This window comes from Blautia sp. AF32-4BH, assembly GCF_003460565.1.
GTDB lineage: Bacteria > Bacillota > Clostridia > Lachnospirales > Lachnospiraceae > Fusicatenibacter > Fusicatenibacter saccharivorans.
This window is the reverse complement of sequence record NZ_QTVL01000005.1, coordinates 57,672-173,014: the sequence shown is the minus strand read 5'-3', so window position 1 is coordinate 173,014 and position 115,343 is coordinate 57,672. Positions and strand designations below refer to the sequence as shown.

The following is a 115,343-nucleotide window of genomic DNA, read 5'->3' as shown; positions in this document are numbered from 1 at the left end:
TCACCGAAATCGCCGGTGTTGCACAGATCAAAGACACCAAGAAGAAACGCGAAATCGTTGTTACCAATCCGGAAGACGGCGTATCCAAGACATACCTGATCCCTTACGGATCCCGTATTAAGATCGCAGACGGAACAGTTCTGGAAGCCGGAGACGAGCTGACCGAGGGTTCTGTCAACCCGCATGATATCCTGAAGATCAAAGGTGTACGTGCCGTTCAGGATTACATGATCCGCGAGGTACAGCGAGTTTACCGTCTGCAGGGTGTAGAAATCAACGATAAGCATATCGAGGTTATCGTTCGCCAGATGCTGAAGAAGATCCGCATCGAGGAAAACGGAGATACCGAATTCCTTCCGGGCGACATGGTAGACTTCCTGGATTACGACGAGACCAACAAAGCTCTGATCGCAGAAGGCAAAGAGCCGGCAGAAGGAAAACAGGTACTGCTTGGTATCACCAAAGCATCCCTGGCATCCGATTCCTTCCTGTCCGCAGCATCCTTCCAGGAGACCACCAAGGTTCTGACCGACGCTGCTATCAAGGGTAAGGTTGACCATCTGGTGGGCTTAAAAGAGAACGTTATCATCGGTAAACCGATCCCGGCCGGTACCGGTATGAAGTGTTACAGCAACATTCATCTGAATACCGACAGCATGATCGAGGAAGAAGAGGACGAGGATCTGATTCTGACCGAAGATCTTGAGGACGATGCTCCGGCAGCAGAAGCTCCGGTTGAAGAACCGTCAGCTGAAGAGGAAGAGCCGATGCTTGACTTCGACTTTGAGGAAATGATTCCGTCAAAGGATGATACCGAGGAGTAAACCCTTTCAGGTTAAAAAATAAATATGTCATTTGTGGAAAGCAGAGAATTTCCGGTTCGCCGGGGTCTCTGCTTTCCTTGTATTTTCGGGAGCATTTTGTTACAATGGAGACAGAAAAGAGGGAAGCCTATGTGGATAAAAAAATTACCTGGCATCGTGGCAAATGCGGCGGTACTGATTCTGAATGTGTTTGCGATTCTGATGATCGTGGGGCTGTTTCTTCATCAGGGAACGACGGGGGAGCGTGTGAAAGAGACGATTACGCGTTTTTCCACGACGTCGCAGGAGTATTATGCGGAAGGCGAGGCATACAGCCAGACGAGTGACCGGGTGCATACGTATTCGGTGGAAGAAACAAGGTAATTATTCAGAGCCCCATCTCGATTCCGCTTACGCTGCATCTCGATGTGGCTTGTCGCCATATGAAATTCCAGAAAAAACTGCTCATTCATGCAAGCATGATTCGCAATTTTTTCTTCCATTTCGCATGGCTCTGAATAATTACCAAATAAAGAGGAAAAGATGAGGAAAACTATGCTCCAAGAGTGGAAAAGAAAAGGAAAAAAATTCCGCCATGTGGAAAAAGATGGAGAAGAGACGACGGAGCTTTCTGTGAAAATACGGGCGGCAAAATTTCGTGATCTGCCGATGAGTCTGCGGATTCTGATCGTGAATCTCAGTCTGTTTCTGATTCTGTGCGCCGTATTTTTTATGGCAGGCGCGTATCTGTATGCGCCGCAGGCGGCAGGACGGAATTACGTGGAAGCATGCCTGGCAGGAGACTGGAACAGTGCATACGATGTATGCCAGTTCCCGGACAGCACGTTTCTGTCGCGGAAGAACTACGTCAATGCAATGACCTGGAAAGCAAAACAGGACGGCACTGACGGGCAGGGAACACCGGAGATCAAGAGCTTTTTCATGCGCAGAAAACAGAATCTTGAGACCGGGGAAAACAGGATTTATACTGTGCGGTACACGTTAAAAGGCATGAGCGACTCGCAGGAAGAAACATTGGAGATCGCCGCCGGGGATACCGTAAAATGGAACTTCAAAGAGTGGTACGTTGTGCCGAAAGACAGCTGCGTGACGGATGTCGAAATCACCGTCCCGGCGGATGCCTCGTTCTATCTGGACGGCGTGCAGGTCGGGAAAAAGTATTTAAAAGAGACGGCAGATAACGTCAGCATCTACAAAATCCCGTATCTCTTCCTCGGCGGCCACACCATTGAACTGACCGAAAAACAGAAAGACCCATACCGCGAGATCGTCCTCGTGCAGGACAACAGCAGCATGGAATTCCTGCCGGATTTAAAACTCAACGATTCCACCGGCAAAACCATCGCCGACCGCGCAGAAGAGTCCCTGGACAAGGTATTCACAGCCGCAGCCGCCGGAAAATCCTTCAGCACCATCAAAAATGAATTTTCCGCCGACACCGCCGTACAGAAAACCGCCAAAGAACAGTACCAGCAGCTCTGCGATGCCTACCTGAACAGCGACACCAACACCGGAATCACCAGCATCACCGTGAGCAGCGTCTCCACAACCGTAACCAACGAATCCAACCAGATGAAGATCGAAACCAACGTGACCGCTGCGATCGAGCGACGAACCCGTTTCCTCCATTTCTTCCGCAAAACCAAAATAGAGACCGTCACCTGGAAACTCGAGTCCGTTGTGACGCTGGAAAACGAAAAATGGGTGATGGGCAGCGATTTCCTGACTAAAATAGGACATGAGGCATAAGGTGTTTGCTTCTGTTGTTCTGGCAACGTTAAAATTTTGCAGTTACTCTTAAGCAGAGAGGATAATCAGGCTGGACAGGTGGAAGACCTGTGATTTGGTGGCAAAGCACCAGAAAGAAACCAGGTTTTTTAAAAGAGAGTGACAAAGAGTGATTTTGTATCCGCTTTTACCATGGGTGCAGAGTCACTCTTTTTTTGTGACAAGATGTTAAGAAACGATAAACATTAATTTACCAGAAGTGGAAAAATGTAAGAATTTGTGCCTTGCATCTTAGGTCAGATCACGTTATGATAGTAAGTAGAAAAATGTCGAAAAACGTTTGTGTTACGATGGAAGAAAGTTCCGCAAAGGGGCGGGACGATGGAGTATAAACAGATCATATGGATAGAAAATCATTAAAACAGAGAAGAAAGCAGATGCGCCGCAGACAGATGATGCAGAAGGTATCACGGATTTCCCTGGGTGTGGTGGTCGGCCTTCTTTTTCTTGCGCTTATCTGGAAATTTGCGGGAGCGCAGCTTGCGAAAAAAGGAATTGTACTGAGTAATGACACAGCCGCAAAGACGGTGAGCGAGACGGCGCCGGAGGCGGAGGACGGATCGGGAAATGCGGGAATTAAGAAGCTTGCGGAGACCACGCCGCCGAATGAGACGCCGGGATGGCAGTACAGCTCGTCGGGCTGGTGGTACGCAACGGATGCCACAACGTACTACGTCAACGGCTGGGCAGATATCGACGGAAACCAGTACCATTTTGATTCCAATGGTTACATGGCGACCGGCTGGAAAGCGATCGGCGGAAAAGGCTGTTACTTTGATGACCAGGGTGTTTACCAGCCAGACCGCAACGGCTCGATGATGGTAGCCCTGACCTTTGATGACGGCCCAGGCGTCTATACCAGCACGCTTCTCGATACGCTGGAGCAGTACGGGGCACAGGCGACGTTCTTTATGCTCGGCAGCAATGTGGAAAAATACGGTGCAGATGTGATCCCGCGCATGGCGGCGATCGGCTGTGAGCTTGGAAACCACTCCTATGCGCATCCGAATATGAAAGAACTGAGCACCGACGACGGCCTTGCCCAGTTCCAGATGACGGATGATCTGATCGCCCAGTACAACAACGGACAGGGTGCAACTGTCATCCGTTTCCCGTATGGAAACAGCACCGATGAACTGCTCGCATCTATCGGCCGCCCGAGCATCATGTGGGATGTCGATACCCTGGACTGGCAGACAAAAAATGTACAGGCAAACATCAGCGCCGTTCTCGACAGTGTAAGCCCGGGAGACATTATCCTGATGCATGATATCCACGAGACGACCGTAGAATCGTGTGCAACGATCGTGCCGGAGCTGATCAACCGCGGGTATGAGCTTGTCACGATTCATACTCTTGCAGCGGCAAACGGCGTGGATCTTGCAGCGGGAGAGACGTATTACGGCTTCCATGGCGGAACGACAAACGAATAGAAAACAGAATAGAAAAACGACAAAGAACCGCCGGTTTACTCTCAAATCAAGAGTGAACCGGCGGTTCTTATGTCATTTTATGAAAATTTATTTCATTGCCGCTCTCTTACGAAGTCTGGAATCCAGCTCTTTCTTACGGATACGTAAGGAAACCGGAGTAACCTCAAGAAGCTCGTCCTTGTCGATGAAGTCCAGAGCCTGCTCCAGAGAAAGGATTCTCGGCGGAGTCAGACGCAGTGCCTCGTCGGAGGAGGACGTACGGGTGTTGGTCAGGTGCTTCGTTTTGCAGACGTTCAGCTCGATATCCTCGGCCTTACCGTTCTGTCCGATGACCATACCGGCGTAAACCTTCTCGCCAGGTCCGATGAACAGAGTACCGCGCTCCTGTGCGGAGTACAGACCGTAGGTAACGGACTCGCCTGCCTCGAAAGCGATCAGGGAACCCTGTTTGCGGTATTCAATGTCGCCCTTGTACGGTGCGTAATCTTCAAACTCGGTGTTCAGGATACCAGTTCCTTTGGTGGAGGTCATGAAGATTCCACGGAAACCAATCAGGCCTCGTGCCGGGATTTCGAACTCCAGACGGGTGGAACCATCGCTTGCGCGGCTCATGCCGTGAAGCTCGCCTTTACGCTCGCTGAGGAGCTGGATGACGGTACCGGAGAACTCGTCCGGAACGTCAACGTAAGCGATTTCCATTGGCTCTAATTTGCGTCCGCGCTCGTCCTCTTTGTAGATAACTTCTGCCTTACTTACTGCAAACTCATATCCCTCACGGCGCATATTTTCGATCAGGACGGACAGATGCAGCTCACCACGGCCGGAAACCTTGAAGCAGTCTGCGGAATCCGTCTCCTCGACACGCAGGGAAACGTCGGTGTTCAGCTCACGCATCAGACGGTCGCGCAGGTGGCGGGAGGTAACGTATTTACCTTCTTTACCTGCCAGCGGGCTGTCGTTTACGATGAAGTTCATGGAAATGGTCGGCTCGGAGATTTTCTGGAACGGGATGGAAACCGGGTTGTCCAGATCGCCGCAGAGAGTATCTCCGATGTGGATATCCGGGATACCGGAAACAGCAACGATAGAACCGATGCCTGCCTCAGTAACCTCTACTTTTTTCAGTCCGTCAAATTCATACAGTTTGCTGACCTTTACTTTTTTCTTCTTGGTCAGATCGTGGTGGTTGACCAGCATAACGTCCTGGTTCACGCGGATCGTTCCGTTTTCAACTTTGCCGACACCGATACGTCCAACGTATTCGTTGTAGTCGATGGTACTGATCAGAAGCTGTGTGCCAGCTTCCGGATCGCCGGTCGGAGCCGGGATGTATTTCAGGATGGTCTCGAACAGAGGAGTCATATCCTTCGGGGTATCGTTCAGATCGAGTACTGCATGACCCATCTTTGCGGATGCGTACAGAAACGGACAGTCAAGCTGTTCGTCAGATGCATCGAGGTCCATCAGAAGCTCGAGCACTTCGTCGATAACTTCATCCGGGCGTGCTTCCGGGCGGTCGATCTTGTTGATGCAGACGATAACGGACAGATCCAGCTCGAGTGCTTTTTTCAGCACGAATTTGGTCTGCGGCATAGCGCCCTCGAATGCGTCTACAACCAGAATAACGCCGTCTACCATTTTCAGAACTCGCTCAACCTCGCCGCCGAAGTCCGCATGGCCTGGGGTGTCGATGATGTTGATTTTCGTTCCTTTGTAGTAAACTGCTGTATTTTTGGAAAGAATGGTGATTCCACGCTCACGCTCGATATCGTTCGAGTCCATGACACGTTCCTGAACCTCCTGATTGGCACGGAAAACGCCGCTCTGTTTCAGAAGCTCGTCTACCAGTGTAGTTTTACCATGATCGACATGGGCGATGATGGCAACGTTTCTTACATCTTCTCTCGTTGTTTTCATTTCTTCATTCCTCTTCCTATGGGTTGACCCTGCCGGGTTCAATTTTTCAAAATTTCAAGCCGGCCGGGAATGTTTATCACAGCACAAAGGCAGGTGCCTTGCCGTTTTGTCTCTGCTGGATGCCTGCCTATCTGAACTATTATAGCACAGAACAGAGAAAAAAAACAGGGAAGATGTGACATTTTTTGTATTGCAATGGTAGAAAATACGAAGCATGTGGTGCGGTTTTTACAGAAACATATACAAAAAATTGGGCAGAATGCTGATTTGAATAGAAATAAAAAAATCTGGAAAAAAGTGGTTCTGAAAAAGAAATGTGGTTCATACATTAGGATTATAGATCAGCAAAGTACCGATCAGAAATCAATATTCAGAAAGAAAAGACAAAGGAAGGGGATTTTCATTATGGCAGACAAGATGATTGAAAACAATCAGGTGGTTATCATGGGAGAGATTGTCTCCCCGTTTACATTCAGCCATCAGGTATTCGGAGAGGGCTTTTACCTCGTCGATGTGATGGTCAAGCGGTTGAGTGAATCGCAGGACATCATTCCGGTGATGGTCTCCGAGCGGCTGGTGGACGTATCACAGGATTACCAGGGTGAGTGGATCTGCATCAGCGGTCAGTTCCGGTCCTACAACCGCCACGAGGAGAAGAAGAACCGTCTGGTACTCTCCGTATTTGCGCGGGAATTAAGCTTCGTGGAGGAAGAGGACGATTCCGTCAAATCCAACCAGATTTACCTCGATGGATACATATGTAAACCGCCGGTCTACCGGAAAACACCTCTGGGAAGAGAGATCGCCGACCTTCTGATCGCGGTCAACCGTCCGTATGGAAAATCAGATTATATCCCGTGCATCTGCTGGGGACGGAATGCGCGGTATGCCTCTGCGTTTGCCGTGGGCGGCCACGTTCTCATCTGGGGACGGATCCAGAGCCGGGAATATATGAAGCGGCTGAGCGAGACGGAAATGGAAAAGCGGACCGCATATGAGGTTTCGGTGAGCAAGCTGGAATATAGTGAGAGTTAAAGCGCGATCCGCTGTTGACAAGAAAATTTAATGATGCTATAGTAAAAGCAGAACTGAAGTGGATAGAGGTCGCATTACTTCAAGAGTACCTTTTCGGATGCCTCAGCAGCAAAAGAAGAAGAGGAAAAGGGAAGAATGCCGAAGGACATCCGGCGCTGAACCGGTATGCTCCTGGGCGCAGGTTGAAAAAATCTGCGACTGTCATCGAGAGATGGAGAGCTATCTGATCATAGATACTGCGTATGTGTGAATTTGGAGGCGATCTTATCTGGGATGAGGCGCCTCTTTTTTTAACGGAAAGTGAAATTTTCCGTGGGAGATAAGCTCCGGCGACTGATTTCTTATGGTTTTATCTGACACAACATACAGGAGGAAAAGAGAATGTCTATTTTTAAAGGTGCAGCTGTTGCAATTATCACACCGATGACCGAAACACAGGAAGTGAATTACGAAAAACTCGGAGAACTGATTGAGGAGCAGATCGCCGGCGGAACCGACGCCATCGTTATCTGCGGAACCACCGGTGAGGCTTCGACCCTGTCCCATGAGGAGCATCTGGATGCCATCAAATATACCGTGGAAAAAGTAAATCACAGAATCCCGGTAATTGCAGGAACCGGCTCCAACAGCACGGAGACAGCAATTTATCTGTCTCAGGAAGCAGAAAAATACGGCGTGGACGGACTTCTTCTCGTTTCTCCGTATTACAATAAAGCAACACAGAAGGGCCTGATTGCACACTTTACCGCAATCGCAGACAGCGTCAAAGTGCCGGTCATCCTTTACAACATTCAGGGCAGAACCGGCGTAAACATTGCACCGGAAACGATCGTCTATCTGTTCAACAACGTTGAGAATATCGTTGCAGTCAAAGAGGCTTCCGGAAACATTTCCCAGGTCGCAAAAATTATGCAGCTGACCGATGGAAAGATCGATCTGTACTCCGGAAACGACGATCAGGTTGTGCCGATCCTTTCCCTTGGCGGAAGCGGTGTAATCTCCGTTCTTTCCAACGTAGCACCGCGTGAGACCCACGACATGGTACAGAAATTCCTCGACGGCGATGTGGCCGGATCCAGAGAAATCCAGCTGAGAGCACTGCCGCTCATCGATGCGCTGTTCTGCGAAGTAAACCCGATTCCGGTAAAAGCAGCGCTGAACCTGATGGGCAAAGAAGTTGGACCGCTTCGTCTGCCGCTGACCGAGATGGAGCCGCAGAACCAGGAGCGCCTGGCAAAGGCTATGAAAGATTTTGGAATCAAACTGGCTTAAGTTAAGAATACACGAAGTAAAGAAGGAAAAAGACAATGGTTAAAATTATTATGCATGGCTGCAACGGCCATATGGGACAGGTCATCACCGGCCTGGTAAAAGAAGATGCAAATGCAGAAATCATAGCCGGAATCGATATGAACGACAACGGCCAGAACGATTATCCGGTATTCAAAAGCCTGGCAGAATGCGATGTTCCGGCAGACGTAGTCGTTGACTTTTCTTCCTACAAGGCAGCCGACGCACTGCTCGATGCCTGCAAGGAGAAAAAACTTCCACTCGTCCTCTGCACCACAGGCCTCACCGAGGATCAGCTCAAAAAAGTGCAGGAGACCAGCAAAGAAATCCCGGTTCTCCGCTCTGCAAATATGTCCCTTGGTGTGAATACGCTGATGAAACTGGTACAGGCAGCTGCAAAAGTGCTTGCCGAAGCAGGCTTTGATATGGAAATCGTGGAGAAACACCACAAACTGAAATGCGATGCCCCGAGCGGAACGGCCATCGCCCTGGCTGACAGCCTGAATGAGGCAATGGACAACCAGTACCACTATGTTTATGACAGAAGCCAGCGCCACGAGCAGCGTGATCCGAAGGAAATCGGAATCTCTGCCGTACGCGGCGGCACGATCGTCGGAGATCACGATGTCATCTTCGCAGGACCGGACGAGGTTGTTATCCTTTCCCACAGGGCATATTCCAAAGGAGTTTTCGGAAAAGGAGCTGTAGAGGCTGCAAAATTCCTGGCTGGAAAACCGGCTGGCATGTATGACATGCAGGATGTCATTGCTGCGAAATAAGGCAGAAACAGGGAAAAAGTGAATAGAAACCAGAAAGTGCGCAACGAAAATGCGAAACGTTGCGCACTTTTTCTTTTCTTACAACGGGATTTTCGGAATTGAGGAAGTTATTTTGCAGAATATTTGGCAGAATACACAAGAAAAAATACGGAATATCAAAAGAGAACGTGAAAATCGCAAACGGTAATGGAAAAATCAATGCGCAACAAGGTAAAACGCTAAAGTTGCGCATTTTGCACAAAAAATAGTAAAACAGTATATTTCGACAAGAAATATCTTATAAAAACTGCGAATTGTAAACAATATGCCGAAATGATATGATAATGGCACAAAGAAAAATAAAGAGTTGAGCAACAAAAAAGTTGCGCAAACAAGAAAGGGAATGAGAAGATGAAAAAGAATGGTTGGAAAGGGTTTTGCAAAAAGCTCTACAAGTACCGGGTATTTCTTCTGATGCTTGCACCGGCAGTAATTTATACCCTGATTTTTTCCTACTACCCGATGACAGGAATTGTAATGGCATTCAAAAAATACTCCTACGCAGGAGGTATCTGGGGAAGCCCGTGGAACGGATTTGATAACTTCAAGTTCTTCTTTAAATCAGGACAGGCCGGACTCGTTACCAGAAATACCGTGCTGTATAATCTGGCATTTATTGCGATCAACACGACGATGCAGATTGCCGTTGCCGTGCTTCTGACCGAGATCCGCAACAAACATTACCGTAAGATCACACAGTCGCTGATGTTTCTGCCGTATTTCATTTCCTGGGTTATCGTAGGAGTTATGGCATTCAATATTTTCAGTTCCGACTACGGTTTTCTAAACCGACTGATTGAAACCTTCGGTGGAACACCAATCAAGTTTTACACGACACCAAAGGCATGGCCGTTTATCCTTGTCTTCTTTAATGTATGGAAGGGAATCGGATACGGTTCTGTTATGTACCTGGCAGCGATTATGGGAATTGACACTTCGATTTATGAAGCAGCCCGCATCGACGGAGCAAACGTGTTCCAGCGAATTTTCAAAGTAACAATCCCGATGATCATGCCGACCACAATCATCCTGCTTCTGCTATCCGTCGGAGGCATCTTCAAAGGAAACTTTGATATGTTCTACAACCTGGTTGGAAGTAACGGTCTTCTGTACAACTACACCGATGTAATTGATACCCTGACGTTCCGTGCCTTAATCAGCAGCAACGACTTCGGAATGTCCGCAGCTGTTGGTCTGTATCAGTCGGTACTGTGCTTTATCACTGTCGTAATCGTAAACAAACTGGTTGGTCTTTATGATAAAGACTACACCTTATTCTAGGAGGGATGAAAAGTGGGATCTTCCAGTCATACAAGTAAAATCAAAAGAGGAAAAGATGCGGTTGCACTTGATATCATCGCGTACGGATTCTGCGGAATCATCGCGCTGGTCTGCCTCGTTCCTTTCATCATGATCGTATCCGGCTCGTTTTCTTCGGAATCGGCCATTATCCAGAACGGTTTCAGCCTTCTGCCGCAGGATTTCAGCCTGGAGGCATACAAAACCGTATTTAAAGATCCTATGGTTGTCTTCCGCGCATACGGCACGACCATCGGTCTGACCATCGTCGGAACGGTACTTGGTCTGCTGCTGCAGACTATGACAGCTTATGTACTGTCACGCAAGGAGTTTGAGTGGAGAAATCAGTTTTCGTTTTTCTTCTACTTTACCACTTTGTTTTCCGGCGGTCTTGTTCCGTACTACGTACTGATGACACAGACCCTGAATCTGCGGGACAGCTACCTTGCACTGCTCCTTCCGCTGCTGTTCAGCGTATACAACCTTCTGATCATGAAGAGTTACATCGTGGGACTTCCGGATTCTCTGATTGAAGCGGCCAAGATTGATGGCTGCGGCGAGTTCCGTATTCTGTTCCGGATTGTAATGCCGCTGATCAAACCGGCACTTGCTACCGTGGGCCTCTTCATTGCACTGGCTTATTGGAATGACTGGTACAATGCGATGCTGTATATCAAAGACACGAACAAGTATCCGCTGCAGTATTTCCTGTATCAGCAGGTTAATGATATTGAGGCATATAAAAAGCTTCTTGCAAACAACGCCGCAGGCTCTGCCGTCAGCGCAATCTCATTGCCGACCCAGTCCCTGAAAATGGCACTTACCATTGTAGTAACCGGCCCGATCGTTCTGGCATATCCGCTGGTACAGAAATACTTTGTACAGGGTATCACAATCGGAGCAGTCAAAGGCTGATACAAATCATGTTAATTTAACTGAATCAAGTAAGTCCCCTGTTTCCATTGCGAAAAGCAATAAGCAGGCGGGTGGGGACTTGCTTGTATCAGGAGGAGTGCAAGCTCCTTCTGATAAACTGCGGAGCAGTTATTCGGTTATGAGCAAGTAGCAAAGCGGATTGCGAATATCCGCTTGAATTACACATTATATTTATGAAGGAGGTTCTTTATGAAAAAGAGCACAAAAAAACTGGTATCTGTATTACTTGCATCCGCAATGGCAGCCGGCATGCTGGCAGGATGCGGTTCCGGCAACGGAAAGGGAAGCACGGGCGACAGCAAAAGCAGCTCCGCAGCTTCCGGCACATCGGGAGACAACCTGAGTGCAGACACTTCGGAGCATGTCGATCTGACGATGTATCTGATCGGCGACCGTACCCCGGATTTTGATGAGGTTTACGCCAAAATCAATGAGATTCTGGAAGAGAAGCTGAACTGCTCTCTGAACGTAGAATTCCTTTCCTGGGGCGAGCATGACACGAAATATTCCCTGCTGTTCTCCTCACAGGAAGATTTTGACCTGATCTTTACCGCATCGAGCTGGTGCCATTACGAGCAGACCGTTTCCCTCGGCGGATTTGCACCGCTTTCTGAGGACTTTATCAAAACGTATGCACCGGATATCTGGGAGGTTGTTCCGGAAATGGCATGGGAGCAGGCAAAGATTGACGGACAAATCTACATGGTTCCGAGCTATGCCAACGAGTTTGGTCAGGAAGTTCTGGCAGTGCGCGGTGACCTGATGGAAAAATACGGTATGGATGATATTACATCCTGGGATGACCTGATGAAGTTCTACAAAGCATGTGCAGCAGACGGTATCTATGCAAGTCAGGGCGGACCGTGGTATCCATTCTTCCAGTCCCAGGGCTATTCCACAACGGGCGGAGCACCGAAGGGCGGCGAGCTGATTCTGTATCATACCCAGGATCCGAAAGATCTTGAATTCCAGTACATCGGTGAATGGGATGCGTTCCGTGAGTACTGCCAGGAGATGAAAGACCTGGTAGACGCCGGAGCATGGTCCAGCGACGTATTAAACAGCAGCGATGAGAGACAGACCGGACTTCTGACCGGAAGAACAGCAAGCATGAGCTGGAATCTCGGAACCTGTCTTACCTACGGAAAACAGGCAAATGAGGAACATCCGGATTGGAATGTAACGATGGTAGACCCGAACAAAAACCTGTCGAAAAAAGTAAACTCTTACATCAACAACGGTGTTGCCATCAACGCAAACAGTAAAAACAAAGAGAGAGCCATGATGGTATTAAATGAATTCTACACCAACCCGGATGTTTACGATCTGGCTATGCTCGGTATCGAAGGAAAGCACTGGGAAGCAGTCGGTGATGATCAGTACAAAGTTATTGATGAGAGCGGCTATGGTGTAGCAAGTAACTGCAACTGGGGATGGAACAACTGCACCATCCAGAGAGAGGAATATCTTGAGAACAGAACGGCTCTGGACGACAAGTATGAAAGCATCAAAGATGCCTTCAACAACAACATCAAAGAAGATCATGTTTACGACGGATTTAACTTTGATTCCAGCAATGTAAGTACACAGTTTGCAGCAGTAGAGGCAGCCATCGACAATTATTATAACCCGCTGATCAACGGTCTCGTTGACGATGTGGACGCTTCCATCGATGCCATGAACGCAGCTATGGACAGCGCCGGAATCCAGGATATTCTGGATGAGATGAACCGTCAGGCAGCAGAGTATGTAGCGGAGAAAGAAGAAAAATAAAACAGTAAAATAAAACAGGGAATGGACGCGCTGGTCTGCCAGAAGCTCCGGCGCGGCCGTTCCTTCTTTTAGAGATCAAGTGATGGTTCAAAAAGCTTTGAGGGATGACTTGATTTCTAACAGCATTCGTATTAAATATAAAAATATAGGAATTTTTCAAATTTAACAGAAAGTGACAGGGTATTTTTATGACACTGGAGGAAATTGCAAAAGAGATAGGGGTATCAAAAAGTACCGTTTCCCGTGCACTGTCCGGTAAGGGCAGAATCGGAGAGAAGACCAGAAACCGGATTCTCGAGGTGGCAAAACGGGGAGAAGAGCGGGAGGAGATGGCGCGGACCCGAACGGTGACGCACAACATCGGCGTGGTACTGCCTTCAGACGTTTATTATGGAAGCGGTGTTTATTTCCAGAACTGTCTGCTCGGCGTCTGCGAATCGGCATCGATGCTCGGGTACAATGTGCTGATTACGACGAGCAACGCGCATGATATTTCAGAGCTGCAGTCGCTGGTGGAGTCGAACCGGGTGGATGGTATGCTCCTGACACGTGCGCTTGAGGATGACCGTGCGCTGCAGTATTTAAGTCAGGCAAATTTCCCGACAGCACTGACGGGAACATGCCGGTATGACAACATTATCCAGGTGGATACCGACAATGAGGGTGCGGCAGAGAAAATGACAACGCTGCTGATCGGAAAGGGATTCCGCAGATTTGCGTTTCTTGTCAAGGATATGAGCTATAACGTAGACCGCAAGCGTCACGAAGGTTTCTGCCGGGCGCTGATTAAAAATGGAATTTCCGAGAAGGATCAGCTTTTCTACAATGGTTCGATCCGTATGGAGTTTCTGGATGCGATCATTGAAAATATTATATCCAAAAAAGTGGAATGCATCATCTGTGGCGACGACGAGATTTGTACGATGGTGATGTCCCGGCTCCAGGCGGAAGGCTATCGAATTCCCAAGGACGTCGCGATTGCTTCGCTCTACAACAGCACCAATCTGGACTGCTATTCCCCTGCAGTTACAGCAGTCAGTGTGGCAGCATCCCAGATGGGAGGCACAGCCGTGCGTCAGCTGATCCAGCGGCTCCGAGGGGAAAATTATGAGAAGAAGACGATGCTGGATTACGACATTTTATTCCGAAAATCGACAAACTAACGTAGCAGGGAGGACAGAACAATGGAATTTCAGAAGGGAATGGATCTATCTTTTATACCGGAGCTGGAAGATGCCGGAGTACAGGTGAAGGACTTTGACGGAACTGTTATGGATCCGCTGGATCTCGTTCAGAAATACGGGGTAAATTCCGTACGGCTCCGTATTTGGAATGCGCCGGAGCATGTCAGGGAGTCCGGCGGATACTGCAGCTATGCGCATACACTGGCGATGGCAAAACGGATCCGGGCACATGGCATGAGCTTTATGCTGGATTTCCATTATTCTGATTTCTGGGCGGATCCCGGTCAGCAGAGAAAGCCGAAAGATTGGGAAAACTTAAGCTTTAAAGAATTAAAAGAGGCTGTTTTTTCTTATACAAGAGATACGCTGACGGCATTAAAAGAGGAGGACGTTCTGCCGGATATTGTTCAGATCGGAAATGAGATCCGAAGCGGCCTTCTGTTTCCGGACGGAGAGCTGCCGGATTATACAAAAATGGTACAGCTTGTAAATGCCGGAATCCGCGGTGCGCGGGCTGCAGCCGGAAAAGATGAGATGCAGGTTATGATCCATCTCGACCAGGGCGGACGGTATTTCTATCTGAAAGAGTGGTTTGACTGTTCCTTTGAGGCAGGACTCGAGGATTTTGACCTGATCGGACTTTCCTATTATCCATTCTGGCACGGCACTTTCACGGATCTGAAAGAGACAATGACGAAGCTGATCCAGGATTACAAAAAGCCGATTATGGTCGTTGAGACGGCGCATGCATGGAGAAAGAGTGCGCATGGGTTTATCGATGAACAGCAGGAAAAAATCGCAGGATTTCCGGCGACGCCTGCCGGACAGAAGCAGGTGCTGGATCTGGTTGCCAATATCGTTGCTTCGCTGCCGGATGAAATGGGGCAGGGTATCTATTACTGGGAACCGATCTGTGTTCCGAAAGACGGTGAGGGCGGCTGGTCGGAAAATATGGGTCTGCTGGAGGAGAAGGGAACCATCATGGAGGGCATTCGTTCTTTCCTGTTTACACGGAATGATGCCTGTCCGGAAAAACCGGCCAAGATTTACGAGCCGGAGCCAATGACCGTAGTAAAAGACGAAGCATGCGGTCTGCCGGAGATGCTCCCGGTTTTGCTGTATGACGGAATGGTGGAGCAGCGGCGGGTAAACTGGAACGAAGTGCCGGACACACGCGTGACAGGCGAATATGATGTGACAGGAAATGTGGAAGGTGTTCCGTTTGCTGCACATGCGAAGATCTGCGTGGTGGAAGAGCTGCCGGAGGCGGAGAATCTGTTGCTCGATGTCGGCTGGGAAGACGGCCTGGCGCGCTGGAACGTAGAAAAATCCGAGGATGCCGTTGCAGTACAGCTGTTTCCGGAGTTTGTCGATCCGTTCCCAGCTCCGCCGGTGAATGCGGTACGCGTAGAAGCACCGAAAAACTTTACGTTTTCGATCTGCCAGACGGTAAAGGTACAGGAGGCAGGAACGTATACATTATCTGTTGCCTTTCAGGGAACCGATACAACAAATGTGGATGTGCGGCTGTTCCTCAATACGGAAGAGGGAAAAGAAGAGACTGTGATTCATCCGACAGAACATGCATGGACCGGCTACAAAGTGACATGCGAAATCAGAAAACCGCAGGAAGTCACTGCCGGAATCCGAATTTCATCGCCGCCGATGTACGGCATGATGCGGAATTTCTGTCTGCAGACAGTAAAAAGAGAGGGACAATAAGACGATGAGAGCAGAGTACAGCTATTGCAGGGATTATCTGATTAAAAATGGAAAACCGTGGTTTCCGGTGATGGGCGAAATGCATTACAGTCGGTACCGCAAAGAGTGGTGGGAGGAATCACTGCGCAAAATAAAGGCGGGCGGAGTTTCTGTCGTCTCGGCCTATGTGATCTGGATTCACCACGAGGAAGAGGAAAATGTGTTTGATTTTGAAGGATGCCGGGATATCGGAACGTTTGTAAGACTGTGCCGGAAAGTCGGACTGTCGGTATTCTTGCGTATCGGACCGTTTGTGCACGGGGAAGTGCGGAACGGCGGATTCCCGGACTGGATCATCGAGAGAGAGAAAGAGGGCATGGCGATCCGCTGTAACAACGAGGAATATCTTGGCTATGTCAGACGGTTCTGGAAAAAGGTTTATGCGCAGGTCGATGGATGCATGGAAAAGGACGGCGGTCCGGTGATCGGTATTCAGATCGAGAATGAGTACGGCCACGTCGGCGGTCTGCAGGGACCGGAGGGCGAGGCGCATATCCGCACATTGACAGCAATGGCAAAGGAAATTGGCTTTGATGTGCCGCTGTACACGGCGACCGGTTGGGGCGGAGCCTGCATCGGCGATCTGCTTCCGGTCATGGGCGGCTACTGTGAAGCACCATGGGATCAGAGAACGTGCGAGATTGAGCCGAACGCAAACTTTGTGTTCAGCCACACAAGGAACGATGCACTGATTGCGTGTGATCATCATGTGGAAAATGCAAACAGTTACAACGAGGAGGATTTTCCGTTTTTGACGGCAGAACTTGGAGGCGGGCTTCAGGTTACCATGCACAGAAGACCGGTGGCGAAGGGATGCGATGTCGGAGCGATGTCTACCGTAAAAATGGGAAGTGGAGCAGGGCTGCTCGGCTACTATATGTACCACGGCGGCAGCAATCCGAAGGGAAAACTGTCCACCCTGCAGGAGAGCCGCGCGACAGGATATCTGAACGACCTGCCGGAGATCAATTACGATTTCAACGCGCCGATCCGGCAGTACGGAACAATCTCGGACAGCTATCGGGAGATCAAGCTGCTGGCGCTGTTTTTGAATGATTTTGGCGAGGATATGGCCTCACTTCGGTCTGAAATTCCAACGATAAGGATTCTGCCGGGAGATATGCACACGGTTCGGACAGCGTGCCGTCACGATGCGGACCATGGATACGTCTTTTTTAACAATTACCAGAGAAGATGGAAGATGGATGATCATCCACAGGTGAAACTGGAGGGACTCCTGGATGGAAAAGCGAGCGTGGGATTTCCGGCATTTGACCTGAAAGAGGGAATGTATGGATTTTTTCCGTACAATATGAAACTAAACGATGCGGTTCTTCACACGGCACTTGCCACACCGCTCTGCGTTTTACATACGAAAAAGGGAGATGCGTTCGTATTTTACGGTGATCTCGACCCGCAGATTCAGTGGGAGGGCGATGCGCGCGCAGAACTCTGCCTGATTTCCCGGCAGGAGGCGCTGAATGCATGGAAGGTGCATCTGGATCAGGATTATCTCGTTCTTTCCGAAAATTATGTCTGGGAAGAAAACGGTGAGCTTGTTGTGACAGGCAGTGGAAAAACCATGATCGCTGTGTATCCGGCAGTGGAAAAAGGCATTGTGGATTTCAAAGAGTGTGGAAAAAGAGGAAACTTTACGCTGTATGAGCGTATTTACAAAGCACAGGAGCCGGAGGCAGAGCTTGTCTGCAAAGAGCAGGATAAAGAGAAAGCAGTATACGAACTGAAGCTTGCTTATCCGGGCGAAAAAAATTATCACGATGCGTTTGCTTTTCTGACCTGGTACGGAAACCGTATGGAAGTGTTTGATGGGGAAGAGAAAATCAACGATTATTTCTATACCGGTCAGGAGGCCCTGTTAAGCCTTGGCTATTTTGAGTTTCCGGAGAAACTGAAACTCGTTGTCTATCCTCTGCATCCGGGTGATCCGATTTTTCTGGAAAAGCAGCCGGATGCAGCGGATGGATGTGCCTGCAAAATTGAGAAGCTGCACGTAGAGACGATATTTCGATGAACAGAGAAAGGAAAACGAACATGAACCAGAGTGGATTTATCTATGGAGGGGATTATAACCCGGAGCAGTGGCTTGCGATGCCGGAAATTCTGGAGCAGGATATCGAATATATGAAGGAGGCGCATATCAACGAGGTGACGCTTGGTGTCTTTTCCTGGTCTGTGCTCGAGCCGGAGGAGGGTGTATACCACCTGGAATGGCTGGAAAAGATCATGGATCAGCTGTATAAGAATGAGATTTCAGTAATTCTCTCGACACCGTCTGCAGCACGCCCGAAGTGGCTTGCAGACAAATACCCGGAGGTACTGCGCGTAAACGCGGACCGCACGAAAAATCTGTTCGGCGGACGCCATAATCACTGTTATACTTCGCCGGTTTACCGGGAAAAGGTGGGGAAAATTGATCGCCTGCTGAGCGAGAAGTTTGGAAAGCACCCGGCGGTAAAAATGTGGCACATTTCGAATGAACTGAGTGGAGAATGCCATTGCCCGCTCTGCCAGAAGGCATTTCAGGGGTGGCTGAAGAAAAAATATGAGACGATTGATGCATTGAATATGTCGTGGAATACAACGTTCTGGAGCCATTCGTATCAGAATTTTGAGCAGATTGAGAGTCCGTCCCCAAAGGGTGAGATGGGGCTTCACGGACTGAATCTTGACTGGAAACGGTTTGTGACAGATCAGACAGCAGACTTTGTTGCCTGGGAAAAAGCAGCGATCCGCGCGGGCGGTTCCGAACTTCCGGTGACAATCAACATGATGTATGATTTCCAGGGACTGAATTATCATAAGTTCAAGGATCTGATTGATGTGGTGTCATGGGATAATTATCCGACCTGGCACAAGGAAGCAGAAGAGGTGACTGCGCTTGATGCGGCACTGCAGCACGATTTTATGCGGAGTTTGATGAAAAAACCGTTCCTTCTGATGGAGTCCTGCCCGACAAGCACGAACTGGCAGAGTGTCAGCAAGCTGAAACGGCCTGGGCTTTTAAAGGCGGCATCGCTGCAGGCAGTGGCGCATGGTTCCGACAGTGTCCAGTATTTCCAGATCCGCCAGAGCCGCGGTGCGAGCGAGAAGTTCCACGGGGCGGTCATTGACCACTACGGCGGAAAGGATACGCGCGTGTTCCGTGAGGTGACAGAGACGGGCGAGGCGCTTTTGGATCTGGCGCAGATTGCGGGAAGCACGACGAAGGCACAGGCTGCAATTTTGCATGACTGCGAAAGCCGCTGGGCCATGGAGGATGCGCAGGGACCACGGAATATGGGACTGCATTACATGAATACCGTGAAGAAAGTATATGGCGGTCTTCGGAAACTGGGTGTGAATGTGGATTTCCTTGATATGGAGGAGAGTCTTTCCGGCTACCGGATTGTCTTTGCACCGATGCTGTATCTGTTTCGGGCCGGAATTGAGGAAAAAATCCGGAATTTCGTGGCAGACGGCGGCACCTTTGTGATGACATACTGGTCGGGAGTTGTGGATGAAAACGACCTCTGTTTCCTCGGCGGAACCCCGCACGGACTGATGGATGTATTCGGCCTGCGGAGCACCGAGCTGGACGCATTGTATGATCAGGATGTGAATGCGGGTGTGGGAGAAGGAAAGACATATGAAATCCGAAATTTCTGCGACCTGGTAAAAACGAACGGTGCCGAAACGCTGCTGGCATACCGTGACGATTTCTATGCGGGATATCCGGCACTGACGAAAAATGTATTTGGAGAGGGCGAGGCGTATTATGTCTGCGCAGATTTTGAACAGGCATTTTACGATGACTTCTGCCGGAAATTGGCAGAAGAAAAAGGCCTGGAACGCGCGGCAGCCGAAATCCCGGAAGGGCTCGATGTTGCAACAAGGGAGGATGAGAAATACAAGTATCTGTTTGTACAGAACTACGGAGCTGAACCGGCTGCATTTCCGATGGATACGGAAACATACCAGCCGATGACGGGAGAGTATGATGGAGTGGTCAGAAGATTTGAGACGGTTGTGTTTCGAAAAGAAAAATAGAAGTTAGGGAATAGAAACAGACGGCAGGCTGTGTGTGAGTACACAGCCTGCCGTCTTTTGAATGGACGGTTATTTCAGTTCCTGTTCCGCCTTTTTCCAGACCTCTTCGTCCAGATCGGTCAGTGCCAGTGCATCGGCGAGTTCACGCACTCGTTTTACGGTGAGATAAAAATAATTCACGCCGCAGGTCAATGTCCGTTTTAAGGAACGGGCAAGGACACTGCCATGCGTTTCCAGCCCGGCGCGGTCGAATTCGGCGAGGTAGCCTTCGAGATCGTAGGGAATCTGAAAACATTCGATCTGCCATGTGCTGTTTTCCAGCGTCAGAATCGCGAAATGGGCATGGCCGCCGACTCCATCAAGCGCAAGCCCAAGGGAACCGGGATTCAGGTATGTTTTTCCGGCATATTCTCTTTGCTCCTGCTTGTGGCTGTGCCCGCCGAGCAGGATTGCGGCATCGAGATTTTCCAGATGGGACAGCAAAAGCTCCGGATGCAGACCGGAATTCCCACGGAGTTCTCCGGGCGCGCCGTGACAGAGACGAAGTGCCGGGAAGAGAGATTCGCGGCAGGTATCCGGTATGATTTCTTCCTGCGGAACAAAAACAGGAATCAGCCGGCCTGACTCATGCATTTTTCCGATCAGAACTCCGTCTGTCGGCAGCTGTTCGAAAAATTCCAGATCCTGTCCGGTAAGATTCCGAAACGTATAATCCAAAAGTCCGCTTGTCGAGGAACCTGCCTTCCAGTTCTGCGGATGCCGGAGATTTTCCAGCAGATATTCTTCCCTGTTTCCCCGCACCAGATAGCAGGGAAACTCCTCCTGCATTTCGCGAAGCACTCTCATCATCCGTTGCGGAAAAGGCCCGTCTGTTACAAAATCTCCCAGCCCGATGATACCGTCGATCTCCTGACTGCGAAGAAATGCCAGCACCTTTGCGAGCGCATAATAATTCCCGTGAAGATCACTGATTACTGCTAATTTCATGTGTCGTCCTTTCTGTGATATTGAGTCAAAAGGTGTTTTGTCCCAACATCTCTCTATATCAAAATTATAAAATGCGAGATACTGTTTCGATTTTATCAGATGGAGAGAAAGAACGCAATTTAAAAACCTGCTGACAGAAAAAGCATGTTATGATAAGATCAAAGGCAGAGAGTTTCGAATATCTTTACTGTCGGAGGGAATGTATGATTAATCGGGAAGACATGCTGGAGCTGACGAGGAGGATGACGCCGGCGCGGACTTCGTTTGTGCGGATGGCGGGTTGCTATACGGATTCGGATGGGGAGTATGACGGCAGTTTCAACATTCATTTTCTGAAACTGTCCGGTTCGGAAAAGGCCAGGAATCTGGCGATTGCCAAGAAAATTCCGTTTGCGGAATCGAATGAGAAGCTGCGGGAATACCGTTTTCCGGAAACATCCCAGGGGCCGGGCAGTATCTGGCAGATGCTGATGGCGCTGCGGGAATGCGGACTGAAGAACGATGCGCTGTTGGAAACGTTCTATGATATCCTGATCGAAGGATTGCAGATTCACGGGGCTTATGCCATTTACATGTTTTATGACCGGTATGATATTCCTGCAAAGGCTTCCGATAAAGAGCGCCTGGGGGAATCCGAGGAGATGTTCCCCTATCTGATCTGCGCTGTCTGCCCGTTGGTTGGAGAATACGAGCCGGGAAATCCTATCTGTGGATTTCTGTTCCCTGCTTTTGTGGACCGGAGCGGAGATCTGGAACGGGTTGATATTTATACAGAGCGTGCAGCGTGGGGCGATCAGATGGCCAGCATTCTTGGCGCGAAGGGCAGAAAATTCAGATGCGGTCTGTAAAAGAAAAAATCAAAAGTGACGGATCAAACCAGGTGCTGATGTGCCTGGCAGTAAAAAAACTTCCCGGCGAACCTGCATATATCGTTCGCCAAGGGAAGTTTTTTAGATACGGGAGCAGCAGAAGTGCATATTTACTGTGCCATCCCCGCTCCATTCTGTGTAGTTGCTCCGTTTTCCTGCGGATTCTGCGTCTCATTGTCGCCGCCGCTTACCACATCGTCCACCGCGCGGCCGACATCCTCAACGCCCTCACCGACACCACGGGTCACATCTTCAGCTGCGTCGCCGACATCATCCCCAAGGGTATTTCCATCCCCGGTATTTGTACCGTTCGTACCGTTGGCATTCCCATCGGTGCCCTCCGTCACATCATTTACATTGTCGTTTGACGGCATCTCTGTCGTATTGACATCGTTTCTGTTATCCGTCTGTCCCATGTCGCTCTCCGTGTTGGTATTGCCATTTCCAGTGTCATTCGTGGTGTTGTTTCCACAGGCCGTCATCCCGGCCAGTAATACCGCCAATGCCAGCGTCATACACACTCTTCTGATTTTTCTCATCTTCAAAATCTCCTTTCCCTAACAGTGTCTGGACAGTTGCTAGTATTTGAAAAATGCCGGAAAATATACGGAAAAAAGAGGCTTTTGGAAATCTTGACAAAGGAAGAAAAAAACACTAAAACAAAAAGTACGAAAACGGACTAAAAACGAAAACAGGATATATCGAAATGGAAGTCAATCCGGCAAACCGGCGGGAAAAAATCATCAGTCTGACTGAAACGGGAAAACAGTATGCGAGAGAGCTGGTTCTTCCGCTGTTTCAGTCCGAGGAGGAAGCTGCGGCGCAGTTTACGGAGCAGGAGATGAAAGAAGTAATCCGGATGCAGGAAAAATTTGCCGATGCACTGGCAAAGAGTATGGAGGAAAAGGTATCCATAGTTCACAATCTGTCCGCTTCGTGATATGATAACAGCAGAATTCGAAAAGGAGAGAAAGAGAATGAAAGAAGAACTGAAGAAATCCCTTCGCACCTACGGCGCCCTGCTGCTGCTCGGTGTGACCGGCGTTCCGCTCGGTGCGGCAGTCGGTCTGATTGAGGCGCTGTTCTGCCGTCTGCTTTTGAAAGTCACGGCTGTTCGCGTGGCACATCTTTTCTGGTGTCTGCCGTTTCTCGCTATGGCAGGTCTTGTGATCGTGGCAGTCAATCAGAAATTCGGTGGCAGGGGAAAAGGAGGCATGAGTCTGATTTTTGATGTAGCGTATGAGGAGGAGACAGAGCTTCCGCTTCGCATGATTCCGCTGGCAATGCTCTCAACGGCGTTGACGCATCTGTTCGGTGGAAGTGCCGGCAGGGAGGGCGTTGCCGTTCAGATCGGTGCTGTGTTTTCCTATTTTGCCGGCAAAAAATTACCGTTTAAAAACGCGCCCGGTATCTTTCTGGTAACCGGTATGGCCGCCGGCTTTGCGGGCATGTTCGGAACGCCGATTGCAGCTGTGATCTTTGCGGTAGAGGTGCTCGCTGCGGGTGAAATGCGGTACGAGGCACTGCTTCCGGCGTTTACTGCATCTTTTTCTGCGAGCACTGTAGCTTCCCTGCTTGGAATCCGCAAAGAAAATCTGGCTGTCCACATCAGCGAAAGCCTGACACCGTTCCTGCTGGTGCGTCTGATTACACTTGGTATTATTTTTGGAATCACAGGCGGCCTCTTCGCCTGGTGCTTAAAGCACACGAAAAAATATCTCGGCGAAAAAATCAAAAATCCGCTGGTGCGTGTTTTCTCCATCGGTGTTATCCTTAGCATTCTGTTCCTGCTTCTGTACCGCGGACGGTATTGCGGCTTTGGAACGAATCTGGTGGAAGCGGTATTTCATGGGGAAAAGGTATATGCATATGACTGGGCGCTGAAATTTATCCTGACAATTCTGACGCTGTCCGCCGGGTTTCAGGGCGGCGAGGTAACACCGCTGTTTACCATCGGAGCAACCCTGGGAGCAGTCCTTGGCAATCTGTTCGGTATTCCGGTGGAGCTTTCCGCGGCGCTTGGCTATGCGGCGGTTTTTGGCGGCGGAACCAACACCTTACTGGCGGCTATTTTCATTGGCGGCGAGATTTTTGGCTACGATTATCTGCCATATTTCTTTATTGTCTGCACCGCGGCCTACGTATTCAACCGCAACAGCTCGATCTATTCCCGCCAGAAACTGACGAAATACAGCTGCTGATAACAGAAACGTCACAAAGTTATCACACACCGTTACGTGTTACAGTTCACTGGTGCCCAGCGAACTGTAACATTCGCAACCCTCATTTAAAGTTTTGCTTCGCAAAAGGAGGGTTGCTCACACCTGAAACATGTTCTTACGCAGCGAAACAGCAAGTGTTTCACTGCTGGGTGAACAGTAACGGTTACGTTACGATACGGGTTGACGCGTTTCCGGGAATGAGGTTATACTAGAGGTATCATATACGAAAAAGGAGTAACGAATTATGAAAGGTATCGTACTTGCCGGAGGTTCCGGCACACGTCTTTATCCGTTAACTATGGTAACATCGAAACAGCTTCTCCCGATCTATGACAAGCCGATGATCTATTATCCGCTGTCTGTTCTTATGAATGCAGGCATCCGCGACATCCTGATCATCTCCACCCCGCAGGACACCCCGCGTTTCGAGGCACTGCTCGGTGACGGCCATCAGTTCGGTGTACAGCTTTCCTACAAGGTACAGCCAAGCCCGGACGGACTGGCACAGGCCTTCATCATCGGCGAGGAGTTCATCGGGGATGATTCCGTTGCCATGGTGCTCGGCGACAACATCTTCTTCGGACACGGTCTGAACAAACGCCTGAAAGCAGCAGTAGAAAACGCTGAGACCGGAAAAGGCGCAACCGTATTCGGCTATTATGTAGATGATCCGGAGCGTTTCGGGATCGTAGAATTTGACTCCGAGGGAAAAGCCATCTCCATCGAAGAGAAACCGGAGAAACCGAAATCAAACTATTGTGTTACAGGTCTGTACTTCTATGACAACAAAGTCGTAGAGTATGCAAAGAACCTGAAACCGTCACCGCGCGGAGAACTTGAGATCACCGACCTGAACCGGATCTATCTGGAAGACGGCAGCCTGAACGTTGAGCTTCTCGGACAGGGCTTCACCTGGCTGGATACCGGTACACATGAGAGTCTGGTAGAGGCAACCAACTTCGTAAAAACCATCGAGACCCATCAGCACCGCAAGATTGCGTGCCTCGAGGAGATCGGTTACCTGAACGGCTGGATCGGCAAAGACCAGCTTCTGACCGACATCGAGCCGCTGAAGAAAAACCAGTACGGCCAGTACCTGATGGACGTGATGAACGGAAAATATATCGACAAATAAAAGCGAACAGCGTTGAAGAAAACTGCCCCGGAAGAAAAATCCGGGGCAGTTTTTGAAAAAAAGTGCTTGACCATGACATAACGTCATCCTTTATACTCATGGTACAAACAGAAAATCAGACTGAAAAACAAGAGACAGACAAAACATAACGATAACAAAATCAGAAAAAAGGAGAACCATTATGAGAGTATTTGTAACAGGTGTAAAAGGCCAGCTCGGCCATGACGTCATGAATGAACTTGCAAAACGCGGTCATGAAGGAATCGGCGTTGATATTGAAGAAATGGATATCACCGATGCAGAAAGCGTAAGAAAAGTCATTACCGAAGCAAACCCGGATGTCGTAATCCACTGTGCAGCATGGACCGCTGTAGACCTTGCTGAGGATGATGACAAAAAAGAAAAAGTACATCAGGTCAATGCAGTCGGAACCGAGAACATCGCAAAAGTCTGCCATGACCTTGACTGCAAAATGATCTACATCTCCACCGACTACGTATTCGACGGCCAGGGTACCCGCCCGTGGGAGCCGGATGATGAGCGTCATCCGCTGAACGTATACGGCCAGACGAAATACGAGGGAGAGCTCGCGGTAGAGAAATGGGTGAAAAAATTCTACATCGTCCGCATCGCATGGGTATTCGGCGTGAACGGAAAGAACTTCATCAAGACCATGCTGAACCTTGGAAAGACACACGATCATCTGACTGTTGTAGATGATCAGGTAGGAAGCCCGACCTACACCTACGACCTGTCCCGCCTGCTTGTTGACATGGCAGAGAAAGAGAACTACGGCCGCTACCATGCAACAAACGAGGGACTCTGCTCCTGGTATGAGTTCGCCTGCGAGATTTTCAAACAGGCCGCTGAGATCGATCCGGCTTACGGAAAAGTAAGTGTATCACCGGTAAGCTCTGACCAGTACCCGGCAAAAGCAAAACGTCCGTCCAACAGCCGCATGAGCAAAGAGAAACTGACCGAGAACGGATTCGAAAAACTGCCGACCTGGCAGGATGCGCTGCACAGATATCTGCGCGAGATCGAATTCTGATAGCAAACCCCGAAAATAACGCAAGTTTCTGAGATTGCTATAAACATTTCCAATAGGCGGAGCCCCAGGTAAAACGGGGGCTCCTTTTTCTTATGCCAAACCCATGCATTCAACAGGAAGAATGCCCTTTTTTCTTTTGTGAATATTGACAGAAAATGCCGTTAAAATTCTCACATCGGATCCGGGTATTTCTGTTGACATTTGAACATGCAATTGCCATTATGAAAGCAGAATCTTTACGTATCCGGCAGGGGGCAGGAACGTGAAGATGACAAAAGAAGGCATGGGGGATGAAGCAATGAAAAAGAGTCTGTTTTACCGGGCAAAAAAGATGCCGCCATCTGCGCAGATCATGCTGCTGTTTGCCGTCGAGGGTGTATTTCTGCAATATATCACATCGATTAACGGTTTCGGTCTGAATCTGTATGCGACAAACATGGGTGCAACCGACAGTCAGATCGGCATTATCCAGATGGTGCCGAACATTGTAGCGTGTGCAGCATTGCTGCCGCTTGGAATTCTGGCGGATCGTCTGAAGTCGACAAAGACGATACCGATGCTTACGCTTCTTGTGATGTGTGCCGGCTATGCATTTCTTGGAAGTGTACCGGCACTCGGCGAGAGACGTATGGAGCTGTTTTTTGTATCACTGGCATTTACTGCGGGGGCACTTGCTATTTACAATGCGCAGTGGCAGGCAATGTTCGGTGCTGCGGTTTCACTGCGGCAGCGAAACGATGTCTATGCCTTTCGGAATCAGTTCATGTTTGTGATTGGCATTCTTGCACCGGTGATCTGCGGGATTCTGATGGGAAGATGCCACACGGCCGATGGAAAACTTCTGGTACTCCGAAGCTTCTTTTATCTGTGTGCTGTCTGCGTTTTGTTGCAGGCCGCTGCAATCAAAAAAATTCCGGTGAAACAGCAGGAGGAGGGCAAAGCTCCGGCAGAAGCGGGAAATGCATCCTCACGTTTTTCTGTTTCTGACCTGCTGGAGGCGATCACAAGTGTGGGAAAAATAAAGCATTGCGCTGGTTCTTCGTGCCGGTGGTCTTTTTCTATATCACCTGGCAGCTTGACTGGAGCATGTGGTATTTAGGACAGGTCAAATACTGCAAAATGTCGGAGATGACACTTTCCATCTGCAACGGTGTTTTCAATATCGGTCAGCTTGCGGCAGTTGGAATGATCGCGAAGGTTGTCCGGAAAAAATCGCCGGATTTTGCACTGATTTTCGCCGGGATCGGTCTTTGCTTCTGCCCGGTTATTATGATTTTGGTTCCACATTTACCGTTGGCGTACCGCGGGGTTACTTTTATTGTTCTGATGACGGTTCTGAACGCTCCACAGTGTGCCGTTGCACTCTGCACGGTACAGATTCTTTTAAATGCCGCACCGGAAAAGAACCGTTCGCTTTTGATCAGCCTCTTTACGATGATGACGACGCTGACCAACAGTGTTCTGCCGTTGCTTGGTGTCCGTCTGTATACGGCACTTGGGGCAGATCTTACGGCACTGTACCGGTTCAACCTGATAGATCTTGGGGTTCGCATTTTATCCACACTCGGGCTGATATGGCGTTATCAGAAGGCGAAAAAAGATGGCTTTCTGACAAAGATTTCGGATTGAGACGGGCCGTAAAAGCCGAAAATAACATTTACAACAGGAACGATATCGTGTATGATAAATGTGGTTTTCTTTGCACGTATGGAAAAGAGAAGCGCAAAAAGGAGTTTAAACAATGAAATGGAATAAATTTACATTAAAAACAAGATCGGAAGTGGAAGACATTGTGATCTCCACTCTGGCCGATGTGGGAATCGAAGGCGTGGAAATTCAGGACAAACAGCCTTTGACCGAGAGCGACAAACAGCAGATGTTCGTGGATATCATGCCGGATATTCCGGATGACGACGGCATTGCCTACCTGAATTTTTACCTCGATGTGGATGAGGACAAGGAGAAGGTTCTTGCAGATGTCCGCGCGGCACTTGCAGAAATGCAGGAGTTCCTGGACCTTGGAGAGTGCACCATCACAGAGTCTGAGACAGAGGACAAGGACTGGATCAACAACTGGAAACAGTATTTCAAACAGTTCTATGTGGACGACATTCTGATCATCCCGTCCTGGGAGGAAGTAAAGCCGGAAGACCGGGATAAAATGATCATCCATATCGATCCGGGCACAGCCTTTGGAACGGGTATGCATGAGACAACACAGCTTTGCATCCGTCAGTTAAAGAAATATGTGACAAAGGATACCGAGCTGCTTGATGTCGGAACCGGAAGCGGTATTCTTTCGATTATTGCACTGAAGCTTGGTGCGCGTCATGCGGTCGGAACAGACCTCGATCCGTGTGCGGTTCCTGCGGTTGAGGAAAACAAAGAAGTCAATGGAATTCCGGTAGAAGCTTTTGATATGATGATCGGAAATATCATTGATGACAAAGAAGTACAGGACAGAGTCGGATACGAGAAATACGATATCGTTACCGCCAATATTCTTGCAGATGTTCTCGTTCCGCTGACGCCGGTAATCGTACACCAGATGAAGCCGGGCGCTGTTTATATCACATCCGGCATTCTCGATGTGAAAGAGGAAGTTGTCAAAGAGGCAGTCGTTGCAGCGGGACTTGAAGTGGTTGAAGTTACACATCAGGGCGAATGGGTTTCCGTTACAGCAAGAAAACCGATGTAAATTAAGAAAAGCGAAACACCAGAAGAGAAAGAGAACAGATTCATGTACCGTTTTTTTGTAGAAGAAAGTCAGATTTATGACGGCACTGTCCACATCACGGGCAGTGACGTTAATCACATCAAAAATGTGCTCCGCATGCGGCCGGGCGAAAAAATACTGGTCAGTACCGGAGGCGAAAAGGAATATCATTGTGCCGTTTCGGATTTTCCGGAAGGGGAGGTTCTTGCCGCAGTAGAAGAAGTCACAGCAGCAGACAGAGAACTCCCGTCCGGAATTGTACTGTTTCAGGGTCTGCCAAAAGGTGACAAAATGGAATTGATCATCCAAAAAGCAGTGGAACTTGGTGCGACGGAAATTGTTCCGGTGGAGATGAAACGCTGCGTTGTGAAGCTGGACCGGAAAAAGGCGGAAAAGAAAGCAGAGCGTTGGCAGACGATCGCGCTTGGTGCGGCAAAGCAGTCCAAACGGATGCAGATTCCGACGGTACACATGCCTGTTACATTTCAGCAGGCGCTTGCAATGATAGCAGAATCAGACGTTCGCCTGATGCCGTATGAGAACGCAGAGGGGATGGAAGGAACGAGAAGAATTCTGGAATCCATTGAACCGGGTGAATCTATTGCGATCCTGATCGGACCGGAGGGCGGTATCGACGAAGCGGAAGTGGAAATGGCCATGAAGGAAAAGGTAGAGCCGATTACGCTCGGAAAGCGCATTCTGCGCACGGAAACGGCCGGAATGACCGTGCTTTCCATTCTGGTGTATCTTTTAGAAGGAAGGGAACGAACAAGATAATGGAAGCATATCTGGACAATTCCGCAACCACCTGTGTTTATCAGGAAACCGCAGATCTCGTCTGTGATCTGATGGTAAATCATTATGGAAATCCGTCTGCGATGCATCAAAAAGGGGTAGAAGCAGAACAATATATCAGAACCGCCCAGGAAACGCTGGCAAAGATTCTGAAAGTCAAAGAAAAAGAAATTTTCTTTACCTCCGGTGGCACAGAGTCCGACAACTGGGCGCTCGTCGGAACAGCAATGGCAAATAAGAGAACGGGAAACCACATTATCACAAGCGCGATCGAGCACCCGGCCGTGTCGGCACCGCTGGCATTTCTGGAGGAGCAGGGGTTCCGTATTACGCGCCTGCCGGTAAATAAAGAAGGCCTTGTGGATGTGAACGAACTCGAAGAAGCGATCACGCCGGAGACGATTCTCGTTTCGATTATGTATGTCAACAATGAGATCGGTTCTGTTGAGCCAATCGGGGAGATCGGACGCAGAATCAAGGCGAAAAATCCGAAAACGTATTTTCATGTCGATGCGATCCAGGCGTTCGGCAAATACCGGATTTATCCGAAACGGATGGGCATCGACATGCTCTCCGTGAGCGGCCACAAGATCCACGGACCGAAGGGAAGCGGCTTTTTATATATTGATGAGAAAGTAAAAATCCGTCCGCTGATCTTAGGCGGCGGCCAGCAGAACGGCATGCGTTCCGGAACCGACAATGTGCCGGGCATCGCAGGCCTTGCGAAATCCGCTGAGATCGTTTACAAGCATTTTGACGAGCAGACCGCGCAGATGCGTGCCTGCAAACACCGTCTGATCGAAGGCTTACGGGAGCTGGACGATGTGGTCATCCATGGCATGCCGGAAGAAGAGGGTGCGCCGCAGATTGTCAATGCATCATTCTTAAATGTGCGCAGTGAAGTGCTGCTGCACACGCTGGAGGACCGCCAGATCTACGTTTCCGCCGGAAGCGCCTGCTCATCACACAAGAGAGCCGGAAGCCCGACGCTGACTGCCATCGGCGCATCGAAAGCCGAGATGGAGTCTGCCGTGCGGTTCAGCTTCAGCGAATTTACGACACTGGAACAGATTGATTATACCCTGGATACGCTGCGCGAGGTACTGCCGATGCTGCGCAGATTTACCAGGAAATAATAGAAAGAGGAAAATTATGATTACAATACAGCCGGAAATTGAAATCCTGAGCACCGAATCCTACGAGGATATGCTGCGCCGGATCGAGAAAATCGGAAGAGTCTGCTACAAGAGCGAGGAGCGCATTGGAGAAGGCACTGCAGAGAAATTCATCGCAGGCATCATCAAACGCGGCCATGAATCCGTCATTGAGCACGGCTCCATCACCGTAAAAGTAACGTGCGACCGCGGCGTGACCCATGAGATCGTCCGCCACCGTATCGCAAGCTACAGCCAGGAGAGCACCCGCTACTGCAACTATTCGAAAGATAAATTTGGAAACCAGATCACCTGTATCGACCTGGCAACCGGATTTTCCTATGATCTGGACGACGAGAACGACCGTAAAAAATACGAGGTATGGCAGAAAGCAATGGAAGCTGCAGAGCAGTATTACTTCCAGATGCTCGAACTCGGAGCAAAGCCGGAGGAGGCAAGAAGCATTCTTCCGAACTCCCTGAAAACCGAGATCGTCATGACCATGAACTTAAGAGAGTGGCGCCACTTTATCCGGCTTCGAAGCGCCAACGCCGCACATCCGCAGATGCGTCAGGTATCTGAACTGATCCTGAAGAAATTTTCTGAGGAATATCCTCTGTTCTTCCGCGATCTGGCTGAGAAAAAAGGAGAATAAAAAACGATGATGTACAAAGCATTTCTGGTAAAATATGCCGAGATCGGCATTAAAGGAAAGAACCGTCATCTGTTCGAAAAAGCACTCTGCTTACAGATGGAGCACGCGCTTGCCCCGGTAGACGGAATTTTCCAGGTCACCCGTGAGATGGGACGAATCTATGTCAACACCGAAGGAGACTTTGATTACGAGGGCGCTGTCGATGCGCTGACAAGAGTTTTCGGTATCGCCGAGATCTGCCCGGTTGTCATTTTAGAGGACACCGGCTTTGAAGATCTGGCAGAGGCAGTGGTTTCCTACGTGAAAGAGCTGTACCCGACCGAGGAGAAAACCTTTAAGGTATGCGCACGCCGTGCGAACAAAAACTATCCGATGCACACAATGGAAGTCAACTGCGAGCTGGGCGGCCGCATCCTCGATGTCTGCCCGAACCTCAAAGTAGACGTTCACGAGCCGGATATCTATCTGAACGTCGAGCTGCGTCAGAAGATTTATCTGTACTGCGAGAGCATCGCAGGCCCTGGCGGTATGCCGGTCGGCACAAACGGACAGGCCATGCTGCTGCTTTCCGGCGGTATCGACAGCCCGGTTGCCGGATACATGATCGCAAAACGCGGTGTTAAGATTGATGCCGTTTACTTCCACGCTCCGCCGTACACCAGCGAGAGAGCCAAACAGAAGGTTGTGGATCTTGCAAAACTCGTTGCACGCTACAGCGGCCCGATCCGTCTGCATGTGGTCAACTTCACCGAGATCCAGCTTGCAATCTACGAAAAATGCCCGCACGACGAGCTGACCATCATCATGCGCCGTTATATGATGAAGATCGCAGAAGCGTTTGCACGTCAGGACAAATGCCTTGGCCTGATCACCGGAGAGAGTATCGGACAGGTGGCAAGCCAGACGATGCATTCCCTCGCCGTTACCAACGAAGTCTGCACCATGCCGGTCTTCCGTCCGCTGATCGGTTTCGACAAACAGGAGATCGTCGATATTTCCGAAAAAATCGGTACGTACGAGACATCCGTTCTGCCGTATGAGGACTGCTGCACGATCTTCGTTGCAAAGCATCCGGTGACAAAACCGAACCTGAATGTCATCAAATGCTCCGAGCGCCATCTGGACGACGTGATCGATGAGATGATGGAACGCGCAGTTTCTACCGCAGAGACGATCGAGGTCTGCTAAGGAAAACTTGCTTTAAAGAACAAAAAGGCCGGATCTTGTTTTGGGGGTTCTGAAAAACAAGATCCGGTCCTGATGATAAACAAAGACAAAAAAAGAGCCGCGGCGAGTGCGCGGCCCTTATGTTCTATCGTAATTATACAATGTACGGAGCAAGAACATCAAGTACGGTCTGAAGAGCATCTCCATCAGCATGGACGTTCAGGTCGATCGGTTTGGAAAGGTCGAGGCTGAAGATTCCCATGATGGATTTTGCGTCGATTACGTATCTTCCGGATACCAGATCGAAATCAAAATCGAATTTGGAAATGTCGTTGACGAAAGATTTTACTTTGTCGATAGAATTAAGAGAAATCTGTACTGTTTTCATGTTTGTAATCCTCCCTGTTATTTGGTTAACATTATTTATTACCCTCATTTAACAGCTTTATCTTACCGTCTGGAGGGGAAAAAGTCAATGCGAAAACATACAAAGATAAAGTGGAATCTTCGTGATTTTTAATAATAAAGATGAAGAAGAAAGGAGTATGGCATGAAAAAAACGGTAGCTTTGCATAATCTTGGGTGTAAAGTGAACGCATATGAGCTGGAAGCCATCCAGCAGCTCCTCGAAGACAGAGGGTACGAGATCGTGCCTTTTGCACCGGGAGCGGATGTTTACATTATTAATACGTGTACCGTGACGAACATTGCGGACCGGAAATCGCGGCAGATGCTGCACAAAGCGAAAAAGATGAATCCCGATGCGGTTGTTGTGGCCTGCGGCTGTTATGTGCAGGCGGCTGGGGAAAAACTCGAAGAGGATACGGCGATTGATCTGATCATCGGAAATAATAAGAAGAAAGATCTTGTGGATATTCTGGAAAACTTTCTGGCAGAACGTGAGGATGGTGGAAAACCATCCGACGCGGAGTGTAAGAGCTTCCTCGTGGATATGACACACAACCGTGAGTACGAGACACTCTCGATCAGCAAAACGGCGGAGCACACCCGCGCATTCCTGAAAGTACAGGATGGATGCAATCAGTTCTGTACTTATTGTATTATCCCGTACGCGCGCGGCAGAGTCAGAAGCCGCCGCCAGAGTGATGTGGTAGAAGAAGTAAAACGTCTGGTGGAGGCCGGATACCAGGAAGTCGTGCTGACCGGTATCCACCTTTCCTCCTACGGACTCGATTTCCCGGAGGGCGAAAAAGAGACGCTGCTCGACCTGATCCGCGCTGTTGATGCAGTGGACGGCATCAGAAGAATCCGTCTCGGATCCCTGGAGCCGGGCATCATCACCGAAGAGTTTGCAGAGGCGATCGCCGCAATGCCGAAGGTGTGCCCGCATTTCCATCTTTCACTGCAGAGCGGAAGCAATGGAACACTGAAGCGGATGAACCGGAAATATACCGCAGAAGAATACAAACACAAATGCGATCTGCTGCGTAAGGTATATGGAAATCCGGCGCTGACGACCGATGTGATTGTCGGTTTCCCGCAGGAGAGTGAGGAGGAGTTTGAAGAGTCGCGCGCCTTTGTCGAGGACATTCATTTCTTCGAGACTCACATCTTCAAGTATTCGAGAAGAGAAGGCACCCGCGCCGCAGCGATGGCAGGCCAGATTCCGGAGCAGGAGAAGACGAAGCGCAGCCATGTTCTGCTGGAACTGGACGAGAGACGGAGACAGGAATATATGGAAGGCTTCTTCGGAAAAGAGCTGGAAGTGCTCATGGAAGAAGAAGTCGAGATCGACGGCGTCCGTTACTGGACGGGACATACGAGAGAATATCTGCGCGTTGCCGTTCTTTCGGAAGAAAATCTCATGAATCAGATGGTGCTTGTCACCCCGTCGAGAATCCATGGAAAAGACTGTCTGATGTAGGAAATGATACTGATCCGGAAGATCTGATAGAAAAAAGAGCCGGAACGAAAAAGTTCGTTGCACTTTTTGAGGGTTCGTGGTAGAATAGCCCGTGAGCCTGCAAAAAAGGCGGGCAGACGAAGAAGAAAAACAGCGGCTGGCAGAACGAACGAAGAAGTGAGGGATGTCGGCTGCTTTCGCGTCTAAAAAAAGTATAATCTGTAATTCGTAGTAATTCATAATGAAATGTTCGGCCGCAGATGCGGCAAAGGGTAAAAATCGTGATCAAAGAAGAGATTGTCAGAGAACTTTATGCAATTGCAGGGGAAGATGCGGTACAGACCGCAGAACCGATGAAAAATCATACGACCTTCCGCGTGGGCGGTCCGGCAGATTATTTCGTCGCTCCTCATACAGAAGAAGAAATCAGAAAAATCGTGGCTCTCTGCGAAGAAAAAGAGATCCCGTGGTTCGTCACCGGAAACGGCAGCAATCTCGTTGTAAGTGACGAGGGCTACCACGGTGTGATTCTTTCGGTTTACAAAAACTTTCAGGGAATCGAAGTGGAAGGAAACAGAATCCGGGCGAAAGCCGGAAGCATGCTCGTATCCATCAGCCGGGCGGCAAGAGAAGCCGGTCTTTCCGGTATGGAGTTTGCCTCCGGAATCCCTGGAACTTTAGGCGGCGGCGTCCGTATGAACGCGGGAGCCTACGGCGGAGAGATGAAGGATATTGTACAGAATGTCACTGTACTCACAAGAGAAGGTGAGATCCGGGAACTGGAAAAAGAAGAGCTCGGCTTCGGCTACCGTGCCAGCGTCATCAAAGACAGGGGCTACGTCGTACTTGGAGCAGAACTTATGCTTGTTCCGGGAGATAAAGAAGAAATTCTTGCCCGCATGCAGGAATTGAAAAACAAGCGGGTAGAGAAACAGCCGCTCGAGTATCCGAGCGCCGGCAGCGCATTCAAGCGGCCGGAAGGCTATTTTGTAGGCAAGCTTGTGATGGATGCCGGATTTTCCGGCTACGCAGTCGGCGGTGCAAAAGTATCGGAAAAACACTGCGGCTTTCTGATCAATGCAGGCGGTGCAACCGCATCGGATGTGATGGAACTGATCCGTCAGATCCAGGCAAAAGTAAAAGAACAGTTTGGCGTACAGCTTGAGCCGGAAATCCAGTTCCTCGGGGAATTCTGATTTTCGTTATCCACCAAAGGAGAAAAAACATGCGTTTTGTAATTGTGACCGGCATGTCCGGTGCGGGAAAAAGTACAGCGTTGAAAATGCTGGAGGACGCGGAATATTTCTGCGTCGATAACCTTCCGATCCCGCTGGTTGAAAAATTTGCACAGCTTACCGCCGACGGTACTTCCGGAGAAATCCAGAAAGTGGCAGTCGGAATCGATATCCGAAGCGGCCAGGCGCTCCCGGACCTGCAGAATGTTCTGGAGTGGATGAGCATCAACGGAATCTGCTATGAGATCCTGTTTCTGGACGCGTCCGATGACGTGCTGGTCAAACGATACAAAGAGACGAGAAGAACGCACCCGCTGGCAGGTCTTGGACGGGTGGATGAGGGAATTAGAAAAGAGCGCAAAGCACTTGAGTTCCTGAAAAAAGATGCGGACTACATTCTCGATACGAGCCAGCTTCTCACAAGAGAGCTGAAAGCGGAGCTCGATAAGATTTTCGTGCAGGATCAGAAATTCAAAAATCTGATGATTACTGTGCTCTCATTTGGATTCAAATACGGAATCCCGGCGGATTCGGACCTTGTTTTCGATGTGCGGTTCCTGCCGAATCCCTACTACGTAGAAGGCATGCGCCCGCTCTCCGGCAACGATGCTCCGGTGCGGGATTATGTGATGGGATTTGAGACAGCGCAGGTGTTTGCGGAAAAATTAGAGGATATGATCCGTTTTCTGATTCCGAATTATATTTCCGAGGGCAAGCATCAGCTCATTATCAGCATCGGCTGCACCGGCGGAAAACACCGTTCCGTAACCCTTGCCAACGAGCTGTACCGGCGTCTTTCCAACGCGAAGGACTATGGAATCCGGATTGAGCACCGGGATCTGGAAAAAGACGCCATCCGAAAAGGAATTTAGAGGTGGAAGGATGTCATTCTCAAGCGAGGTAAAAGAGGAATTATCGAGACATCTTCCGACGGCACGCCACTGCCAGATTGCGGAAACAGCGGCGATCCTGTCACTCTGCGGACAGATTTCCGAGAAGGACGGGACGATACGGATTCAGACAGAGAATGCGTATGTGGCAAGAAAGTACTTTACTTTATTGAAAAAAACATTTAATATAGAGGCAGAGCTTGCAGTTAAGCTGAATCAGAAGGAAAATACGTATCTGATCCGCGCAAATGACAGGGAAGAAACCTGTCAGATTCTGCAGGCAGTGAAGTTACACGAGACAGACCGGCAGTTAACAATGCCGATTCCGGCTGTTGTGGTACAGCGTCAGTGCTGCAAACGGGCATTTCTGCGGGGCGCATTTTTAGCGTCCGGTTCCATCAGCGATCCCAACCGGTTTTACCATCTCGAAATTGTCTGCCCCGATGCGCCGAGAGCAGAACAGGTGCAGGAACTTCTGAAAAGCTTTGGAATTGATGCACGGATCGTTCTCCGGAAAAACCACCATGTGGTTTATATGAAAGAAGGCGCACAGATTGTGGAGATGCTTGGCATCATGGAAGCCAACATCGCACTTATGAATCTGGAAAACGTGCGGATCTTAAAAGAAATGCGCGGCAGTGTCAACCGAAAGGTGAACTGTGAAACTGCCAACATCAACAAAACGGTCAGCGCGGCGATCCGCCAGATCGAAGATATCCGGTATATCGAAGAAACCACAGGCTTTTCTTCTCTGCCGGAACCGCTGGAGCAGATGGCAAGGCTCCGCTTACAATACCCGGAAGCATCGCTTCTGGAACTGGGCAAGATGTTAACGCCGGTTGTTGGTAAATCCGGAGTTAATCATAGATTAAGGAAACTAAAAGAGATTGCAGAAGATTTGCGAAGGAAACAAGGAGGAGAAGTATTATGATTAAGAAACCAATCACAATTCGTCTTTCAAGCGGCCTGGAGGCGAGACCAGTTGCCATGCTGGTACAGGTAGCGAGCCAGTACGAAAGTGAAATCTACGTCGAGAGCGGCAGAAAAAAAGTAAATGCGAAGAGCATTATGGGTATGATGACACTTGGTCTGGACAATGGCGAGGAAGTTACCGTGACCGCAAACGGAAAAGACGAGAGCGAAGCCATGGACGGCGTTGAAAAATATTTAAGCAGTCCTTTTGCTGAATAATCTTACTGCACTTATAGCATGAACATAGAGCAAAACGGCATGTCAGAAAATTTTGACATGCCGTTTTGCTATGCTTTTTTATGTGAAATCAGACGAAAATCAGACCACGTTCTTCGCGCGGAACCAGTAGGTATAGAAATAGGAAAAACCGAGCGATTCATACAGTGTGATCGCAGGCGTGTTTCCCTCGACAACCTGAAGATATGCTTTCGTTGCACCGAGCCGGATTCCCTCGGAGAGGATTGTGCGGCAGATCGAGGAAGCGTAGTGGCGGTGGCGGTACGCAGGATGCACATGGATGGCATAGACACCGACGTAATCGCGGTCGCGGATGCCAAGGCCGGTGGCAACGATCGTTCCGGTTTCATCCTGGATGGAGGTACAGATGGTTTCTTTTGGAATAGCGCGGTACATCGAAGGAACGACCATGCGGTGCATCACGTTCGTCGTGCTCTTTAAAGCAAAGAGGCTGTCAATCCATTTCGGCGGGATAAAGCTGCTGACGGTCACGGCAACGGCAGGATCCTTTTTGGCAAAGTTCGCCAGATCCATTGTCATGACGTGCGTCGTGTGCTGGACTACATAGCCGCGGTCGGCGAGCATTGCATCAAAGCCGGGATTGACAAGCGGACTGATCTTGAAAATTGCCGGTGTACCCCAGCGACGGTAGATCTCCTCACAGTACTGCACTTTTTCCTCCACCGGAATCGTGGACGGCCCGATCTGCTCGACGCTGTTGGTCCGGTGTGTATAAAAATAAGAAAAACGAAGAATCCATCCGTCGTACAGCTCGATCTGGTGAGACGGCCATGCGTTCAGGGAAAGATCTTCGATGGTTTTGATCAGTGTATTCATATGAAAGTATTCCCCCTTTGGTTATGCATATAGTATAGAAGAAACAGGACAGATCTTCAAGAAAAAATCGAAAAATTCGACACGCGGAACCGGGCGGCCGGGACACGATGCGTAACGTTTTCTTGCATAATCGAAGAAAAGGGGTTATAATAGGGGGCAAAGACTGAGAATACAAGGAGAATTGAATATGTCAAAATTACTGAAGGTAATTGTGAATACGCTGCTTCTGCTTGCAATCCTGTCAGCAGGCGCACTGGTGATTCCGCCGTTTGCCGGTATCACGACACTTGTCTCAGACGGGATGGGAAATACCAACATTTCCCGCGGCGCTGTCACGTACGCAAAGAAGACAGATACGTCATCGGTTGCGACGGGAGACAAAATCCTGGTTGATGACAATTCCGGAAAGTATATCTATACGATACAGTCCCTCGACACCGCTGCCGGAACCGCATCCGTAAAAAATGTGATCAGTGGAGACACAACGGAAATTACCGTGAGAGCAACCGTGAGCAAAGTGATCGTCACGATTCCGGTGATCGGCTTTCTGTCGATGGCGGCGCAGAGCAGAGAGGGAATCATGATCATCGGACTTGCCATTCTGTTTCTGGTCATTCTGTTCATCCTTTCCGAGGTATGGAAACGTGATGAAGAAGAGGATGAGGAAGAAGAGGAAGAAGACGAGGACGAGGACGATGAGAAAGCGTCCGAAGAGCTTCGCAGCAGAAAGAAAGCTGCCCTGGTAGAAAAAAAGAAACGGGAAGAACAGGAAATGACCGAACAGTTGAGAGCAGCCGACCAGAAAACGGCAGAAGAAGAGAAACAGGACGAATTTGAAATTCCGGATCTGGAAGAAGAAGGAACGGAGCAGGTGTCCTTTAATACCGTCGATCTGCAGAACCTTGTAAGAGGAGAAGAAACCGAAGAAATTCCGGAAGCCGTGGAAGAAACGGAAATCGTCGAAGAAGCTGCCGCAGAAGAAACAGCGGAAGAAGTGACAGAAGAAACCGAAGAAACGGAATCTACAGAGCCGGAAACTGTGGAAGAAATCGAAGAGTTTGAAGAAACCATCGAAGAGCCGGAACCGGAACCGTCCGAGCCGATCGAACTTGCCATGCCGGTTTACACGGCGGAAGAACTCCTCCAGAAGGCCCACGCAGCCGGAGATGACCCGAAAGTCATTGAAGATCCTGCAACCGGCATCACAATCTTAGATTATTCCGACATTCTGTAACTATTCAGAGCCATGCGAACGAAAAGAAAAGAACGCGAATCATGCTTGCATGAATGAACGTTCTTTTCTTTTTGTTCATATGGCAAGAAGCCACATCGAGATGCATCGCAGCGGAATCGAGATGGGGCTCTGAATAGTTGGAAAACGTCAAAAAAGAGAGAAATATAGGAAAAGTGCACAACACGGCCCCCCTGTATTTCTCTTTTTGCATAAAAACGGATAAATCGAAAAAAATAAAAAAAAACCTTGATTTTTCGCGTGCTTTCTTGTATACTAACAACTGTTGTGACATTGATAGCGTTGAAGCGCGAGGTTGCCGCTGAGAAACAGCGGGTTTTCCGTGGAGCGAATGTCAAGTTAAAGAAACTGGCGACAAGTCACTGTACCCACAATTAAGTCCACCTGTAAGAGTGGAAACGACCGTGTGCAAACATCAGGACACACACGGGTAAGTGTACAGTCACCGCTTGTCGTACTCGTAAAAGTGCGAAAAGGAGGCGACTTTTTTTATGGCAAGTCAAGTAATGAGAATTACACTGAAAGCGTATGATCATCAGTTAGTAGATGCATCTGCACAGAAAATTATCGAAACTGTAAAGAAGAACGGAGCAACGGTGAGCGGACCAGTACCGCTTCCAACGAAGAAAGAGGTAGTAACTATCCTTCGTGCAGTTCATAAGTACAAAGATTCCCGTGAGCAGTTCGAGCAGAGAACCCACAAGAGACTGATTGATATCATCGCACCTACCCAGAAAACAGTGGATGCATTATCAAGACTGGAAATGCCGGCTGGTGTTTACATCGACATCAAGATGAAAAACAAATAAGATCAGCTGCAAAAAGTCCGGGATCAGCCCCCGGCCATCAATTAAGTAAGCAATAGATGATATAGAAGCAACACTCATTCGAAGGAATCAACATCCCTAAGGGTCATAGTGTTCCACTTATATCAACTGTTCGCTAGAATGAACTTCTTTATAATAGGAAGTTCCGCTGTAGATAAAACAGGAGGTAAAAGGAATGAAGAAAGCAATTTTAGCTACAAAAGTCGGAATGACTCAGATCTTCGACGAAAACGGTGTTTTAGTACCGGTAACTGTATTGCAGGCAGGTCCGTGTGTTGTAACACAGGTGAAAACCGCAGACAACGACGGGTACAGTGCAATTCAGGTAGGCTTCGGCGAGAAGAAAGAAAACCGTGTGAACAAACCGATGAAAGGCCAGTTCGCAAAAGCAGGTGTTTCCTGCAAGAGATATCTGAAAGAGTTCAGATTTGAAGATGCCGAAACCTATACATTAGGACAGGAAATCAAGGCCGATATCTTTGGCGCAGGCGACAAAATCGACGCTACTGCAACAAGCAAAGGTAAAGGATTCCAGGGTGCCATCAAGAGACATGGTCAGTCCAGAGGACCTATGGCTCATGGTTCCAAATATCATCGTCACGCAGGTTCCAATGGTGCTTGCTCCGATCCGAGTAAGGTATTCAAAGGAAAAAGAATGCCAGGACAGATGGGTGGAAAGAAAATCACCGTACAGAACCTGGAAATCGTAAAAGTTGACGTAGAGAACAATTTACTGTTAGTCAAAGGTGCTGTACCAGGACCGAAAAAATCCATGGTTACCATCAAAGAGACAGTAAAATGCGGTAAATAAGTTCGTTGAAAGGAGGAACACACGTAATGGCTAACGTATCTGTATTAAATATGGAAGGCAAAGAAGTTGGCAGCATGGAGCTTAATGATGCAGTGTTCGGTGTAGAAATCAACGAGCATCTGGTACATCAGGCTGTAGTGCTTCAGCTTGCAAATAATCGTCAGGGAACTCAGAAAGCTAAAACCCGTTCCGAAGTAAGCGGTGGCGGAAGAAAACCGTGGAGACAGAAAGGAACAGGTCACGCAAGACAGGGTTCAACAAGAGCTCCTCAGTGGACAGGCGGCGGAGTTGTATTCGCTCCAGTACCAAGAGATTACTCTTTCAAAATGAACAAGAAAGAGAAAAGAGCTGCATTAAAATCCGTTCTGACAAGCAAAGTTCAGGAGAACAAATTCATCGTTCTTGATGAGCTGAAACTTGCAGAAGTTAAAACAAAAGAGATGAAGAAAGTGCTTGACAACCTCAAAGTAAACAACGCACTGGTAATCATCGGAGATGACAGCGAAAACGTAGCACTGTCCGCAAGAAACATTGCTGGCGTTCAGACTGCATCTGTTAATACCATCAACGTATTCGACATGCTGAAATACAACACCATCATCGCAACCAAAACAAGTGTTGCATCTATCGAGGAGGTGTACGCATAATGGCAGATATCAGATATTACGACGTAATCCTGAAACCAATCGTAACTGAGAAGAGCATGAATGCTATGGGCGAGAAGAAATACACATTCCTGGTTCACCCGGAAGCAAACAAATCTCAGATCAAAGAAGCAGTTGAGAAAATGTTCGAAGGAACAAAAGTTAAAAGCGTAAACACCATGAACATGGACGGAAAGAACAAACGCCGTGGAATGGTAGTTGGAAAAACTGCAAAGAGCAAGAAAGCAATCGTTGCTCTGACCGAGGACAGCAAAGACATCGAGATCTTCGAAGGACTTTAATTAGCAGCTGTTCGAAATATGCACACATAAGTGCGATACGAAATGAAAGGAGAACAAAGTAATGGGAATCAAAAGCTTTAACCCATATACACCTTCCAGAAGACACATGACCTCCTCTGATTTCAACGAAATCACGAAGAGCACACCGGAGAAATCTCTGGTAGTGTCCCTGAAGAAAAACGCTGGACGTAACAACCAGGGTAAAATCACTGTAAGACACCGCGGAGGCGGAAGCAGAAGAAAATACAGAATCATCGACTTTAAGAGAAGAAAAGATGATGTTCCGGCAACTGTTAAATCGATCGAGTACGATCCGAACAGAACAGCAAACATCGCTTTGATCTGCTATGCAGACGGCGAGAAAGCATACATCCTGGCTCCGGAAGGACTGAAAGTTGGCATGAAGGTTATGAGCGGCGCTGCTGCCGAAGTAAGACCTGGAAACTGCCTGCCGCTGTCCGAGATTCCGGTTGGTACCATGGTTCACAACGTAGAGCTTCATGCAGGCAAAGGCGGACAGCTTGTTCGTGCAGCTGGTAATGGCGCTCAGCTGATGGCTAAAGAAGGCAAATACGCAACCCTTCGTCTTCCATCCGGAGAGATGAGAATGGTTCCGATCAACTGCCGTGCATCCATCGGTGTTGTTGGAAATGGCGAGCACAGCCTGATCAACATTGGTAAAGCAGGACGGAAACGTAACATGGGTATCCGCCCGACTGTACGTGGTTCTGTCATGAACCCGAATGACCATCCACATGGTGGTGGAGAAGGAAAGACCGGTATCGGACGTCCGGGCCCGTCTACTCCTTGGGGAAAACCGGCTCTTGGCCTGAAGACCAGAGCAAAGAACAAGCAGTCTAACAAGTACATCGTAAGAAGACGCGATGGAAAAGCTTTATCGAAATAAGGAGGTAAACGATGTCTCGTTCATTAAAAAAAGGACCATTTGCAGATGAAAGCCTGTTAAAGAAAGTTGACGCTGCAAACGCTTCAGGAGATAAAACAGTCATTAAAACCTGGTCACGTCGTTCTACAATCTTCCCGTCATTCGTTGGACACACAATCGCTGTTCATGACGGAAGAAAACATGTGCCGGTATACGTTACAGAGGATATGGTTGGACACAAACTCGGTGAGTTCGTAGCAACCAGAACCTACAGAGGTCACGGCAAGGACGAGAAGAAATCCGGCGTCCGCTAAGTAGAATGATTTGAGAGAGGAGGTTTTTTAGCAATGGCTAAAGGACATAGAAGTCAGATTAAAAGAGCAAGAAATGCTAACAAAGATACCAGACCGTCTGCAAAGTTATCCTACGCTAGAATGTCTGCGCAGAAAGCTGGATTTGTTTTAGATGCAATCCGCGGTAAAGACGTAACAACCGCACTTGGTATTGTAACTTATAACCCGAGATATGCCTCCAGCGTAGTGAAAAAACTGCTGGAGTCCGCAATCGCAAACGCTGAGAACAACAACGGTCTTTCCAGAGAAAACCTGTATGTAGCTGAGTGCTTCGCTAACAAGGCTCCGACCATGAAGAGAATTCATCCGAGAGCACAGGGCAGAGCTTACAGAATCCTGAAGAGAAACAGCCACATCACGATTGTGTTAGACGAGAAATAAGGAGGACATGTCATGGGACAGAAAGTTAATCCACACGGCCTGAGAGTCGGTGTTATTAAAGACTGGGATTCCAAATGGTATGCCGAGGGTGATTTCGCAGATAACCTCGTAGAGGACTACAACATCCGCACATACCTGAAGAAGAAACTGTACAGCGCAGGTGTTTCCAAGATCGAAATCGAAAGAGCATCTGACAGAGTAAAAGTTATCATCTACACCGCAAAACCGGGCGTTGTTATCGGTAAAGGCGGAGCAGAGATCGAGAAAGTAAAAGCTGAAGTTCAGAAACTGACTGACAAAAAGCTTATCGTAGATATCAAAGAAGTAAAAAGACCGGACCGCGATGCACAGCTCGTAGCTGAGAACATTGCATTACAGCTGGAAAACCGTATTTCCTTCCGTCGTGCTATGAAGTCTACCATGCAGCGTACGATGAGAGCTGGCGCTAAGGGAATCAAAACATCTGTATCCGGACGTCTTGGTGGAGCTGATATGGCTCGTACCGAGTTCTACAGCGAGGGAACTATTCCGCTGCAGACCCTGCGTGCCGATATCGATTATGGATTCGCTGAAGCAGATACCACTTACGGTAAAGTTGGCGTAAAAGCATGGATCTACAATGGCGAAGTACTTCCAACCAGAACTAAAAAGGAAGGGAGCGAGAATTAATTATGTTAATGCCGAAGAGAGTAAAACGTCGTAAACAGTTCCGTGGTTCCATGAAGGGTAAAGCCCTCAGAGGAAACAAAATTAACTACGGTGAATTTGGTCTCGTAGCCCTTGAGCCATGCTGGATCAAATCCAACCAGATCGAGGCAGCCCGTATCGCCATGACACGTTACATCAAACGTGGTGGTAAAGTTTGGATCAAAATTTTCCCGGACAAACCAGTAACCGCACAGCCGGCTGAAACCCGAATGGGTTCCGGAAAAGGTTCTCTGGAGTACTGGGTAGCAGTAGTAAAACCAGGCCGTGTAATGTTCGAAATCGCAGGTGTTCCAGAAGAAACAGCCCGCGAGGCATTACGTCTTGCCATGCATAAGTTACCATGTAAATGCAAAGTTGTTTCTCGTGCAGACTTAGAAGGCGGTGATAACAGTGAAAACTAACGAATTTGTAAAAGATTTAAATACAAAGAGCGCAGCTGAGCTGAATGACGAATTAGTAGCTGCTAAAAAGGAACTCTTCAATTTAAGATTCCAGAATGCAACCAACCAGCTTGACAATACAAGCCGAATCAAAGAGGTTCGCAAAAATATTGCAAGAATCCAGACTGTTATTGCCCAGAAGGCAAACGCAGCTGAGTAATTAGGAGGAAAATATCGTGGAAGAAAGAAATCTTAGAAAAACTCGCGTGGGCAAAGTTGTCAGCGATAAGATGGATAAGACTATCGTGGTTGCCATCGAAGACCATGTAAAACATCCTCTGTACAAGAAAATTGTAAAAAGCACATATAAGCTGAAAGCACACGATGCAAACAACGAGTGCCATGTAGGTGATACCGTACGAGTTATGGAAACAAGACCTTTATCCAAAGATAAGAGATGGAGACTTGTGGAGATCGTTGAGAAAGCGAAATAAATAAGAGATCAGAATGCTAAAGGAGGAATACCAGCATGATTCAGCAGGAAACTAGACTGAAAGTCGCTGACAACACCGGTGCAAAAGAAATCTTATGCATTCGTGTTATGGGCGGTTCTACAAGAAGATATGCCAACATTGGTGATGTAATCGTTGCTTCGGTCAAAGATGCAACACCAGGCGGCGTTGTTAAAAAAGGTGACGTAGTAAAAGCTGTTGTTGTAAGAAGCGTAAAAGGCGCTCGTCGTAAAGACGGTTCTTACATCAAATTTGATGAGAACGCAGCAGTTATTATCAAAGATGACAAAACTCCAAAAGGAACCCGTATTTTTGGACCAGTAGCCAGAGAGCTTCGTGAGAAACAGTTCATGAAGATTGTTTCCTTAGCTCCGGAAGTATTATAGGAGGACAGCTATGTCAATGAAGATTAAAAAAGGCGATACCGTAAAGGTAATCGCCGGCAAAGATAAAGACAAAACCGGCAAAGTAGTCAGCGTTGACGTAAAGAACAACCGTGTTGTTGTTGAAGGCGTAAACATGATTACAAAGCATGAGAAACCGTCTATGAGCAATCAGCAGGGCGGAATCGTTAACAAAGAAGCTCCTATCGATGCATCCAACGTAATGCTGGTTGTAAAAGGAGTTCCGACCCGCGTTGGAATCAAAGTTGAGATGGTTGAGAAAAACGGCAAAACAAAAGCTGTTAGAACCCGCGTTGCAAAAGCAAAAGAGCTGAACGGCGCAGTAATTGATTAAGGAAGAGAGGAGGCAAAACCGTGAGTAGACTGAAAGATCTTTACAACGAGCAGATCGTTGATGCAATGACCAAAAAATTTGGATACAAAAACGTGATGGAAGTGCCGAAGCTCTCCAAAATCGTAATCAACATGGGTGTTGGTGAAGCTAAGGAGAACGCTAAACTTCTGGACGCTGCAATCAGTGATATGGAAGCTATCACCGGACAGAAAGCAGTTACCACCAAAGCGAAAAATTCCGTAGCAAACTTTAAAATCCGTGAGGGTATGCCGATCGGATGCAAAGTTACCCTTCGTGGCGAGAAAATGTACGAGTTCGCAGACCGCCTGATCAACCTGGCACTGCCTCGTGTACGTGACTTCCGCGGCGTAAATCCGAACGCTTTCGATGGCAGAGGAAACTATGCTCTTGGTATCAAAGAGCAGCTGATTTTCCCAGAGATCGAGTATGATAAAGTTGATAAAGTCAGAGGTATGGACATTATCTTCGTTACCACTGCTAACACAGATGAAGAAGCTCGTGAATTACTGACATTATTCAACATGCCATTCGCAAAGTAATAGGAGGAATTGATTCATGGCTAAAACAGCAATGAAAATCAAACAGCAGCGCAAAGCTAAATTCTCTACAAGAGAATACAATCGTTGCAGAATTTGTGGCCGTCCACACGCATATTTAAGAAAATACGGAATCTGCAGAATCTGCTTCCGTGAATTAGCATACAAAGGCCAGATTCCTGGCGTTAAGAAAGCTAGTTGGTAAAATTTTAGAAGGAGGCAAATTCAAATGAGTATGAGTGATCCGATTGCAGATATGCTTACAAGAATCCGTAACGCTAACACTGCAAAACATGATACAGTAGATGTTCCGGCATCCAAAATGAAAATCGCAATCGCTGATATCCTGGTAAACGAGGGATACATTGCAAAATATGAACTCAGCGATGAGGGTGCATTCCAGAATATGCACATCACCCTGAAATACGGCGCTGACAAAAACGAGAAGATCATCACCGGTCTGAAGAGAATCTCCAAACCGGGTCTGAGAATCTATGTTGGCAAAGATGAGCTGCCGAGAGTACTTGGCGGACTTGGAATCGCTATTCTTTCCACAAACCAGGGTGTTATCACCGATAAAGAAGCTCGTAAGCTGCAGGTCGGCGGCGAGGTTCTGGCATTCGTTTGGTAATAGAAACGAAACAAGGCAACTGAAAACAGAGAGAGCTTAAAGCTCTCTCCGAAAATCTAAGTTAATAGGAGGAAATTGGTATGTCACGTATTGGAAGACTGCCAGTGGCAATTCCTGCAGGTGTAACAGTAGACATCCAGGAAAACAACCACGTTGTAGTAAAAGGACCAAAAGGAACATTAGAGAGAACTCTCCCGTCTGAAATGACCATCAAACTGGAAGACGGACACGTAGTAGTTACAAGACCGAACGATCTGAAGAAAATGAAAGCTCTTCATGGTCTGACCAGAACTCTGATCCACAACATGGTAATTGGTGTTAGCGAAGGCTATACCAAAACACTGGAAGTAAACGGTGTAGGTTACAGAGCTGCAAAACAGGGCAACAAATTAGTTCTGTCTCTTGGATATTCTCATCCGGTAGAGATGATCGATCCGGAAGGACTCTCCTCCGCTGTAGACGGCAACAAGATCATTGTTTCCGGTATCAGCAAAGAGAAAGTTGGCCAGTATGCCGCTGAAATCAGAGACAAGAGAAGACCTGAGCCATACAAGGGCAAGGGAATCAAGTATGCTGATGAAGTGATCAGACGTAAAGTTGGTAAGACTGGTAAGAAATAATTAAGGAGAGTGTGAACATGATTAGTAAAGTATCAAGAGCGCAGATGCGCCAGAAAAAGCATAGAAGATTACGTAATCATATCGTAGGTACTGCACAGCGTCCGCGTCTGTGTGTATTCCGCAGCAATAACCATATGTATGCTCAGATTATCGACGATACGATTGGAAATACTTTAGTTTCTGCTTCTACTCTTCAGAAAGATGTTAAAGCAGAGCTTGAGAAAACCAACAATGTAGATGCAGCAGCATATCTTGGAACCGTTCTTGGAAAGAAAGCTGTAGAAGCAGGTATTACTGAAGTTGTATTTGACCGTGGCGGATTCATCTACCAGGGAAAAATCCAGGCATTCGCAGACGCAGCTAGAGAAGCTGGGCTGGTATTCTAAGAAAGGAAGGAAAAGAACACATGAAGCATACAATTATTGATGCAAGCCAGTTCGAACTGGAAGAAAAAGTCGTATCAATTAAGCGTGTTACAAAAGTTGTTAAAGGTGGTCGTAACTTCCGTTTCACAGCTTTAGTAGTTGTCGGCGACGGCAATGGACACGTAGGCGCAGGCCTTGGAAAAGCAGCCGAGATTCCGGAAGCTATCCGCAAAGGTAAAGAAGACGCTATGAAGAAACTGGTAAGCGTAGCAATCAATGAGAACGGAAGTATCACTCATGACTACGTAGGTAAATTCGGAAGCGCAGAGGTTCTGTTAAAGAAAGCTCCTGAAGGTACTGGTGTCATCGCTGGTGGCCCAGCCCGTGCCGTAATCGAGTTAGCTGGTATTAAGAACATCCGTACAAAATCCCTTGGATCCAGAAATAAGCAGAACGTAGTTCTGGCTACCATCGCTGGTCTGTCTGAGCTGAAGACTCCAGAAGAAGTAGCAAGACTTCGCGGCAAATCTACAAACGAGATCTTTGCTTAAGGAGGATGTGAAAAATGGCAGATAAATTAAAAGTAACACTGGTGAAATCCCCGATCGGATGTGTTCCGAAACACAGAAGAACCGTGGAAGCACTGGGTCTGAAAAAAGTTAACAAGACGGTAGAACTGCCGGATAACGCAGCAGTTCGCGGCATGGTTAATCAGGTTTCTTACCTGGTTAAAGTAGAAGAAGCATAAGGAGGTACCGTAATGGACTTATCTAATTTACAGCCGGCTGAAGGTTCCAGACAGAACGATAACTTCCGCAGAGGCCGTGGACATGGTTCAGGAAATGGTAAAACAGCAGGTAAAGGCCACAAAGGACAGAAAGCACGTTCCGGAGCACCGAGACCGGGATTTGAAGGTGGCCAGATGCCTTTATACAGACGTCTTCCGAAGAGAGGTTTCAAAAACAGAAACTCCAAGGAAATCGTTGGAATCAATGTAGATGCTCTGAATCGTTATGAGGACGGAGCTGTTGTAACCGTAGAAACTATGATTGAGACTGGTCTTGTTTCCAATCCGAGAGATGGCGTAAAAATCCTTGGAAACGGTGAAGTCACCAAAAAACTCACTGTAAAAGCAAATGCTTTCAGCGAGAGCGCAAAGGCAAAAATTGAAGCGGCAGGTGGAACAGTCGAGGTGATCTAATGTTTAAGACCTTTATCAATGCATTTAAGGTCAAAGATGTTCGTCGCAAAATATTTTATGTGCTTATGATGCTTGTTGTCATCCGGTTAGGCTCTCAGATGCCTGTACCGGGTGTCAATACAAGCTTTTTTGCGAATTATTTTGCAAATAATACGAATGAGGCATTCAGCTTCCTGAATGCATTCACGGGCGGCGGTTTCGACCGTTTCTCCATCTTTGCTCTGAGTATTACACCGTACATTACTTCTTCCATCATTATTCAGCTGCTCACCATTGCAATTCCACGACTTGAGGAAATGCAGCGTGACGGCGAAGAGGGAAGAAAGAAAATGACTGCGATTACTCGTTATGTGACAGTAGGTCTTGCATTGTTTGAGTCTGTTGCCATGGCAGTAGGCTTTGGACGCCAGGGACTCCTCACCACTTTTAACGCAGTTAATGTGATTGTTGTAGTGGCAGCTCTGACAGCCGGTTCTGCCTTCCTTATGTGGGTGGGAGAACAGATCAACGACAAGGGCGTTGGAAATGGTATTTCTATGGTCCTGTTAATCAACATCCTTTCCAGAATCCCGCAGGATATGGTAACCCTTTACGAAACCTTCGTAAAAGGCAAAACCATCGCGCGTGGTCTGCTGATGTGGATTATCATCGCTGTTGTGATCATCGCTGTTGTTGTGCTGGTACTGATCCTGAATGGCGCTGAGAGAAGAATTCCGGTACAGTATTCCAAGAAAATGGCCGGAAGAAAAATGGTTGGCGGACAGTCATCCAATATTCCGCTGAAGGTAAATACAGCGGGCGTTATCCCGATCATCTTTGCATCATCCATCATGTCTTTCCCATCGATTATCCTGTCGTTTGTCGGAAAGTCGGATATCAAAGGCATCGGCGGAACGCTGATCAAGATGCTGAATTCCAACAACTGGTTTGATAAAACCAATCCAGTTGCTTCGCTGGGCCTGATTCTCTACATTGTCCTTGTTATTTTCTTCGCTTATTTCTATACCTCCATCACCTTCAACCCGATGGAAGTTGCAGATAACATGAAAAAACAGGGCGGCTTTATCCCAGGCATCCGCCCGGGTAAATCCACGGTAGATTATCTGAACAATCTGCTCAGCTATATTATTTTTATCGGTGCAGCAGGTCTTACCATTGTTGCAGTGATTCCATTTTTCTTTAATGGATTTTTCAAAGCGAATGTATCCTTTGGAGGTACTTCTCTGATCATTATTGCCAGCGTAATTCTGGAAACCTTAAAACAGATTGAATCCATGATGCTGGTACGCAATTACAAAGGATTCTTAAACGATTAAGGCATAAGAGGGACTGTCTGGATAAGACAGGCCCTTTCTTTTGTTTAAAGCGCTTTTAAAGAGGCTTTAACAGAGAAAATTTTTGCTATTGTGGTTTATTTTATGGTATAATAGGGTAAATTACACGCAGTGGATTGCTGCAAATTCAAACATGGGAGGAAAAGCGCATGAAAATTATTATGTTGGGGGCACCTGGTGCCGGAAAAGGTACACAGGCAAAACAGATCGCTGCAAAATATGAGATTCCTCATATTTCAACCGGCGATATCTTCCGCGCAAATATCAAAGAGGGAACCGAGCTTGGAAAGAAAGCGAAAGCATTCATGGACAAGGGAGAACTCGTTCCAGACGAGCTGACCTGCGATCTTGTTGTAGACCGTATTTCCAAACCGGACGCAGCAAAGGGCTACGTGCTGGATGGCTTCCCAAGAACGATTCCGCAGGCAGAGGCACTGACCAAAGCCCTGGAAGCACGCGGAGAGAAAATTGACTACGCAATCAATGTAGAAGTACCGGATGAAAATATCGTTCACCGTATGGGCGGACGCCGTGCCTGCATCGGATGCGGAGCAACCTATCATGTAGAATTTAACGCACCAAAGGTAGAAGATGTATGCGATACCTGCGGCGGCGAGCTGGTTCTCCGTGATGACGATAAACCTGAGACCGTACAGAAGAGACTGTCTGTATACCATGCTCAGACACAGCCTCTGATTGACTACTATAAGAAAGCCAATGTTCTGGTGGAAGTTGACGGAACCCAGGATATCAACGTGGTATTTCAGGATATAGTAAAGATTTTAGGAGCGTAAAGGATGTCCATATCAATTAAAACTGCCCGGGAAATTGAAAAAATGCGCCGTGCCGGTGAACTGCTGGAGAAGGTACACGATGAATTAGGCCGCGCCATCCATCCGGGAATGTCAACCTGGGAAATCAACAAGCTCGGAGAAGAGATGATCCGCAGCTTCGGATGCACTCCCAACTTTTTAAACTATAATGGGTATCCGGCTTCGATCTGCGTTTCTGTGAACGAAGAAGTGGTTCACGGAATCCCAAGTAAAAAACGGATTCTGAAAGAGGGCGACATTGTCAGCCTGGATGCGGGACTTATCTATGAAGGATACCATTCCGACGCAGCCCGCACACACGCGGTCGGTGAGATCTCGCCGGAGGCAAGAAAACTGGTGGAAGTAACACGCCAGGCCTTTTTTGAAGGAATCAAATACGCAAAAGCAGGCCATCATCTTCATGAGATTTCGGCGGCGATCGGTGCATACGCAGAGAGCTTCGGCTACGGCGTTGTCCGCGACCTGGTAGGCCACGGCATCGGAACGCACCTGCACGAAGATCCGGCAGTGCCGAACTTCGCACAGCCAAGCCGCGGCGTCCGTCTGCAGCCTGGCATGACGCTCGCCATCGAGCCGATGATCACAGCCGGAGGCTATGCAGTCAGATGGCTGGATGATGACTGGACCGTTGTGACAGAAGACGGCTCTCTTGCCGCACATTATGAGAACACGATTCTGATTACGGAGGGAGAACCGGAAATTCTGACACTTTCGCATACGGAGGAGGATTTATGAAACCGATTGTGAAAGGAATGTTTGCCAGAAGCCTGGCCGGCCACGATAAAGGAAAGCTGTATGTGATTTCGGATGTACAGGAGCCATACGTATTCCTGGTGGACGGAAAAATCCGTACCGCCAACCGGCCGAAAAAGAAGAAGCTGATTCACGTACAGCCGGATTACGAAATGACGGATGCGGTTCGTGATGAAGATATCCGTAAGGCATTAAAAGAAAAAAGTTGCAAAGAGTTGAAGGAGGATTAATCAATGTCTAAGGCAGATGTAATTGAAGTAGAGGGAACTGTCCTCGAGAAATTACCAAACGCAATGTTTAAAGTAGAACTGGAAAATAAACACGTTGTACTGGCTCATATCAGCGGAAAGCTGCGTATGAACTTTATCCGTATTCTTCCGGGAGACAAAGTAACCATCGAGCTGTCCCCATACGATCTGGACAAGGGACGTATTATCTGGAGAGATAAATAAGAAATACGATAAAAAAAGCCATCCGGCATGCCGGATGGCTTTTTCTCTGTATGTGTTTCTCTGTATTCATCCCCAATAACAGTAACCGTTCTACAGAACAAAGATTTCGATCACCGGCCTTCAGATTTCTGACAGCCACAAAGCAAGCACCAGTCTGCAAACCCTGCAGCATCCGCGGCGGCGGGCATCTGAATTTCTTTTCAGTCCCTTTTGAAACCTTCCAGATGTATTATGCAATATTTTAATAGAAAAAGCAATGAAAAAAGTATAAAATTTTATGAAAACTTTTTGTAAAAACCAGGAGAATTTGTGCACTTTTGAAACAAAATTTTTAAACCGTCAGAAAAAAAAGAAAAAGTGAAAAGACAGGAGAAAAGAGCGGCCGGAAAACCGTGAAAATGACAGATGAGGGCTCGAAAGCGACAGAAGAATATATGTTTGTGAATTCTGTGTGAAGTTGAAATATTTGGTTGAATTCTCAAAATAATGTGATACAATGCAATAGAGAAACTTTACGGAGAAATTTTACCGGGAAGGATCTCCTGTGCGGTGCGGTAAAATCCATGTACCGGCAGAAATCAGGGAAACATTTTATGAAACAGCAGGCTGCAGTCTGAAAAAAATTCGGATCTGCAGCAATGGCATCGCTGCTCCTTACAGATAACAGGAAAGGAAAATGTGCAATGACAAAAAGGGGAAAGAAAAAAGGCCTTGTTGCAGCATTGAGCGTAGTTGCAGTGATTGTTTTACTTGCCGCTGCATATGGAATCTTCTGTCTGATCATCGAGGATGACAAAATCTGGGCAGATGCTTCTATTAACGGAGTAAACATTCAGGGAATGAGCAAAAAAGAAGCTGCGCAGACAGTAGAACAGAAGTTTGAAGAAGATTATAAAGATACAGCTGTTACCGTTGAGCTGGATGGTCAGCAGTATACGATGAACGTATTTCCAATGCTGGGGATGGATGCTTCCGCAGAAATTGAAAAAGCATATGAAAAAGGCCATGGAAATCTTCTGGTTCGCGGTCTGGAGTGGGTCGAGATGAAATGGGGAAAGGCAGAGAAGCTTTCCTATGATGTGCAGCCGACTGCGACCCATCCAGATGAGGTGGAAGGAATTGTACAGGCATCCGGCATTCAGGATTACAACTCCATGCAGGATACTACATATGAAGTAACAGATACCGGCCTGATCGTGCATAAAGGCATTTCCGGAACCAGACCGGATGTGGATGCCTTAAAACAGCAGATCCAGACGAATGTGACAGCAATGAATTTCCAGGATGTAATTTCCTGCCCGACGGCAGAAAATCAGCTGACAGAACCGGATTTTGCCGGAATTGCAAGCCAGATTTATACCGATCCCGTCAATGCGACGCTGGATCCGGATAACGGATATTCCGTTGTGGCATCGAAAAACGGAACCTCAATGAATGCGGACAATGCGAAAGCCGAGTATGAGAGTGCAGAAGAAAATACGGATATCACGATTCCGTTTACATTTACCGAGCCGGAGATTACAACCGAGAAGATGAACGCAAACCTGTTTAAAGACACGCTTGGAAGTTACAGCTCCAGCGCAGCGGGTGGAACGAGCGGAAGAATTCACAACGTCGGACTTACGGCATCTATATGCAACGGACAGATTGTTCTGCCGGGAGAAACCTTCTCTTTTAATGGTGTCGTAGGTGATACAACGGCGGAAAAAGGATATCAGGAGGCAGCAGGCTATCAGGATGGCAAAGTCGTCCAGGTACTTGGAGGAGGCGAATGCCAGGTGTCCTCCACACTGTTTTCCGCTATTTTGTACACAGACCTTGATGTGGTGGAAAGAGCCAACCATTCGATGCCGGTACATTATGTGCCGTCTGGAATGGATGCAACCGTATTCTGGGATTCACCGGATTTCAAATTTGAAAATAATCATAAGTACCCGGTGAAAATTGTGATGAATATGGACAGCAGTGACACACTGACCGTAAAAATTCTCGGAACAAAAGAAAACGACTATACCATTGAGCCAAGGGTAAAGCAGATCGATGAAATGAGTAATGTAACGTATCGTGATTACAAAGATGCAAGCGGAAATGTAGTAAAATCAGAATCCGTATGCGCAAGCAAATACAAACCGCTGAACTCAGGATCATGATGCAAAAAAAGATGTTACCTGTAAAAACAGACGGGACAGAGAAAAAAATCTGTCCTGCCTGTTTTTTTTCTTACCGGTGGGAGAAATGAAAAAATGCACAGAAAAGGAGCAAAAAAAAGTGAAAAAATATGTAAAAAATTCCTTGCATTTCCGGGGACAAAATGCTATACTATAAAACGAACTTTTGCGCGTGGACTTTTTTCTAACCCACAAAAAGAAAGCGCATCCCAAAAGTTTACAACAGAAAATTCCCCTACACGGGGCGCTAGGAGCAAAGAAAGGAGGATTCATCATGAAGGTTAGATCTTCTGTAAAACCGATCTGCGAGAAATGCAAAGTTATCAAAAGAAAAGGTAGCATCAGAATCATTTGTGAGAATCCAAAGCACAAACAGCGCCAGGGCTAATCCGTCATTAGGCTTGATCGTAATTGTGCAGATTTTAAGTGCGGCTGCAGCGAGGACGCGCGTGAATGCGTTGTTCTGCTGTTAATATTATAAAGTGAGACACCTGGCAAGTTGCAGCCAGGACACCTCCGGCGGGTGGACGCGCGGAGCGCAGACATCCCTTATAATATTGCTTAATACTCCGATCTGTCAGGTGGCAGAAGGAGAAAGGTCGTGCGAACACGGCTGGATACACGCATACCTGTATCCCAATTAGGAAAATATTAATGTTTTAGAAAAATGGAGGACAAAGTACATGGCTCGTATAGCTGGTGTAGACTTACCAAGAGACAAACGTGTTGAGATTGGTCTGACCTATATCTACGGAATCGGTAGAACAAGTGCAGATCGTATCTTAAAAGAAGCTGGAGTAAATCCGGACACACGCTGCAGAGATTTGACAGACGATGAAGTAAAGAGACTCAGCGCAGTTATCGATGAGACTCAGGTTGTAGAGGGAGATCTTCGTAGAGAAATCGCTATGAACATCAAACGTCTGCAGGAGATCGGATGCTACAGAGGTATCCGTCATCGTAAAGGCCTTCCGGTTCGTGGTCAGAAAACAAAGACCAACGCAAGAACCCGCAAAGGTCCTAAGAGAACTGTTGCAAATAAGAAGAAATAATTTAACCAGTAGTCCAATATAAGATTAAGAAAGTGTAGGTTAGTTTTAAAATGGCAAAAGTGACAAAGAAAACGACAAAACGTCGTGTCAGAAAAAACGTTGAACACGGACAGGCACATATCCAGTCTTCCTTCAATAATACAATCGTAACACTGACTGATGCAGAAGGAAACGCTCTTTCATGGGCAAGTGCCGGCGGTCTGGGATTTAGAGGTTCAAGAAAATCTACTCCATACGCAGCTCAGATGGCTGCAGAAACTGCTACCAAAGCAGCGCTGGTTCATGGCTTAAAGACTGTTGACGTTATGGTAAAAGGACCAGGATCAGGTCGTGAAGCTGCAATCCGTGCCCTTCAGGCATGCGGTCTTGAAGTTACAAGCATCCGCGACGTAACACCGGTTCCGCACAACGGATGCCGCCCACCAAAACGTAGAAGAGTCTGATTAGGAGGTTAAGAACATGGCAGTAAATAGAGTACCAGTCCTGAAAAGATGCAGATCCCTCGGAATGGATCCTGTATATCTTGGAATTGATAAGAAGTCCACAAGACAGCTGAAAAGAGCAAACAGAAAAATGTCTGAGTATGGTCTTCAGTTAAGAGAAAAACAGAAAGCAAAATTCATCTACGGCGTTCTGGAGAAACCTTTTGTTAACTATTACAAAAAGGCTGACAGAATGGAAGGACAGACTGGTGAGAACCTGATGATCCTTCTTGAGCTCCGTCTGGACAACGTTCTGTTCCGTATGGGAATGGCTAGAACCAGAAAAGAAGCACGTCAGATCGTTGACCACAAACACGTTCTGGTTAACGGCAAACAGGTAAATATCCCGTCTTACCTTGTAAGCGCTGGTGATACCATCGAAATCAAAGAGGGTAAAAAATCCTCTCAGAGATATAAAGACATCGTAGAGGTTACAGGCGGCCGTCTGACTCCGGAATGGATCGAGGCTGATCTTGAGGCACTCAAAGGTGTTGTAAAAGAGCGTCCTACCCGCGAAATGATCGATGTTCCGGTTGACGAAGTGCAGATCGTCGAGCTGTATTCTAAATAAAGAATCGCCATACGCGGAAGGCTTTATTCCCATGAGTAATGAGCCAACCAATTTAAAAGGAGGGGCTTTCGAGTGTTTGATTTTAACAAACCGAAAATTGAAATTACTGAGATTTCTGATGACAAGAAGTACGGCAGATTTGTGGTTGAACCTCTGGAAAGAGGCTACGGTATCACATTAGGTAATTCTCTTCGCAGAATTATGCTTTCTTCCCTCCCTGGAGCAGCAGTAAGCCAGGTTAAAATCGAGGGCGTTCTTCATGAATTCAGCTCCATCCCTGGAGTAAAAGAAGACGTTACAGAAATCATCATGAACCTGAAGAGCCTTGCAATCCGCAATAACAGCGAAACCAACGAAGCAAAAGTTGCTTATATTGAGTTCGAGGGCGAGGGAGTTGTAAGAGCATCCGATATTCAGGTAGATCAGGATATTGAGATCATGAATCCGGATCAGGTAATCGCAACCCTGAACGGCGGCCCGGACAGCAAGCTGTACATGGAGCTGACGATCACAAAAGGCCGCGGTTATATCAGTGCTGACAAGGGCAAGAGCGATGACATGCCGATCGGCGTTCTCGCTGTGGATGCTATCTATACACCGGTTGAGCGTGTAAACCTCAAAGTGGAGAACACCCGTGTAGGTCAGATTACCGATTACGATAAACTGACACTGGATGTTTACACCAGAGGAACACTGGATCCGGACGAGGCAGTCAGCCTGGCAGCTAAGGTTTTAAGCGAGCATCTGAAACTCTTCATCGATCTGTCTGAGAATGCGAAGACAGCAGAAGTTATGATCGAGAAAGAGGACAATGAGAAAGAGAAAGTTCTGGAGATGAACATCGACGAGCTTGAGCTTTCCGTGCGTTCCTATAACTGCTTGAAACGTGCCGGTATCAATACCGTAGAAGAGCTGTGCAACAAAACTTCCGAAGACATGATGAAGGTTCGTAACCTGGGCCGCAAGTCTCTGGAAGAGGTACTTGCAAAGCTGAAAGAACTGGGACTGTCACTGAGTCCTGGGGACGGAGAATAAATCACAGCGATTTATCTTTCCGTTTGATTTGTAGACGAAAACCCCCTGTCAGTAAGTCCGAGGCAGCATGACTTGTGGGTTCCACAAATGGAGGAAAATTTAAAATGGCAAAATATAGAAAACTTGGCAGAACATCTGACCAGAGAAAAGCATTATTAAGAAACCAGGTAACCAACCTTCTGTATCACGGAAAAATCGTTACCACTGAGACCAAAGCAAAAGAGATCCGTAAGATCGCTGAAAGCATGATCGCACTGGCTGTAAAAGAGAAAGATAACTTTGAGACCGTTACCGTTACTGCTAAAGTAGCTCGTAAAGATGCTGATGGCAAACGTGTGAAAGAAGTAAAAGACGGCAAAAAAGTTACCGTATACGATGAAGTTCAGAAAGAGATCAAAAAAGATCTTCCGTCCAGACTTCACGCTAGACGTCAGATGGCAAGCTTCTTCTATCCTGTAACAGAGGTTCCGACCGAAGCAGCAGGACGCAAGAAAAACACCAAGTCCATCGATATGCCACAGAAAATGTTCGATGAGATCGCTCCGAAATATGCAGACCGTAACGGCGGATATACCCGTATCATCAAGATCGGACCGCGTAAAGGTGATGCAGCTATGGAAGTTGTAATTGAGCTGGTTTAATCTGTAAATAGTTTTGAAATTCGCAGGGGCTGCCTCTTAGTAGGTGGCTCCTGTTTTGTTGTATATCATATTTTATATGACACAATTGCGAAATTGTGGCAATGTACGGGGTTGCATCTGCTTTGCGAATAAGGTACAATACAGAATACAGAACAGCTAAAATGGGATACAAAGGAGAGCATTTGCATGGAGAGCAAGAAAAAAATGTTGTTTATTTTTAATCCGTTTTCCGGAAAAGCACAGATTAAAAGTAAACTGTTTGAAATTATCGATGTTTTTGTAAAAGGCGGATATGAAGTCATTGTCCACCCGACGCAGGCAGTCGGAGATGGTTTCGAAAAGACAAAGGAGCTTGCGCCGCAGGTGGATCTCGTTGTCTGCAGCGGGGGCGACGGAACACTGGATGAAGTTGTCAGCGGTCTGATGGAAGTGGATCAGCGCGTTCCGATCGGTTATATTCCGGCCGGAAGCACCAATGACTTTGCAAACAGTCTTTCTATTTCGAAAGATATGGTACAGGCGGCAAAGGATATCATCGAGGGAAACCTGTATTCCTGTGATGTGGGAGCGTTCAACAACGACAGCTTTGTCTACATCGCTGCATTCGGCCTTTTCACGGATGTTTCCTATGAGACAGATCAGCACATGAAAAACATTCTCGGCCATCTGGCATACCTGCTGGAGGGATCCAAACGGATCTGGAATGTGCCGACGTACTGGATTAAAGTCGAGGCAAACGGGGAAACCTTTGAGGGAGAGTATATCTACGGTATGGTGACGAATGCCAAGTCCGTCGGCGGCTTCAAAAACCTGCCGGGACAGGATGTACGCCTGGATGACGGACTCTTCGAGGTAACCCTGATCAAACGCCCGAAAAACCCGCTGGAACTGAATGAGATCATTGCGTCCCTGCTGATGCAGGAGGATCACACAGACCTCATCGATTCGTTCAAGACCGACCGCATCATCATCGAGTCCAACCAGGAGATTTCCTGGACTCTGGACGGCGAATACGGCGGAGATCACGGCTATGTCTGCATCGAAGCGCGCAAACATGCCATGGAACTGGTTCTGAACAATAAGTAGGCACGGCTTTTTGATAAGTTTTTCACAAAAAAGTGCAAAAAAATGGATTTCGCTACGAAAATCATTTGGCATTTGCAGAAAGATGTTGTATAATAAAACCAGTTATGAAAGTAACAAGTATGCCGTAAGCCTGAAAACGGTACACGGCACAATTACAGACACAGGAGGTCATTTGAGCTATGTTAGTATCAGCAAAAGAAATGTTGGACAAAGCAAAAGCTGGCCACTATGCAGTTGGTCAGTTTAACATCAACAACCTGGAGTGGACAAAATCCATCCTTCTTACCGCACAGGAGATGAATTCTCCGGTTATCCTTGGTGTATCTGAGGGTGCAGGAAAATACATGACAGGTTTCAAAACTGTAGCTGCTATGGTAAAAGCTATGATCGAAGAACTGAACATCACTGTTCCGGTTGCTCTGCATCTGGACCACGGAACCTACGAAGGATGTTACAAATGCATCGAAGCAGGTTTCTCATCCATCATGTTTGACGGATCTCATTATCCGATCGAAGAGAACGTTGCAAAAACAAAAGAACTGGTAGCTGTTTGCAAAGAGAAAGGAATGTCTCTGGAAGCAGAAGTTGGTTCTATCGGTGGAGAAGAAGATGGTGTTGTAGGTATGGGCGAATGCGCTGATCCGAACGAGTGCAAGATGATTGCAGACCTCGGTGTAGATATGCTTGCAGCAGGTATCGGCAATATCCACGGTGTATACCCGGCTAACTGGCAGGGACTGAGCTTTGAGACTCTGGCAGCTGTACAGGAGCTGACAGGAACTATGCCGCTCGTTCTTCACGGTGGTACAGGTATCCCGGATGACATGATCAAGAAAGCCATTGACCTTGGCGTTTCCAAAATCAATGTAAATACAGAGTGCCAGCTTGCATTCGCAGCAGCTACACGTAAATACATCGAAGAGGGAAAAGATCAGCAGGGTAAAGGATTCGATCCTCGTAAACTGCTTGCTCCTGGCGCAGAAGCTATCAAAGCTACTGTAAGAGAAAAAATCGAACTGTTCGGTTCTGCAAACAAAGCCTGAGTTTAAGCACGAAAATGCTGTGCAGGATTCCTGGGGGACTTCCTCCTCAGGGTCCGCACAGTATTTTTTTTCGCGAGCAACGAGTCAAAGTCTGTGCTTGCACGAGACCTTGACGACTGCCGCGAAAGCTTTCATCGAATCCGCTAATTTTTTCGCCTGAATTAGGAAAGTTTTGTAAAATAATACGAAAAAGGGACTGAGTTCAAAAAAGCACTTGCGTTTTTTAAGTTTTTGAGTTATTTTAGTATCAGTTGGAAATCAAATCCATATGCGAATGTAAAACAAGGGCGTTCTACAAAAAATATAGCTTTTTTAGCTACCTTTTTGAGAACTCCTTTTTCTTGTATTAGGATCTTTTTAGAATCCGGCGGGAAGGTCACATCGCAAAATTCACAAATGGAAAGGAAGAAAGAAAATGGGAGAATATGTAAATCCAGCCAAAATTTTTGGCGAAAATGTATTCAATGACACTGTAATGCAGGAACGTCTTCCAAAAAATGTTTACAAGAAGCTGAAAAAGATCATCGAAGAAGGCGGTGAGCTGGATCTTGCTACTGCAGATACGATTGCACATGAGATGAAAGAATGGGCAATTGAAAAAGGAGCAACACACTATACACACTGGTTCCAGCCACTGACCGGTGCAACTGCAGAAAAGCACGATTCTTTTATCACAGCACCGATGCCGAACGGCAAAGTACTGATGAGCTTCTCCGGTAAAGAGCTGATCAAAGGCGAGCCGGATGCATCTTCTTTCCCGTCCGGTGGACTGCGTGCTACCTTTGAGGCAAGAGGATATACAGCATGGGACTGCACCTCACCGGCTTTCGTTCGTCAGGACGCAGCAGGCGCAACCCTCTGCATTCCGACTGCATTCTGCTCCTACACAGGAGAGGCGCTTGACCAGAAAACACCGCTTCTTCGTTCCATGGAAGCTCTGAATGTACAGTCCCTGCGTCTGTTAAAACTGTTCGGAAACACCACTTCCAAGAAAGTAACTCCTTCCGTAGGACCGGAGCAGGAATACTTCCTGGTAGATGCAGAGAAATTCCTGCAGAGAAAAGACCTGATCTACACCGGACGTACCCTGTTTGGCGCAATGCCTCCAAAAGGACAGGAGATGGACGATCACTATTTCGGAACCATCCGTCAGAGAATTGCTTCCTTTATGAAGGATGTCAACATTGAGCTGTGGAAGATGGGTGTTACAGCAAAGACACAGCACAATGAGGTTGCACCGGCACAGCACGAGCTGGCTTCCATTTATTCCGAGGCAAACGTAGCAGTTGACAACAACCAGCTCGTTATGCAGACTTTAAAGAGAGTTGCATGCCAGCACGGACTGAAATGCCTGCTGCATGAGAAACCGTTCGCAGGTGTCAACGGTTCCGGTAAACACGACAACTGGTCCATCACCACAGATGACGGCATCAACCTTCTTGAGCCGGGCAAAACACCGCACGAGAACATTCAGTTCCTGCTCGTATTAAGCTGCGTTCTGAAAGCCGTTGATGTTCACGCAGATCTGCTTCGTGAGTCCGCAGCCGATCCGGGAAACGATCACAGACTGGGAGCTAACGAGGCGCCGCCAGCTATTATTTCTGTATTCCTTGGAGAGCAGCTGGAGGATGTTGTAGAGCAGCTCATCAGCACCGGAAATGCAACAAAGAGCAAAAAAGAGGGCGTTCTGGAGACTGGTGTTAAGACACTTCCGGATCTCAAGAAAGATGCTACCGACCGTAACAGAACCTCACCGTTTGCTTTCACCGGAAACAAATTCGAGTTCCGTATGGTTGGTTCCCGTGACTCCGTTGCAGCTCCGAACATCGTACTGAACACCATCGTTGCAGAAGCATTCCGCGATGCATGCGATGTACTGGAAGGCGCTGAAAACTTCGAGGACGCTGTCCATGATCTGATCAAGAAGAACTTAAGTGAGCATCAGAGAATCATCTTCAATGGCGACGGATATGCAGATGAGTGGTTAGCTGAGGCAGAGAGAAGAGGACTTCCGAACATCAAATCCATGGTGTACGCAATCCCGGCACTGACCACTGATACCGCAATCAAACTGTTCGGCGATTTCAAAGTATTCACCGAGGCAGAGCTGGTATCCCGTGCAGAAGTTAAATTCGAGAACTATGCAAAGACCATCAACATCGAAGCAAAGACCATGATCGACATGGCAAGCAAACAGATCATCCCGGCAGTCATCAAATATGCGACTTCCCTGGCTGGATCTATCAACACCATCACCGCAGCAGGTGTTACAGCAGTTGGTGTACAGAAGAATCTGCTGAACGAGACAAGTGCACTGCTTGAGGAAACCCAGAAAGCACTCGACGAGCTGATCGCAATCGAGAATGCAGGATGCGAGATGGAAGACGGCGAAGCAAAAGCAAAATACTACTACGAGAAAGTTGCTCCGGCTATGGAGGCACTCCGTGCACCGGTTGACAAACTGGAGATGATCGTAGACAAAGAGATGTGGCCGATGCCGTCCTACGGCGATCTGATGTTTGAGGTTTAATCCGCAGACGGTCTGATAAATTGTAAAAATTCTGTGAAAACAGGGCAGAAAAAGAGGCTGTTTTTGACAACAGCCTCTTTTTTTAGTATAATGAAGATTAGCTGTTGCCAGAAGAAAAAGGCGGACAGCGCTGCCGGAAGAAACGGCAGGAAAACATGGAGGAAACGCTTCTGGATTTCGAAGGAAAACAGAAGTATACAGAACAATGAATGCAGAACTGGAAATTTTAGGTGTGAAGCTGAAACATTACCGCGTCGATGCGGCGATGGAGATTGCAGAGGAATACCTCTCAAACGATAAGCTGAACACCATCGGGATTGTTACGATGCAGATGCTGATGCAGGCGAGCAAGGAACCGACGTGGAAACAGTATATCGAAGATCTGGATCTGACGGTCATCGGGGAAACCGAGGTGCTGGAGGCAGCAGGAATTGACCCGGAGACGCCGTCCTATGAGGAAGTGGAGACGAACGAGTTCATCGCACGCTTTTTCTGGGGACTGATTCAGAAGAAAAGCCGGATTTTCGTACTGGGCGACACTGGGGAAGAACTGCAGACACTGCAGAAATATCTGACAGAAACGTATCCCGGCATTGAGATCGGAGGCGGTGCTGTCGTCGAGACGCTGGAGGAATCCGCGTTTGACAGCCTGGTCAACGAGATCAACAGCCAGACGACGGACGTGATTGTGAGCGGCCTTGCAGGAACGCGGCAGGATCGTTTCGTTCTGGAAAACAGCAGCAAAATCAGCGCAAAAATCTGGCTGAGCCTTGGCGAGCATTCGACGCTGCAGAACGAGGCCGGTATAAAAACGAGCTGGTGGGGAACTCTGCTAAAGAAGAATACGTTCAAGCGGATGGTAACAAAATATAACAGCGAAAAGGACGGTTGAAGTTCATGAACTGGATACGGAACAAACAGCAGTGGAGAGATTATCTGCTGATTACGCTGGGAACCGCGGTCATGGCGGTTGCGACCAGCTCGATTTACGACCCGGCGGGGCTTGTTACCGGAGGATTTTCCGGTCTTGCAATCGTCATCAAACAACTGAGCCAGATGCTGTTCGGAAAAGGAGTTCCGCTCTGGGTGACGAACCTTGTGCTGAACATTCCGCTCTTTCTGTTCGGAATCCGTATGAGCCGCGATTTTCTGGTGAAAACCATCTTCGGAACCCTGATGAATACGTTCTGGATTGCCGTTCTCCCGGTGCTGCAGCTGGTGCCGGATGACAGGATGCTTTCCGCACTGTTCGGCGGCGTTCTGATGGGAGCAGGCATCGGCCTCGTCTTCATCGGAAACGGTACGACGGGCGGAACGGATATGATGGCGGCTCTGATCCAGAGAAAGCTGCGCCACTATTCCGTTGCACAGGTTATGCAGGTGCTTGATGGAATCATCGTCATCGCCGGTATTTTTGTCTTCGGTATCCACGCTTCGCTCTATGCGATCGTGGCAATCTACGTGACGACGAAAATGACGGATGCCCTGATGGAAGGTATGAATTATGCGAAATCCGCGTTTATCATTACCGCGCATCCGGAGCAGGTAGCCGATGAGCTCATGAAAGAACTCGACCGCGGCGCGTCCGGCATCCACATCAAGGGAATGTACACGGGCGAAGAGCGTATGATGGTATTCTGTGTTGTGGGCAAAAAACAGATCCCGCAGCTCAAACAGATCGTAGGAACGATCGATCCGGACGCGTTTGTCGTTGTGTCGGATGCAAGAGAGGTCTTAGGAGAGGGCTTCCAGACGGATTTCTCCTGACCTTTTTACGTATTTTGTGGTATAAATGTTGTGTTTTCTCTTCCTTTTTTGTCTATTTTGTATTAAAATAAGTATATCTGTGAGGTACTTTGCATCAGGCGCAGAACCATAGGGGTGTGGATATGCCTGGCAATGAAAGCGGGTGCAGCCGGAGACAAACTATAGGATGAAAGAGGGAAGAAAATATGATTTCAAATCAGATTTTACAGAGTACCATTGAGGGAATCAAAAATATTTCGCGTGTCGAACTCTGCGTGACTGATGTAGAAGGAAAGGTTCTGGTAACGACGTTTCCGGAGGTTGAGATCAGCCAGAATGATATTGTAACGTTTGCGCAGTCTCAGGCAGATTCCCAGACCATGAAAAATTATCAGTTTTTTAAAGTATACGATGAACACCAGCTGGAGTACATTCTGGTTGTAAAAGGCGGAAACGATGACATTCACCTGATCGGGAAAATGGTTACCTTCCAGATTCAGGGCCTCCTTACCGCCTACAAGGAGCGCTTCGATAAAGACAACTTTATCAAGAACCTGCTGCTCGACAACCTGCTGCTGGTCGACATCTACAACAGGGCGAAGAAGTTACATATTGAAGTGGAAGCACGCCGCCTTGTATTTATTCTTGAGACAAATCCGGATAAGAACAGCGGGGCGCTCGAGAGCGTCAAGAGTCTGCTCGGTACCAAATCCGGTGACTTTATCACTGCCGTCGATGAGAAAAACATCATCATCGTAAAAGAACTTGCTCCAGGTGAGGATTATGCCCAGATGAACAAAGTGGCAGCCACCATTCTGGAAGCAGCAGGAAGAGATGAGGAGGGGAAAACCCACGTTGCTTACGGTACCATTGTCAAGGAGATCAAAGAAGTATCGCGTTCCTATAAAGAAGCCAGAATGGCGATGGACGTCGGAAAAATTTTCTCCGCTGAGAATGATATCTATGCATACAGCTCACTGGGCATCGGCCGTCTGATTTACCAGCTTCCGATCCCACTGTGCAAAATGTTCATCAAAGAAATTTTCGGCAACAAATCGCCGGATGACTTTGATGAGGAGACACTGACAACGATCAATAAATTCTTTGAAAATTCTCTGAATGTCTCGGAAACCTCGAGACAGCTTTATATACACCGAAATACCCTTGTCTATCGGCTGGATAAGCTGCAGAAGAGCACGGGACTCGATCTTAGAGTTTTTGAAGATGCGATCACATTCAAGATTGCGCTTATGGTTGTGCAGTACATGAAATACATGGAAACGCTCGATTATTAAGCGAGAACCCTTGAAGGAGGAATTGCATGATAACATTGGATAGTGTAAGTAAGAGTTACGCGAAAGGCCAGCCGGCCGTCAACAACGTATCCTTACACATCGAGAAGGGGGAATTCGTCTTTATCGTGGGAAACAGCGGTTCTGGAAAATCGACGCTGATCAAGCTCCTTTTGAAAGAACTCGAGCCCACATCCGGTACCATTAAGGTAAACGGACAGATCTTAAATAAAATGAAACGCTGGAGAGTGCCGAAATACCGCCGCGGTGTCGGCGTCGTATTCCAGGATTTCCGCCTTTTAAAAGACCGGAATGTCTATGAAAACGTAGCATTCGCACAGCGTGTCATCGAGAAACCGAACCGCGTCATCAAAAAGCGCGTGCCGGAAGTCCTGACGCTGGTCGGACTGGCAGAGAAGTACAAATCCTTCCCGAAGGAGCTTTCCGGAGGAGAGCAGCAGCGAGTTGCCGTGGCAAGAGCCATTGTCAACCGGCCTGACATTCTTCTGGCGGACGAGCCGACCGGAAACCTGGACCCGGGAAACTCCATGGAGATTATGAAGCTCCTGGAGGAAATCAACAACAGAGGAACGACCGTTCTTGTGGTAACCCACAACCGTGAGATCGTCAACTCCATGAAAAAACGCGTTATTACCATGCGAAAAGGCGTGGTAGTCAGCGATGAGAAGGAGGGCGAGTACCATGAGGTTTAGTACACTGGGCTACAGCATCAAACAGGGTGTCAAAAACATCTGGAGAAACAAGATGTTCTCGCTGGCATCCATCGCAACCATGGGAGCCTGTATCTTTCTGTTCGGTATCTTCTTTGCGGTTGTCATCAACTTTAACTACATCGTAAAAAATGCCGAGACAGACGTATCCATGACCGTCTTCTTCAACGAAGATGTGGATCAGGCGACGATCGATGAGATCGGAACGGAGATCAAGGCCAAGACCGATGTGGTCAAGGAATGTAAGTATGTTTCCGCGGATGAGACGTGGGAAAACTTTGCAAAACAGTATTTCGAAGGAAAAGAGGAATACAAGGACGGCTTTAAGCCAAACGACAACCCGCTCGCAACTTCTGCTCACTACGAGGTTTACGTATACCAGGTAGAGACGCAGGATGCACTGGCTGAGTATATCCGCTCGCTGGACGGTGTCCGTGAGGTTAAACAGGCCGAGGGCGCAACAACAACGTTGACGACGATGAACCGTGTCATTGGCTACGTTTCCATCGCGATCATCCTGATTCTTCTTGCCGTATCTGTTTTCCTGATCAGCAATACCGTCACGATCGGTATTTCGGTCCGGAAAGAGGAGATCGGTATCATGAAGCTGATCGGTGCGACGAACCTGTTTGTAAGGGCTCCGTTCCTGATCGAGGGTATCCTGATCGGTCTTGTCGGAGCAGCGATTCCGCTGGGGCTGCTGTACGTTGTATACAACAGAGTCATCAGCTACGTTATGACGGAGTTCAGCGTACTGTCGAACTTTATGGCATTCATGCCGGTATCGGCCGTCTTCCGGATTCTGCTTCCAGTCGGACTCATTCTCGGTATGGGAATCGGTCTTGTCGGCAGTATCTTTACGATTCGAAAACACTTGAAAGTCTGATAGGATTAGACAATATAATGAAGTAAAAATAAGTCCCGGAATCCGTCAAAAGATTCCGGGATCTTTCGATTGGGAGGCATATTTTGGAAGAACTGATGAAGGAAGAAAAAGAGGGCGTAAAAGCGGCAGAGCAGGAAAAACCGAAAAAGCGCAGAAACAGAAAGAAAAACCGAAAAAATGAGATGCGGAAGAGCTACTTTGCGGGCATGATTTCGATGCTGGCGCTTGTAATGATCGTGCTTGTCGGAACAACGTTTCTCTGGCCGGGAAGCAGTGCGGACCACCCCGGCGGCTTCTGGTCGTGGCGGAAGACGGCGGCGATCAAAGCGATGATCAGCCAGCTTTACGCGGGCGATGTGGATGACACAGAGCTGTCGAATGCGATGTATAAAGGGATGATCAGCGGCCTCGGCGACAAGTATTCTACGTATTACACAAAAGAGGAATACGAAGCGATCAAGACAGCGCAGGAGGGTTACTATCAGGGCATCGGTGTTACGGTGACGCTGGACGGCGATAAGCTGCAGGTCACCGGCGTACAGGACGATACCCCGGCGGCGAAGGCCGGTATTCAGGCGGATGACCGCATTGTGAAGATTGACGGGCAGACACTCGAAGGCTTAAGCCTCAACGATGCGGTCGGTCTTCTGAAAAACAGCGAGAACGATACCGTGACGCTTTCCATCGAGCGGGAAGGCGAGGCGGATCTGATTGAAACGGAAGTCAAAAAAGAGAAGCTTGCGGCGATTGTGGCAGACGGTAAAATGCTGGACGACAAGATCGGCTATCTGGCCATCAGCGAGTTTACAGGGCTTACCTCCGAGCAGTTCCAGAAAGCATACCAGTCACTGCAGGATCAGGGCATGGAGCGCCTGATCATCGATCTGCGCGGCAATCCGGGCGGCCTCGTGACGGCAGTCTGTGACACCCTGCGCCAGATCCTGCCGGAGGGACTCATCGTGTATACCGAGGATAAAAATGGAAAACGGGAAGAGTATACCTGCGACGGCGATACCCCGATCTCGATTCCACTCGTCGTGTTGGTCAATGAAAATACGGCAAGTGCGGCAGAAATCTTCACGGGAGCAGTCAAAGATTACGGCATCGGAACGATTGTCGGAACGACGACATTCGGAAAAGGCATTGTCCAGAATACATTCCAGCTCTCGGACGGCAGCGTGGTGAAACTGACGATTGCCCATTATTACACGCCGCTCGGAAACGACATCCACAAGGTCGGCATTACGCCGGATGTCGAGGTGGAGCTGCCGGATGACGCGACGAGCGATGTGCAGCTCGAAAAAGCGTTGGAAGTTGTCAAAGGACTGGAAAGTGCGGAATAAAATAAGAATTTTTACAGAAAAGCAGGAAAAAGGTAGGAAAAAAAGCACGAACGTGTTATCTTAGTAGAGGAGCCGAAAACAGATCTTGGCAGGCTCTAAAAGAAAGTGAGGAAAGACAGATGAACTTTACAGAAAGAAGAAAACAGGTTTTTGATAAAATGGACCAGGATTCCGCACTGCTTTTGTTTTCTGGAATCGAGCTGCATGTCAGCGCAGACGAATATCTGCCGTTTGAAGCAAACCGCAACTTTTTCTATCTGACCGGCCTTCGCAGAGATCACATGATCCTGATGATGAAAAAGACCGCAAAAGAGGAGAAATCCATTCTGTTTATCGAGGAAGCGGATCTGAACCAGGAGAGATGGTTTGGAAGAAAAGTAACCGTATCCGAGGCACAGGAGATCACCGGAATCGATGACGTTCGTTTCCTGGATTCCTTTGAGGGCATGGTAAACCGTCTGATGGCACGCGAGGACATCGGAACCCTGTATTTCGACTGCTACCGCTATCAGGTCGAGGATCTGCCGGATTACAACATGGTAAAGGCAGAGGAGTTCGCAAAGAAATTTCCAGGCAGACCGATTAAAAACATTGCTCCTGTCATCGCAGCACTGCGGATGCAGAAAGATGAGGATGAGATCGCTCTCGTCCGCCAGGCAATCAAGATCACCGACGACGCGCTGAAATTCGTGATGAAGAATCTGAAACCGGGCTGCACCGAGTATCAGGCACAGGCTGATTTCGAGTACAAGATTTTCCACGAGGGAGCAGACGGAACCGCATTCCCGACGATCGCAGGAAGCGGTGCAAACGGAACGATGCTGCACTACGACACCAACCGTGACGTGTGCGAGGATGAGACCCTGCTTCTGATGGACCTCGGAGCAAAATTCCAGGGCTACTGCGCAGATATCACCAGAACGTATCCAGTCAACGGGAAATATACGGACCGTCAGAGACAGGTTTACGACGTTGTTCTGGCAGCAAACCGCGCCGTTGCAAAAGCAGCAAAACCGGGTATGACATTAAAAGAGCTCGACGATATCGCAAAGGATGTTCTCGGCGAGGGCTGTGTGAAACTTGGCCTGATCGAGAAGAAAGAGGATGTCGGAACCTATTACATGCACGGCGTTTCCCATCACCTCGGCATCGATGTACACGATGTGACCGCGGCATGGAACGACAAGCTGCGTCCAGGTGCCATCATCACCGATGAGCCGGGTCTTTATATTGACGAGTGGGAGATCGGAATCCGGATCGAGGATGATATCCTGATTACAGAGGACGGATGCGAGGTTCTTTCCGAGAATCTGATGCGTGATCCAGACCAAATTGAAGCCTTTATGCAGGAAAAAGAGGCGTAAGAAAAAACTACGGAGGATTTAGTTAGATGAAAATTGCAGTTACATACGATAACGGGAATATTTTCCAGCATTTTGGAAAAACAGAGAATTTTAAGGTTTACGAAGTAGAAGACAATCAGGTGGTTTCCAGCGAAGTGATCGGATCCAACGGAACCGGCCACGGCGCACTGGCAGGCCTTCTTTCCGAGCAGGGCGTGGATGTTCTGATCTGCGGCGGCATCGGCGGCGGTGCACAGGCTGCTCTTGCTGAGGCAGGCGTAGAGCTCTGCTCCGGAGCGGAGGGAGATGTGGATGCAGCGGTGGAAGCTTACTTAAACGGAACGCTCACATCTGCGGGTGCAACCTGCGATCACCACGATCACGAGGAAGGCCATTCCTGCGGCGACCACTGCGGAAGCCATGAGGAAGAGGAGAGCTCCTGCGGCGGTTCCTGCGGAACCTGCGGCGGCGGATGCGGTGCACCGACTCCGGTTATGGAAGGTAAGAATGTCGGAAAAACCTGCCGTACCCACTACAGAGGAACCTTCAACGATGGAACCCAGTTTGATTCTTCCTACGACCGCGGCGAACCGCTCGAGTTCATCTGCGGTGTGGGGCAGATGATCCGCGGCTTCGATGCAGCCGTTGCAGAGATGGAAGTCGGCGAAAAAGTCAACATCCATCTGATGCCGGAGGAGGCTTACGGAATGCCGGATCCGAACGCAATTTTCACCGTTGCGATCGCACAGCTTCCGGGAGCAGAGGAAGTAGAGATCGGACAGCAGGTTTATCTGCAGAACCAGTATGGCCAGCCGTTCCCGGTAAAAGTTACTGCAAAAGACGAGACCAATATCACGTTTGATGCCAACCATGAGATGGCTGGAAAAGAGCTGAATTTTGAGATTGAGCTGGTTGAAGTGAAATAAAAAAATGCATAAAAAAGAGTGTCAGGACGAAGGAGCCAGGCACTCTTTTTTGATGCGCAGAAAAATCAACGATTCCCATTTCCGATTTCCGTTATTTTTTGTAAAAGTAAACAAAAAATGACCAAAATTCATTTTTCACCATTTCAAATATTGACTAATAGTCATTTAAGTTGTAAGATGTGGTACTAGAAAAACAAGTTAAAAATGAATCAGAGGAGATGAATGAAAATGGTTAAAGTTGGCAAATGGATTGCCAAGCACAGGATTCTGATGCTGATCATTGGATTTCTGCTGATTATTCCGTCAGTCATCGGAATGGCAGCAACGAAAGTAAACTATGATCTGCTCAGCTATCTGCCGGAGCATCTGGAAACTGTAAAAGGACAGGACATTCTGGTAGATGAATACGGCATGGGTGCGTTCTCCATGGTTGTCGTGGAAAACATGGAAATGAAGGACGTACAGAAACTCGAAGAAAAATTCGAGCAGGTAAACCACGTAAAAGAAGTTTTATGGTATGACGATGTGGCAGACATCAGCGTGCCGGTTGAGATGATCCCGGAAAAACTCCGGAAAGCATTCTACAATGGGGATGCAACCATGATGCTCGTTCTGTTCGATAATACGACTTCTTCCGATGACTCCATGGAGGCAATCGAGGATCTTCGTAAAATTGCGAACGAGCAGTGCTTCATCGGCGGTATGACCGGTGTTGTTACCGATATCAAAAACGTAGCATTAAAAGAGCTGCCGGTTTACGTTGTCATCGCCGCAGTTTTGAGCCTCGTTGTCATCGAGCTGACATCGACTTCCTTCGTTGTTCCGATCCTGTTCCTGTTAAGTATCGGACTTGCAATCCTTTACAACCTGGGAAGCAACGTGTTCCTTGGTGAGACTTCCTACATCACAAAAGCGCTGACCGCCGTGCTGCAGCTTGGTGTTACGATGGACTACTCCATCTTCCTGCTGAACAGTTTCGAGGAGAATAAAAAGCGTTTCCCGGATGACAAAGAGCGTGCGATGGGCCATGCAATCGCCAACACGTTCAAATCCGTAGCCGGAAGCTCCGTTACCACCGTAGCCGGTTTCCTGGCACTGTGTGTTATGACCTTTGCCCTTGGCCGCGACCTTGGTATCGTTATGGCAAAAGGTGTTTTGATCGGCGTTGTCTGCTGTGTCACCGTCCTGCCGGCCATGGTTCTGGTATTTGACAAGGCAATTGAGAAAACGAGACACAAACCGCTGGTAAAAAGCCTGGATAAACCGTCCGCCTTTATCACCAAACATTATAAAGTATGGGTTGTGATCTTCCTGGTTCTGCTGTTCCCGTCGATCTACGGAAACAATCATACCCAGATTTATTACAACATCGCACGTTCCCTTCCATCTACCCTGGACTGTAACGTGGCAAACGATGAAGTAAAAGCGCAGTTCAACGTCAGCAACATGCACATCGTCATGATGGACCGCGATATGGATTCCAAACAGAAAAAGAAAATGATGGAGGAGATCGGCAACGTAAAAGGTGTCAAATCGACCATCAGCATGAGTTCCCTGCTTGGACCGACGATTCCGGAATCCATGATCCCGGAAAATCTCCGAAGCATGCTGCAGAGCGATGAGTATGAGCTTGCATTTGTGAGCTCTGAATATGAGTCCGCAACAGATGAAGTAAACGAACAGGTCAAAGCGATTGACAAAATCGTAAAATCCTACGATAAAAATGGAATGGTCATCGGTGAAGCACCGTTGATGAAAGACCTGCAGGATGTTACCGATGCTGACCTTGTCAACGTAAACGTGCTTTCCATTGGTGCAATCTTTATCATCATTCTGCTGATCTTCAAATCGATTTCTCTGCCGATTATTCTGGTAGCAGTCATCGAGTTTGCAATTATGCTGAATATGGCAATCCCGTATTATCAGGGAACCAGCCTTCCATTCGTGGCCAGCATCGTAATCGGAGCGATTCAGCTCGGTGCAACCGTGGACTACGCTATCTTGATGACAACCCGTTATCAGAAAGAGCGCCAGAATGGAAAAGACAAAAAAGAAGCTATCAGTATTGCGCATAAGACCAGTATGCCGTCCATCATCAGCAGTGGCCTGAGTTTCTTTGCCGCAACCTTCGGTGTAGCCTGCTACTCTCAGGTTGAGATGATCGGTTCCATCTGTACCCTGCTTGCGCGGGGCGCGATCATCAGTATGGTCGTTGTTATCCTTATTCTGCCGGCAATGTTTATGATTTTCGATAAACTGATCTGTAAGACATCGATTGGATTTTTAAAGAAGAAAACAAAATAAAGTATGACAAATCCCCTGTACCGGAAGTAACTGGTGCGGGGGAATTTTTTTGCTTTGCGTTCAAATTTCTGATGTGACGGATAAGATTCTGCCACGGATTGAAGACTGGAAGAACCGGCCACTGGACGAGGTCTATCCTATTCTCTACATCGATGCAATCCATTATTCTGTAAGGGATAATGGCGTGATCCGAAAGCTTGCTGCTTATCCAATGCGTCGTAAAACCCCTTGCTGTGGGGAGTGTCAAATGGAAGAAGTATACCGGAAAAGAAGAAGGATAATATGGAAAATCTGAAAAGATAAAAACTACTCTTTATGAAGCGTATTCTCATAGTGACAGATCACTGGATGATATCCTGGCGTTTATTGAAGGAAGAGATGATGATATTGGCAGAAATACTCCGGGGAAAAATAAAAATCCCCGGAGTATTTTTACGTGTTTCTATCTAAAAGCACCATCAAAAATCATATCAGCAAATCTTACATTCCGGTCACTCACCGCACCAGACAATTCAAACATTCCTTTAGTACTATCTGTGACAATCAAAGTCAAGGTATTTTCATGAAAATAGAATTTCCATGTTTGTGAATGCCCGGTTTCCTGCCAGCATATAGTCAAAATAAGGGTACTCTGGTCTACCCAACTGTGATGGGCAGCATATTTCCAAATACGGTTTCTCTGTTCGTCTCCAATAAGTGGGCTATTTGACGGAATTTCAATTGCATATGTGGTTTCTCCAAACAAATCAACAGTACAGGAACTGTGAATAGTCTGTATTTCATCGATTACAAACTCCATACGGCTGTTGCCAATTTCAAAGCGAAGAGTATGTTTTTCATCTGATGTACGACTGCGTAAATCAAATTCTTTTCCCTGAAGCATATGCATTAGATAAGAAGCACTCGGCGAATATACAACGGGAGTTTCCCACTGGTTCATTACGTTTTTCATGTATTGGTAACACCATGCATCACGAGGTTTCGGCTGCTCAGTTATGTTATTAAGGATATACTTTTCAATCAGAGGGAAAATTCTGCTTCCATCCGTTTCTTCAGCAGTAGTTGTAATAACCATATCCATTTTCGGAAATACCATGCAATACTGGCCAAATGCTCCATCAGCACGATAGCTCCCCGGACTGTTCTCCCAAATTTGATATCCATAGTGGCGGCCCCATCCGGCACATCCCTGCACGTTTGTGGAAATGTGGGGGTATGATGCCTCCGTAACCCATTCTTCCGTGAGAATGCGTATGCCATTGTAAACACCTTTATGTAAGTACAAAAGTCCCAGTTTTGTGAGATCACGTGGAGCAATCAAAAGCCCCCATGCTCCAGTGTTAACATCTCCATGTTTATCCCAACTGACATCTGTAATCTCCAGAGGATCAAATAGATGCGTCTGTAACCAATCTTTCAGGCACATGCCAGTCACACGGCTGATAAGTTCTGACAGCATATAAGTTCCTCCGGAATTATAGACAAAATGAGTTCCTGGCTCATATACTATTTTTCTGGTAAAAAAGATTTCCGGCCAGGGTCTTATGCCATTGCACATATCTCCCACTGTATCCACGCCATGACCTGTACTCATAGTCAAAAGATGGCAAATTTTTATGGTACGGGCTGCATCATCCATGTCCAAATCTCGACATTCCGGAAAATAATCAAGAAGGAAATCATCTACCCGCAACAAACCTTCTTTTACCGCAATCCCTATAGCCGTGGATGTAAATGTTTTGCTTACGGAATATACCAATCTTTTATCAAGTGCACAAAACGGATATTTGGAAACTTCTGCTATCGCTTTATCATGGCGAACAATATGAAGAGTCCGCAATTTATAATTTATTTCATCACATTCTTTCAGAAACTGGGCAATAGCTACAGAGGAAATGCCTACATCTTCAGGAATATAAAATTTATTGAATAATTGTGTCATTAGAATTCTCTCCTTTATTGAGTATTTCTCAATTTTATAACTTCTTCATCTGCATTCATAAAGTTACTAATCAAAACTAACAAAATGCTACAGACCAAAGGAACGACTGCATATCCGCATCTTTCAGCAAACAGGGTGACAGAAGATTGTGCAATGCCATTATTTGCAGCCTGAGCGTCATATTTACCCAGAGACAAAGTGTGTGTCCGGTCAATGATAAAACCGCTTAAAAATTCTGTCACTGCGTTGATAATACGTCCGGCAGACATCATAAAAGCAATAAACGACATGGACAACAGCAGGTTGTCGGTCAGATACAGTGTTAAAAAGAACCAAGAATACCACCCAGACAATTAGCTCCACAGCCAAAAAGTGCGTATCCAAACATTTGAGATTTTGCAATCTCTCAATTATTCTTATCTCTCATTGTGATAATCCTCCAAGATTATTTTAAGTTTTTTACGCGCGCTTTTACTTATCTGAAAGATATCATAGATAGTATATTGTAAGATATAGGAAAATTAACCTTTGAATTTAGTAATATTGACTAGTCATTTTTATAAAATGATATGGGCGTCAAAACACTCGTTTTATAGTAACTCATTAACTAACGTACCTTGAAAATTTCATATAAGACAACAAATATTTCATATTAGTAGTGTTTTCCATTAACATACATTCAGATTCTTTGTTGCTTTTTTAGCTGTTTGCTGAAAGTAAGGCGCACTGATCCAGACTGTCCAGATATGCTGACAGTTTCTTAAAATTCAATGCCGCAAGTTTAATTCCGAACCGAAGCTTTGTGGCTAAAAGTCCTCTGACCGGCATTGCCCTGTCTGCTTGATATAGCTGCAGCTTTTCGGGGCATTTCCGGCAGGACAGCTGATAACCCTGGTCCCTTCTTCTGTGAATAAGAAATTATTCATTCTTAGCAAAAGACATGGGATCACCTCACAAATAATCTGAGATCATTATACCATTTCCTGACATAAATTTATTGTTTTATATGAAATTTTCAAGGTTCGCACGGGTGTACCTTTTTTTACAAAAATGATTAGTCAATATTTCTAAATTTAAAGGTTAATTCTTCTATATCTTCCAATATACTATCCATGATATCTTTTAGATAAGTAAAAACGCGCGTGAAAATCTAAAATAATTTTGGAGAGTTATTGCAATGAGAGACAAATAATAGAGGTATTGTAAAATCTCAAATGTTTGGCCTTATAGTAGGACTTTCTAAGAATATAGGGAGGAATAACATGAAAAGGAAGAAAATTTTAGCTCTGCTTATGGTAGCAGCACTCTGCGTTGGAACAGTGGCAGGATGTGGCTCCAAGGATACGGAAAGCAGTAAGAGCGAAAGCAGCAAGAATGAAAACAGCGAGAGCAGTACTGGGGACAGTAAGGATGATTTGTCACCTATAACTTTCAAGTACTACAATGCAGACGGAAAAAATGGTAACTGGGAAAATCCTGTTGCTCAGGCGATTACTGAAGCCACAGGTGTGACTTTGGATATTTCCTATCCGGTATCCAGTACAGGCGATCCTGACGAGGATATATCTTTGATGATTGCTGAGGACAAATATCCAGATATGATTTATGCTAAGCAAAGTGTAAACAGTCTGTATGAGGCAGGTGCACTTATTGATATGACAGATCTGATCGAGGAATATGGTCCAAATATTAAAAAAATGTACGGCGATGAGTTTGAAAAGCTGAAATGGGGTTCTGGAGATGAAGGAATATATCAGCTTTCTTATGCTGGTGTAGGATACCAGATTTTGGCAACCGGAGGAAACTGCCAGATACAGTACGCAGCTCTTAAGGAAAATAATTATGAATATCCTAAGACTCTGGAGGAGTATGAAGCCCTGATCAAGCAGTACCTGGCAGCACATCCTAAAACCGATGATGGTCTGGATACCATTGGTATTTCCATGAGTGCTGCTGACTGGCACTGGCTCATTACACTCAGTAATCCCGCTGGATTTATTGCTGATGGTGCACCGGATAACGGTTCCTGGCTTGTTGATGATAACTATAACTGCATTTACAAGCATGTGAGTGATAAAGAAAAAGAATATTTCAGATGGCTGAGTCGTATGTATGATGAGGGAATTCTGGATCCAAACTTTGCAACACAGACAGATGACGATTACATTGCAAAGCTTGCCAGCGGACGTGTTGTAGCTATTACTGATGCACTTTGGCATTATGGACAGGCGGAAGCAACATTGAAAGCAGAAGGAAAACTGGATAAAACATATTGTCCGCTTCCTGTGACAATTGATGCTGAGACGAAGGCACCCACACTGATGTATCAGGGTCTTCAGGTTGGATACGGACTGGCAATCACAAAGGACTGTGAGGATCCGGTTCGTGCAATTAAATTCCTTGATTATCTCTGCTCCGATGAGGGTGCAGTACTTTACAAATGGGGTGTTGAAGGAGAAAACTATTTTGTAGATGAGAATGGAATGAGATATCGTACGGAAGAAGAGATTGCAAAAGCAAGTTCTGATCCGGATTACGGAAAAAATACTGGTATTGGCAATTATACGGGATTTCCGATTTATGGAGACGGTGCAGTGGATGAAAATGGTAATCCTTACACACCTGTTACGAGAGAATCTGTAATTGCAGAGTATAACGAGGAGCAGAAGGCAGCTTGTGAAGCATGGAATGTAGAGATGCTGACCGATATCTTCCCGCAGCCAGATGAATTCGAAACACCGCCGTATTCCCCACTTTGGGCATATGCGACACCGCAGGAGATTACGAACAATGTGGAAATTCTGAATGAGATTGCATGGCCGGGACTGATTAAGTGCGTAACAGAAAGTGTAGATAATTTTGATGCAAACTGGGATAAGCTGATTGCGGATTATGAGGCTAATGGATTGGAAGAAACAGAACAGATGATGACAGATTTCCTGGCAGAAAAAATTTCATAAACAAAAATATGGAAACTGATAAAGGGACCTGATTCGTAAGGAGTCAGGTTCTTTTCATAAATGGATAAGAGGGGAATAGAAATGAAAGGCAGGGAAAAAATATGAAAAGTAATACGATATATCCGCCGATGTCCGAACGTGAGATCAGCGGTGCTGCAATATCGAGAGAAGCGGCGACGCAGGGAATGGTACTTTTAAAAAACATAAATGGGGTTCTTCCGTTAAAGGGCAGGGGAAAGATTGCCTTGTTTGGAAACGGAGCTGCCAGAACAATCCGCGGCGGAACGGGATCGGGAGATCCTTTTAACGGCGGTCTTTCCGGCGGTGGTGATCAGGATGTGGATCAGTCTCTGCGTTATCATATTAATATTCTGAATGCTATGGAAACAGAAGGTTTTGAGATTGTGAACCGGGAACAGCAGATGGCGTGGGCCAGATGCTATGATCTGGCCAAAAGAGAGATGAAGGACCAGGTCATGAGTGTTTTTGCGTTTCCGGAGGAACCGCTGACAACAGAAAAACTGGAAGAATATGCAAAAGAAACAGAAACTGCTATTTGTGTCATTTCGAGAAATTCCGGTGAGGGAAATGATCGTTTCATGAAAAAAGAAGTATCCATTGGGGATAAAAAGTATGAAATTGGAGATTACAGGCTTTCTGCAGTGGAGATGGATAATCTTAAAAAGCTGCGGTCAGCTTTTTCTTCATTGATACTGGTGCTGAATGTTCCGGGCTCCATATCGGTGCAGGATCTGGAGGCGGCTTGTGCGGATGCTATTCTTCTCATGGGGCAGGCAGGACAGGAGGGAGGAGCCGCCGTTACCGATATTCTCACAGGTAAGGCAACACCGTCAGGAAAGCTGACCGCAACCTGGGCAAAAAAATATGAAGATTATCCTACGGCAGGCAATTTCCTTCAGGATTTTAATAAGGCAGTATATACGGAAGGAATTTATGTAGGTTATCGTTACTTTGATACATTTAATGTTGAGCCGGGTTATCCTTTTGGTTATGGACTCTCCTATACGACATTTGCACTGGGAAATCTGGAGGCATCGCTGGATGAGGATACACTGGTTCTTGGCGTAACAGTAGAAAATACAGGAGCGTTTGCCGGACGTGAAGTTGTGCAGATATATGTTTCTGCACCGGTATCGGAGATGGATATGCCGGAACAGGAGCTGAAAGGTTTCCAAAAAACGATGTTACTGGCACCGGGCGAAAAGGAAGATATCAAAATCCGCATACCGCTGCGTAATCTTGCATCTTATAGTGAAAATGCAGGAGGTTATATTCTGTCAAAAGGAGATTATGGAGTGCGTATCGGTACTTCTTCCAGAGATACAAAACCGGTGTGCAAGATTCGGCTGGAACAAACTGCTTTGACAGAACAGGTATTGGTGGAGCTTCCGTTAACGGAAACTTTGGAGGAAAAGAAGGGGTTAACTGACCGAAAGGATGAAACTATATGGAAGGATGTACCGGTTCTTCTGGCTGTGCAGATACCGGAAACGCTGGATTCGCGTTCAGCCTATAGCGATGAAAAGGTGGTTACATATGCGACAGATACCAGCTATCAGCCGGTTATGCCTTACGAAACAGTACGGTATGTGGAAAAGAAAGAATGGAAGCTGAATGATGTGGCTTCGGGCAGAGTGTCAATGGAAGAATTTGCCGCACAGCTTGATGCTGCACAATTGGCGGATCTTTGCTGTGGTACAGGCTGGGGTGTGCAGGATGAGAACAATCCTGTGATTGGAGCCAGTTCGGAATCTGTACCTGGAGCGGCAGGGGAAACAACACACGCACTGGAAAGTTATGGTGTTTCTTCTATTGTATTGGCAGACGGTCCGGGCGGTGTGCGTATCACACAGCAGTTTGAGGCAACCGATCTGGAATCGGGGGAAAAGAGGCAGGTATACCATTACTGTACGGCATGGCCGGTGGGTACGCTTCTTGCTCAGTCTTTTGATCCGGAAATTTTGGAACAGGTAGGATGCGGAATGGCAGCAGATATGCAGGCAATGCGGATTGATTTGCTTCTGGGACCAGGAATGAATATTCAGCGTGATCCTATGTGCGGACGAAATTTTGAATATTTTTCTGAAGATCCTCTCATATCTGGAAAGATGGCGTCAGCAATGGTACGCGGTCTTCAGAGCCTGCCAGGAGGAGGTGGATGCATTAAGCATTATGCAGCTAATAATCAGGAGACGAATCGGAATGCTGTGGATTCTGTGATTGGTCAGCGGGCACTGAGGGAGATTTATCTGGAACCCTATAAAATTGCTATTCAGGAATCTCAACCGTTGTCTATCATGAGTTCCTACAATCTGATCAACGGTGTTCCTACAGCAGATAGTTATGACTTATGTACGGATCTTGCCCGCGGAGAATGGGGATTTGAAGGTCTGATCATGACTGATTGGAACGGAGGCAGCAGTACACCCTGGAAATCCATGCATGCCGGAAATGATTTGATTATGCCGGGAGGAAAAGGAAGGGCCATGAATATTCTTCAGGCTGTGAGAACAGTTATGCCAGAGTTTGATGAACGTGGGCAGGTAATTATGGTGCAGGAAGTACCATTTGCACCGGTTTTCGCAGCCAGCTGGAATTCCTTTACAGTTGATCCGGAAGGACCGGATACAGTCATGGCACCTCTGGGTGAAGGACATACTGCCGAGATGAAGGATGGAGAGATTTTGGTTGATGGGGAAAAAGTCTACATGCAGGCAAATGATATGAAAACATTTTTCAATGATCCGGCAAGTTTTGTGCCAAAGATATGCCCGGCCAATGAGGAAGTTGCTTTTATTTTAGATGATGGCAGAGCAATCGGATACAAAGGACATTTAGATAAGAAACCTCGTCTGTGTCTCGGAGATGTGCAAAGATGTGCAGTCCATAATCTTCGGATCATTCTGAAATGTATGGGATTATAGTAGATGGGTATCAATAATTATTGTATAATGAGGTGAAAAAGTTTAGAAAATGAGAGGATGACTGAAGTCGGAAAAGAGATTGGATATGAAAATACGGAAAACTTTTTTCGTGCGTTTAAAAAGCATTATCATATGACTCCCTCTCAGTATCGGGCTGCAATACAGGAAGAGACTAATATGCAAACTGTATGTGGAGATAGAGATGTAATAAAACGGTAACAAAAAAATGACAAAATGGTAATGAAATAAGATATACATAAAATTACTAAAGAAAGGTGGAATACAAAATGGGAAATTGTTTTTACTGTAGTAAGGCAGAACCGGTAGTTCAGACTAAGGCGGGTAAGATACGGGGATTTAAGATGAATTCTACATACACTTTCCATGGCATCAAGTATGCTGATGCTGATCGCTTTCAAATGCCAAGAGAGGTAAAACCATGGAAAGGTATTAAAAATGCTCTGGCCTATGGTTATGTGTGCCCTATGCTGATGCAGGATCATCCGTTGATGGAGGTTATGATCCCACATCGTTACTGGCCAATGGATGAGAATTGTCAGTATCTGAATATTTGGACACAGAGTCTGGATCCGGAAGCAAAAAAACCGGTTATGGTATGGTTGCACGGAGGTGGATTCTTTGCAGGCTCATCCATTGAACAGGTGGCGTATGAGGGAGATCATCTGAGTGAGTACGGAGATGTGGTTGTCGTGTCATTGAACCATCGTCTGAATATTTTGGGATATCTTGATTTATCTGCTTATGGGGAAAAATACTACAATTCTGCTAATGTGGGAAATGCAGATATGGTCGCAGCCCTTCATTGGATTCAGGACAATATTGCTAGTTTTGGCGGAGATCCAGGTAATGTAACCCTGTTTGGTCAGTCCGGTGGTGGAATGAAAGTTTATTCCCTGATGAATACACCGGCTGCAGAAGGTTTATTCCATAAGGGGATTATCCAGAGCGGCGTAATAGAAGAAGGTAAAAAAGAGGCAGAGGATGACGGTACCGCAATTGTGGAGGCCCTTCTGACGGAATTGAAGTTGGAATCCGTTGAGGATTTGGAAACGATTCCTTACTATTTCCTTGCGGAAGCATATAATAAGGTGTCACCCAAGCTGCAGGAGAAAGGACTCTACGTGGGAGGAGAGCCGAGAGCAAATTCATGGTATGCCGGTGATCCGCGCAGAGTAGGATTTACCGATGGAGCAAAAAAGATTCCGGTGATAGTGGGTAGCGTTTTTGGAGAATTTGATTTCAAGCCGGTTCTGGAGAATAGGGATGAACTGACCCGTGAGGAAACGATGAAACTTCTGGAAAAATGCTTTCAGGAGGATGCAGAAGAGATTGCAGCAGAATTCGAAAAAGCATATCCGAATAATCGCCTTGTAGATGTTCTGTCGCTGGATTATATTTTCCGTTATGCATCGAAAGATTTCATTGCGAAGAAGTCAGTACATAAGGAAGCTCCCGTATATTCCTACATGTTTAATTATGAATTCCCATATGAGGGAGGAAAACTGGCATGGCATTGCTCTGAAATCCCGTTTGTTTTCCATAATATTGACCGAATTCCTATCTGCAATGTGCCGGGAGAAACAGACCGCCTGCAGGAGAGAATATGTGGTGCCTGGATAAACTTTGCGAGATACGGAAATCCTTCCGTTCCTTCTCTTCCGCAGTGGCCGGTATGTGAGCCAGGTAAAGAGGCAATTATGATTTTTGACAATATCTGCGAAGTTAAAGATAATTATGACCACAGGCTGATGGAGCTTCTTGTTAAACATGCTCCGGCATTTACTGTACCATTAGATGAGGATGCAGAAAATGTATTTATGCACTGATGCGGAAAGGATGGAATGGATATGGCAAAGCTGACTACATATCAGGTGATGGAGATTGCAAAAGACACCGGGGCTATCAATGAGGCTGGTATGACAGCCATGTTTTTGTTAAAAGGTACGGAACGTGCATTACTCATCGATACGGGTGTCGGAATGACAGACCTGAAAAAGCTGATTTCCTGGCTGACTCCGCTTCCCTATGATGTAGTGCTGACACATGGACATCAGGATCATATCGGAGGAGCTGCTCAGTTTGAAGAGGTATATATTCACGAAAAAGATGAGGATAGTCTTAAACCGATAAATTATGATAGCATCGCAGATTATGTGGAACTTTTGGGAAATATGGGAGCTTACGATGTGTATGACTGTAGCCCTGCGGATATCCGGCGGATACAAAAGATGCCAAAATGTCTTCCTTTGAAGGAGGGGATGGTGTTTGAGCTGGGGGGACGCAGTATCGAGGTAATTGAGACACCGGGTCATACATCGGGAGGCTGTTGTTTCCTTGATCGGAAAGAGCGAATCCTGTTTTCAGGAGATGCCTGCAATGGTAATCTGCTCTGCAGAGACAGTATTAATACACTATTGGGAGCTCTGGATAAAATCAAGTCCTATGAAAGTGAATTTGACCGCAATTTTAATGGCCATGTGGGATATGCGGGAATGCCTTTCGTTGGTTCCATGGATCATAGCATCATGAATACAGCGATACGCATCTGTGAGAATATCCTTTCAGGAACTGCGAAAATCGAGGATGGCGGTAAGAATGCGTTTGACGGAGATTGCAAGGTTGCGACAGACGGAAGAATCCGTATTGTATTTTCCCCAGACAGACTGATAGATGAAGGTGAAATTCCAGTAAGATAAACACAACAGACTCCGCTGGGGTTAACTTAAGCCTGAAAGCCTTGAAATCAAGACCTTTGGGCTTTTTATAAGTGTGCCATCAAGGCAGAATCTCCGGTTCTGATGGCTTACAGTACCATAGAAATGATGAGGTAATAATAATGAAAAAATATTTTTTGTATTTTCTTGGTTTGAATTTAATAGCTTTTGCTGTTGTATTAAATGTTCGCTTTGATTTAGGAGTTGCTGCTTTTAGTTCTGTGATGTATTCAATATCACAAATCTATAACATTTCTTTAGGAACAGCTTCTATTATCTGTTACTTAATATTTGTTATTATTCAATGTATTTTATCCAAAAAGATCACAGTTACTTTTATTTTAGAAATTCCGTTATCGTTTGCTTTTGGTTGGTTGACTGATTTATATGATTTTATAATTCCTACATTATCGTTAAGTTTATACTTAAGGGTTATTTGCTTTATTATGACGATGTTCATTACTGCAATGGGCGTATTTTTAAGCGTGAAAACAAATCTTATTTTAACACCAACTGATGGTATTGTAAAAACTATTTCAGAAGTCTTCTCTTTTCCTTTTTCAATAGTGAAAAATACTTTTGATATTACACTTGTGTTTGTCACTATTATTTTATGTTTAATTAATCATACCCATTTTTATGGTCTTGGTATAGGAACCATACTGACAGCCTTATTTATAGGAAGAATTATTAATATTTATGAAAAAAAGATACAGTTATCTTTTTAAAGGTGGCAATTGGGTATTACGATGCTAAACTGTTGCTGGAAGCATCGAAGGAGACACGGATCCATATGCAGATGGTCTTTGCCTTGTTAATGGGGCTTAGCCAACCTTGATCATAGCGCACAATAAACACTTGCAGCACAGCTGTATGGTGAGTTTAAGGAATTCTTCCCGGAAAACGCAGTGGAATACTTTGTCTCCTAGTATCTTGATATTAATTTGCATACCATATATTGATTTGGAAAGGTAAAATAATACTATATAAAGCATAATAAACGATGCGTTAAAAGTAAATGGACATGATGGATTGGCTATAACGGTGAACAAAATTCGTCGAAGAAAGTAGTAAAATTGATACATGGAAAATACTGATTGAGAAACGAAGGTAAACTGGTTATAATAAAATCAAGAAGAAAGATTTGTGAATCGAGAAATTTATAGTATTATCAGCAGAAAATGAGGTGATGATGTATGCCAAAGATTATGCAGGATTTAATTAAACAGTATGTGGAAGAGGTCAAGAAGATTTATGGTTCCCATGTACGTCAGATAATCCTTTATGGTTCTTATGCAAGGGGTGACTTCCGTCCGGATTCTGATGTGGACATTATGATTCTGGCAGATATGTCAGATCTGGAATTAAAGGCATATGCACAACAGCTCTCGTACATGACCTATGACTTTAATATGGATCATGACACGGATATTAAGCCTATTGCAAAAAGTGAAGCACATTTTAACAAGTGGATTGTGAACTATCCATTTTATTCCAATATTCATAAAGAAGGGGTAGTTTTGTATGGAGCAGCATAATCAGGAAATCGGTACTAGACGGGATCTGGTGTTATATCGTCTGGAAACAGCCCGAAATGATCTGAAATCAGCAAGAGCATTATTTTCTATTGAAGATTATAAAGGAGCCAATAACAGGGCATACTATTCTATTTTTCATGCAATTAATGCAGTACATGCTGTAAGCGGTAAAGCATATAAAAGGCATAAGGATGCTGTGGCTAACTTCAATAAGGATTATGTGAAAACATCAGTGTTTCCAAGAGAAATGGGAAGGAAAATCGGACAGGCAGAAGAGATTCGCCATGCTAGCGATTATGATATATTGCAAGTAAAGAAGAATCAGAACGGCAGATTTCAGTTGCAGATGAATTTATAATTCTGGCAGAAAAATATTGTATGGAACAGCTTGAAAAACAAAAGGAAAATTGAAATGAACGAGGATGCCCCTCAGGGTTTGAAGCCCTGAGGGATATTTTTATGTAAAAGTATATTATTCTAATAAGCACAACGGATGCTCCCCATACCACAATGGAAATATTATAGCTGAGGAGATTCCGCCGGAATTGCTTTCTTATATGGAAGAAGTATTACCGGAAAAGAAGGAGCTGGATACGGAAAGTGTTCTGGATACAATGATAAATGTAAATGAATTTTTGAAGAACTAATGTTCGTATCATATATACAATTTTAAATTTCCATGATATAATATCTCTTACATTTGAGTGTTAATTCGTCCACGTTAGTTTTACTACTTTTTATCAGTCTATAAAATATCGGGTGGTGAACAGAATTCGTCGAGAGGCATATTCGGCTAAAATCAGAGAATGTGCTTCGACGAATTTCTGACTGATAGACGAACTTTTTTGATATAAAAACCAGGAGGTGCTTTTTTGCAGAATTCACAACAAATATTCAAATTACACTCCGAATACCAGCCTACAGGCGACCAGCCCCAGGCAATCGAAAAACTGGTCAAAGGCTTTCAAGAAGGCAATCAATGCGAGACTTTGCTGGGCGTTACAGGTTCCGGCAAGACCTTTACCATGGCAAATGTTATTGCACAGTTAAATAAGCCAACCTTGATCATAGCGCACAATAAAACACTTGCAGCACAGCTGTACGGTGAGTTTAAGGAATTCTTCCCTGAGAATGCAGTAGAATATTTTGTCTCCTACTACGACTACTACCAGCCGGAGGCTTACGTGCCGTCTTCGGATACGTATATTGCGAAGGACTCTGCGCGGAACGATGAGATTGATAAGCTGCGGCTTTCCGCGACTTCTGCACTGAGTGAGCGGAACGATGTCATTGTGGTTTCCAGTGTTTCGTGTATCTATGGAATCGGAAGCCCGAAGGACTACATGGAGATGATTATTTCGCTCCGCCCGGGAATGGAAAAGGACCGGGACGATGTGATCCGGCAGTTGATTGATATTCAGTATGACCGGAATGATATGGATTTCCACCGCGGTACGTTCCGCGTGCGCGGTGATGTATTGGAGATTTTTCCGGCGGAGGAGACGGACAAGGCGGTGCGCGTCGAGTTCTTCGGGGATGAGATTGACCGTCTGGTGCAGATCGATACGCTGACGGGTGAAATCTTATGTGAACTGAACCACATCGCAATCTTTCCTGCCTCCCACTACGTTGTGCCGATGGACACGATCCTGAAAGCAACAGGCGAGATTGAAAAGGATATGGAAGAGCAGGTGAAGTTCTTCAAGCACGAGGGAAAACTGATCGAGGCCCAGCGCATCGAGGAGCGGACCAATTTTGATATTGAGATGCTCAAAGAAACCGGCATCTGTTCCGGCATCGAAAACTATTCGCGTTACCTCTCCGGATTAAAGCCAGGCGAGCCGCCCTACACACTGATGGACTATTTCGGAGATGATTTCCTCATCATCGTGGATGAGTCGCATAAGACTGTTCCGCAGATCCGCAGCATGTATGCCGGCGACCAGTCGCGGAAATCGACGCTGGTGGACTATGGATTCCGTCTGCCGTCCGCAAAAGACAACCGCCCGTTGAACTTCGGCGAGTTCGAGGACCGGATCGATCAGATCCTCTTCGTATCTGCCACGCCGGGCGACTACGAGGCAGACCACGAGCTGCTGCGCGCCGAACAGATCATCCGCCCGACCGGCCTTCTCGACCCGGATGTCGAGGTGCGCCCGGTGGAGGGACAGATCGACGATCTGATTTCGGAAGTAAAGAAAGAAACTGAAAAACACAACAAAGTTCTCGTGACGACGCTGACGAAGCGTATGGCAGAGGATCTGACCGACTATATGAAAGAGGCCGGCATCCGCGTGCGCTACCTGCACTCCGATATCGACACCCTGGAACGGACCGAGATCATCCGTGATATGCGTCTCGATGTCTTCGATGTGCTCGTCGGCATCAACCTTCTGCGTGAGGGTCTCGACATCCCGGAAATCACACTCGTGGCGATCCTGGATGCCGATAAAGAAGGTTTCCTGCGTTCCGAAACCTCCCTGATCCAGACCATCGGCCGTGCCGCACGAAACAGCGAGGGCCATGTTATCATGTACGCCGATGTGATGACCGATTCCATGCGCCTCGCAATCGACGAGACGAAGCGCCGCCGTGCCCTGCAGGAAGCCTACAACAAAGAACACGGCATCACTCCGACCACCATCAAAAAAGCCGTCCGCGATCTCATCAGCATTTCGAAAGAAGTGGCAAAGACAGAAGAAAAGATGGAAAAAGACCCGGAGTCCATGAGCCGCGAAGAACTGGAAAAACTGATCGGCCAGGTACAGAAACAGATGAAAGCCGCTGCCGCCGAACTCAACTTCGAAATGGCCGCCGAGCTGCGTGACAAAATGATCACACTGAAGAAGAGCCTGGATGACATGGAAGAATAAAAAATCAGAAATAAAAAAGAAGAAAAGAGCATGAAAAAAAGCGTGCCGGAAAAGCGACAGAAAACTTTCCGGCACGCTTTTTTGCGTCCGATTTTGATTCCTTCTTGTTCAGAATTGACGCAAAATAAGAATACCATTATAATATAAAATACGACCAAACGGTCGTATCAAAACGAAAAACACAAAAATAAAAAAGACAACAATAAAAAAATTAATCGCCGAATTTTCTCTTTTTACTGGAGACACTCAGCAGATAGTCGACCGAGCAGTCATAGAACCGTGCAAGCCGGATCACATAGTCGATCGGGATGTCGCGGATTCCTTTTTCGTAGCGGGAATAGACGTCGCGGTTGCATTCGAGCAGGGCAGAAATCTCTTTGATGGTGAGATCCTGATCGATCCGCATATCTTCAATTCTCTGGTATTTCATACGTTGTACCATCCTTTCAGATTCAAACCCATACTACCAAACGGTTGGATGAACAAAGTTAAATCAGATCATATGGTCGCAAATTGGAGAATGGGGCGGGAGAGAGAAACGGCGGGGGAAGACAGCCTGTGCAGAAAACAGAAAAATATGTACGGCAGAAATGGGGGAACGAATGGGAAAAGCAGAAAGAATAGAAATAGAAGATTTTGTCCAGAATATAGTGGAACGGATGGAGACGCCGGAAGCGTTTGAAAAAATGATCAGCCGGGAGGAAGAATGCGAAGCGCAGGGGCGGGAGAGCCGTCTGAGGGATGTGCTGAAGAAAGAATGGCCGGTGGACGAAAAGGGAGAGCGCATCTATCAGATCACTAATATATATGAAGAAAAAGCAGAAGAACTCCTCATTGTAGAACTGTATACCGGCATCCACCTGGAAAACGGAGTCCCGTGCGGGCATTTTACGCTGTATCTCTGCGGGGAGCCGGACGGATGGAAACTCAGCGAAACGCGGATGATGGAATATCTGCAGAATCTGTAAACGAAAAAGCAAAACAGGGAGGACAGGGAGAAGAAAAACTGTCCTCCTGCTTTTGCTGCGGCGGAGACACCGGAAAGTCAGGATCCATACGGCCGCTTCTCATCGCTGATGCCGACCAGATAATCCAGACTGACCTGATACAGCTCCGCCAGACGGATGGCAATGGAGATCGGCAGCTGCCGGACGCCTTTTTCATATCGGGTATACACATCGCGGTTGCAGCCGAGATAGTCGGCAACCTGGCGGATCGTCAGATCGCGGTCCGTGCGCAGATCCTCCAGTCTCTGATATTTCATGATTCATCACCTCTGAGAAAATGCTACTAAATGGTCGTATCGAAATGGCAGAATCCTACCATACGGCTATAGCGCCTTTGAAACAGTAGAATGCAATAAAAAAGAAAAGTCAGATTCCTTTTCAGAAAGAAAACGGTTTATACTTTTTTCACAATTTCTTCATAGAAAAACCGGGAAAAGGTGTTGACAAACAAAAGGCAGAGTGCTATCTTAAGAGCATAGATGTTAGCACTCCACTGAAACGAGTGCTAACAGGACTATACAACAGGAAGGAGCTTATCTTAGTGGATACAGAATTGGATGAAAGAAAAAGAAAAATATTAAAAGCGATCATCCAGACGTATCTGGAAACGGGCGAGCCGGTCGGCTCAAGAACGATTTCCAAATACACGGATTTGAATTTAAGCTCCGCCACAATCCGGAATGAAATGTCCGATCTGGAAGAGATGGGTTACATCTTACAGCCCCACACTTCCGCAGGACGCATTCCTTCCGATAAAGGCTACCGCCTCTATGTAGATGAGCTGATGCGGGAAAAAGAACAGGAAGTTGCAGACATCAAAAACATGGTCATTGAAAAAACAGACCGAATGGAAAAAGTTCTGCAGCAGGTTGTCAAAGTCCTCGCTTCATCTACCAACTATGCAACGTTGATTACAGGACCGGAATATCACAGAAATAAAGTGAAATTCATCCAGCTCTCAAAAGTCAATGAAGAGCAGCTCCTGGCCGTCATCGTCGTAGAAGGCAACCTGGTGAAAAACCAGATGATCGACCTAGACGAGACCATCAACGATGAACAGATATTAAAGCTGAACCTGCTTCTGAACACACAGCTCAATGGCCTGACCATTGAAGAAATCAATCTTGGCATGATCAAGAAGATGAAAGAGCAGGCAGGCATCCACTCCGGCATCATCAGCAAAGTGGTCGATACCGTAGCGGAAGCCATCGCAGTCAGCGAAGAAGATGTGCCGGTGTACACCAGCGGCGCAACCAACATTTTCAAGTACCCTGAGCTTTCCGACAGCAGCAAAGCCAGCCAGCTGATCTCCACATTCGAGGAACGGCAGAAACTGGTCGATATGATCAAAGGAGCTGCCGAGGAGCAGGACGGAGAGGAAAATACCGGTATTCAGGTATACATCGGAAATGAATCTTCGATGGAACCCTTACGGGACTGCAGCGTGGTCACCACCACATACGATATGGGAAACGGTATGCGCGGAACAATCGGTATCGTGGGACCAAAGCGGATGGATTACGAAAATGTGGTAGATAACCTGAAAACATTAAAAGTTCAACTGGACGCCGTCTTCAAAAAGCCGGACACAGGTGAGTAGAAAGGTGGAATGATCAGTGAGCGAAGAAAATAGAAAGAAAGAGGAAACCATGGAAGAACCTACACGCGAGATGGAAAAAGAAACCGGAGCAGAGACCGATCTGCCGGAAACCGAACCGGCTGCGGAGCAGGAAGAAGCAAAGAAAGCAGCAGAGGCAAAAGAAGCGGAAGCTGCAGAAGAAACTGCTGAGGATGGCAAAGAACGAAAGTTCTTCAAAAAGAAAAAAGATAAAAAAGATGAGAAAATCGAAGAGCTGACTGACCGCCTGACCCGTCAGATGGCAGAGTTCGATAACTTCCGCAAACGCACCGAAAAAGAAAAAGCAAATATGTATGCCATTGGAGCAAAAGACATCATCGAGAAGATTCTTCCGGTTGTTGACAGCTTCGAGCGCGGACTTGCAACGGTGGAAAACCCGGAGGAAGATCCGTTCGCAGACGGCATGAATAAAGTATACAAACAGTTTACCACAGCACTCGATGAACTCGGTGTAACCGTGATCGAGGCCGTTGGAAAGGAATTCGATCCGAACCTGCACAACGCAGTGATGCATGTGGAGGATGAGGAAGCCGGCGAGAACATCGTCGTAGAAGAGTTCCTGAAGGGCTACATGTACAAAGGTTCCGTAGTCCGTCACAGTATGGTCAAGGTGGCTAACTAAGCCTTGAAGATAAATAAATAGAAATTAAACCATTTTTTAGCATAATTCATTGAGGAGGAAACAACAATGGGCAAAATTATTGGTATTGACTTAGGAACAACAAACAGCTGTGTAGCCGTTATGGAAGGTGGAAAACCAACCGTTATCGCAAACGCAGAGGGTGAAAGAACAACTCCATCTATCGTAGCATTCACAAAAACAGGTGACCGTCTGGTCGGCGAGCCGGCAAAACGTCAGGCTGTAACAAACGCAGACAGAACCATCCGTTCTATCAAACGTGAGATGGGTACTGACTATAAAGTAGACATCGAAGGAAAGAAATACTCTCCGCAGGAGATCTCCGCTATGATTCTTCAGAAACTGAAAGGTGATGCAGAGAACTACCTTGGTGAGAAAGTAACAGAAGCAGTTATCACAGTTCCGGCTTACTTCAATGACGCACAGCGTCAGGCAACCAAAGATGCCGGTAAAATCGCAGGTCTTGATGTAAAACGTATCATCAACGAGCCTACCGCAGCAGCTCTGGCATACGGACTGGACAACGAAAATGAGCAGAAGATCATGGTATACGACCTTGGCGGCGGTACTTTCGATGTTTCCATCATCGAGATCGGTGACGGCGTTATCGAAGTTCTTTCCACAGCAGGAAACAACCGTCTGGGCGGCGATGACTTCGACCAGAAAGTAACAGATTATATCCTTGCTGAGTTCAAGAAACAGGAAGGCGTAGATCTTTCCAATGATAAAATGGCTCTGCAGAGAATCAGAGAAGCAGCAGAGAAAGCAAAGAAAGAGCTTTCCAGCGCAACTACAACCAACATCAACCTGCCGTTCATCACTGCAACCGCAGATGGCCCGAAACATCTCGATATGAACCTGACAAAGGCTAAATTCGATGAGCTGACCCACGACCTGGTAGAGAAAACCGCAGAGCCGGTACAGAGAGCACTTTCTGATGCAGGCCTTCAGGCATCCGAGCTTTCCAAAGTCCTTCTGGTAGGCGGATCTACCCGTATCCCGGCTGTACAGGATAAAGTAAGACAGCTGACCGGACACGAGCCGAGCAAGAGCCTGAACCCGGATGAGTGCGTAGCACTTGGTGCTTCCGTACAGGGTGGTAAACTTGCAGGAGACGCCGGCGCAGGCGATATCCTTCTTCTGGATGTAACTCCGCTGTCTCTGTCCATCGAGACCATGGGAGGTATTGCAACTCGTCTGATCGAGCGTAACACCACAATCCCGACCAAGAAGAGCCAGATCTTCTCAACAGCAGCAGATAACCAGACAGCAGTAGATATCAACGTAGTACAGGGTGAGCGTCAGTTCGCGAAAGACAACAAATCCCTCGGCCAGTTCCGTCTGGATGGAATTCCGCCAGCAAGAAGAGGCGTTCCGCAGATCGAGGTTACCTTTGATATCGATGCCAACGGTATCGTAAATGTATCTGCAAAAGACCTTGGAACAGGAAAAGAGCAGCACATCACCATCACCGCAGGCTCTAACATGTCCGACAGCGAGATCGACAAAGCAGTCAAAGAAGCTGCTGAGTTCGAGGCTCAGGATAAGAAACGAAAAGAAGCAATCGACGCAAGAAACGATGCAGACTCCATGGTATTCCAGACCGAGAAAGCAATCGAGGAAGTCGGCGACAAGCTTGATGCAAACGACAAAACAGCAGTAGAAGCTGACCTGAACGCACTGAAAGATCTCATTGCAAAATGCAATCCGGAAGAAATGACCGATGCACAGGTAGCTGATCTGAAAGCAGCTCAGGAAAAACTGATGACAAGCGCTCAGAAACTGTTTGCAAAACTGTATGAGCAGCAGGGCGGAGCAGCAGGCGCTGGTGCCGGAACAGCAGGTGCAGGCCCGGATATGGGAAATGCAGGAGCAGCAGGCGGCCATGACGACGATGTCGTAGACGCTGACTACAAAGAGGTTTAATTTTCGGCATGTCACACTCCGTGAAAATACCGACTGTGAGTTGAAACAATAAGTAAATAAACGCAAAAAGCCCTGTGAGGCGAATGTTTGCAGGGGACGGAAAATACATTCCGCCCCCTGTATTTATGCTGGTATTGCTTTCGGAAAAGTGCTATACTGGAGCGTGCGGAAAAACATTTCTGCAAAGATGAAATTTGTGGAACAGAAATGAAAAGGTGAACATAAATGGCAGAAAAAAGAGATTATTACGAGGTCCTCGGCGTAGACCGCGGAGCGGACGATGCAACATTAAAAAAAGCATACCGTAAACTGGCCAAGAAATACCATCCGGATATGAACCCGGGCGACAAAGAGGCCGAGGCAAAATTTAAAGAGGCGACAGAAGCCTATGGCGTGCTGAGTGATCCGGACAAACGGCGTCAGTACGATCAGTTTGGCCACGCTGCATTTGAAAACGGCGGTGGCGGCGCAGGAGCCGGCGGATTCGGCGGCTTCGACTTTGGCGGCGGAGATATGGGTGATATCTTCGGCGATATTTTCGGCGACCTGTTCGGTGGCGGCGGAAGCAGAAGAAGAGCAAACAATGGACCTATGAAGGGAGCAAACCTCCGCGCTGTTGTCCACATTACGTTTGAGGAAGCTGTTTTCGGATGCCAGAAAGAGCTCGAGATCAACCTGAAGGATACCTGTACAACGTGCCACGGAACCGGCGCAAAACCAGGAACTTCACCGGAGACATGCTCCAAATGTAACGGAACTGGTCAGATTACGTACACACAGCAGACCATGTTCGGTTCTGTGAGAAACGTGACGACCTGTCCGGATTGTAACGGAACCGGAAAGATCATTCGCGATAAATGTACCGCATGCCACGGCACGGGCTATACATCCAGCAGAAAACGCATTCAGGTCAACATTCCGGCTGGAATCGACGATGGACAGAGCATCCGGATCCGTGAAAAAGGTGAGCCGGGTGTAAACGGCGGACCGAGAGGAGATCTGCTTGTCGAGGTTCAGGTAACCCGTCATCCGATCTTCCAGAGACAGGATATGAACATTTTCTCCACTGCACCGATTACGTTTGCCCAGGCAGCACTCGGCGGTGATGTGAAGATCAGCACCGTTGACGGGGACGTTCTCTACACTGTAAAACCGGGAACCCAGACCGATACGAAGATCCGTCTGAAGGGAAAAGGTGTTCCGTCCCTTCGCAACAGCAATGTGCGCGGTGATCACTACGTAACACTCGTAGTCCAGACTCCGACGAAACTGAATGAGAAAGCAAAAGAGGCCCTCCGCGCCTTCGACGAAGCCTGCGGAAACCGCCCGGCAGCAGAAGAAAAAGCAGCCGACGGCGAAACTGCAGAGCAGCCGAAGAAGAAAAAAGGCTTTATGGATAAAGTGAAAGAGGCCTTTGAGGACATCGATAAATAAAGAACGGTGGCAAGCCGGAAAAGAAAGAAGAATCTGTGGAAAAAGCAGGTTCTTCTTTCTTTTCTATGAAAGAACCATGAAAATTTGGTGAATTTATACACAGAATGGTCGGATTTTGATATAATGTGGAAAACTTAAGGGGAGAGAAAAGAAAGGAAACGGGGAAAATGAGATTTCGACCATGTATTGATATTCATAACGGAAAAGTAAAACAGATTGTCGGGGGATCGCTGAAAGATCAGGGAAATCAGGCGAGCGAGAATTTTGTCTCGGAGCAGGATGCGTCGTACTATGCGCAGCTGTACGAAGAGCAGGGCATTACGGGCGGCCATGTGATTCTGCTGAACAAGGAAGGTACCGAGTTTTACGAGGAGACGAAGCGCCAGGCATTGCTGGCACTCTCGACGTACCCGGGCGGCCTGCAGGTGGGAGGCGGCATTGATGCGGAGAATGCGTGCGAGTTTCTGACAGCGGGGGCAAGCCATGTGATTGTGACTTCGTATGTGTTCCGCGACGGCCATGTGTTCTATGAAAATCTGGACAAGCTGGTGACGACGGTAGGAAAGCAGCGGCTGACACTGGATTTAAGCTGCCGGAAGCGGGACGGAAAATACTATATCGTGACGGACCGCTGGCAGAAGTTCACGGACGAAGAAGTGACAGAGGAACTGCTGCATCACCTGTCAGAATACTGTGATGAGTTCCTGATCCATGCCGTGGATGTCGAGGGAAAGGCTTCCGGCATTGAGACGGAGCTGGTGGAACTGCTTGCGAAGATGAAAGATTTTCCGGTGACGTACGCCGGCGGCGTGGGAAGTTTTGAAGACCTGGAGCTGCTCAAAAAACTGGGAAACAACCACGTCGATGTGACAATTGGCAGTGCACTGGATCTGTTCGGCGGCAAAATGAAGTTTGAAGACGTGCTGGCAGTATGCCGCCGGTAAGCGGAAACGGACGTTCACCCGCGCCATTCGCAAAACCGCGCTTTCAGCGCTCTCCGCTGCTGCGCAGCTCCTTTTTGCTCATAACCAGGCGCTCCCTTTGTATCTTATTCTTGACAGATTTTCATGCGAGCATGAAATCTGTCAAAAATAAGATACAAGTGAACTGTAACAGAAAAAACTCTAAAATATTCATGAATTTTCTAAATACTATTGCAAATAGAGACAACTATTGCTATAATTAGAGTTACTTACAGGGGAAGTGAAGAACCTGTAAAATTTGAGAGCAAAGGGGTTGGGCATAATGAAAATTACCATCAGCGGAAAAAATATTGACGTGACAGAGGGATTAAAAGCCGCGGTCAACGAAAAACTTGGCAAACTGGAGAAATATTTTACGCCTGACACAAATGTCATTGTAACCTTAAGCGTAGAGAAAGAAAGACAGAAAATTGAGGTTACCATTCCGGTAAAAGGAAATATCATCCGTTCCGAGCAGGTAAGCAACGATATGTACGTATCCATCGATCTGGTAGAGGAAGTCATCGAACGCCAGCTTCGCAAATACAAAAACAAAATTGCCGACAAACAGCAGGAAGCAGGAAACTTCCAGAAAGAATATCTGGAGCATGACTATCTGGAGGACGAAGACATCCAGATCATCCGTACGAAAAAATTCGGCATGAAACCAATGTATCCGGAAGATGCCTGCGTACAGATGGAACTTCTTGGACACACCTTCTTCGTATTCCGCAATGCAGAGACCGACGAAGTAAACGTCGTTTACAAGAGAAAGAACAACACCTACGGTCTGATCGAGCCGGAGTGCTGAAAAGTAAATAAAGAATGAACAGTCACCCTGTTTCCAGCTTAGAAAAGCTGTGAAACAGGGTGACTTTTTCGCGGAAAGGGCCGGAAAGTCCGGGAAAAGCCGTAAAAACAGCGGAAAACCGGGGAACGGCACCAAATGTTTACGAAAAATTCATTGTTATCTTGTGCCAGAAGTGGTAGAATAGTACCATATGTTAATATGGCAATTAATAGAGAAAGCAGGAGCAAACATTCTATGAAATTCACAGAAAAACTTTTTGGTACGCACAGTGAGCGCGAGCTGAAACGAATCTATCCAATTGTAGACAAAATCGAAGCTCTCCGCCCGACCATGCAGGCGCTGACCGATGAAGAGCTGCGTGCCAAGACAAAGGAATATAAAGACCGCTACAACGGAGGCGAATCCCTGGATTCCATTCTCCCGGAAGCATTCGCAACCGTCCGCGAGGCAGCAAAACGTTCCCTCGGTATGGAACACCACCGCGTACAGCTGATCGGTGGTATTATCCTCCATCAGGGCCGTATCGCTGAGATGAAAACCGGTGAAGGAAAAACCCTCGTTTCCACCCTTCCGGCTTACCTGAATGCACTGACCGGACGCGGTGTCCACATTGTTACCGTCAACGATTACCTGGCAAACCGAGATGCTGAGTGGATGGGCAAAGTCCACAGATTCCTCGGTTTGACCGTCGGTGTCGTTCTGAACGATATGAAGAACGATGAGCGCCGCCAGCAGTATGCATGCGACATCACCTACATCACCAACAACGAACTTGGTTTCGATTACCTGCGTGACAACATGGTGATCTACAAGGAGCAGCTCGTACAGAGAGAGCTTGCTTACTGTATCATCGACGAGGTCGACTCCGTCCTGATCGACGAGGCAAGAACACCTCTGATTATTTCCGGACAGAGCAGCAAATCCACCAAGCTGTACGAGACCGCAGATATTCTGGCACACCAGATGCAGCGCGGCGAGGCAAGCGGCGAGATGACCAAGATGACCGCGATCATGGGCGAGGAGATCGAGGAGACCGGAGACTTCATCGTCAACGAGAAGGACAAATTCGTTACCCTGACCGATGACGGTGTGAAGAAAGTCGAGAACTTCTTCCATATCGAGAATCTCTCCGATCCGGAGAACCTGGAGATCCAGCACAACGTGATCCTGGCGTTGCGTGCCAATTATCTGATGCACCGCGACAAGGACTACGTAGTCAAAGACGACGAGGTTCTGATCGTCGATGAGTTCACCGGCCGTATCATGCCGGGCCGCCGTTATTCCGATGGTCTGCATCAGGCAATCGAGGCAAAAGAGCACGTTAAAGTAAGAAGAGAGAGCAAGACTCTGGCAACCATCACGTTCCAGAACTTCTTTAACAAATACGAGAAAAAAGCCGGCATGACCGGTACTGCCCTCACCGAGGAGCAGGAGTTCCGTGACATCTACGGCATGGACGTTATCGAGATCCCGACCAACCGCCCGGTCATCCGTGTGGATATGGACGATGCCGTATACATGACGAAAAAAGAGAAATTCCACGCAGTCGTAGAGGAAGTCAAAGAGGCACATGCCGTGAACCAGCCGGTTCTGGTTGGTACCATCACCATTGAGACTTCCGAGCTGATCAGCAAAATGCTGCGCCGCGAGGGAATTCCGCATCAGGTCTTAAATGCGAAGTTCCATGAGCTCGAGGCAGAAATCGTAGCCCATGCCGGTGAGGCAGGAGCCGTTACCATCGCGACCAACATGGCCGGCCGTGGTACCGATATCAAGCTGGATGATGTGGCAAAAGCTGCCGGCGGCTTAAAGATCATCGGCACCGAGCGTCATGAGTCCCGCCGTATCGACAATCAGCTCCGCGGTCGTTCCGGCCGTCAGGGAGACCCGGGTGAGTCCCGTTTCTACATTTCCCTGGAAGACGATCTGATGAGACTCTTCGGTTCCGAAAAACTGATGGGCATTTTCAAATCCCTCGGCGTACCGGAAAATGAGCAGATCGAGCACAAGATGCTTTCTTCCGCCATCGAAAAAGCGCAGAAGAAGATCGAGGGCAACAACTACGGAATCCGTAAAAACCTGCTCGACTATGACCAGGTCAATAACGAGCAGCGTGAGATCATCTACAAAGAGAGACGCCGCGTACTGGACGGCGAGAGCATGAGAGATACCATCTTCAAGATGATTGCCGATACCATCGACAATACCGTAGATCTCTGCATCGGCGAGAACACAGAGCAGTCCGAATGGGATCTGACAGAATTAAATGAGATGCTGCTTTCCATCATGCCGGTGAAGGCAGTGACAAAAGAGCGCGTAGAGAAGATTTCCAAAAACGAGCTGAAACAGCAGTTAAAAGAGGAAGCTGTTAAACTCTACGAGGAGAAAGAAGCAGAATTCCCGGAGGAGGAGCAGATTCGTGAGCTTGAGCGTGTCGTTCTTTTGAAGGTTATCGACCAGAAGTGGATGGATCATATCGATGATATGGATCAGCTCCGCGAGGGTATCGGTCTGCAGGCATACGGCCAGAGAGACCCGAAGGTTGAGTACAAGATGGCAGCTTACGACATGTTTAACGAAATGCTCGAGTCCATCCAGCAGGATACCGTCCGTCTCCTGTTCCATGTACGTGTTGAGCAGAAAGTAGAACGTGAGCAGGTAGCCAAAGTGACCGGAACCAACAAAGACGAGTCCGGCCCGAGAAAACCGGTACAGCGCGCAGAGCGTAAGATCTATCCAAACGATCCATGCCCGTGCGGAAGCGGCAAGAAGTACAAACAGTGCTGCGGAAGAAAACCGGTTTGATAAAAGCAGAACAGCAGTGAGACGGATGAGCACGATCCGTTTGACAAAGCACGCAGCTTCCCTACCAGAAGCTGCGTGTCATACAAAATATAAAACAGAAAGCAGGTGAAGCTTGTGGTAGTTGAATTAGACCAGTTCAAAATGGAACTTGGCACATACGATAAACCATTAGTGGAAGTGAGGGATTCACTTTGACCTCGCTAACAAAGAGCAGAGGATCGAAGAATTAGAGCGTAAAATGGAGGAACCCAATTTCTGGGACAACCCCGAAGAAGCGCAGGAGCAGATGAAACAGCTGAGCAGCATGAAAGAGGACAGAGATACGTATCAGAAACTGGTATCCGCCAAAGAAGATATGGAAACTCTGATTGAGATGGGACAGGAGGAGGATGACGATTCCGTTGTTCCGGAAATCGCGGAAATGATGGAAGAGTTCAAGGCATCCTTCGATGCCATCCGCATCAAAACCCTGCTGTCCGGCGAATTTGACAAGGACAATGCGATCATCAAACTGAACGCAGGTGCAGGCGGAACCGAGGCGTGCGACTGGTGCGGCATGCTGTACCGTATGTACACCAGATGGGCAGAACGCAAAGGCTTTACGATCGAGGAACTCGACTTTCTGGACGGTGATGAGGCCGGTGTGAAGTCCGTGACATTCCAGGTCAACGGCGAAAACGCTTACGGTTATCTGAAATCCGAAAAAGGAGTTCACCGTCTCGTCCGTATTTCTCCGTTCAACGCGGCAGGAAAACGCCAGACATCGTTCGTATCGTGCGATGTTATGCCGGATATCGACAAAGAGATCGATGTTGAGGTTCGTGATGAGGATATTCGTATCGATACGTACCGTTCCAGCGGTGCCGGCGGACAGCACATCAACAAGACGTCATCGGCGATCCGAATCACGCATATGCCGACCGGCATCGTGGTTACGTGCCAGAATGAGCGTTCCCAGTTCCAGAACAAGGACAAGGCAATGCAGATGCTGAAAGCAAAATTGTATATGCTGAAACTCCAGGAGCAGGCAGATAAGCTGAGCGACATCCGCGGCGAAGTAACCGAGATCGGCTGGGGCAACCAGATCCGTTCTTACGTTATGCAGCCATACACCATGGTCAAAGACCACCGTACCAACGCAGAGACCGGAAACGTCGATGCAGTCATGGACGGCGGAATTGATCTGTTTATCAACGCATATCTGAAGTGGATTGCCCTCGGAACCGGAGCGAAAGAGGAAGAAGCATAATTCGGCTGTGGGCAGAGCACAGTGACAAGTAAAATAAGGAGCATTTTCACCAACAGAGGACGGAAATGCTCCTTTCTGTTTTGAAGCCAAAGGCAAACAGGAGGTAAAAGTATGGGTATTATCAGAGCAGCAGTCAATGCAGTACACGGCAGTTTCGCCGATCAGTGGCTGGAGACCGTGGAACCGTATGAGATGGGGGAACATACGGTATTTACAGAGGGAATTCTGGTAAGAAAAGGCCAGAATAAAAAGGGAAGCCAGACGATTTCAAACGGTTCTGTGATCCATGTCTATGACAATCAGTTTATGATGCTGGTGGACGGCGGAAAGATCATTGATTACACCGCAGAGCCGGGCTACTTTACCGTAGACCAGTCATCGTCTCCGTCGATGTTCAGCGGATCGCTTGACGCAGCCGTAAAAGATACGTTTGAGCGCCTGAAATTCGGCGGCCAGACCCCGCATGAGCAGAGAGTTTTCTATATTAATCTGCAGGAAATCAAGGGAATCAAATTCGGAACGAGAAATCCGGTCAACTATTTCGACCAGTTCTACAATGCCGAGCTGTTCCTTCGGGCACACGGTTCCTATTCCATCCGCATCATCGATCCGCTCCGCTTCTACGCAGAGGCTGTGCCGAGAAACGCATCCCGCGTAGAGATCGAGGATATCAACGAGCAGTATATGAACGAATTTTTAGAGGGCCTGCAGTCCTCGATCAATCAGATGGCAGCCGACGGCATCCGCATTTCGTTCGCAGCATCCAAGAGCGCCGAGCTGTCCCGCTACATGGCAGATGCGATGGATGAGAGCTGGCGGGCAATGCGCGGCATGGAGATCCAGTCCGTGGCAATCGCAAGCCTTTCCTACGATGAAGCTTCCCAGAAACTGATCCAGATGCGCAACGAAGGTGCGATGATGTCTGATCCATCGATCCGTGAGGGCTATGTACAGGGAGCGATGGCACGCAGTATGGAGAAAGCAGCAGCCAACCCAAACGGAGCCATGAACGGCTTTATGGGTGTTCAGATGGGCATGAATGCCTTCGGTTCCTCGTTTGCATCGGCGTCCGCTTCGAATCAGCAGCAGATGCAGCAGCAGGCGGCAGCCAAGGCACAGCAGGAAGCTGCAAAAGGCGTATGGAAATGCTCCTGCGGAACGGAGAACACCGGCAATTTCTGCTCAAACTGCGGAAGTGCAAAGCCGATGGTGTGGATCTGCGGCAAGTGTGGAACCGAGAACAGCGGTAAATTCTGTTCGAACTGTGGCAGCCCGAAACCGGAAGCGGCAGGAAAATGGGTCTGCGCATGCGGAACGGAGAATACCGGCAAGTTCTGCTCGAACTGCGGAAAACCAAGACAGTAAAAGAAAACAGATAACCATCCAATACAACAGCGGCTCCGGGGAAGGAGGGATAGAATATGGAGGTTATTACATACAAATGCCCGAACTGCGGAGGCGATCTGACCTTCGATCCGGCAAGCGGAAAGTATAAATGCGAGTACTGCCTGTCCTCGTTTACACAGGAAGAAGCCGAAAAGGCGAACCCGAAAGCAGCGGAAGCGCTGAACGGGGAGGACGATGCTGCCGGTGCACAGGAAGCATCCGATGCACAGAAGGAAAGCAGTACGGAGGAAACAAAAGGGGAAACAGAGCAGGGCGAAGCAGTTGTCTACACCTGCCCGAACTGCGGCGCCGAGATTGTGACCGATGCGACGACGGCAGCGACATACTGTTTCTACTGCCACAATCCGGTGGTGCTTTCAGGCCGGCTTTCGGGAGAATATATGCCGGATTTTGTGCTGCCGTTCAAAATCAGCAAGGAGCAGGCAATCGAGAAATTTTTGTCATTTACCCGGAAGAAACACTTTATTCCGAAGGACTTTTTCGAAAAGAGTCAGGTACAGAAGATGACAGGTGTCTATTTCCCGTACTGGATTTACGGCGGAGACTTTGAGACGGATTACATAGCGCGCGGCCGGAAGGTGAGAGTCTGGCAGACCGGTGATGTGGAGTACACAGAGACCAGCATCTACGATGTCCGCCGGGAGGGAGAGGTCCGTGTGGACGGTCTGTCGCGTAACGCTCTGAACAAGGCAGACCGCGATCTGATCGAATGCGTACAGCCATACCGTCTGGAGGAGATGCAGCCGTTTTCCATGGGGTACCTTTCCGGCTTTCAGGCGGAAAAGCGTGATATCGAACAGCAGCAGATCGCACCGGAACTGAAAAAAGAACTGGAGACGATGGCACGCGGCGCCATGCGGAATGAGGCGAACGAATATATCTCCCTCGAGCAGGAAAAAATGAACCTTTCCCCGAAGCAGGAGAACTGGCGTTACGTCCTGTTTCCCGTCTGGACGCTGACGTATCCGGGAAAGGACGGGAAGGTTTACTACTATGCGATGAACGGCCAGACCGGAACGATCAACGGCGATTTTCCCTATGAGCGGAAGAGAGCCCTTCTGACGTCGGCTGTGAGTGCTCTTCTGGTCCTGATTGTGATGCTGATAGGAGGGTATTTCGCATGAGAAGAATGAAAAAAGCAGGACAATATCTGCTCGGAATTTTTGCGGCCCTTCTGCTGTGCGGAGTTTTTTCTGTGAATATTGTAAAAGCCGAATCCCAGTATGTCTACGACAATGCATCACTTTTTTCCGATGAGGAGGAGCAGGACCTCGAGAGATCCTGTACAGAGTTCGAGCGCAATACAAAGCTCCATATGGTCATCCTGACCGAGCGCAGCAGTGGTTCCGAGGACTGTCAGGCGATTGCAGATGATTTTTATGACAAAAAGTATCCGAAAGAGCCAAACGGTGTCTGCTTCCTCATCGATATGGGACAGCGCCAGATTGTGATTTCGACATCTGGTATTATGCAGTATTACATGTCCGATGCGGAAATTGATGATATCCTGCAGGCGGCGCAGGGCTACGCGAAAGACGGCGACTATGCGGGAACCTTTGCAAAAATGATTACGATGACGCAGGAATGCTTCGACCGAGGCGTTTCCGATGCGGACTATCTGATTACAGAAGACGGTTCCATTATTCATTACCGCAAAATCAACAGCACGGAAGCTCTTATTTCTGTTATCGCAGCGGCTGCGACAGGAATTCTTGTTTATTTTGGAATCTGGAAGAGCTACAGACGAAAGAAAAACCGTGGTGCAAAGAGCTATGCGGATCTGAAACGCGTAAACATCAGAGACCGCAGGGATGCGCTGATCGACCGTCATGTATCGATGCACAAAATCCAGAAGGATGATGGAAACCACGGCGGAGGCGTTTCTGGCGGCGGAGGTGGCGGCGGAAGCACCGTTCACACTTCGTCGAGCGGAAACAGTCACGGCGGCGGAAGCATTGGCTTCTGAAAACCGATTCGAAAAAATTCCTTGCGTATTGTGTCGGAATATGATACGATCTTTCCTGTGAAAACAAATGTATTTCCTGGAAAGAGTATAAAGGTAGAGGATTGCCATGAGAGAAGAGAAAACAAAGTACTATGTAATCAAAGAAAAAGCGGTTCCCGAGGTCCTTTTGAAGGTCATCGAGGCCAAACGGTTGATGGATATGCAGGAGCTTACCGTGCAGCAGGCAACGGAAAAAGCGGGAATCAGCAGAAGCTCTTTCTATAAATACAAAGATGATATTCTTCCTTTTCATGACAATGCAAAAGGAAAAACGATTACGTTTATTCTGCAGATGGACGATGAGCCGGGACTGCTTTCCGATGTGCTGAAGATTATCGCCGAGTTTCACGGAAACATTCTGACCATTCATCAGACGATTCCGTTAAACGGCGTGGCGTCACTGACGATCAGCGTGGATATCGCGGAAGACCGGGGAGACGCCTCGGAGATGATCAACGAGATTGAGTCCAGACAGGGAGTTCATTATTTTAAAATCTTAGGACAGGAGTCCTGAAAAAGAAAAAGCAAGAGAGGGACAAAAGAGATGATTCAGATTGCAGTATTAGGATATGGCACCGTTGGTTCCGGCGTGGTAGAAGTCATCAACACGAACCATGACAGCATCAACAAGAGAGCAGAGAACGAGATTAATATCAAATACGTTCTGGATTTAAGAGATTTCCCGGGAGATCCAGTGGAAAAAGTGCTGGTACATGATTACGAAGTGATCGCAAACGATCCGGAGGTTGATATTGTTGTCGAGGTCATGGGCGGCGTTGAGCCGGCTTACACCTTCACAAAACGTGCGCTGGAGGCTGGAAAGAGCGTCTGCACATCCAACAAAGAGCTGGTGGCAAGACACGGTACCGAGCTTCTTGCAATTGCAAAAGAGCACGGCGCAAACTATCTGTTTGAGGCAAGCTGCGGCGGCGGTATCCCGATCATCCGTCCGTTAAACTCCTCCCTGACTGCAGATGAGATCGATGAAGTAACTGGTATCTTAAATGGTACCACGAACTATATCTTAAGCAAAATGGCAAGCGACGGTTCCGATTTCGCGGATGTATTAAAAGAGGCACAGCGCCTCGGCTACGCAGAGCGCAACCCGGAAGCAGATGTAGAAGGCTACGATGCGTGCCGTAAAATTGCGATTCTTTCTTCTCTTGCTTATGGAAAAGAAGTCAATTACGAAGAGGTTTACACCGAGGGAATCACAAAGATCACCGCAGAGGATATCAAATATGCGACTTCGATGGGAACCGCAATCAAACTGCTCGCAACAAGCCGCAAGGTGGGTGATCAGTATTACGCCATGGTAAGCCCGGTGATGATTGACGCGAAAAACCCGCTGTACAGCGTAAACGGTGTCTTCAACGCCATCTTCATCCACGGAAATGTACTGGGTGATGCGATGTTCTACGGAAGCGGAGCAGGAAAGCTTCCGACCGCAAGTGCCGTTGTAGCCGATGTCGTAGACTGCGCAAAGAACAAAGGCAGAAACATCATGATGAGCTGGAGCGAGGAAAAACTGGACCTGCTGCAGATCGATGATGTAAAGAGCCGCTTCTTCGTCCGCGTGTCCGGCCACGCCGCAGAGCGCCAGAGTGAGATCGAGGAGCTGTTCGGAAAAGTAGAAATCGTAGCAGTTCCAAGTCTGTCCGAGGAGTTCGCATTCATCACAGGCGAAATCACAGAGCAGGAGTACAGAGAAAAAGCAGAGAAACTCGACGGAATCCAGAGCAGAATCCGCGCGAGAATTTAAGATCTCGAAATAGACATAACTAAAAAGACGTTTCACAGCCGTAAAGCAAGGGGTGTGAAACGTCTTTTTAATTATCTTAAGATTTATTTTTAAAGATCTGTGCCGGATCCAAAGGAATCCGTATCATATCCCACCGGTTCCGATGCCGGATACAGGATATCTTTCCGTTCCTGATAGAACGCAGCCATCGTGATCTGCATATACGGCATCACCCATAAGAAGCCGATGGCACAGGAACAGGATGCGAGAATCTCAAGCCCTAAGAAACTTAAGAGAAGCAGAATGTAGCGGAAAAAGTTCTTTTTCATCATCGCAAAGCTCTGACGGATCGCCTGGATCGGGCCGATGCCGGGAGCGTCGTTCATCACGAAGGTGGAAAGGGAAAACGGAACCAGCACCAGCGTGGAAACGAGAGAGCCGATCAGCTTATAAACGTAAACATTCATGAGCGAAGAAAGCTCGGCTTCGATGGAAAGTGCTGTTCCAAGCGTCAGTTCCGCACTCGGGGAGGAAAGATACTGGAAGCCTGGAATGCTGGAAATCAGGGCGATCACGGAGCTGATGCCGTTGATGATAAGGAACATCAGCACGTACTGGTCCGGGTGATGATAGAAAGCGTAGAGCATATCACCGACGGAAATCGGTTCCCCGCGCAGCGTCGAGAGGCAGATTTTTAAGTAGCCTGCCTGGAAGAGGCTGAGGAGCAGGGAAAACAGGAACAGCGTCAGATTCAGAAAAATGATATCGTACAGCGTTGTGCCTGAAAAAATCAGCGTCGGGATGAGGGAGCAGGAGAAGGTGAGAAACAGGTTGATCGCGGTTGCGCCCACCAGCGTGCCGCATCGGCCTGCCATGGCCTCACGGGCCTGCTTTTTCAGTTCTGAAAATTTCTGTTTTTGTCCGTTCATGAAAAATCCTTTCTGGTACTTAGATGGTATTTCCGTCGGTGGTTGTTCCGTTATCCGGTGTCATCTGGTATTCCTGCATGTACTGATTGTAATACCGCTCGAGCAGGTTGGTGCTGCCGCCGCTGACCATGTTGAAAAGCAGGAAAGCATACATGATGCAGATACCGACAATTATGCCGATGGTACAGCCCGCAAGACCGGCTTTTGCCGTGCCGCTCATGCGTCCTGCGCCGCGGCTTAAAAGGGCGAAGATCACGCCGAGCGAGCCGAAAAACAGGGACCCCATGTTGAGCATGAACAAAAAGGAGCAGATCGCCATGACCATCGAAGCGGCCGCAAGGGCCTGCGAACCCGTCCTGCGCGGCGGCTGTACGGGAGGCTGCTGCTGGTAATGCTGATACGGTCCGGGACGCTGGCCCTCAGGCACGCCGTACGGATGGGAGGACTGATAGGAATCTCCGGACTCATTGGTGTTTGGATTGTAATTTTCTGGTGTCATAAAATGTCCTTTCTTCTGCAAAAAAGCGCGGTTTCACACGCAGTCTGTCAAAAAAGCTATAGTAAAGATTTTATCATGTAAGGTTGACAAAAACAAGACCTATTGATAAGGTAATAGAGTGGCTGTTCCGCCAAGGGTCCCGCTTTTTATGCGGGAAAAACAGAGAAGGAACAGCGTGTTTTGGAAGAGACAACAGGAGGAATTTACCTATGGATATGAATCAGGTATTGGCAGCCGAGCTGAACGTGAAACCGTGGCAGGTAGAAGCTGCAGTGAAACTGATTGACGAGGGAAACACGATCCCTTTTATTTCACGATATCGAAAAGAAGCAACAGGTTCCTTAAACGATGAGGTACTGCGAAATCTGTATGACCGTCTGATGTACCTGCGCAGTTTAAATGACCGCAAGGCCGTTGTCCTTGCGAGCATCGAGGAGCAGGGCAAGCTGACCGCAGAACTGAAAAAATCCATCGAAGAGGCCGCAACTCTCGTGGTCGTAGAGGATTTATACCGCCCGTACCGTCCGAAACGCCGGACGCGTGCGACGATCGCAAAAGAAAAAGGACTGGAGCCGCTGGCGAATATCATTCTTCTGCAGATGACAAAAGAGCCGCTCGAAAAAGAGGCAGAGGCTTTTGTTTCAGAAGAAAAGGAAGTCAAAACGGCAAAAGACGCCATTGCTGGTGCCTGCGACATCATCGCCGAGAGCATTTCCGATGAGGCCGATTACCGTATGGAGATCCGCCGCAGAACCGAGGCGAAGGGCCTGATCGTCTCGACAGCAAAGGATGAGAAAGCAGAGTCCGTTTACGAGAATTACTATGAGTTTTCCGAGCCGGTATCAAAAATTGCCGGACACCGTGTGCTGGCACTGAACCGCGGTGAGAAAGAAAAATTCCTGAACGTCAAAATTGAGGCGCCGACGGAAGAAATCCTGCGTTATCTCGAGAAAAAAATCATCACCAAAGAGAATCCGCAGACAAAGCCGGTTCTGCAGGCGACCATCGAGGATGCCTACAACCGTCTGATCGCTCCGGCCATCGAGCGTGAGGTCAGAAATCAGCTCACCGAAAAGGCAGAGGATGGTGCGATCAAGGTCTTTGGAAAGAACCTTGAGCAGCTTCTGATGCAGCCGCCGATCGCAGGCCAGGTTGTCCTTGGATGGGACCCGGCGTTCCGTACGGGATGCAAGCTGGCCGTTGTCGATGCGACCGGAAAAGTGCTCGACACCACCGTGGTTTACCCGACCGCGCCGACGAACGAGAAGAAGATTGCAGCAGCAAAAGCGACCGTAAAAGATCTGATCCACAAATACGGCGTCACCCTGATTTCTGTCGGAAACGGAACTGCAAGCCGTGAGTCCGAGCAGATCATCGTCGAGATCTTAAAAGAGATCCCGGAGAAGGTTGCGTATGTGATCACCAACGAGGCGGGAGCGTCCGTTTACTCCGCAAGCAAGCTGGCAACCGAGGAATTTCCAAACTTTGATGTCGGACAGCGAAGCGCCGCTTCCATCGCACGCCGTGTGCAGGATCCGCTGGCAGAGCTTGTCAAAATCGATCCGAAATCCATCGGTGTCGGCCAGTATCAGCACGATATGAACCAGAAGAAGCTCGGCGAGGCGCTCGGCGGTGTCGTTGAGGATTGCGTGAATAAAGTCGGTGTCGATCTGAATACGGCATCCGCGTCGCTGCTGGAATACATTTCCGGTGTCAGCAAGGTGATAGCAAAAAACATCGTATCATACCGCGAGGAGAACGGCCGTTTCGAGAGCAGAAAAGAGCTCCTGAAAGTGGCAAAACTCGGACCGAAGGCGTTTGAGCAGTGCGCGGGCTTTATGCGCATCACCGGCGGCAAAAATCCGCTGGACGGCACAAGCGTTCATCCGGAGAGCTACGAGGCAGTCGAGAAGCTGTTTGCAAAGTTAAATATGAAGACAGAGCAGATCAGCGAGGGACCGACGGCGTTCTTCATCAAAGATTACAAAAAGATGGCAGAGGAGATCGGTGTCGGCGAGATTACGCTGCGCGATATCATCAAAGAGCTGCAGAAGCCTGGCCGTGACCCGCGTGACGAGATGCCGCGCCCGATCCTGCGCACCGACGTGCTCGATATGAAGGACCTGAAGGTCGGCATGATCTTAAAGGGAACCGTGCGCAACGTCATTGACTTCGGTGCATTCGTCGATATCGGCGTGCATCAGGACGGACTCGTCCACATTTCCCAGATGACGAAACGCTTCATCAAGCATCCGCTGGAGGCTGTGAGCGTCGGCGATATCGTGGAAGTGAAGGTCATCAGCCTTGATCTGGCGAAGAAGCGGATCGGGCTGTCGATGATGCTGGATAAATAAAGTGTGATACGTGGGCTGCCCGAAAGAAAACAGGGGCAGCCCGCGGTGTATCAAAGGGGGATTACCATGAATGAGGAAGAAGTGCTGGTCGGACGGATTCAGGATCTGGCAGAGCAGTGTTATCACAGGGATGTTCCGTCGCACACGGAGTTTCTGACGCTGGCGGAGCAGGATCTGTTCTACCGTACGGTAAATAAAATTCCGGGCGTGCGTTACGTGCTGTCCGGCGGATACGAGGCGGCAGAGCGGAAAGCGGCGCTGTTTCTGCCATCCTATGCAGAGGACGGTGATGCGTTGATGCTTCCGATTGCAGTCGTGCGCATCAGCCCGCTGAATGAAAAATTTGCGGATGCGCTGTCACACCGTGATTTCTTAGGATCACTGATGAATCTCGGTGTGGAGCGGTATAAGCTGGGAGACATTCTGATTGATGGAAACCAGGCGTATCTGATCTGTATGGCGGATATGGCGGACTACATCTGTGCGGAGCTGAAAAAAGTGCGCCATACGAGCGTGTACTGTGAAGTCGAGGCGGGACTGCCGGAGGAGCTGACGGAGCCGAAAACCGAGCGGAAAGAAGGCTCCGTCGCTTCCGTGCGGCTCGATGCGGTGCTGTCGCTGGCGTTCAGCAGTTCGCGGAGCAAAATGGTGCCGCTGATCGAGGGCGGCCAGGTGTTTATCAACGGAAAGCTGGTGACGTCGCCGAGCGCGTCATTAAAAGAGGACGATCTCGTGACCGTGCGCCATATGGGAAAATTCCGCTATGTTGGCGTGCAGAATCAGACGAAAAAGGGAAGGCTGTACGTGGCTGTTGAACGATTTGTCTCATAATAGATATTTTGAGGGATTTTACAGGAAAAGACCATTGACAGTGTTTGTAAAAAGACGGTATTATAGAGGGTATGTAGAAGGTCCGCAGTTATGAGAATTTTCATGAAATTTTTCATACAGAAGCGGACTGCGAAGATTACGTATCAGGAAGGCAGGAAGAAAAAATGGGAAAAATTATACTGACCGGCGACCGACCGACCGGCAAGCTGCATGTAGGACATTACGTTGGTTCACTGCGCCGCCGCGTGGAGCTGCAGAACTCCGGTGAATTCGATAAAATTTACATCATGATTGCAGACGCACAGGCGCTGACCGACAATGCGGACAACCCGGAGAAGGTGCGCCAGAACATTCTGGAGGTAGCACTGGATTACCTTTCCTGCGGACTTGATCCGGAAAAGAGCACCATCTTTATCCAGTCTCAGATTCCGGAACTGTGCGAGCTTTCTTTCTATTATATGAATCTCGTTACGGTTTCCAGACTGCAGAGAAACCCAACCGTAAAATCGGAGATCCAGATGAGAAACTTTGAGGCGAGCATCCCGGTTGGATTCTTCACCTACCCGATCAGCCAGGCAGCCGATATCACTGCATTCAAGGCAACGACCGTTCCGGTTGGAGAGGATCAGATGCCGATGATCGAGCAGACACAGGAGATCGTCCACAAATTCAATACAGTTTATGGCGAAGCACTTGTGCAGCCGAAGATTATGCTGCCGGAGAATGATTCCTGCAGACGTCTGCCGGGTATCGACGGAAAAGCGAAGATGAGTAAATCGCTTGGAAACTGCATTTACCTGTCCGAGGAGCCGGATGAGATCAAGAAAAAAGTCATGAGCATGTACACCGACCCGGATCACATCAAGATCACCGATCCGGGCAAGATCGAGGGAAATACCGTATTTACTTATCTCGATGCATTCTGCCAGCCGGAGCACTTCGAGCGCTATCTGCCGGATTACGCAAATCTCGACGAGTTGAAAGCACATTACCAGAGAGGCGGCCTTGGCGATGTCAAAGTGAAGAAGTTCCTGAACAATGTACTGCAGGAGACCTTAGAGCCGATCCGCAACCGCAGAAAAGAACTGGAAAAAGACATTCCGGCGATCTATGAGATGCTGAAAAAAGGCAGCGAAGAGGCAGAAAAAGTTGCCGCTCAGACACTGGCGGATGTCAAAGCAGCCATGAAAATCAACTATTTTGATGATCTGGACCTGATCCGTTCCCAGGCAGAGCGTTACGGCAAATAATTACCAATAGAAGATGAATGGAAAAAGCGGACATTATGGTTCCGCTTTTTCTGTTGCAGGGCGGACGAAAGTTCGAAGTCCTGCGGTCGGAGAGGATAGCATATGGTCATACATGGATTTCAAAAGCTGACGCTGCTGGATTACCCGGGCAAGGTGGCGTGCACATTGTTTTCGGGCGGATGTAATTTCCGCTGCCCGTTCTGCCAGAACGGAAATCTCGTGCAGCATCCCGAATGGGAGCCGGTGATTCCGGAGGAGGAGATTTTTGCAGTGCTCGAAAAGCGGCGCGGCGTGCTGGACGGCGTCTGCGTGACGGGCGGTGAGCCGACGCTGGATCCGGATCTGGAGCGGTTCGTGACGAAAATTAAGGAACTGGGATATCTTGTGAAGCTCGATACGAATGGATACCGGCCGGAGATTTTGAAAAAGCTGGTGGAAGAGAAGAAAATCGACTACGTCGCCATGGACATCAAAAACGCGCCGTCCCGGTACGGCGAGACGGCGGGCGTGAAAAAGATCGATGTGATGCGGATCAATGAGTCGGTCGAGTTTTTAAAGAGCGGCGTGGTGGACTATGAGTTCCGGACAACGCTCTGCCAAGAGCTGCATGGAAGGGAAGAGATCGAAGCGATCGGAAAGTGGCTTTCCGGGGCAAAACGGTACTTCCTGCAGAATTACCGGAAATCGGATTATGTGATTGATCCGAGGTTCTCGGGGTATGCGAGGGAGCAGCTCGAGCGGTTCTGCGAGATCCTGCGCGGAAAGATTGAGACGGTGGAGATCCGCGGCGTGGATTAAAAAACGCTTTAAAGCGTGCGGTACCAGTAGCCGAAGCGGGCATCGGGCGCGAGCTCGGAGGGGCGCATCGCCTGCTTGAAGTGGAAAAAGCCGAAGAGGCTTGCCATGAACTGCTCATTCGGCGTGTAGACGCCGGGGACGCCGAAATACCAGAGTTCCTGCTGGTCGCGGTTCCGGGCGAGGAGCAGATGGCGATAGGACGAGGAGCCATGGAGGACGAAGCGGTTCGCATCCACCGAAAGACCGACGGCGCGGAGCTGTGGAAGATCGTCGAGTGAGAGGCGCAGGCAGTCGGTCAGATCATCATCTGGGAACGGGTGGAACTCCGGGAACTGGTCCTGAAGCTGGAGATAGAGAGCAGCGCGGGACGGCGGCACGGCTGCTGCGGCGGGAAAATCGGCGGAAGTCATATGTAGCGGCTGGGCGGCAGAATCCGGGATGGGCTGCGGCGGTTCCGGGTTGGCAGAGGGATAGCTTTCTGCGGTTTTCACAGATTCCGCGGATGCGGGATGGAGTGTGTTGGCGGATGATTGCGTGATCCGGTCTGCAGGAACGGTGTTTACCGTGTCAGTTGATGTGGATTCTGTGGAGACGGTGGATTCCGGGCTGGAATTTTGTGGATAAAGTTCGGAATTGCTGCTGAATTCTGTGGAAAGTTCATCGAACTGTGCTTTGGAAGCGTCTGATGATGGCAGGGACTGCGCAGGTACGGCGGGATCCAGAGGTTCGGGTGTTTCGGCAGTTTTCTCTTCGGTCGGTCTGGTACCATTGTCTGCGGATGTTTTGGGCTCCTGCGGGAGCGTGGGAGCGAAAAACTCCGGCTGAATCGGAAGATCGTCCCACTGGGTGGCGATGACGCCGGTCTGGCGGCAGAGCAGGATCAGACCGCCAAGCTCGTCGAGCGTGACATCCGTCTGCCCAATGGCATCGGAGTGCGTGAAGAGTTTTCCACTCGTAGAAGAGCGCCCCGCAAGGAGATTTCCGAGCGGAATGCCGTACATCCGCCCTGACCGGCGGATAAAACCGTAGACTGTGACCGAGGTCTCCGGCGGAAGAGACGGCGATTTGATCTGGAAGTCCATGCGGCAGAAGCCGTTCTGCGACTCCACGCGGACAAAGCCGCAGCATCCGCCCTTGCGGTTGTTCGGGTATTCGTATAGATAGGCAATGAAACGCCGGTAATCAGACATAAAAACCTCCTGCATAGAAGTAAAAAGAGTAGAAAAAGATACTGCGCTACAGTTCACGATATGCGGGAAGGACAGAAAATATACGCAGAGAAGAAAGGAAGTGCACAATGGAAGAAGAAACAAAGCTGGAAACGCCGGAGGAAAAAGCGCACCGGAAAGAACGGGAACGCTTCATGCGCCAGGCGATTACGCAGGCGAAGAAAGCAGAAAAGCTGATGGAAGTTCCGATCGGCTGTGTGATTGTGTACGAGGGAAAGGTGATT

The 115,343-nt window shown here is 47.8% G+C and carries 117 protein-coding genes, 2 pseudogenes and 1 riboswitch (2 of these 120 cut by a window edge); of the genes and pseudogenes, 107 read left to right on the top strand and 12 right to left on the bottom strand.

The features are described 5' to 3' along the window. From rpoC to DWZ44_RS08425, 4 genes are all read left to right on the top strand, one after another. On the top strand, positions 1-824 hold the end of the coding sequence (rpoC, locus tag DWZ44_RS08440) for a DNA-directed RNA polymerase subunit beta' (RefSeq protein ID WP_117804635.1). It extends 2,893 nt beyond the left edge of the window; 824 of the gene's 3,717 nt are visible here — the last part of the coding sequence; its start codon lies off the left edge, out of view; it ends in the stop codon at positions 822-824. 129 nt (positions 825-953) lie between these two features. After that, the gene (locus DWZ44_RS08435) at positions 954-1,187 is read left to right on the top strand and encodes a hypothetical protein (RefSeq protein WP_117804634.1); all 234 of its coding nucleotides are present in this window, start codon (positions 954-956) and stop codon (positions 1,185-1,187) included. A gap of 159 nt (positions 1,188-1,346) precedes the next feature. Then, positions 1,347-2,573, top strand: a complete 1,227-nt coding sequence (locus DWZ44_RS08430) for a hypothetical protein (protein ID WP_147342469.1) — start codon at positions 1,347-1,349, stop codon at positions 2,571-2,573. A 380-nt stretch (positions 2,574-2,953) separates the two neighbouring features. After that, on the top strand, positions 2,954-4,045 hold the full coding sequence (locus tag DWZ44_RS08425; RefSeq protein WP_117804632.1) for a polysaccharide deacetylase family protein: 1,092 nt from the start codon (positions 2,954-2,956) through the stop codon (positions 4,043-4,045). A gap of 87 nt (positions 4,046-4,132) precedes the next feature. Here DWZ44_RS08425 and typA read toward each other — a convergent pair whose 3' ends face one another. After that, positions 4,133-5,962 (bottom strand): translational GTPase TypA, encoded by a 1,830-nt coding sequence (typA, locus tag DWZ44_RS08420; protein ID WP_055220803.1) that lies wholly within the window; start codon positions 5,960-5,962, stop codon positions 4,133-4,135. 405 nt (positions 5,963-6,367) lie between these two features. Here typA and DWZ44_RS08415 point away from each other — a divergent pair, with 405 nt between their 5' ends. The 10 genes from DWZ44_RS08415 (at position 6,368) to DWZ44_RS08370 (ending at position 20,105) form a co-directional block, all read left to right on the top strand. Beyond that, a complete protein-coding gene (locus DWZ44_RS08415; protein WP_055220802.1) occupies positions 6,368-6,997 on the top strand; it encodes a single-stranded DNA-binding protein in 630 nt (209 codons plus the stop codon). 55 nt (positions 6,998-7,052) lie between these two features. Next, positions 7,053-7,227: riboswitch (Lysine riboswitch) on the top strand. Positions 7,228-7,378: 151 nt separating this feature from the next. Further along, positions 7,379-8,269, top strand: a complete 891-nt coding sequence (dapA, locus tag DWZ44_RS08410; protein ID WP_022461866.1) for a 4-hydroxy-tetrahydrodipicolinate synthase — start codon at positions 7,379-7,381, stop codon at positions 8,267-8,269. Positions 8,270-8,304: 35 nt separating this feature from the next. Beyond that, positions 8,305-9,066 carry a 4-hydroxy-tetrahydrodipicolinate reductase gene (dapB, locus tag DWZ44_RS08405; protein WP_022461865.1) on the top strand — a complete coding sequence of 254 codons (762 nt, stop codon included), beginning with the start codon at positions 8,305-8,307 and terminating at the stop codon, positions 9,064-9,066. Positions 9,067-9,456: 390 nt separating this feature from the next. Further along, positions 9,457-10,386, top strand: coding sequence for an ABC transporter permease (locus DWZ44_RS08400; protein ID WP_022461864.1), 930 nt, complete (start codon positions 9,457-9,459; stop codon positions 10,384-10,386). A gap of 12 nt (positions 10,387-10,398) precedes the next feature. Beyond that, complete coding sequence (locus DWZ44_RS08395; protein ID WP_022461863.1) at positions 10,399-11,319, top strand: carbohydrate ABC transporter permease; 921 nt, start codon at positions 10,399-10,401, stop codon at positions 11,317-11,319. A 210-nt stretch (positions 11,320-11,529) separates the two neighbouring features. Continuing rightward, entirely contained in the window at positions 11,530-13,113 is a 1,584-nt protein-coding gene (locus DWZ44_RS08390) for an ABC transporter substrate-binding protein (protein ID WP_022461862.1), read from the top strand. Positions 13,114-13,301: 188 nt separating this feature from the next. Beyond that, positions 13,302-14,276, top strand: coding sequence for a LacI family DNA-binding transcriptional regulator (locus tag DWZ44_RS08385; RefSeq protein ID WP_055227760.1), 975 nt, complete (start codon positions 13,302-13,304; stop codon positions 14,274-14,276). Positions 14,277-14,297: 21 nt separating this feature from the next. Next, positions 14,298-16,019 (top strand): glycosyl hydrolase 53 family protein, encoded by a 1,722-nt coding sequence (locus DWZ44_RS08380; protein WP_022461860.1) that lies wholly within the window; start codon positions 14,298-14,300, stop codon positions 16,017-16,019. A gap of 4 nt (positions 16,020-16,023) precedes the next feature. Further along, positions 16,024-18,090: a beta-galactosidase gene (locus DWZ44_RS08375; protein WP_022461859.1), complete on the top strand. Its 2,067-nt coding sequence runs from the start codon at positions 16,024-16,026 to the stop codon at positions 18,088-18,090. After that, the gene (locus DWZ44_RS08370) at positions 18,087-20,105 is read left to right on the top strand and encodes a beta-galactosidase (protein WP_055266955.1); all 2,019 of its coding nucleotides are present in this window, start codon (positions 18,087-18,089) and stop codon (positions 20,103-20,105) included. Before DWZ44_RS08375 ends, DWZ44_RS08370 begins: the two co-directional genes overlap by 4 nt. A gap of 69 nt (positions 20,106-20,174) precedes the next feature. Here the strand turns inward: DWZ44_RS08370 and DWZ44_RS08365 are convergent, their stop codons facing one another. After that, positions 20,175-21,092 carry a metallophosphoesterase family protein gene (locus tag DWZ44_RS08365; RefSeq protein WP_117804631.1) on the bottom strand — a complete coding sequence of 306 codons (918 nt, stop codon included), beginning with the start codon at positions 21,090-21,092 and terminating at the stop codon, positions 20,175-20,177. 203 nt (positions 21,093-21,295) lie between these two features. On the opposite strand from DWZ44_RS08365, the gene DWZ44_RS08360 reads away from it, so the two are divergent. Beyond that, entirely contained in the window at positions 21,296-21,940 is a 645-nt protein-coding gene (locus tag DWZ44_RS08360) for a DUF4317 family protein (RefSeq protein ID WP_117804630.1), read from the top strand. 131 nt (positions 21,941-22,071) lie between these two features. Here the strand turns inward: DWZ44_RS08360 and DWZ44_RS08355 are convergent, their stop codons facing one another. Then, complete coding sequence (locus tag DWZ44_RS08355) at positions 22,072-22,500, bottom strand: hypothetical protein (RefSeq protein WP_117804629.1); 429 nt, start codon at positions 22,498-22,500, stop codon at positions 22,072-22,074. A gap of 167 nt (positions 22,501-22,667) precedes the next feature. Between DWZ44_RS08355 and DWZ44_RS08350 the strand changes: the two genes are divergently transcribed. The 11 genes from DWZ44_RS08350 (at position 22,668) to thiI (ending at position 32,877) form a co-directional block, all read left to right on the top strand. Continuing rightward, positions 22,668-22,901 carry a hypothetical protein gene (locus tag DWZ44_RS08350; RefSeq protein WP_117801352.1) on the top strand — a complete coding sequence of 78 codons (234 nt, stop codon included), beginning with the start codon at positions 22,668-22,670 and terminating at the stop codon, positions 22,899-22,901. A gap of 37 nt (positions 22,902-22,938) precedes the next feature. Continuing rightward, entirely contained in the window at positions 22,939-24,162 is a 1,224-nt protein-coding gene (locus DWZ44_RS08345; protein WP_117804628.1) for a chloride channel protein, read from the top strand. A 265-nt stretch (positions 24,163-24,427) separates the two neighbouring features. Continuing rightward, entirely contained in the window at positions 24,428-25,318 is an 891-nt protein-coding gene (rfbA, locus tag DWZ44_RS08340; protein WP_022461852.1) for a glucose-1-phosphate thymidylyltransferase RfbA, read from the top strand. 181 nt (positions 25,319-25,499) lie between these two features. Then, the gene (gene rfbD / locus DWZ44_RS08335) at positions 25,500-26,369 is read left to right on the top strand and encodes a dTDP-4-dehydrorhamnose reductase (RefSeq protein WP_022461851.1); all 870 of its coding nucleotides are present in this window, start codon (positions 25,500-25,502) and stop codon (positions 26,367-26,369) included. Between the two features lie 268 nt (positions 26,370-26,637). Beyond that, positions 26,638-27,468 carry an MFS transporter gene (locus tag DWZ44_RS08330; protein ID WP_117804627.1) on the top strand — a complete coding sequence of 277 codons (831 nt, stop codon included), beginning with the start codon at positions 26,638-26,640 and terminating at the stop codon, positions 27,466-27,468. Further along, positions 27,456-27,998: a hypothetical protein gene (locus tag DWZ44_RS08325; protein ID WP_117804626.1), complete on the top strand. Its 543-nt coding sequence runs from the start codon at positions 27,456-27,458 to the stop codon at positions 27,996-27,998. Before DWZ44_RS08330 ends, DWZ44_RS08325 begins: the two co-directional genes overlap by 13 nt. Positions 27,999-28,110: 112 nt before the next feature. Beyond that, positions 28,111-29,067: a 50S ribosomal protein L11 methyltransferase gene (prmA, locus tag DWZ44_RS08320; RefSeq protein ID WP_022461849.1), complete on the top strand. Its 957-nt coding sequence runs from the start codon at positions 28,111-28,113 to the stop codon at positions 29,065-29,067. Positions 29,068-29,109: 42 nt separating this feature from the next. Continuing rightward, on the top strand, positions 29,110-29,862 hold the full coding sequence (locus DWZ44_RS08315; protein WP_117761423.1) for a 16S rRNA (uracil(1498)-N(3))-methyltransferase: 753 nt from the start codon (positions 29,110-29,112) through the stop codon (positions 29,860-29,862). Further along, positions 29,862-31,016: a cysteine desulfurase family protein gene (locus DWZ44_RS08310; protein WP_117804625.1), complete on the top strand. Its 1,155-nt coding sequence runs from the start codon at positions 29,862-29,864 to the stop codon at positions 31,014-31,016. Before DWZ44_RS08315 ends, DWZ44_RS08310 begins: the two co-directional genes overlap by 1 nt. Positions 31,017-31,032: 16 nt before the next feature. Further along, positions 31,033-31,689: an FAD-dependent thymidylate synthase gene (thyX, locus tag DWZ44_RS08305; RefSeq protein WP_055266967.1), complete on the top strand. Its 657-nt coding sequence runs from the start codon at positions 31,033-31,035 to the stop codon at positions 31,687-31,689. Positions 31,690-31,698: 9 nt separating this feature from the next. Then, positions 31,699-32,877: a tRNA uracil 4-sulfurtransferase ThiI gene (thiI, locus tag DWZ44_RS08300; RefSeq protein ID WP_082426222.1), complete on the top strand. Its 1,179-nt coding sequence runs from the start codon at positions 31,699-31,701 to the stop codon at positions 32,875-32,877. A gap of 133 nt (positions 32,878-33,010) precedes the next feature. Here the strand turns inward: thiI and DWZ44_RS08295 are convergent, their stop codons facing one another. Further along, positions 33,011-33,244, bottom strand: coding sequence for an HPr family phosphocarrier protein (locus DWZ44_RS08295; protein ID WP_022461844.1), 234 nt, complete (start codon positions 33,242-33,244; stop codon positions 33,011-33,013). 162 nt (positions 33,245-33,406) lie between these two features. Here DWZ44_RS08295 and mtaB point away from each other — a divergent pair, with 162 nt between their 5' ends. The 5 genes from mtaB to DWZ44_RS08270 all read left to right on the top strand — a co-directional run bounded on the left by mtaB (position 33,407) and on the right by DWZ44_RS08270 (position 38,036). Beyond that, on the top strand, positions 33,407-34,741 hold the full coding sequence (mtaB, locus tag DWZ44_RS08290) for a tRNA (N(6)-L-threonylcarbamoyladenosine(37)-C(2))-methylthiotransferase MtaB (protein ID WP_117804624.1): 1,335 nt from the start codon (positions 33,407-33,409) through the stop codon (positions 34,739-34,741). Between the two features lie 263 nt (positions 34,742-35,004). Continuing rightward, positions 35,005-35,916, top strand: coding sequence for a UDP-N-acetylmuramate dehydrogenase (gene murB / locus DWZ44_RS08285; RefSeq protein WP_416822211.1), 912 nt, complete (start codon positions 35,005-35,007; stop codon positions 35,914-35,916). Between the two features lie 29 nt (positions 35,917-35,945). Then, a complete protein-coding gene (rapZ, locus tag DWZ44_RS08280) occupies positions 35,946-36,827 on the top strand; it encodes an RNase adapter RapZ (protein ID WP_022461841.1) in 882 nt (293 codons plus the stop codon). Between the two features lie 10 nt (positions 36,828-36,837). After that, entirely contained in the window at positions 36,838-37,776 is a 939-nt protein-coding gene (whiA, locus tag DWZ44_RS08275; protein WP_117801362.1) for a DNA-binding protein WhiA, read from the top strand. Beyond that, the gene (locus DWZ44_RS08270; protein WP_022461839.1) at positions 37,773-38,036 is read left to right on the top strand and encodes an HPr family phosphocarrier protein; all 264 of its coding nucleotides are present in this window, start codon (positions 37,773-37,775) and stop codon (positions 38,034-38,036) included. Before whiA ends, DWZ44_RS08270 begins: the two co-directional genes overlap by 4 nt. Before the next feature lie 99 nt (positions 38,037-38,135). On the opposite strand, the gene DWZ44_RS08265 is transcribed toward DWZ44_RS08270, so the two are convergent. Continuing rightward, complete coding sequence (locus DWZ44_RS08265) at positions 38,136-38,891, bottom strand: GNAT family N-acetyltransferase (protein WP_117510467.1); 756 nt, start codon at positions 38,889-38,891, stop codon at positions 38,136-38,138. A 187-nt stretch (positions 38,892-39,078) separates the two neighbouring features. On the opposite strand from DWZ44_RS08265, the gene DWZ44_RS08260 reads away from it, so the two are divergent. From DWZ44_RS08260 to DWZ44_RS08025, 47 genes and pseudogenes are all read left to right on the top strand, one after another. Further along, positions 39,079-40,125, top strand: coding sequence for a hypothetical protein (locus DWZ44_RS08260; protein ID WP_117804622.1), 1,047 nt, complete (start codon positions 39,079-39,081; stop codon positions 40,123-40,125). 509 nt (positions 40,126-40,634) lie between these two features. Continuing rightward, positions 40,635-40,952 carry a 30S ribosomal protein S10 gene (rpsJ, locus tag DWZ44_RS08255; protein WP_117510469.1) on the top strand — a complete coding sequence of 106 codons (318 nt, stop codon included), beginning with the start codon at positions 40,635-40,637 and terminating at the stop codon, positions 40,950-40,952. Positions 40,953-41,145: 193 nt separating this feature from the next. After that, on the top strand, positions 41,146-41,781 hold the full coding sequence (gene rplC / locus DWZ44_RS08250) for a 50S ribosomal protein L3 (protein WP_022461666.1): 636 nt from the start codon (positions 41,146-41,148) through the stop codon (positions 41,779-41,781). A gap of 26 nt (positions 41,782-41,807) precedes the next feature. Beyond that, positions 41,808-42,428, top strand: a complete 621-nt coding sequence (gene rplD / locus DWZ44_RS08245) for a 50S ribosomal protein L4 (protein WP_055220759.1) — start codon at positions 41,808-41,810, stop codon at positions 42,426-42,428. Then, positions 42,428-42,727 carry a 50S ribosomal protein L23 gene (gene rplW / locus DWZ44_RS08240; protein ID WP_055220757.1) on the top strand — a complete coding sequence of 100 codons (300 nt, stop codon included), beginning with the start codon at positions 42,428-42,430 and terminating at the stop codon, positions 42,725-42,727. The genes rplD and rplW overlap by 1 nt, the downstream gene beginning before the upstream one ends. 61 nt (positions 42,728-42,788) lie before the next feature. Next, complete coding sequence (gene rplB / locus DWZ44_RS08235) at positions 42,789-43,634, top strand: 50S ribosomal protein L2 (protein ID WP_117510470.1); 846 nt, start codon at positions 42,789-42,791, stop codon at positions 43,632-43,634. Between the two features lie 11 nt (positions 43,635-43,645). Beyond that, positions 43,646-43,927 (top strand): 30S ribosomal protein S19, encoded by a 282-nt coding sequence (gene rpsS, locus DWZ44_RS08230; RefSeq protein ID WP_022461662.1) that lies wholly within the window; start codon positions 43,646-43,648, stop codon positions 43,925-43,927. A 33-nt stretch (positions 43,928-43,960) separates the two neighbouring features. Continuing rightward, entirely contained in the window at positions 43,961-44,347 is a 387-nt protein-coding gene (rplV, locus tag DWZ44_RS08225) for a 50S ribosomal protein L22 (RefSeq protein ID WP_022461661.1), read from the top strand. Positions 44,348-44,359: 12 nt separating this feature from the next. After that, entirely contained in the window at positions 44,360-45,016 is a 657-nt protein-coding gene (gene rpsC, locus DWZ44_RS08220; protein WP_022461660.1) for a 30S ribosomal protein S3, read from the top strand. A 2-nt stretch (positions 45,017-45,018) separates the two neighbouring features. Continuing rightward, positions 45,019-45,456 carry a 50S ribosomal protein L16 gene (gene rplP, locus DWZ44_RS08215; protein ID WP_022461659.1) on the top strand — a complete coding sequence of 146 codons (438 nt, stop codon included), beginning with the start codon at positions 45,019-45,021 and terminating at the stop codon, positions 45,454-45,456. Further along, on the top strand, positions 45,446-45,655 hold the full coding sequence (rpmC, locus tag DWZ44_RS08210; protein ID WP_022461658.1) for a 50S ribosomal protein L29: 210 nt from the start codon (positions 45,446-45,448) through the stop codon (positions 45,653-45,655). The genes rplP and rpmC overlap by 11 nt, the downstream gene beginning before the upstream one ends. 16 nt (positions 45,656-45,671) lie before the next feature. After that, complete coding sequence (gene rpsQ, locus DWZ44_RS08205; RefSeq protein WP_022461657.1) at positions 45,672-45,929, top strand: 30S ribosomal protein S17; 258 nt, start codon at positions 45,672-45,674, stop codon at positions 45,927-45,929. A 35-nt stretch (positions 45,930-45,964) separates the two neighbouring features. Then, positions 45,965-46,333 carry a 50S ribosomal protein L14 gene (gene rplN / locus DWZ44_RS08200; RefSeq protein WP_022461656.1) on the top strand — a complete coding sequence of 123 codons (369 nt, stop codon included), beginning with the start codon at positions 45,965-45,967 and terminating at the stop codon, positions 46,331-46,333. 10 nt (positions 46,334-46,343) lie between these two features. Further along, positions 46,344-46,685 (top strand): 50S ribosomal protein L24, encoded by a 342-nt coding sequence (gene rplX, locus DWZ44_RS08195; RefSeq protein ID WP_022461655.1) that lies wholly within the window; start codon positions 46,344-46,346, stop codon positions 46,683-46,685. A 20-nt stretch (positions 46,686-46,705) separates the two neighbouring features. Next, positions 46,706-47,245, top strand: a complete 540-nt coding sequence (gene rplE, locus DWZ44_RS08190; protein WP_022461654.1) for a 50S ribosomal protein L5 — start codon at positions 46,706-46,708, stop codon at positions 47,243-47,245. 16 nt (positions 47,246-47,261) lie between these two features. Then, positions 47,262-47,447, top strand: coding sequence for a type Z 30S ribosomal protein S14 (locus DWZ44_RS08185; protein WP_022461653.1), 186 nt, complete (start codon positions 47,262-47,264; stop codon positions 47,445-47,447). A gap of 24 nt (positions 47,448-47,471) precedes the next feature. Beyond that, positions 47,472-47,873: a 30S ribosomal protein S8 gene (rpsH, locus tag DWZ44_RS08180; RefSeq protein ID WP_022461652.1), complete on the top strand. Its 402-nt coding sequence runs from the start codon at positions 47,472-47,474 to the stop codon at positions 47,871-47,873. An 80-nt stretch (positions 47,874-47,953) separates the two neighbouring features. Next, positions 47,954-48,493 (top strand): 50S ribosomal protein L6, encoded by a 540-nt coding sequence (rplF, locus tag DWZ44_RS08175; RefSeq protein ID WP_022461651.1) that lies wholly within the window; start codon positions 47,954-47,956, stop codon positions 48,491-48,493. Between the two features lie 17 nt (positions 48,494-48,510). Then, positions 48,511-48,879: a 50S ribosomal protein L18 gene (gene rplR / locus DWZ44_RS08170; RefSeq protein WP_022461650.1), complete on the top strand. Its 369-nt coding sequence runs from the start codon at positions 48,511-48,513 to the stop codon at positions 48,877-48,879. A 20-nt stretch (positions 48,880-48,899) separates the two neighbouring features. Then, positions 48,900-49,409, top strand: coding sequence for a 30S ribosomal protein S5 (gene rpsE / locus DWZ44_RS08165; protein WP_022461649.1), 510 nt, complete (start codon positions 48,900-48,902; stop codon positions 49,407-49,409). Positions 49,410-49,423: 14 nt separating this feature from the next. Then, positions 49,424-49,606 carry a 50S ribosomal protein L30 gene (gene rpmD, locus DWZ44_RS08160; protein WP_022461648.1) on the top strand — a complete coding sequence of 61 codons (183 nt, stop codon included), beginning with the start codon at positions 49,424-49,426 and terminating at the stop codon, positions 49,604-49,606. A 12-nt stretch (positions 49,607-49,618) separates the two neighbouring features. After that, a complete protein-coding gene (rplO, locus tag DWZ44_RS08155) occupies positions 49,619-50,059 on the top strand; it encodes a 50S ribosomal protein L15 (protein ID WP_022461647.1) in 441 nt (146 codons plus the stop codon). After that, complete coding sequence (gene secY / locus DWZ44_RS08150; protein WP_022461646.1) at positions 50,059-51,375, top strand: preprotein translocase subunit SecY; 1,317 nt, start codon at positions 50,059-50,061, stop codon at positions 51,373-51,375. Before rplO ends, secY begins: the two co-directional genes overlap by 1 nt. Positions 51,376-51,542: 167 nt before the next feature. After that, a complete protein-coding gene (locus DWZ44_RS08145; protein ID WP_022461645.1) occupies positions 51,543-52,187 on the top strand; it encodes an adenylate kinase in 645 nt (214 codons plus the stop codon). 3 nt (positions 52,188-52,190) lie between these two features. Continuing rightward, the gene (gene map, locus DWZ44_RS08140) at positions 52,191-52,961 is read left to right on the top strand and encodes a type I methionyl aminopeptidase (RefSeq protein ID WP_022461644.1); all 771 of its coding nucleotides are present in this window, start codon (positions 52,191-52,193) and stop codon (positions 52,959-52,961) included. Next, entirely contained in the window at positions 52,958-53,209 is a 252-nt protein-coding gene (locus DWZ44_RS08135) for a KOW domain-containing RNA-binding protein (RefSeq protein ID WP_022461643.1), read from the top strand. The genes map and DWZ44_RS08135 overlap by 4 nt, the downstream gene beginning before the upstream one ends. Positions 53,210-53,212: 3 nt before the next feature. Continuing rightward, positions 53,213-53,431: a translation initiation factor IF-1 gene (gene infA, locus DWZ44_RS08130; protein WP_022461642.1), complete on the top strand. Its 219-nt coding sequence runs from the start codon at positions 53,213-53,215 to the stop codon at positions 53,429-53,431. Between the two features lie 683 nt (positions 53,432-54,114). Beyond that, positions 54,115-55,581, top strand: coding sequence for a VanW family protein (locus DWZ44_RS08125; protein WP_158555030.1), 1,467 nt, complete (start codon positions 54,115-54,117; stop codon positions 55,579-55,581). Between the two features lie 292 nt (positions 55,582-55,873). Further along, positions 55,874-55,987, top strand: a complete 114-nt coding sequence (gene rpmJ, locus DWZ44_RS08115) for a 50S ribosomal protein L36 (RefSeq protein ID WP_003022746.1) — start codon at positions 55,874-55,876, stop codon at positions 55,985-55,987. A gap of 295 nt (positions 55,988-56,282) precedes the next feature. Continuing rightward, complete coding sequence (rpsM, locus tag DWZ44_RS08110) at positions 56,283-56,651, top strand: 30S ribosomal protein S13 (protein ID WP_117510474.1); 369 nt, start codon at positions 56,283-56,285, stop codon at positions 56,649-56,651. A 50-nt stretch (positions 56,652-56,701) separates the two neighbouring features. Continuing rightward, positions 56,702-57,094, top strand: coding sequence for a 30S ribosomal protein S11 (rpsK, locus tag DWZ44_RS08105; protein WP_022461574.1), 393 nt, complete (start codon positions 56,702-56,704; stop codon positions 57,092-57,094). 16 nt (positions 57,095-57,110) lie between these two features. Further along, entirely contained in the window at positions 57,111-57,704 is a 594-nt protein-coding gene (rpsD, locus tag DWZ44_RS08100) for a 30S ribosomal protein S4 (protein ID WP_022461575.1), read from the top strand. A 72-nt stretch (positions 57,705-57,776) separates the two neighbouring features. Next, complete coding sequence (locus DWZ44_RS08095; protein ID WP_022461576.1) at positions 57,777-58,739, top strand: DNA-directed RNA polymerase subunit alpha; 963 nt, start codon at positions 57,777-57,779, stop codon at positions 58,737-58,739. 104 nt (positions 58,740-58,843) lie between these two features. Beyond that, entirely contained in the window at positions 58,844-59,380 is a 537-nt protein-coding gene (locus DWZ44_RS08090; RefSeq protein WP_022461577.1) for a bL17 family ribosomal protein, read from the top strand. A 186-nt stretch (positions 59,381-59,566) separates the two neighbouring features. Continuing rightward, a complete protein-coding gene (locus DWZ44_RS08085; RefSeq protein WP_022461578.1) occupies positions 59,567-60,466 on the top strand; it encodes a diacylglycerol/lipid kinase family protein in 900 nt (299 codons plus the stop codon). A 179-nt stretch (positions 60,467-60,645) separates the two neighbouring features. Continuing rightward, the gene (gene fba / locus DWZ44_RS08080) at positions 60,646-61,509 is read left to right on the top strand and encodes a class II fructose-1,6-bisphosphate aldolase (protein WP_022461579.1); all 864 of its coding nucleotides are present in this window, start codon (positions 60,646-60,648) and stop codon (positions 61,507-61,509) included. Positions 61,510-61,924: 415 nt separating this feature from the next. Then, entirely contained in the window at positions 61,925-64,039 is a 2,115-nt protein-coding gene (locus DWZ44_RS08075) for a glutamine synthetase III family protein (protein ID WP_117761415.1), read from the top strand. Positions 64,040-64,244: 205 nt separating this feature from the next. Next, the gene (locus DWZ44_RS08070; protein ID WP_117804620.1) at positions 64,245-64,931 is read left to right on the top strand and encodes a WecB/TagA/CpsF family glycosyltransferase; all 687 of its coding nucleotides are present in this window, start codon (positions 64,245-64,247) and stop codon (positions 64,929-64,931) included. A gap of 5 nt (positions 64,932-64,936) precedes the next feature. Beyond that, positions 64,937-65,806, top strand: coding sequence for a YitT family protein (locus tag DWZ44_RS08065; RefSeq protein ID WP_117510478.1), 870 nt, complete (start codon positions 64,937-64,939; stop codon positions 65,804-65,806). A 185-nt stretch (positions 65,807-65,991) separates the two neighbouring features. After that, positions 65,992-67,080 (top strand): PucR family transcriptional regulator, encoded by a 1,089-nt coding sequence (locus tag DWZ44_RS08060; RefSeq protein WP_117510479.1) that lies wholly within the window; start codon positions 65,992-65,994, stop codon positions 67,078-67,080. Between the two features lie 26 nt (positions 67,081-67,106). Then, positions 67,107-67,790, top strand: coding sequence for a cell division ATP-binding protein FtsE (ftsE, locus tag DWZ44_RS08055; protein WP_022461638.1), 684 nt, complete (start codon positions 67,107-67,109; stop codon positions 67,788-67,790). Continuing rightward, the gene (ftsX, locus tag DWZ44_RS08050) at positions 67,780-68,694 is read left to right on the top strand and encodes a permease-like cell division protein FtsX (RefSeq protein ID WP_022461639.1); all 915 of its coding nucleotides are present in this window, start codon (positions 67,780-67,782) and stop codon (positions 68,692-68,694) included. The genes ftsE and ftsX overlap by 11 nt, the downstream gene beginning before the upstream one ends. Before the next feature lie 83 nt (positions 68,695-68,777). Continuing rightward, the gene (locus DWZ44_RS08045) at positions 68,778-70,037 is read left to right on the top strand and encodes a S41 family peptidase (RefSeq protein WP_243002040.1); all 1,260 of its coding nucleotides are present in this window, start codon (positions 68,778-68,780) and stop codon (positions 70,035-70,037) included. Positions 70,038-70,156: 119 nt separating this feature from the next. After that, positions 70,157-71,401, top strand: a complete 1,245-nt coding sequence (locus DWZ44_RS08040; RefSeq protein WP_055220735.1) for an aminopeptidase P N-terminal domain-containing protein — start codon at positions 70,157-70,159, stop codon at positions 71,399-71,401. Between the two features lie 26 nt (positions 71,402-71,427). Further along, a complete protein-coding gene (locus tag DWZ44_RS08035; protein WP_117804619.1) occupies positions 71,428-72,306 on the top strand; it encodes a NifB/NifX family molybdenum-iron cluster-binding protein in 879 nt (292 codons plus the stop codon). Between the two features lie 228 nt (positions 72,307-72,534). Further along, complete coding sequence (locus DWZ44_RS08030; protein WP_117804618.1) at positions 72,535-74,610, top strand: efflux RND transporter permease subunit; 2,076 nt, start codon at positions 72,535-72,537, stop codon at positions 74,608-74,610. Positions 74,611-74,674: 64 nt separating this feature from the next. Then, positions 74,675-74,818 (top strand): annotated as a pseudogene (locus DWZ44_RS08025) (transposase); the annotation flags it as partial. Positions 74,819-75,052: 234 nt separating this feature from the next. Here DWZ44_RS08025 and DWZ44_RS08020 read toward each other — a convergent pair. Continuing rightward, positions 75,053-76,552 carry a serine hydrolase domain-containing protein gene (locus DWZ44_RS08020; protein WP_117804617.1) on the bottom strand — a complete coding sequence of 500 codons (1,500 nt, stop codon included), beginning with the start codon at positions 76,550-76,552 and terminating at the stop codon, positions 75,053-75,055. A 14-nt stretch (positions 76,553-76,566) separates the two neighbouring features. Beyond that, positions 76,567-76,905 carry an MFS transporter gene (locus DWZ44_RS08015; RefSeq protein ID WP_117804616.1) on the bottom strand — a complete coding sequence of 113 codons (339 nt, stop codon included), beginning with the start codon at positions 76,903-76,905 and terminating at the stop codon, positions 76,567-76,569. Positions 76,906-77,814: 909 nt separating this feature from the next. On the opposite strand from DWZ44_RS08015, the gene DWZ44_RS08010 reads away from it, so the two are divergent. The 10 genes and pseudogenes from DWZ44_RS08010 (at position 77,815) to uvrB (ending at position 89,603) form a co-directional block, all read left to right on the top strand. After that, positions 77,815-79,512, top strand: coding sequence for an extracellular solute-binding protein (locus DWZ44_RS08010; RefSeq protein WP_055220729.1), 1,698 nt, complete (start codon positions 77,815-77,817; stop codon positions 79,510-79,512). A gap of 101 nt (positions 79,513-79,613) precedes the next feature. Then, the gene (locus DWZ44_RS08005; RefSeq protein ID WP_117804615.1) at positions 79,614-82,457 is read left to right on the top strand and encodes a beta-glucosidase; all 2,844 of its coding nucleotides are present in this window, start codon (positions 79,614-79,616) and stop codon (positions 82,455-82,457) included. A 57-nt stretch (positions 82,458-82,514) separates the two neighbouring features. Then, on the top strand, positions 82,515-82,676 hold the full coding sequence (locus tag DWZ44_RS19510) for a helix-turn-helix domain-containing protein (RefSeq protein WP_082424921.1): 162 nt from the start codon (positions 82,515-82,517) through the stop codon (positions 82,674-82,676). A gap of 68 nt (positions 82,677-82,744) precedes the next feature. Further along, positions 82,745-84,304, top strand: coding sequence for a carboxylesterase/lipase family protein (locus tag DWZ44_RS07995; protein ID WP_117804614.1), 1,560 nt, complete (start codon positions 82,745-82,747; stop codon positions 84,302-84,304). Positions 84,305-84,325: 21 nt separating this feature from the next. Then, complete coding sequence (locus tag DWZ44_RS07990; RefSeq protein ID WP_158565849.1) at positions 84,326-85,174, top strand: MBL fold metallo-hydrolase; 849 nt, start codon at positions 84,326-84,328, stop codon at positions 85,172-85,174. Between the two features lie 140 nt (positions 85,175-85,314). Beyond that, positions 85,315-85,920, top strand: coding sequence for a YczE/YyaS/YitT family protein (locus tag DWZ44_RS07985; RefSeq protein WP_117510997.1), 606 nt, complete (start codon positions 85,315-85,317; stop codon positions 85,918-85,920). Positions 85,921-86,020: 100 nt separating this feature from the next. Continuing rightward, a pseudogene (locus DWZ44_RS19300) lies at positions 86,021-86,118 on the top strand (DEAD/DEAH box helicase family protein); the annotation flags it as partial. A 270-nt stretch (positions 86,119-86,388) separates the two neighbouring features. Next, positions 86,389-86,730, top strand: coding sequence for a nucleotidyltransferase domain-containing protein (locus tag DWZ44_RS07980; protein ID WP_117804612.1), 342 nt, complete (start codon positions 86,389-86,391; stop codon positions 86,728-86,730). After that, positions 86,717-87,088: a HEPN domain-containing protein gene (locus tag DWZ44_RS07975; RefSeq protein ID WP_330410170.1), complete on the top strand. Its 372-nt coding sequence runs from the start codon at positions 86,717-86,719 to the stop codon at positions 87,086-87,088. The genes DWZ44_RS07980 and DWZ44_RS07975 overlap by 14 nt, the downstream gene beginning before the upstream one ends. Before the next feature lie 514 nt (positions 87,089-87,602). Further along, positions 87,603-89,603 carry an excinuclease ABC subunit UvrB gene (gene uvrB / locus DWZ44_RS07970; protein WP_055228290.1) on the top strand — a complete coding sequence of 667 codons (2,001 nt, stop codon included), beginning with the start codon at positions 87,603-87,605 and terminating at the stop codon, positions 89,601-89,603. Between the two features lie 211 nt (positions 89,604-89,814). On the opposite strand, the gene DWZ44_RS07965 is transcribed toward uvrB, so the two are convergent. Further along, positions 89,815-90,033: a helix-turn-helix domain-containing protein gene (locus tag DWZ44_RS07965; RefSeq protein ID WP_055228291.1), complete on the bottom strand. Its 219-nt coding sequence runs from the start codon at positions 90,031-90,033 to the stop codon at positions 89,815-89,817. Positions 90,034-90,205: 172 nt separating this feature from the next. On the opposite strand from DWZ44_RS07965, the gene DWZ44_RS07960 reads away from it, so the two are divergent. Beyond that, complete coding sequence (locus DWZ44_RS07960; RefSeq protein ID WP_117804611.1) at positions 90,206-90,571, top strand: hypothetical protein; 366 nt, start codon at positions 90,206-90,208, stop codon at positions 90,569-90,571. A gap of 77 nt (positions 90,572-90,648) precedes the next feature. Here DWZ44_RS07960 and DWZ44_RS07955 read toward each other — a convergent pair whose 3' ends face one another. Beyond that, positions 90,649-90,867: a helix-turn-helix domain-containing protein gene (locus DWZ44_RS07955; RefSeq protein WP_117509604.1), complete on the bottom strand. Its 219-nt coding sequence runs from the start codon at positions 90,865-90,867 to the stop codon at positions 90,649-90,651. Positions 90,868-91,151: 284 nt separating this feature from the next. On the opposite strand from DWZ44_RS07955, the gene hrcA reads away from it, so the two are divergent. The 13 genes from hrcA to DWZ44_RS07890 all read left to right on the top strand — a co-directional run bounded on the left by hrcA (position 91,152) and on the right by DWZ44_RS07890 (position 107,250). Then, positions 91,152-92,210, top strand: coding sequence for a heat-inducible transcriptional repressor HrcA (gene hrcA / locus DWZ44_RS07950; RefSeq protein ID WP_022461073.1), 1,059 nt, complete (start codon positions 91,152-91,154; stop codon positions 92,208-92,210). A 49-nt stretch (positions 92,211-92,259) separates the two neighbouring features. Continuing rightward, entirely contained in the window at positions 92,260-92,871 is a 612-nt protein-coding gene (gene grpE / locus DWZ44_RS07945) for a nucleotide exchange factor GrpE (protein ID WP_055218747.1), read from the top strand. 66 nt (positions 92,872-92,937) lie between these two features. Continuing rightward, positions 92,938-94,815 (top strand): molecular chaperone DnaK, encoded by a 1,878-nt coding sequence (dnaK, locus tag DWZ44_RS07940; protein ID WP_117509603.1) that lies wholly within the window; start codon positions 92,938-92,940, stop codon positions 94,813-94,815. Positions 94,816-95,040: 225 nt separating this feature from the next. Then, positions 95,041-96,249, top strand: coding sequence for a molecular chaperone DnaJ (gene dnaJ, locus DWZ44_RS07935; RefSeq protein ID WP_117761695.1), 1,209 nt, complete (start codon positions 95,041-95,043; stop codon positions 96,247-96,249). 167 nt (positions 96,250-96,416) lie between these two features. After that, positions 96,417-97,193, top strand: coding sequence for a phosphoribosylformimino-5-aminoimidazole carboxamide ribotide isomerase (gene hisA, locus DWZ44_RS07930; protein WP_117761694.1), 777 nt, complete (start codon positions 96,417-96,419; stop codon positions 97,191-97,193). A 301-nt stretch (positions 97,194-97,494) separates the two neighbouring features. Further along, positions 97,495-98,022, top strand: a complete 528-nt coding sequence (hpf, locus tag DWZ44_RS07925; protein ID WP_055218411.1) for a ribosome hibernation-promoting factor, HPF/YfiA family — start codon at positions 97,495-97,497, stop codon at positions 98,020-98,022. A 234-nt stretch (positions 98,023-98,256) separates the two neighbouring features. Beyond that, a complete protein-coding gene (gene secA, locus DWZ44_RS07920) occupies positions 98,257-100,827 on the top strand; it encodes a preprotein translocase subunit SecA (protein WP_055218413.1) in 2,571 nt (856 codons plus the stop codon). Positions 100,828-100,968: 141 nt separating this feature from the next. Continuing rightward, positions 100,969-102,076, top strand: a protein-coding gene (gene prfB / locus DWZ44_RS07915) for a peptide chain release factor 2 (protein ID WP_117509617.1) whose coding sequence is annotated in 2 segments (ribosomal slippage) — positions 100,969-101,019 and positions 101,021-102,076 — 1,107 coding nt in all. Because the reading frame shifts where the segments join, the coding sequence is not laid out codon by codon here. 111 nt (positions 102,077-102,187) lie between these two features. Beyond that, complete coding sequence (locus DWZ44_RS07910; protein ID WP_022461321.1) at positions 102,188-103,441, top strand: SPFH domain-containing protein; 1,254 nt, start codon at positions 102,188-102,190, stop codon at positions 103,439-103,441. A gap of 56 nt (positions 103,442-103,497) precedes the next feature. Next, positions 103,498-104,607: a TFIIB-type zinc ribbon-containing protein gene (locus DWZ44_RS07905; RefSeq protein WP_055218422.1), complete on the top strand. Its 1,110-nt coding sequence runs from the start codon at positions 103,498-103,500 to the stop codon at positions 104,605-104,607. Further along, positions 104,604-105,449 (top strand): TPM domain-containing protein, encoded by an 846-nt coding sequence (locus DWZ44_RS07900; RefSeq protein WP_117804610.1) that lies wholly within the window; start codon positions 104,604-104,606, stop codon positions 105,447-105,449. Before DWZ44_RS07905 ends, DWZ44_RS07900 begins: the two co-directional genes overlap by 4 nt. 106 nt (positions 105,450-105,555) lie before the next feature. Continuing rightward, positions 105,556-106,002, top strand: coding sequence for an ACT domain-containing protein (locus DWZ44_RS07895; RefSeq protein WP_022461318.1), 447 nt, complete (start codon positions 105,556-105,558; stop codon positions 106,000-106,002). A gap of 30 nt (positions 106,003-106,032) precedes the next feature. Then, on the top strand, positions 106,033-107,250 hold the full coding sequence (locus DWZ44_RS07890; protein ID WP_022461317.1) for a homoserine dehydrogenase: 1,218 nt from the start codon (positions 106,033-106,035) through the stop codon (positions 107,248-107,250). An 89-nt stretch (positions 107,251-107,339) separates the two neighbouring features. On the opposite strand, the gene DWZ44_RS07885 is transcribed toward DWZ44_RS07890, so the two are convergent. Both DWZ44_RS07885 and DWZ44_RS07880 read right to left on the bottom strand, forming a co-directional pair. Beyond that, positions 107,340-108,158, bottom strand: coding sequence for a DUF975 family protein (locus DWZ44_RS07885; protein ID WP_117804609.1), 819 nt, complete (start codon positions 108,156-108,158; stop codon positions 107,340-107,342). Positions 108,159-108,177: 19 nt separating this feature from the next. After that, on the bottom strand, positions 108,178-108,657 hold the full coding sequence (locus tag DWZ44_RS07880; protein WP_117804608.1) for a hypothetical protein: 480 nt from the start codon (positions 108,655-108,657) through the stop codon (positions 108,178-108,180). A 209-nt stretch (positions 108,658-108,866) separates the two neighbouring features. Here DWZ44_RS07880 and DWZ44_RS07875 point away from each other — a divergent pair, with 209 nt between their 5' ends. The 4 genes from DWZ44_RS07875 (at position 108,867) to DWZ44_RS07860 (ending at position 113,890) form a co-directional block, all read left to right on the top strand. Beyond that, positions 108,867-111,011, top strand: a complete 2,145-nt coding sequence (locus DWZ44_RS07875; protein ID WP_117804607.1) for a Tex family protein — start codon at positions 108,867-108,869, stop codon at positions 111,009-111,011. Positions 111,012-111,077: 66 nt separating this feature from the next. Next, the gene (locus DWZ44_RS07870; protein ID WP_117804606.1) at positions 111,078-111,842 is read left to right on the top strand and encodes a YlmH family RNA-binding protein; all 765 of its coding nucleotides are present in this window, start codon (positions 111,078-111,080) and stop codon (positions 111,840-111,842) included. A gap of 164 nt (positions 111,843-112,006) precedes the next feature. Then, on the top strand, positions 112,007-113,092 hold the full coding sequence (gene trpS / locus DWZ44_RS07865) for a tryptophan--tRNA ligase (RefSeq protein ID WP_022461312.1): 1,086 nt from the start codon (positions 112,007-112,009) through the stop codon (positions 113,090-113,092). A gap of 102 nt (positions 113,093-113,194) precedes the next feature. Beyond that, positions 113,195-113,890 carry an anaerobic ribonucleoside-triphosphate reductase activating protein gene (locus DWZ44_RS07860; protein ID WP_117804605.1) on the top strand — a complete coding sequence of 232 codons (696 nt, stop codon included), beginning with the start codon at positions 113,195-113,197 and terminating at the stop codon, positions 113,888-113,890. Between the two features lie 8 nt (positions 113,891-113,898). On the opposite strand, the gene DWZ44_RS07855 is transcribed toward DWZ44_RS07860, so the two are convergent. After that, complete coding sequence (locus DWZ44_RS07855; RefSeq protein WP_147342468.1) at positions 113,899-115,188, bottom strand: DUF6128 domain-containing protein; 1,290 nt, start codon at positions 115,186-115,188, stop codon at positions 113,899-113,901. On the opposite strand from DWZ44_RS07855, the gene tadA reads away from it, so the two are divergent. Continuing rightward, a protein-coding gene (gene tadA / locus DWZ44_RS07850; protein WP_117804603.1) for a tRNA adenosine(34) deaminase TadA crosses the window boundary here: on the top strand, positions 115,188-115,343 show its 5' end (the start). Its footprint extends 393 nt past the window's final position; only the first 156 of its 549 coding nucleotides appear in the window; the start codon lies at positions 115,188-115,190; its stop codon lies off the right edge, out of view. The two genes, DWZ44_RS07855 and tadA, sit on opposite strands and share 1 nt — an antisense overlap.

What these genes read in the sequence shown, in the direction of transcription:
- DWZ44_RS08435 (WP_117804634.1), top strand. Translation starts at nt 954, where the DNA reads ATGTGGATAAAAAAATTACCTGGCATCGTGGCAAATGCGGCGGTACTG.
- DWZ44_RS08430 (WP_147342469.1), top strand. Translation starts at nt 1,347, where the DNA reads ATGAGGAAAACTATGCTCCAAGAGTGGAAAAGAAAAGGAAAAAAATTC.
- DWZ44_RS08425 (WP_117804632.1), top strand. Translation starts at nt 2,954, where the DNA reads ATGGATAGAAAATCATTAAAACAGAGAAGAAAGCAGATGCGCCGCAGA.
- typA (WP_055220803.1), bottom strand. Translation starts at nt 5,962, where the DNA reads ATGAAAACAACGAGAGAAGATGTAAGAAACGTTGCCATCATCGCCCAT.
- DWZ44_RS08415 (WP_055220802.1), top strand. Translation starts at nt 6,368, where the DNA reads ATGGCAGACAAGATGATTGAAAACAATCAGGTGGTTATCATGGGAGAG.
- dapA (WP_022461866.1), top strand. Translation starts at nt 7,379, where the DNA reads ATGTCTATTTTTAAAGGTGCAGCTGTTGCAATTATCACACCGATGACC.
- dapB (WP_022461865.1), top strand. Translation starts at nt 8,305, where the DNA reads ATGGTTAAAATTATTATGCATGGCTGCAACGGCCATATGGGACAGGTC.
- DWZ44_RS08400 (WP_022461864.1), top strand. Translation starts at nt 9,457, where the DNA reads ATGAAAAAGAATGGTTGGAAAGGGTTTTGCAAAAAGCTCTACAAGTAC.
- DWZ44_RS08390 (WP_022461862.1), top strand. Translation starts at nt 11,530, where the DNA reads ATGAAAAAGAGCACAAAAAAACTGGTATCTGTATTACTTGCATCCGCA.
- DWZ44_RS08385 (WP_055227760.1), top strand. Translation starts at nt 13,302, where the DNA reads ATGACACTGGAGGAAATTGCAAAAGAGATAGGGGTATCAAAAAGTACC.
- DWZ44_RS08380 (WP_022461860.1), top strand. Translation starts at nt 14,298, where the DNA reads ATGGAATTTCAGAAGGGAATGGATCTATCTTTTATACCGGAGCTGGAA.
- DWZ44_RS08375 (WP_022461859.1), top strand. Translation starts at nt 16,024, where the DNA reads ATGAGAGCAGAGTACAGCTATTGCAGGGATTATCTGATTAAAAATGGA.
- DWZ44_RS08370 (WP_055266955.1), top strand. Translation starts at nt 18,087, where the DNA reads ATGAACAGAGAAAGGAAAACGAACATGAACCAGAGTGGATTTATCTAT.
- DWZ44_RS08365 (WP_117804631.1), bottom strand. Translation starts at nt 21,092, where the DNA reads ATGAAATTAGCAGTAATCAGTGATCTTCACGGGAATTATTATGCGCTC.
- DWZ44_RS08360 (WP_117804630.1), top strand. Translation starts at nt 21,296, where the DNA reads ATGATTAATCGGGAAGACATGCTGGAGCTGACGAGGAGGATGACGCCG.
- DWZ44_RS08355 (WP_117804629.1), bottom strand. Translation starts at nt 22,500, where the DNA reads ATGAGAAAAATCAGAAGAGTGTGTATGACGCTGGCATTGGCGGTATTA.
- DWZ44_RS08350 (WP_117801352.1), top strand. Translation starts at nt 22,668, where the DNA reads ATGGAAGTCAATCCGGCAAACCGGCGGGAAAAAATCATCAGTCTGACT.
- DWZ44_RS08345 (WP_117804628.1), top strand. Translation starts at nt 22,939, where the DNA reads ATGAAAGAAGAACTGAAGAAATCCCTTCGCACCTACGGCGCCCTGCTG.
- rfbA (WP_022461852.1), top strand. Translation starts at nt 24,428, where the DNA reads ATGAAAGGTATCGTACTTGCCGGAGGTTCCGGCACACGTCTTTATCCG.
- rfbD (WP_022461851.1), top strand. Translation starts at nt 25,500, where the DNA reads ATGAGAGTATTTGTAACAGGTGTAAAAGGCCAGCTCGGCCATGACGTC.
- DWZ44_RS08330 (WP_117804627.1), top strand. Translation starts at nt 26,638, where the DNA reads ATGACAAAAGAAGGCATGGGGGATGAAGCAATGAAAAAGAGTCTGTTT.
- DWZ44_RS08325 (WP_117804626.1), top strand. Translation starts at nt 27,456, where the DNA reads ATGTGGTATTTAGGACAGGTCAAATACTGCAAAATGTCGGAGATGACA.
- prmA (WP_022461849.1), top strand. Translation starts at nt 28,111, where the DNA reads ATGAAATGGAATAAATTTACATTAAAAACAAGATCGGAAGTGGAAGAC.
- DWZ44_RS08315 (WP_117761423.1), top strand. Translation starts at nt 29,110, where the DNA reads ATGTACCGTTTTTTTGTAGAAGAAAGTCAGATTTATGACGGCACTGTC.
- DWZ44_RS08310 (WP_117804625.1), top strand. Translation starts at nt 29,862, where the DNA reads ATGGAAGCATATCTGGACAATTCCGCAACCACCTGTGTTTATCAGGAA.
- thyX (WP_055266967.1), top strand. Translation starts at nt 31,033, where the DNA reads ATGATTACAATACAGCCGGAAATTGAAATCCTGAGCACCGAATCCTAC.
- thiI (WP_082426222.1), top strand. Translation starts at nt 31,699, where the DNA reads ATGTACAAAGCATTTCTGGTAAAATATGCCGAGATCGGCATTAAAGGA.
- DWZ44_RS08295 (WP_022461844.1), bottom strand. Translation starts at nt 33,244, where the DNA reads ATGAAAACAGTACAGATTTCTCTTAATTCTATCGACAAAGTAAAATCT.
- mtaB (WP_117804624.1), top strand. Translation starts at nt 33,407, where the DNA reads ATGAAAAAAACGGTAGCTTTGCATAATCTTGGGTGTAAAGTGAACGCA.
- rapZ (WP_022461841.1), top strand. Translation starts at nt 35,946, where the DNA reads ATGCGTTTTGTAATTGTGACCGGCATGTCCGGTGCGGGAAAAAGTACA.
- whiA (WP_117801362.1), top strand. Translation starts at nt 36,838, where the DNA reads ATGTCATTCTCAAGCGAGGTAAAAGAGGAATTATCGAGACATCTTCCG.
- DWZ44_RS08270 (WP_022461839.1), top strand. Translation starts at nt 37,773, where the DNA reads ATGATTAAGAAACCAATCACAATTCGTCTTTCAAGCGGCCTGGAGGCG.
- DWZ44_RS08265 (WP_117510467.1), bottom strand. Translation starts at nt 38,891, where the DNA reads ATGAATACACTGATCAAAACCATCGAAGATCTTTCCCTGAACGCATGG.
- DWZ44_RS08260 (WP_117804622.1), top strand. Translation starts at nt 39,079, where the DNA reads ATGTCAAAATTACTGAAGGTAATTGTGAATACGCTGCTTCTGCTTGCA.
- rpsJ (WP_117510469.1), top strand. Translation starts at nt 40,635, where the DNA reads ATGGCAAGTCAAGTAATGAGAATTACACTGAAAGCGTATGATCATCAG.
- rplC (WP_022461666.1), top strand. Translation starts at nt 41,146, where the DNA reads ATGAAGAAAGCAATTTTAGCTACAAAAGTCGGAATGACTCAGATCTTC.
- rplD (WP_055220759.1), top strand. Translation starts at nt 41,808, where the DNA reads ATGGCTAACGTATCTGTATTAAATATGGAAGGCAAAGAAGTTGGCAGC.
- rplW (WP_055220757.1), top strand. Translation starts at nt 42,428, where the DNA reads ATGGCAGATATCAGATATTACGACGTAATCCTGAAACCAATCGTAACT.
- rplB (WP_117510470.1), top strand. Translation starts at nt 42,789, where the DNA reads ATGGGAATCAAAAGCTTTAACCCATATACACCTTCCAGAAGACACATG.
- rpsS (WP_022461662.1), top strand. Translation starts at nt 43,646, where the DNA reads ATGTCTCGTTCATTAAAAAAAGGACCATTTGCAGATGAAAGCCTGTTA.
- rplV (WP_022461661.1), top strand. Translation starts at nt 43,961, where the DNA reads ATGGCTAAAGGACATAGAAGTCAGATTAAAAGAGCAAGAAATGCTAAC.
- rpsC (WP_022461660.1), top strand. Translation starts at nt 44,360, where the DNA reads ATGGGACAGAAAGTTAATCCACACGGCCTGAGAGTCGGTGTTATTAAA.
- rplP (WP_022461659.1), top strand. Translation starts at nt 45,019, where the DNA reads ATGTTAATGCCGAAGAGAGTAAAACGTCGTAAACAGTTCCGTGGTTCC.
- rplN (WP_022461656.1), top strand. Translation starts at nt 45,965, where the DNA reads ATGATTCAGCAGGAAACTAGACTGAAAGTCGCTGACAACACCGGTGCA.
- rplX (WP_022461655.1), top strand. Translation starts at nt 46,344, where the DNA reads ATGTCAATGAAGATTAAAAAAGGCGATACCGTAAAGGTAATCGCCGGC.
- DWZ44_RS08185 (WP_022461653.1), top strand. Translation starts at nt 47,262, where the DNA reads ATGGCTAAAACAGCAATGAAAATCAAACAGCAGCGCAAAGCTAAATTC.
- rpsH (WP_022461652.1), top strand. Translation starts at nt 47,472, where the DNA reads ATGAGTATGAGTGATCCGATTGCAGATATGCTTACAAGAATCCGTAAC.
- rplF (WP_022461651.1), top strand. Translation starts at nt 47,954, where the DNA reads ATGTCACGTATTGGAAGACTGCCAGTGGCAATTCCTGCAGGTGTAACA.
- rplR (WP_022461650.1), top strand. Translation starts at nt 48,511, where the DNA reads ATGATTAGTAAAGTATCAAGAGCGCAGATGCGCCAGAAAAAGCATAGA.
- rpsE (WP_022461649.1), top strand. Translation starts at nt 48,900, where the DNA reads ATGAAGCATACAATTATTGATGCAAGCCAGTTCGAACTGGAAGAAAAA.
- rpmD (WP_022461648.1), top strand. Translation starts at nt 49,424, where the DNA reads ATGGCAGATAAATTAAAAGTAACACTGGTGAAATCCCCGATCGGATGT.
- rplO (WP_022461647.1), top strand. Translation starts at nt 49,619, where the DNA reads ATGGACTTATCTAATTTACAGCCGGCTGAAGGTTCCAGACAGAACGAT.
- secY (WP_022461646.1), top strand. Translation starts at nt 50,059, where the DNA reads ATGTTTAAGACCTTTATCAATGCATTTAAGGTCAAAGATGTTCGTCGC.
- DWZ44_RS08145 (WP_022461645.1), top strand. Translation starts at nt 51,543, where the DNA reads ATGAAAATTATTATGTTGGGGGCACCTGGTGCCGGAAAAGGTACACAG.
- map (WP_022461644.1), top strand. Translation starts at nt 52,191, where the DNA reads ATGTCCATATCAATTAAAACTGCCCGGGAAATTGAAAAAATGCGCCGT.
- DWZ44_RS08135 (WP_022461643.1), top strand. Translation starts at nt 52,958, where the DNA reads ATGAAACCGATTGTGAAAGGAATGTTTGCCAGAAGCCTGGCCGGCCAC.
- infA (WP_022461642.1), top strand. Translation starts at nt 53,213, where the DNA reads ATGTCTAAGGCAGATGTAATTGAAGTAGAGGGAACTGTCCTCGAGAAA.
- DWZ44_RS08125 (WP_158555030.1), top strand. Translation starts at nt 54,115, where the DNA reads ATGACAAAAAGGGGAAAGAAAAAAGGCCTTGTTGCAGCATTGAGCGTA.
- rpmJ (WP_003022746.1), top strand. Translation starts at nt 55,874, where the DNA reads ATGAAGGTTAGATCTTCTGTAAAACCGATCTGCGAGAAATGCAAAGTT.
- rpsM (WP_117510474.1), top strand. Translation starts at nt 56,283, where the DNA reads ATGGCTCGTATAGCTGGTGTAGACTTACCAAGAGACAAACGTGTTGAG.
- rpsK (WP_022461574.1), top strand. Translation starts at nt 56,702, where the DNA reads ATGGCAAAAGTGACAAAGAAAACGACAAAACGTCGTGTCAGAAAAAAC.
- rpsD (WP_022461575.1), top strand. Translation starts at nt 57,111, where the DNA reads ATGGCAGTAAATAGAGTACCAGTCCTGAAAAGATGCAGATCCCTCGGA.
- DWZ44_RS08090 (WP_022461577.1), top strand. Translation starts at nt 58,844, where the DNA reads ATGGCAAAATATAGAAAACTTGGCAGAACATCTGACCAGAGAAAAGCA.
- DWZ44_RS08085 (WP_022461578.1), top strand. Translation starts at nt 59,567, where the DNA reads ATGGAGAGCAAGAAAAAAATGTTGTTTATTTTTAATCCGTTTTCCGGA.
- fba (WP_022461579.1), top strand. Translation starts at nt 60,646, where the DNA reads ATGTTAGTATCAGCAAAAGAAATGTTGGACAAAGCAAAAGCTGGCCAC.
- DWZ44_RS08075 (WP_117761415.1), top strand. Translation starts at nt 61,925, where the DNA reads ATGGGAGAATATGTAAATCCAGCCAAAATTTTTGGCGAAAATGTATTC.
- DWZ44_RS08070 (WP_117804620.1), top strand. Translation starts at nt 64,245, where the DNA reads ATGAATGCAGAACTGGAAATTTTAGGTGTGAAGCTGAAACATTACCGC.
- DWZ44_RS08065 (WP_117510478.1), top strand. Translation starts at nt 64,937, where the DNA reads ATGAACTGGATACGGAACAAACAGCAGTGGAGAGATTATCTGCTGATT.
- DWZ44_RS08060 (WP_117510479.1), top strand. Translation starts at nt 65,992, where the DNA reads ATGATTTCAAATCAGATTTTACAGAGTACCATTGAGGGAATCAAAAAT.
- ftsE (WP_022461638.1), top strand. Translation starts at nt 67,107, where the DNA reads ATGATAACATTGGATAGTGTAAGTAAGAGTTACGCGAAAGGCCAGCCG.
- ftsX (WP_022461639.1), top strand. Translation starts at nt 67,780, where the DNA reads ATGAGGTTTAGTACACTGGGCTACAGCATCAAACAGGGTGTCAAAAAC.
- DWZ44_RS08040 (WP_055220735.1), top strand. Translation starts at nt 70,157, where the DNA reads ATGAACTTTACAGAAAGAAGAAAACAGGTTTTTGATAAAATGGACCAG.
- DWZ44_RS08035 (WP_117804619.1), top strand. Translation starts at nt 71,428, where the DNA reads ATGAAAATTGCAGTTACATACGATAACGGGAATATTTTCCAGCATTTT.
- DWZ44_RS08030 (WP_117804618.1), top strand. Translation starts at nt 72,535, where the DNA reads ATGGTTAAAGTTGGCAAATGGATTGCCAAGCACAGGATTCTGATGCTG.
- DWZ44_RS08020 (WP_117804617.1), bottom strand. Translation starts at nt 76,552, where the DNA reads ATGACACAATTATTCAATAAATTTTATATTCCTGAAGATGTAGGCATT.
- DWZ44_RS08010 (WP_055220729.1), top strand. Translation starts at nt 77,815, where the DNA reads ATGAAAAGGAAGAAAATTTTAGCTCTGCTTATGGTAGCAGCACTCTGC.
- DWZ44_RS08005 (WP_117804615.1), top strand. Translation starts at nt 79,614, where the DNA reads ATGAAAAGTAATACGATATATCCGCCGATGTCCGAACGTGAGATCAGC.
- DWZ44_RS19510 (WP_082424921.1), top strand. Translation starts at nt 82,515, where the DNA reads ATGACTGAAGTCGGAAAAGAGATTGGATATGAAAATACGGAAAACTTT.
- DWZ44_RS07995 (WP_117804614.1), top strand. Translation starts at nt 82,745, where the DNA reads ATGGGAAATTGTTTTTACTGTAGTAAGGCAGAACCGGTAGTTCAGACT.
- DWZ44_RS07990 (WP_158565849.1), top strand. Translation starts at nt 84,326, where the DNA reads ATGGCAAAGCTGACTACATATCAGGTGATGGAGATTGCAAAAGACACC.
- DWZ44_RS07985 (WP_117510997.1), top strand. Translation starts at nt 85,315, where the DNA reads ATGAAAAAATATTTTTTGTATTTTCTTGGTTTGAATTTAATAGCTTTT.
- DWZ44_RS07980 (WP_117804612.1), top strand. Translation starts at nt 86,389, where the DNA reads ATGCCAAAGATTATGCAGGATTTAATTAAACAGTATGTGGAAGAGGTC.
- DWZ44_RS07975 (WP_330410170.1), top strand. Translation starts at nt 86,717, where the DNA reads ATGGAGCAGCATAATCAGGAAATCGGTACTAGACGGGATCTGGTGTTA.
- DWZ44_RS07965 (WP_055228291.1), bottom strand. Translation starts at nt 90,033, where the DNA reads ATGAAATACCAGAGAATTGAAGATATGCGGATCGATCAGGATCTCACC.
- DWZ44_RS07960 (WP_117804611.1), top strand. Translation starts at nt 90,206, where the DNA reads ATGGGAAAAGCAGAAAGAATAGAAATAGAAGATTTTGTCCAGAATATA.
- DWZ44_RS07955 (WP_117509604.1), bottom strand. Translation starts at nt 90,867, where the DNA reads ATGAAATATCAGAGACTGGAGGATCTGCGCACGGACCGCGATCTGACG.
- grpE (WP_055218747.1), top strand. Translation starts at nt 92,260, where the DNA reads ATGGAAGAACCTACACGCGAGATGGAAAAAGAAACCGGAGCAGAGACC.
- dnaK (WP_117509603.1), top strand. Translation starts at nt 92,938, where the DNA reads ATGGGCAAAATTATTGGTATTGACTTAGGAACAACAAACAGCTGTGTA.
- dnaJ (WP_117761695.1), top strand. Translation starts at nt 95,041, where the DNA reads ATGGCAGAAAAAAGAGATTATTACGAGGTCCTCGGCGTAGACCGCGGA.
- hisA (WP_117761694.1), top strand. Translation starts at nt 96,417, where the DNA reads ATGAGATTTCGACCATGTATTGATATTCATAACGGAAAAGTAAAACAG.
- hpf (WP_055218411.1), top strand. Translation starts at nt 97,495, where the DNA reads ATGAAAATTACCATCAGCGGAAAAAATATTGACGTGACAGAGGGATTA.
- secA (WP_055218413.1), top strand. Translation starts at nt 98,257, where the DNA reads ATGAAATTCACAGAAAAACTTTTTGGTACGCACAGTGAGCGCGAGCTG.
- DWZ44_RS07910 (WP_022461321.1), top strand. Translation starts at nt 102,188, where the DNA reads ATGGGTATTATCAGAGCAGCAGTCAATGCAGTACACGGCAGTTTCGCC.
- DWZ44_RS07905 (WP_055218422.1), top strand. Translation starts at nt 103,498, where the DNA reads ATGGAGGTTATTACATACAAATGCCCGAACTGCGGAGGCGATCTGACC.
- DWZ44_RS07900 (WP_117804610.1), top strand. Translation starts at nt 104,604, where the DNA reads ATGAGAAGAATGAAAAAAGCAGGACAATATCTGCTCGGAATTTTTGCG.
- DWZ44_RS07895 (WP_022461318.1), top strand. Translation starts at nt 105,556, where the DNA reads ATGAGAGAAGAGAAAACAAAGTACTATGTAATCAAAGAAAAAGCGGTT.
- DWZ44_RS07890 (WP_022461317.1), top strand. Translation starts at nt 106,033, where the DNA reads ATGATTCAGATTGCAGTATTAGGATATGGCACCGTTGGTTCCGGCGTG.
- DWZ44_RS07885 (WP_117804609.1), bottom strand. Translation starts at nt 108,158, where the DNA reads ATGAACGGACAAAAACAGAAATTTTCAGAACTGAAAAAGCAGGCCCGT.
- DWZ44_RS07880 (WP_117804608.1), bottom strand. Translation starts at nt 108,657, where the DNA reads ATGACACCAGAAAATTACAATCCAAACACCAATGAGTCCGGAGATTCC.
- DWZ44_RS07875 (WP_117804607.1), top strand. Translation starts at nt 108,867, where the DNA reads ATGGATATGAATCAGGTATTGGCAGCCGAGCTGAACGTGAAACCGTGG.
- DWZ44_RS07870 (WP_117804606.1), top strand. Translation starts at nt 111,078, where the DNA reads ATGAATGAGGAAGAAGTGCTGGTCGGACGGATTCAGGATCTGGCAGAG.
- trpS (WP_022461312.1), top strand. Translation starts at nt 112,007, where the DNA reads ATGGGAAAAATTATACTGACCGGCGACCGACCGACCGGCAAGCTGCAT.
- DWZ44_RS07860 (WP_117804605.1), top strand. Translation starts at nt 113,195, where the DNA reads ATGGTCATACATGGATTTCAAAAGCTGACGCTGCTGGATTACCCGGGC.